The organism is Gillisia xinjiangensis (genome assembly GCF_046298265.1).
In the GTDB taxonomy this organism is placed as follows: domain Bacteria; phylum Bacteroidota; class Bacteroidia; order Flavobacteriales; family Flavobacteriaceae; genus Gillisia; species Gillisia xinjiangensis.
The window spans coordinates 173,015-288,357 of sequence record NZ_JBKAHK010000002.1; the positions used below are offsets into that span (position 1 = coordinate 173,015).

Below are 115,343 nucleotides of genomic sequence, written 5' to 3' on the forward strand. Positions count from 1 at the left end.
AGTTTCTTTAGAAGTTTCCTTTGGAGTTTCTTTTGAAGTTTCTTTTGGTGTTAGAAATGTAAAATCGGTGCATTGAATCTCAACCGAATAGCGTTCCACTCCCTTATCGTCCGTCCATTTTCTGTTTTTCAACCTGCCTTCAATATATACTTTGTCTCCCTTTTTAAGGTATTTCTCACATATTTCTGCAGCTTTATTTCGCACCACTATATTATGCCATTCGGTATTTTCCACCCGCTGGCCTGTAGCTTTATTGGTGTAAACCTCATTGGTTGCCAATGGAAACCTTCCAATGGAATTTCCACCTTCAAAATAATGCATTTTCACATCATCCCCGGTATGCCCTATCAACATTACTTTATTCAGTGTACCTGTCATAATTCAAAGAATTTTATGCCGTGAACTATCACGAACTTATGGATTAATTATTTTTAAAAATAAATAAAATTATCCAGTAAGTAATCAACAAAAGAGGAAATCTATCAATGCAGAAATTATAAATCCCCATCCTGTAAACCATATTCAGGGAAATTATAATCCTGAATAAAATTTGCTATCAAAACCGGAACAGGATACTTTTTGAGATTCGCTACCGAAACAGAACTTTCCGGCAATTTATTTTTCTTTATCAACCAGAAATTGGTGAAAATATGCTGGTGTGAAAGCTTATGTATAATAGGACTGCTATTAAATAAAGTAATTTGCTTTGGATCCCTTCCGGCAAAGTTTATAAATTCCTCTTCCAGAAGTATTTCCTCTTCCTTAAGCCGGGAAGTTGTTTCTACAAGCGGAAATTGATACAAACCTTCCCAAATACCTTTTCCCAAACGCTGTTCGATCAGGGTTGTATTTTCTTCAGAAATAAAAACCAGGTAATTAAAATATCGCTTCTTAACTTTTGCTTTTTTCAGTTTTACGGGGAGCTGACCAATTTTTCCGTTTTTTAAGGCAAGACAACTTCCTGAAAGTGGACAACTTTCACAAAGCGGCAACTGAGGTTTGCATTGCAAGGCTCCAAATTCCATTACCGCCTGATTGTAGGTGCCGGGATCTTCAATGTCCAGCAATTCTGTCGCCAATTGTTTGAATTCTTTTATTCCAGCACTGCTGTTCACAGGGGTTTCAATATCAAAATATCGCGCCAATACCCTGTAAACGTTGCCATCTACCACAGGAACAGCTTCATTGTAACAAATGGAAGCAATAGCGCTGGCCGTATAATCTCCAACTCCTTTCAGGGTAAGTAGCTCTTTATAATCTTCGGGGAAATTTCCATTTAATTGAGTTGCTACAACCTGAGCGGTGGCATGAAGATTCCGTGCGCGGGAATAATAACCAAGGCCCTGCCAAAGCTTCAATACTTTTTCCTGGGAAGCCCCAGCCAACTGAAAAACATCGGGAAATTCTTTTATAAACTTATAATAATAGGGTAGCCCCTGCTCTATTCTTGTTTGCTGAAGCATAATTTCGCTCAACCAAATGTGATAAGGATCGTCTGTTTTTCGCCAGGGCAAATCCCTTTTATTTTCTAAATACCAATTAACCAGTGTTTTATGAAATAGCATCCGTGCCGATGTTTAATTGCAAGTATAAATCTTTATTTGGTTACTATTTAATGAATTAGGATTGAAATATTGGAGATTTAATTCATATATTTGCCCCCTTGAAATTTAGGAACCCCAATTATAATATTAAATAGAAAGAAAATGACGAAAGCAGATATCGTAGCCAAAATCTCCGAGAAATTAGGAATGGAAAAAGGTGATGTTCAGGCAACTGTTGAAACATTTATGGAAGAAGTAAAAACTTCCCTTGAAAGTGGAGATAATGTTTATTTAAGAGGATTCGGTAGTTTTGTAGTCAAAACAAGAGCCGAAAAAACCGGAAGAAACATCTCTAAAAACACCACCATTAAAATACCGGCCCATAATATCCCGGCATTTAAACCAGCAAGAATTTTTGTTGATGGTGTGAAAACAAACGTAGAAGTTAAATAATACCCCCTTTTTAACAAACAGGGAAAAGAATAGAATTATTAATTTAAAAAAACACCAACACTATGCCAAGTGGTAAAAAAAGAAAAAGACATAAGGTAGCAACGCACAAGCGTAAAAAAAGAAGTAGAGCTAACCGCCACAAGAAAAAGTAGTGCTCTCACTACTTTTTTTAGTAAAAGACGTTCTTTGAAATTGAAACCTTCATTAAAAAATGAAATCAAGGTTTCTTCAGGATTAAAAACCCTGTGAAAATTTAATGTTTAATCCATTCCGAAACCCGAATTTTCGGGGCGGGATAAAAATCTAATCTAGTGGATAAAGAATTGATTATTAGAACCAGTTCCTCTGCTGTAGATTTTGCCTTAATAAAAGATGGAAAACTAGTTGAATTACACAAGGAAGAAGACGACAGTAATTTTGCCGTAGGGGATATTTTTATCGCCAAAATACGCAAATCTGTCCCAGGGTTAAATGCCGCATTTGTTAATGTAGGCTATACAAAAGATGGTTTTTTACACTATCATGACCTTGGTCCTCAAGTTTCTTCTTTGCTTAAATTCATAAAACGTGTAAGCACAGGTAAATTAAAAGATTATTCTTTACAGAATTTTACTTTTGAAAAAGATATTGATAAAGATGGCAGCATTGCTGAAATCTTAAAATCAAATCAATCACTTCTGGTACAGGTGATGAAAGAACCAATTTCTACCAAAGGTCCACGGTTAAGCTCTGAGCTTTCCCTGCCGGGCCGATATATAGTTTTGGTCCCTTTCTCCAACAGGATCTCAGTTTCTCAAAAAATTGAGAGTAAAGAGGAGAAGGACAGACTAAAGAGATTGGTAAAAAGCATCAAGCCAAAAGGTTTTGGCGTGATTGTTCGCACCGTAGCAGAAGGAAAAAAAGTAGCAGAACTGGACAAAGACCTTCAAAATTTGTTTGAACGTTGGAAGGTGATGTGTAAAAAAATTTATAAAGCTCCCCACCCTTCAAAGGTGTTAGGTGAATTAAATCGTGCATCTTCTATATTAAGAGATGTTTTCAACGATACATTTACTTCCATTTCTGTAGATGACGAGACGCTTTATATACAAATCAAGGATTATTTGGCAGAAATTGCCCCTAATAAAGAATCAATAGTAAAATTGCATCAAACCAACGTTCCCATATTTGAAAAATTTGGAGTCGAAAGACAGATAAAAACTTCCTTTGGCCGCACGGTATCTATGAGCAAAGGTGCTTACCTTATCATAGAACACACCGAAGCTATGCACGTTATAGACGTGAATAGCGGAAACAGGTCCAACAAAGCGAAGAACCAGGAAGATACTGCCCTGGAAGTTAATCTTATAAGCGCCTCAGAGATCGCCCGTCAATTGCGTTTACGCGATATGGGTGGAATCATCGTGGTAGACTTTATAGATATGAATAAAGCAGAAAACAGAAAAGCGCTGTATGATCATTTAAGGGAAGAAATGAGCGATGATAAAGCAAAGCACAAAATCTTACCCCCGAGTAAATTCGGATTGATTCAAATTACAAGACAACGCGTACGGCCGGAAACGAATATCAAGACCAGAGAGGTAAATCCCGATGGTAGAGGTGAGATTGAGGCACCTATTATAGTGATAGACAAAATTAAAACCGACCTTGAAAGGCTGATCAAGAAAAATCATAAAAAGATCACCTTAAGTGCGCACCCATTTATTGCAGCCTTCTTAACAAGAGGCTTTCCTTCACCCCGCTCACAATGGTTCTTTGACCATAAACGCTGGGTAAAAATATTACCAAGAGACGCTTACACGTACATGGAATATCACTTTCACGACAAAAACGGGGAAGTATTAGAGTAAAATTTATAACATTGAACTAAACGCCTTTCATTCATTTGGAAGGCGTTTTTTTTGTTTTAGAACCAGAAAAAAACCGAAGATCTATCTCCGGTTTTTTTTATTTAATTTCCTCCTTCAGCTTCCTGCTCCCAGCCTTGTGGTCGTTTCCATCTAACCGGTGGTGCGGGTTCTGGTTTTAACTCTATAGGGTTTTCTTTTAGAAGTCTTAATGCTTCCTGAACCGATCGCTCCAGCTGCGGGTCTCTTCCTGCAATAACATCTGCCGGAGTCATATGCACCTCTATATCCGGGGCTACCCCTTCGCCTTCTATAGCCCAGTTTCCTTCAACATCAAAAAATCCACCGCGTGGTGCTACCATTCTGCCTCCATCTACAAAAGCAGGAGTATCCCAGGTGCCTACAAGTCCGCCCCAGGTGCGGGTACCTACCAAGGGTCCTATTTCCATTTCCCGGAATAAGTAAGGCAACAGATCTCCTCCGGAACCGGCTCTCTCGTTAATGATCATCACCTTTGGGCCCCAAATTCCGGCCATAGGGGTTGTAAAAGGTTTATTTCCCTCAACCCTGCTGTTAAAATATCCATGAAGTTCCCTCGCGAGTACTTCCACAATATAATCGGCAGCAGAACCTCCTCCATTATTCCTTTCATCTATGATCGCCCCTTGCTTATTCTGCTGGGCAAAATAATATCGGTTAAAATACTGATAGCCTTGTTGCCCGGTGTTGGGAACATACACATAAGCGAGTTTACCATCAGACATTTCATCAACTTTTCTTCTGTTGTCTTCTATCCAGGCAAAACTCCTCAACTGATATTCATTCTCAACCGGAACAACTGTGATTAGCCTTGCTCCTGCCTTAGAAGGTTTATCATTTACTAAAATATAGGTTTGCCTTCCGGCGGTACCTTCAAAATAAGTATAAAGATTTTGGGAAGCTTCCACTTCTTCTCCATTTACCTCTAAAAGATAATCTCCTTCATTCACATTCAACCCGGAAAGACTCAAAGGAGCCTTCACCTCCGGATTCCAGCTTTCACCATTATATATCCTGCTGAAATAATATCTGTTTGACTTCACCCCGTAATCTGCTCCAAGCAATCCTCCCGGAACTCTTTTTATATCAGGAAAATCGCCACCTGAAGTATAAGAATGCCCAACGGCTACTTCACCTCCCAGTATATCTACCAGGTAATTAAGATCTGACCTGTGACGTACGTGCTCTATCCAGGGCGTATACCATTCCAGTATTTTATCCCAGGGAGCACCGTGAATATTGTCTACATATAAAAAATCTCTTTGATAGCGCCATCCTTCCCTAAATATCTGCTTCCATTCTTCAACAGGGTCGATTTTTAATTTCAGGCTGGAAACCATCAGTTTATTATCTTCAGCTTTTGGAGCTCCATTTCCGGTGGCAATAATTCCCCAGGTACCGCCATTGCGGTAGAGCATATTTTTACGATCATGGGATACAGATGCCTCATTTACTTTAGGAAGAAATGGGATAGCTTTTCGCTCTTCGAGGCTGTACCTGCTCATAGAGAACTCAGGTTCGTTTGGGATGCCTTCCATATAGAACACATAACCCTCCGCGGCGGATAATAAACCGGTATAATTTTTATCTGGATCGCCCAGTACTTCAATCCGGTTTTCTAATCCGTCAAAATCAATTTTTACCTTTGGTACATCCTTTTCAGGTTCTTTTTTACCTGAAGCTTTCTTTTTCTCTTCCTTAGCTTTGACTTCTTCCTCCTCTTTTTGCTCCTTCTCATCGAATAGACGGGGCATAAGAGGTGAAGGTGTATCTTTAGAAAGCACCATCATATAAAGACTTCGGGTGACAGGCCTTTCATAACTGGTCATATCCAGCCAGCCAGTATTTAACCCATAATTTGTTGTGGCAAGAAAATAAAGATACTTTCCGCTTGCATCCCACACAGGAGAAATTGCATCGGCCATGGAATTCGTCAATTGATGGTTTTCACCGGTTTCCACATTATGAACTTTCACCGCCTTGAACATATTATCCATGATGCGAACATAGGCAATCCACTGGCTATCAGGGGACCAAACCGGGTTAAGAGAACGGTTTGGATGAGCATAACCTTCAACATCGGCTTTGGTGATTTGTTCGCTCTTTACATCCATATACCAGAGGTTATAATCTGTATCGGTAAAAGCGATATACTTCCCGTTTGGCGACCATTCCGGTTTAAAGAAGAAAGTTGGACCTGGTATTTTTATACTGCGGATATCTCCTAATCCTTCCTGGCTCCCGATCATAAGCTGATATTCTCCTGAAGCATCCGAAAACCATGCTATTTTGGATCCATCTGGAGACCAAACAGGAAAACGATCTGCCGCCCCGGATGAGTTGGTTATATTTCTCCAGTTGCCTTCTTCTTTTGAAACCGTAAAGATCTCTCCCCGGTATTCAAATAATGCACGTTGTCCAGTAGGACTTAAGGATGCATTTGAAAGTCTTGTGGCTGAAATATCCTCCCATCTTGGCCGGGCCCAGTTAAAATCTCCACGGACATTTATTTCAAGTTGTTCGCTACTTCCATTCGAAGGGTTCAGCAAATGCAGATATCCACCCTGCTCATAAACGATCATTCCAGCACCTGAATCAAGGCTTTTGGTATCAAATTGTTTGTGAAAAGTCAGCTGTTCCAAATTTTCAGAAACAGGATCATAAGACCAGATATTATTTGCATAATCTCTTTCAGAAAGGTAGAAGATTTTTCCGTTAAGCCAAACAGGATCGGTATGTCTCTCATTATCGGTTCTCAAGGTTTGTTTGAGGGAATAATCTTTTATATTCAGGATCCATATTGGCTGCGCCTGTCCGCCGCGATAATTACGCCATTCGGGATCCCAGAAAGATATTGGAGTATAGGCAAGAAATTTACCGTCTTGAGACAATTCTCCTTTGGCAGCCCTAGGAACTTTTAAAGCCACCGGCATACCACCAACGGTTGAGATAGTATACAGTTTTGAAACTGCCGTGGGATATCCTTCCCTTCCGGAAGAAAATAAAACAGACTTCCCATCAGGAGTCCAACCGGTAACTTCATCGGCTCCCGGATGCCAGGTAAGCCTTTTTGGCTGCCCTCCTTCAGCAGGCATAATATAAACATCTACATTTCCATCATACTGCCCGGTAAAAGCAATCCATTTGCCATCGGGTGAAAAATGAGGATTGGTTTCAGCTCCTTCATTTGAAGTGAGACGGCGGGCATTTCCAAGCTTTGTCTCTCCCTTGCGTTGGTCAACTATCCAGAGATCATTTGCATAAACAAAAGCAATATGTTGATCGCTTATAGTTGGCTGTCTCAACAGCCTGCTGCCCTGGGCTGTTGCTGCTATAGTTGAAAAGCCCAAAAAACAACAAAAAAACAATAACCGGGTTTGTAATTTCGATATCATAAAATAAATAGGTTTGGCAATAATAATGAGCAGTAATATAGGAAAAAATTTCCTGTTGAGTAGTTTGAAAAATTTAGCCTTTCTCCTAAAATTATGCTTTCTACGCCAAAGTTTAGCCTACTAAATTCTTTAAATTATCTTTGAATAATATGAAATCAGACCCATCACAAAAATCCTACACCGTAAAAGAGGCCACAATAAAGCTGATGCAGTTTTGTGCTTACAGAGATCGCTCCCAAAAGGAAGTCGAAACAAAACTGCGGGAAATGCGAATGATCCCACAAGCCTGTGAGCAGATTACCATCAAGCTTATGCAGGAAAATTTTTTAAATGAAGAACGCTTTGCCCGTAGTTTTGTTCGGGGAAAATTCAGAATTAAAAAGTGGGGAAGGATCAAGATAAAGCAGGAATTAAAAAAGCGGAATATCTCTGCCCCTCTTATAAAAACAGCCTTTACCGAGATTGATGATTCTGAATATTTCACTACTCTGGAAGAAGTTGCCGCGAAAAAGCTGAATTTAATTAAAGAGGCTAATCCGTATAAAAAGAAGCAAAAACTAGTTTATTACCTGCAACAAAGAGGGTTTGAAATACCTTTGATCCTTCAGGTTACAGAGGACTTTAAATTTTAATATTATTCTTTTTATGAGTATTCACAATGGCCTGTTCATTCTTATAATCTATCCATTTCTGCCCTCTTAACTTACGCATGTAATTATCGAAATACCGCATAAAACCAAGGTTGTAAAGTGCTTTTGAGAAATTGGTGATATTTCTGGATGTTGCCCTTAAACTCATTGAAAATCCAGGAGTTAAATAAGTCATCTGGTGCCAGTATCCTTCCGGCATATAAAGAGTTTCCCCGTGATTTAAATTTGTGATATAGCCTCTTGCTTTTTTAAGTGTTGGAAAATTTTTAAAATCGGGATTAGTAAAATCGATATCCTCGCGCGTTATAAGCGCGTATGGAACTTTATAAAGGAATTTACTCTGGGAAGGAGGAAATAAAATACACTGTTTTTTTCCGTGAAAATGAAAATGCAAAATATTTGCATAGTCAATATCATAATGCATAAAAACCTTTGAATTCTCACCGCCAAAAAACAAGGTTGGAAGCTGTTTTAAAAATCGTAATCCAAGATCCGGAAACTTAAAGTCCTTTTGAAGAGATGGAACTTCCTTGAGTAAATGATATAAAAAAATACGATAATTTGTAGGCTTGGTTTGAAGCAAATCAATATAATCTGCCATTTTCATCTTTAAATGGGCTTCATTAAATTTTAACGCTGCACTTATAGGCCGGTCATCATAAAGAGGTACCGTTTTCTCACCGGCAATTTCTCTGATATAATCAAGGTCCCATTTTTTATATGCAGGCCAGTCTTCAGTTAAATGTTCAATTACAACAGGCTTTTGTTTCCGTACATAATTTTTGACAAAATTTTCCCTGGTTATCGTAGAAACTCTCGGTATTTCAGTTAATTCCATTCCTTCTTTCATCATTCAATTCCGGCATTTTTATGGGTATTTTTTATCGCATAATCATTCTTGTAATCTATCCATCGTTGGCCTTTCAGTCTTCGCATTATATTATCAAAATTCCGTACCAAAATCACATTGCTTAAAACCTCCAGAATTTTTTTCGGAGAAGTAGGTAATGATCTTAAAGTTAGCGATAAACACGGACTTTCATATTTAATAAAATGCCACCATTTACTGGGTATAAACAGTGCTTCCCCGTGTTTTAAACGGACTTCATAGCCTTTGGTTTTTGCCAGAGCAGGATACTTCTCAAAATCGGGATTATCCATGTCTATTATTTCCATGCTCACTATGGAATAAGGAACCTTATAAAGGAATTTTGTTTCCTCCGGCGGAAACAGGATTACCCGCTTTTCACCTGCGAAGTTAAAATGAAAGTTATTCGCGAGATCCATATCGTAATGCATGACCACCTTTCCTCCTTCACCGCCCACAAACAAGACAGGCAATTTTTTAAAAAATCTAACTCCCAAATCGGGATATTTAAAGTCCTTTATAAGCTCAGGGACATTTTGAAGAAGGTTAAAGAAAAACATACGGAGATCTGTTGGACCTGCTTTAAGTATCTCTATATATTCCCGCATTTTGATCTTCATTGCAGGCCCATGACTTTTTTGCTTTCCTGTGGCAGGTTTACTGTCATAAAGTGGAACCACAATATCGCCGGCCTTTTTCTCAAAATAGTCAAAATCCCATTTCTTGGTCGCAGGCCAGTCGGAACTGAGATCCTCAAATACCACTGGACGCTGCGGAATAAAATAGTCTTTCAAAAAAATTTCTTTTGAGATTCCTTTTACCCGCGGAATATCCTGCAGATTGAGTTTCATACTGAAATATATTAAAAATTAAGCCTTGGTTTTGGCTTTTTCCTGGGCCTGAAGATTTTTTTCAATCTTATGCCCTGGTCTTGACCATTTTGGTTTTTCTCCCAAATTCTGGTATTTAGATTCCTGGGCAGAAATGCTTTCCGGCTGAGATTTTTTCTCAAAAGCCTTCTGTGGGTTTAGTCCCAGGGCCTTAAACATTTCCATATCCTCACTAACATCAGGATTTGGGGTAGTCAATAATTTATCTCCTGCAAAGATGGAATTTGCACCGGCAAAAAAGCACATTGCCTGCCCTTCCCTACTCATTTGAGTTCTTCCGGCAGATAACCGCACCTGGGTTTCAGGCATTACAATCCTGGAAGTTGCAACCATTCTAACCATTTCCCAAATGGAAACCGGTTCCTGCTCTTCCATAGGAGTTCCTTCTACCGGAACCAATGCGTTGATTGGCACAGATTCCGGTTGCGGATTTAAAGTAGACAAGGCCACCAGCATTCCCGCTCGGTCACTTATACTCTCACCCATTCCTATTATTCCTCCGCTACAAACAGTAACATTGGTTTTTCTTACATTCCCAATGGTATCAAGCCTGTCCTGATATCCACGTGTAGATATCACTTCTTTGTAATATTCTTCAGAAGAATCCAGATTGTGATTGTAAGCATACAGTCCAGCTTCCGCAAGACGCTGGGCCTGATTTTCGGTAATCATTCCAAGGGTGCAACAAACTTCCATCTCCAGTTTGTTGATGGTTCTCACCATTTCCAAAACCGAATCAAATTCGGCTCCATCCTTTACATTTCTCCAGGCAGCCCCCATACAAACCCTGGAACTCCCAGATGCTTTAGCGCGCAAGGCCTGGGCTTTTACCTGGTTTACGCTCATGAGGTCATTTCCTTCAATATCGGTATGGTAACGTGCCGCTTGTGGGCAATAACCGCAATCTTCCGGACAACCGCCCGTTTTTATAGACAGCAACGTAGAAACCTGTACTGTATTTGGATCGTGATTTTCCCTGTGAACGGTAGCTGCTTCGTAAAGCAACTCCATAAATGGCTTGTTGTAAATCTCCAGAATTTCTTCCTTTGTCCAGTTGTGTTTTATAGTCATGAAATATGATTTGAATCCAAAAATAACGAAAACTCCGCTTTTCTGAATGCTATTAAAATATATTTTTATTATTGTGCTGCAATGCTTTAAAAACCAGACAGCTTTTTGAACAGTTTATTTATGATTTATTCACTAAAACCGAAACTGCATTTCCACCAAAACCAACGGCATTTACGAGTATATTTTTTAACTGCTTTGGTGCTTTTTGAAACACTGAAAAAGGAACTGGAATAAATTCCTGATGTTGTAACATCAGAATCGCAAGTTCCAGACTCAAAATTCCTGAAGCTCCAAAGGTATGGCCAATCTTCCATTTATTGGAAGTAAGTGCCGGATGTTGCTCCCCAAATACTTCCCGTATAGCATTGACCTCGGCCTTATCACCTTTTTGTGTTCCCGGAGCATGCATTACCACGGCATCAATTTCATCTAAGGGAATAGCTCCAATCGCCATTTTCATGGATTTCTGAAAACATTCAGCATTCGCTGAAATAGATACGGAATGTTTTAATTTTTCAGTAGCATATCCAATTCCGCCGATCTTAGCGATACTATTTTCAGGATTCTTCTCCAGGCAAAGCACTCCTGCAGCTTCCCCCAGGGTCATAGAATTTCGCGTTTTTTCCATATCCAAGGCACGACAGGGAAAATCCAGATACTGCGAAGCATAGATCTTCATGGCTTTCATTTGGGCGATGGTAAATGGGGTTAGGGCAGCCTCACTTCCACCCACCAGGAATTTATCAGCCATTCCGGCCTGCAACCAGGCAATTCCATTTAGCACCGCATGCAATCCGGTTGAACAGGTTACACTATGGGAAATTTCTGGTCCCGAACTTTGCAAATCCTGAGCAACCCAGGACGAAATATTTCCAAGAGTGGTAGACGGAGAGGCCAGAATTTCAGCTTTTCCTAAATTTAAAAACGAAGCATGGTATTTTTCAAACAGTTGAGTGGCGCCGCGGGAACTTCCAATATTAATTCCAATGTTTCCTCCGACACTCCATCCGCTTCTTTTTACCGCCTCTCTGGAAGCAAAAACCGCATATAAAACCGATTGATCCAAATTCCTGAAATGAGGTTTAGAGTCCCGGAATTGTGCTAATTCTTCCTTAAGTTCTTTTGGAAGAAAAGCCGCATATCCCGTCATTCCATTAAAATCATGACTGGAAATCAAATGTTTTGGATCTTTATACCGCTCCCAAATTTCTTCAGAAGTTTTCCCAAGGGGAGAAACCGAGGCGATTGAAGTTATATAAACAGGGCTATTCAAGACTTGTAATTTTTAAGCAAAAATAAGCGCTATATAATCTTTAGCTAAACTTTAAGCCAAAAAAATAAATAAGAAGTGATTTCAGGGTGTCGTCTGACTAAAATATAAATTCAAAATTGAATCCATAGGTGTTTTTCCCAGCAGAACAGATTCAATTTTATTCATTATTTCAGTGGGAATTAGTGCTTTTAGAGGTTGCTTTACACTATTAAGATTTTCAAATGCTTCCTCAAGTTTTGAATCCCAATCCTTATGGAAATTAAGCAGATCATCCGGAAATACCTTGGTGCGGGCAGTACCTTCATCTTTAGCATGAAAAGCCTCGGTGACATTAAGGTAACCATAATCATCTGTAAGTTCTTCCCCGGGATGAATGTCGCGCACTGCGATCTCAAAGTCATACGCGGTAGAAAGACAATTGGATTTAAAACTGTGGTTCACATATTTTGAGAGATCCCAGCACATCACATAATTCCCCTTGTTATTCCTAAAGGTATATTTATCGATCATTTGCTGTGATAACAGCTTCATTTTATCGACTTCCTCCTGGGTGAAAATTTGATCCAATTCATCCTGAACCCATGTAATAGTACCTTTTGGGATGAATTTCGTGGCAACAACCCCATAGCCTATTTCATCACTTATAAACTGAATTTCTGTATCCGGGTGTATCATAGCAGGAACCTATTTTATACATCTAATATAGAATAAAATCCAAACCGATTTCATTAATAAAATTATAAATTAACAAGTATCTCAAGAGTTTAATAACCTGTTTTATCAAAAATAAAATTATTGTTTATCGATAAATTAATATATATTTGTTATCGATAAACAATAAAAATATTATGAATAGAAATTCCCTTTTAAACATCGCAAACTTCTTTTGTCAATTCTTTAAATTATCTTTTGGAGTCTCGATAATCATAATAACTATAGTTTTCCTTCATTTCCAATTTGATAGAAACTTCTATGATGAATGGAATTTTGAGAAACCGGGTAATGATTCATTGATACTGATCGAAACAGAATCATTTGTAGGTGAAAAATCCCTTATTGATGAGAAACAGAAACTATCTGGCTGGAATACAGTTTCGTTATATTTTAATTACTTAAAATATACAGCTATTCTTATTTTCCTTTTTCTCTCAATAAATCAGTTCAGAAGGGTTCTGAAATCTGTGAGAAAGCTTGAAACTTTTCATCAAACCAATGTGCAAGCCTTTAAAAAGATTGGTAATTATTGTTTATTGATGGGCGGACTTTCTGTTTTCAGTTATTGGGACTTTGGTAATCACGCAATCAGTTCATTTACTATTTCCTTTAATATTTTATTCGTTGCGTTGATAGCTTTTATTCTCGCTGAGATTTTTAAAGAGGGAAACAATCTGATGGAAGAAAACGAACTAACTGTATAACTAAAAATAACAGATGAAAACAACCAATTCCATTAAGCCTCCAATTCTGCTTAAAACCATTCTGGACATTTTATACATACTGCTCATTATTAGCATAATAAGTTCTTTTATCTTGTTTATACTTAGTGTGATCTTCTCCGAAAAAATTCCGTTTTCCGTAAAGATCAACGAATACGAAATCGAAGAATTTTCAACTGCCATTATCCTCGGAATAAGTTTAGAATTTATCATTTCAGGGATATTTATATACATAATTTATTTGCTTCGGAAAGTAGTGCGCAGCTTTTTTAAGCGGAAATTATTCACCCCAATACAAATTTCCGGATTAAAACTCATTGGGCAATTACTAATTATTGGAAGTCTGGCCGAAATGCTTTTAGACTTTGTAATGAAACTTATTTTAGAAAATAAGGCAGCCGTAGGGATCAATATAGATGGCTCCTTTGACTCACTTTGGTTCCAACTGGCTCTGGGACTCTTCTTTATTTTACTTTCAAAATCCTTCAGCTATGCCGGAAAATTGCAGGAAGAAAACGATCTAACAGTATAATATTTAACAACGTCCGATAAAAACTAATAAAATAACCAGATGAAAACAACCGACACACCTCTTCAACCATTAAAATGGTTCCTAAACTTCATATTTATCGTTGTATTAATGTCCATTGGAATAAATATTATTGGAATTCTTTTTATTCCATTTTTACCTGAATCTAAATTTTGGGCTGATTTATTATTAGTACCTAATTTTAGGTGGGAATTACCGATAATTGGGCTAATTATGGTGTCTATACTTTTAAATATTGGTTTTATCTTTAGCTTATATGTTTTCAAAAAAATAGTAAGCTCGCTATTTAAATCTCCTCTATTTACTGAATTTCAAATTTCAAGCCTGAAGCTTTTGGGTCAATTAATAGTTCTTTTGGTAATTATTAAATCCGTATTCAATATATTCTCTAACATGATTTTTGGAAAAAGTGAAGTGGTTGGTATTCATGTTTTTTCTTTCGATTCCAAAATAATGGCTATTTGTATGGGATTGTTCTTCATTTATCTTAGCTATGTTTTTAGGAAAGCGAAAGGCCTAAAGGAAGAAAACGATCTAACAGTTTAAAATGTCAATAAAAGTAAATTTAGACCAGATGCTGGAAAAGCGAAATATGAAAAGCAATGAACTTGCTGATGCTATTGGTATTACCACCGCCAACTTATCTATATTAAAAACCGGAAAGGCTAAAGCGGTTAGATTTTCGACCCTGGAAGCTATTTGTCAAGTATTGGATTGCCAACCCGGGGATATTTTGGAGTATGTGAAGGAATAAAAAAAACCTGCCAGTGTTTGAAACACTGGCAGGTAATATTAGGAAATTATAAAAATCAGATCTTAATCTGCCAATATAATTGCTTTATTATCTTTCATTTCAAGAACTCCTCCTTTAATAATATAGAACACATTATTTCCTTCCTTTCTAAATTCCGAAGAAAGTTTTTTTAAACCAGCCTGATCTGCACCAAGATTGATCTTAACTTCCCCTTCTACCAAAAGAGAAACAATAGGAGCGTGATGATTCAGCATTTGAAATTCACCATCGATTCCGGGAACTTTAACCGCTTCTACTTCAGCACCAAATACAACGGCTTCCGGAGTAACTATTTCTAAATACATATTACTTTTAGTATTGAGTATTAAGTATTGAGCAACTAGTACCAGAGCTTTTACTCAATACTAACTACTCAATACTATTTTAAGATTCTGCCAACATTTTTTCTCCTGCCTCGATAGCATCTTCAATACTACCTTTAAGGTTAAAAGCGGCTTCCGGAAGGTGATCTAATTTTCCATCCATGATCATATTGAAACCTTTGATTGTTTCTTTAATATCAACCAAAACTCCTTTTAAACCTGTAAACTGTTCTGCCACGTGGAACGGCTGAGATAAGAAACGTTGAACACGTCTTGCACGGGATACGGCAAGTTTATCTTCTTCGGAAAGCTCTTCCATACCAAGAATCGCGATAATATCCTGAAGTTCCTTGTAACGTTGCAACAATTCCTTAACACGTTGCGCACAATCATAATGCTCTGATCCAAGGATCTCGGCGGTAAGAATTCTTGAGGTAGAATCCAGAGGATCTACCGCAGGATAAATACCAAGCTCGGCAATTTTACGTGAAAGTACTGTAGTTGCATCCAGGTGGGCAAAGGTTGTTGCCGGCGCCGGATCGGTTAAATCATCTGCAGGTACATAAACCGCCTGAACCGATGTAATAGATCCGTTTTTGGTAGAAGTAATACGTTCCTGCATAGCTCCCATCTCTGTAGCTAAGGTTGGTTGGTAACCAACCGCAGAAGGCATCCTTCCTAAAAGTGCAGAAACTTCTGACCCTGCCTGTGTGAAACGGAAAATGTTATCTACAAAGAAAAGCACATCTTTTCCCTGTCCTTCTCCTGCTCCATCCCTAAAATATTCTGCTATGGTAAGTCCCGAAAGTGCTACACGTGCACGTGCTCCCGGTGGCTCGTTCATTTGTCCGAAAACAAAGGTTGCTTTAGATTCTTTTAAAGCAGCTTTATCTACTTTAGTAAGATCCCATCCACCTTCTTCCATGGAATGCATAAAATCGTCTCCGTATTTTATAATCCCGGATTCCAACATTTCTCTTAAAAGGTCATTCCCTTCTCTTGTTCTTTCACCAACTCCGGCAAAAACCGAAAGTCCACCGTGTCCTTTTGCAATGTTGTTGATCAATTCCTGGATAAGTACTGTTTTTCCAACACCGGCTCCTCCAAACAATCCAATTTTACCACCTTTTGCATAAGGCTCAATTAGATCAATAACCTTAATTCCGGTAAATAAAACTTCAGTGGAAACAGATAAATCTTCAAATCTTGGTGCATCACGGTGAATTGGCAATCCACTATCACCTGCTTTTGGTAAATTCTCCATTCCATCAATTGCATCTCCAATCACATTGAACAATCGGCCATACACATCTTTTCCTATAGGCATTTGAATTGGTGAACCAGTCGCAACTACTTCCACACCTCGGGCTAACCCATCGGTAGAATCCATCGAAACGGTTCTTACCGTGTTCTCTCCAACATGGGATTGAACTTCAAGAACCAGGATAGATCCATCTTCTCTGGTGATTTCAAGAGAATCGTAAATTTTTGGTAATCCAGAATTTTCTGAATTAAAAGCTACATCCACTACAGGACCAATAATTTGTGCAACCTTACCTATGATTTTAGACATTATCTATTACTTTAATGTTTAATATAATAATTGTTATAATTCTGTTCGACAAATACTTATAAAATTAGAATTCGTCAAAATTTTATTTCAGGCTGCAAAGATAGTTTTTTCCTGATAAAATTCTACAGGCTCTTGCACAACTTTTTTGACTTATACTTTTTTGAAATGCAAGGAGGAAAACATCAGCATTAAATCTTTTAAAGGAAGCCTTCTTGCCAGCTTTTAAAAAATTATTCTACTGTAACCGATTTCGCCAAATTTCTTGGCTGATCTACATTTTTACCCAACATCACAGCGATATGATAAGATAAAAGTTGAAGCGGAATCGTAGTTAATAACGGAGTTAATGACTCGATAGTTTCAGGAATTTCGATGACATAATCTGCCAGCTCCTTTACTGCCTCATCTCCCTCTGTGACAATTCCAATAATTTGTCCCTGCCTTGCCTTTATTTCCTGAACATTACTCACCACTTTTTCATAATGCCCCTTACTGGTAGCAATTACAACTACTGGCATGGATTCATCGATTAAGGCAATAGGCCCATGTTTCATTTCTGCTGCGGGGTAACCTTCTGCGTGGATATAGGAAATTTCCTTAAGTTTTAAAGCTCCTTCCAATGCCACAGGAAAATTATATCCTCTTCCCAAATAAAGGCAATTAGGTGAATTCTTATATTTTTCGGCAATTATTTTTATATGTTCATTTTCTTCCAGCACTTTAGAAATTTTGGCTGGAATTCTCTCCAATTCCTGCAAATGAAATCTAAAAGTTGAATCGGATATTGTACCGCGATGTTTGGCCAATTTTAAAGCCATTAAAGTTAGTACAGTGATTTGAGTGGTAAAAGCTTTGGTAGAAGCTACCCCAATCTCCGGGCCTGCATGCGTATATGCACCGGCGTGAGCTTCTCTGGATATCGATGATCCAACTACATTACATACACCAAAAACAAAAGCTCCTTTCTCTTTGGCAAGTTTTATCGCCGCCATAGTATCTGCGGTTTCCCCACTTTGAGAAATCGCTATAACCACATCATTTTCAGAAATAACTGGATTTCTGTACCGGAATTCAGAAGCATATTCTACTTCCACCGGGATCCGGGCCAAATCTTCAAAAATATATTCTGCAACCAATCCGGCATGCCACGAAGTTCCGCAGGCAACAATAATAATTCTTTTTGCATTGGCGATACGTGCCATATTATCGTCTACCCCTGCCATTCTTATAATCCCTTCATCTACCAGCATTCTTCCGCGGTAGGTATCGGTTATCGCATCTGGTTGTTCGTAGATCTCTTTCAGCATAAAATGATCATACCCGGCTTTTTCTATTTGTTCCAGGTTCATTTGCAACTCCTGGATATAAGGATCTACAAGGGAATCATCATGGATCTTTCTCACCTTTATTTCTTTCCCAAGTCGTACTACGGCCATTTCCCCATCTTCCAGGTAAATTGCATTGCTTGTATATTCTATAAACGGAGAAGCATCTGAGGCTATAAAAAATTCATTTTCACCAATTCCAATTGCCAGGGGACTCCCCAAACGAGCAACAACAAGCTCATTAGGTTTTCTGGTATCAAAAACAGTGATTGCATAAGCTCCTACGGTTTGGTTAAGTGCTATTTGCACCGCCTTCCCAAGTTTCACTTTTTCGTTTTTCATGACATCTTCTATCAGATTTACCAGCACTTCCGTATCTGTATCCGACTGAAAAGTATAGCCTCTTTTTACAAGTTCTTTTTTAAGAGTTGCAAAATTTTCTATTATCCCGTTATGTATTATTACCAAATTCCCTGAATTTGAATAATGGGGATGAGAATTTACATCGTTAGGAACACCGTGAGTTGCCCATCTGGTATGCCCAATCCCTACTTGTCCTTTGGTAGAGGTAGTGCTCTCAAACTTCGCTTTAAGATCGGCAACTTTGCCTTTCGTTTTGCATAGGTTTAGCTGCTCCCCATCGAACAATGCAATTCCTGCGCTATCATAACCTCTGTATTCAAGTCGTTCCAATCCTTTTAACACTATTGGATAAGCATCTCTATATCCAATATATCCTACAATTCCACACATATCCTAATTGTTTGTTTCGGTATAAATAATATTAAATTTCAGTCTTTTTCCCGGATCGCTTCCCAAATTCCCATGAAGCACTGTTCCCCTAGATGTGATTACCGAGGCTGAAGGCACCCTGTCAATACCATTTACAGGGTTTTTTAAAGCTGAATTTGCCAATAAATTAATATTCTGAGTTATCACAAGGCCAAGTTTTACATTTTCGATATCCTCATTAAGGATTTGCTTGACATGTTCCGTGATCCTGATCTTATAACTTATTCCATTTTTATCTTCGTCCCTGATCAATCTTCCGGAATGACTCGTAAGTGAATTCAATGGAAAACTAACATCCGGTTGATTTATACTGTAATCAAGCAGTGGCCGATTAGTCTCTAAGTTGTATAGATATATTCTCTCTGGCTCTGAACTTCCACCCTCAACCTTGTCCTGATTCACATAAAAGGTTAAACTCGCCTCATTGATCAACCATTTATTCGCCTTTAACTCCTCCAGCTCAGCTTCATCCTCAAATAGGTCTATTACAGCCATGCTGCCGGCTCCACCTTTCAAATAAAGATTTTCTGCACCGGTTTCTTCATTTGTTTCTTCTATTTCCTTGGCTATTTGCGCCGGTAGTTCCTGGGAAAATGTGTTTACTGTATTCCCTCCCAGCTCAAGTTTATAAGATCTGGGAACTTCTATAATGGAATCTGCCACTTCCTGAAAATCTGTGTAATACAGAACAATTCCTGCTTCATTTCCACTTAAGTTCAACAACATCATCGAGCCGCTACCATCTACCGGTTCGGCTTCAAAATACAAGCCTCTTAAATAATTCCTGAAGTTATTATTATTGGACAATTCTGAAGAACCCTGCTTATCTATGATATTCTCTTTAAAGAATTGCGTTGATAAAGAAACCCTTAACCTGGGACTTACTCTTATGGTATCGATCTCATTTCCCTCGGTAGTTGGATCATTTTCAAAATAGACGGATTCTTTGTCTGAAGGTTTAAAAGATTCATTTACATAAAGAGGATCTCCAATCAAACTAGCCTTAAAAGCAGGACCTTGATTTGAATAATATTTTTGCCTGTTCTCAAAATTGGTTTCGGAGTCAAATTCATTTAAAAAGAAATTGGACCTGCTTACCGTTAATTTAAACGGGGAATCACCATAAACAGAATCCAGCCTAAAAACAGGATTTCCGTCTTCATCTGGCTCTAACCTTGTACTAAAGTAAGGCAGTGTTAAAATAACGCTGTCCAACCTTGGTTCATTTCCAAAAGTAGGATTACTGCTTGTAAGCGATACTTGAGAGAGTATACTGGCTGTTTGTTGCCCATAAACAGGCTCTTTATAAACGCCAAGCAAATTTACGGATAAACCGTTTGTTTGAACCGGGCCTAAATTCTTGCTATAAGCCATAATTCCCGCCCTGTAGGAAGGTAAGGAATCAATTTGACCCCCTATAAGCTCTCCACCAATTGTAGTAAAATCATCATCACAGGACACAAATGCCAGAAGAGTGATTAATACAGCCGGTATAAAGCCTAATCTTTTCAATAAAATCATTGGGTATAAGTTACTTATTGTGATAAAACCTGAGTAGTGTAAAATTCCTGATACGCTGAAGAAAATTCCTCCGGACTTTTATAATCCAAAACAGGCTTGTTCAGTTTGCTTAAATATTTCTTTAATTCTTCAGGAATGTTGTCGCCCGCTATTATTGCGGCATCAGAATTGTCGATAGCAGTTTTCATAATATTTACGTAATCCGGCTTTTTAAGATGCTTCACATCTTCTTCTTCCAAACCATCAAAAAGAATCTTTTTATTCATCTTCTTATCTAACGTGCCATCAAAGCTTTGATTGTATACAGAGGTCACAATTTTAGCCTCAGAGAACAAGGGCTCTTTCCCGTAATAATTCCTGATGTATAGTGGTAACAAGGCAGACAACCATCCATGAACGTGGATGATATCTGGAGACCAGTTAAGTTTCTTAACGGTTTCAATTACCCCTTTTGCAAAGAAAATAGCCCGTTCATCATTGTCCGAAAACATATTCCCATCTTCATCTGTAAGGGTTGCTTTTCTCTTAAAATAATCTTCATTATCAATAAAATAAACCTGCATTCTTTCCTTGGGAATAGAAGCAACCTTTATAATAAGGGGCATGTCCAGATCGTCAATCACCAAATTCATCCCGGATAAGCGAATCACTTCATGCAATTGGTGCCTCCTTTCATTGATATTGCCGTAACGGGGCATGAATATTCTAATTTGGCCTCCCAGCCCATTTACCATTCTGGCAGCATCAAAAGACATAGATGATATATCGGTTTCGGGCAGGTAAGGTATAACTTCAGATGATACGTATAATATCCTCTTATCTTTCATATGTAGATTCTTATTGTTCTTTAATTGTCATATGTAATTCACATATCTTCATCGGTGTTTGCATCGAATTTCCGTTATGCTCTTTTTCATATGTAGATATTTATTGTTTTTTAATGGTCATACCTAATCCGCATATTTTCATTGGATTTTGTGTCGCGTTTCCGTTATGCTTATTTCATAGGTGTATTGCTTTTGTGAATAAAAAACATGCAAAATTACAAAATTTTATGCAGTTTGACGGTAATATCTTAAGTTTGCACGCTGTTAATTTTATAATAAAATGCAGATATTTAGAGAAAAAGCCCTTTTACAACGTGAGATTTCACGCCTTAAGCTGAATAAAAACACGATTGGATTCGTGCCTACTATGGGTGCTTTGCATCAGGGACACCTCTCCCTTGTTAGGCAGGCCGCTGAAGTTTGTGATGCCGTAGTGGTGAGTATTTTTATAAATCCAACCCAGTTTGACAACCTCAAAGATCTGGAAAACTATCCCCGAACTTTAGATTCAGATATCGCCTTACTGGAAGATTTACACCTGGATTTACTTCTTTTTACTCCAAATGCTGCAGAATTATACGGAGAAGAGATCCAGGCAATGCATTTTGATTTTGGCGGAATTGAACATGAAATGGAAGGAAAATACAGGACAGGACACTTTAACGGAGTTGGTACAGTAGTAAAAAGGCTTTTTGAAATCGTTGTACCCAATAAAGCATTTTTTGGGGAAAAAGACTTTCAGCAATTACAGATCATTAGAAAATTAAACGAAAAAGAAAACCTGGGTGTCGATGTGATTGGGTGCCCTATAGATCGCGAAGATACCGGCTTGGCAAGGAGTTCAAGAAATGACCGACTAAGCGCTAATTTAAGGAAAGAAGCTGCTTTTATCTATCAGATATTGCTAAAAGTAAAGGAGAAATTTGGCATAGAAAATGCCGATGAAATAAAACTTTGGGTGGAAAATGAATTTGAAAACCACGCAGAATTAAACCTGGAATATTTTGAAATAGCCGATTCAAAAACACTGAGATCGGAAAATAATAACGATCAAAAATCAACATTCAGGGCTTTTATTGCCGCTTATGCCGGAGATGTTCGGCTAATTGACAATATTGCCTTAAATTATTAAAATTCAAAAATGCAAATTCACGTAGTAAAATCTAAAATACACCGCGTAAAATGTACCGGAGCCGATCTTAATTATATCGGGAGTATTACCATTGATCAGGATCTTATGGATGCCGCCAACATTATTGAAGGGGAAAAAGTACAAATAGTGAACAATAATAACGGGGAACGTCTTGAAACATACGCTATCCCGGGGCCCAGAAATTCTGGTGAGATCACTTTAAACGGAGCCGCAGCCAGAAGAGTGGCAAAAGGAGATGTACTTATCCTTATCACCTATGCAATCATGGACCTTGAAGAAGCCAAAGTCTTTAAACCATCCCTTGTGTTCCCTGATGAAGAAACCAATCTCCTCAATTAATTTTTGAAAAGATCTACAAAAAAAATACTGAAAATCATACTCCCACTCACTCTGGGAGTTTTTTTAATTTGGTACTCCATAAAGAATTCTACCCCTTCAGAAAGAGAACAATTATGGGAAAATATTACCCAGGCCCATCCCGGATGGATCCTTCTTTCTATGTTGTTAGGACTGCTATCCCATATTTCCCGTGCATACCGGTGGAAATTCCTGCTGGAACCTATGGGATACAAACCCAAATTTCTAAATAGTTTTATGGCGGTTATGGTAGCCTACCTTGCAAATTTTGGAATTCCAAGGTCCGGAGAAGTTCTTAGGGGAGTTACTATCTCTACCTATGAGAAAATACCTTTTGAAAAAGTTTTTGGAACAATAATTTCTGAAAGAATTGCCGATTTCATTATGCTTATGCTCATTATTGGTATTGCTATGATCCTGCAAACAGAATATTTACTGATTTATTTTGAGGAAAACAACATTAACCCTTTTCTAACAATCGCTATTCTTTTTGGGCTTTTGGCAGTTGGGATTTTTATCCTGAAACTAATTAGAAAATCCAAACATGGAGTAATCCTGAAAGTTAAAGCTTTTGCTAAAGGCCTGCTGGAAGGAATGCGAAGTATTTTAAAAATGAAGAATAAAGGAGCGTTCATTTTTCACACCGTCTTCATATGGGTGATGTATGTTTTAATGTTCTATGTACTTGTATTTACAGTTCCTGAAACCGCAGCAATGCCTTTTGGCGTGGTGATGATGGCCTTTGTGGTAGGCTCCTTTGCCATTTCGGCAACCAATGGAGGAATTGGTGTTTATCCCATTGCCATTGGCGCGAGTCTCATGCTATTTGGGATTAGCAAAGAAGCCGGTGAAGCATTTGGTTGGATTACCTGGGGAACCCAAACTTTTCTTGTGATTTTGGCAGGAGGGTTTTCTTTCCTTTTTCTTCCAATTTTTAACCGTCAAAAATAATAACTACATTGTGTGTAGTAATCAACAACTTAACCTATGCACAAAAAACTACTTTTGCTGTTACTTTTAACCCTGCCCAACCTTTTAATTTCCCAAATTATCCATAAAGAAATCGCTTCCTCAAAAATGGGAAAGGAACGGCAACTAAAGATTCAGCTTCCGCGAAATTATGAGCAAAACAAAGAAAAATCCTATCCTGTAATCATAGTGCTTGATGGCGATTATCTATTTGAACCAGTTGCCGGAAACATAGATTATTATTCTTACTGGGAAGATATCCCGGAAATGATCGTTGTAGGGATCAACCAATCTGCTACCCGGGAATCTGACGCTTATTATGATGAAAACACCTTTTTACCCTCCGATACCGGAGCTGCATTTTTTGAATTTATAGGGATGGAATTGATGCCGTTTCTGGATTCAAACTATAGAACAGGCTCCTTCCGCGTAATTGTGGGACATGATTTCACTTCAAATTTCATCAACTATTACCTATTAAAAGAGAAACCATTATTCCGTGGCTACATCAATCTTAGCCCCGATCTTGCACCGGAAATGGCAAATCGTATTACGGCATCCCTTGAAAAAACAACCGAACCAATCTGGTATTACCTGGCAACATCTTCTGAAGATATTTCAGCTTTAAAAGAGCCAATTCTAAAGTTTGATTCCCAGTTGAAAAATATCAATAACAAAAACCTGCAATATAACTTTGATAATTTTCAGGATGCAACACATTATACGCTGGTAGGGAATGCAATTCCAAAAGCTATAGAGCAAATATTTAAGGCATATAGACCTATTTCAATTCAGGATTATAACAGTATCCTGCTTCAAACTTCTGTTTCCTCCTATACTTATTTGGTAGAAAAGTATGAAACCATTCAAAACCTCTTCGGTATCGATAAACAAATAAGGCTGAATGATTTTATGGCGGTGTATAATGCGATGGAGAAAACAAGGAAATGGGACGAGTTAAAAGATCTTGCAAAATTAGCCAATGATCATTACCCAAACACGATGCTGGGCACCTATTTTGATGCCCGGTACGATGAGGAAATGGGCAATCCAAAAAGGGCCATGCGAAGCTATCAAAAGGCCTATGGACAGGACCCCATCTCTTTTTTAACGGTGGATTTTATGTTGAACAAAGCAGATCAGATCAAGAAAGATTTTAACTATTAAGATCCTAATCAATACCTTGCAGGAAACGGACATACATCACGGAATGGAACCCTCCGTGGGAATTAAAAATCAAAAAAAACATTCAGAAAAAATATGGCTAAACCAACAACTGTCTTCTATTGTCAGAATTGTGGTGGACAACATTCAAAATGGCAAGGCCAATGCTCTACCTGTAAAGAATGGAACACCCTTGTAGAAGAAGTTATTCAAAAACCCGATCAAAAAGATTGGAAAACACCCTTAGTGCGAGCGGTTAAAAGAACCCCAAAACCCACCAAAATAGCCGATATTCAGGTTTCTACTGAATCCAGGCTAAATACCAACAACCTGGAACTCGACAGGGTTTTGGGGGGTGGACTTGTTCCCGGCTCGCTCACCCTTCTTGGAGGCGAACCTGGAATTGGAAAAAGCACGTTGTTATTGCAAATCTCTTTAAATCTAAAACAAAAAACTTTGTATGTTTCCGGAGAGGAAAGCGAACAGCAAATAAAGATGCGGGCAGAGCGTATAAATCCAAATCCGGCCAATTGTTATATACTTACGGAAACCAAAACCCAGAATATCTTTAAACAAATAGAAACGCTTCAGCCGGAGATTGTCATCATAGATTCCATTCAAACCCTACACAGTGATTATATTGAAAGTTCTGCAGGAAGCATTTCGCAAATCAGGGAATGTACCACAGAGCTAATTAAATACGCCAAAGAAACGGGAGTTCCCGTTATCCTCATAGGTCACATTACGAAGGAAGGAAGTATAGCCGGGCCAAAAGTTTTGGAACATATGGTAGATACCGTGTTGCAGTTTGAAGGAGATCGCAATCACGTTTACAGGATCCTGAGAGCACATAAAAATAGATTTGGCTCCACTCATGAGCTAGGAATTTACGAAATGTTGGGCAGCGGATTGCGCGAAGTGTCCAACCCATCAGAAATATTGATCTCCAAGAATGATGAAGGCTTGAGCGGAACTGCCATCGCTTCTACTATGGAAGGCATGCGGCCTTTAATGATAGAGATCCAGGCTTTGGTGAGTTCGGCCGTTTATGGCACTCCCCAACGCTCTACAACGGGTTATAATGCAAAACGACTTAATATGCTGCTTGCCGTGCTTGAAAAACGCGCAGGATTTCGCCTGGGAGCAAAAGATGTATTTTTGAATGTTACCGGTGGTATTTCTGTAGATGATCCCGCAATAGATTTGGCTGTTATAGCTGCCATTCTATCATCCAATGAAGATGTTTACATTGAAAAGGATATTTGTTTTGCGGCAGAAGTAGGTTTGGCCGGAGAAATAAGACCTGTTCCCAGGGTGGAACAACGAATTCTCGAGGCTGAAAAACTGGGTTTTGCAACAATCATGATCTCCAAACAAACCAAACTACCCAAGAATAATTACCAGATAAAAATTCAAAGAGTCGCCAGGATTGAAGATGTGGTGCACTTTTTATTTGAATAAACTGCTGCTTTAATTCACGAAAACCTTGTTGCCCGATTATAGTTCCTTAAGGCGCCGGGTCTGGGATTGCTTCATGAATTTCATTTATTTCCTTTAAAATTTCTTCGGAAAGTTCCACTTCAAAAGCATCGATATTTTCTGAAAGCTGATCCAAAGTGGTTGCCCCAATTATAGTACTTGTAACAAACGGCTGCCTATCTATAAAACCCAGTGCCAGCTGGATCGGAGTTATTTCATATTTTTTTGCGAGTGCCACATACCTTGTAGTAGCTTCCACTGCCTGGGGATTTGAATATCTGTTGTACTGAGGAAATAATGTCAATCTCGAATTTACCGGGGCATCTTTTAAATATTTACCGGTTAAAGTTCCCATTCCTAATGGGGAATATGGGAGTAACCCAATATTTTCACGATGAAATATTTCGGTTAACCCAATTTCATCCTTTCTGTTCAAGAGGCTGTAAGGGTTTTGTACCGTACGTATCCTGGGAGCACCATTTCTGGCTTCTTCAACACAGCGCATAACTCCATAAGGGGTTTCATTGGATAATCCTATTTCCCGGATTTTCCCGGATTTGATAAAACCATCTAAATCCAATAAAATCTGTTTAAAATTGTCTTTCCATTTTTCTTCTTCATCAACCACGTATCCTCTTTTGCCAAAAAAGTTGGTATTCCTTTCCGGCCAGTGCAATTGGTACAGGTCTATATAATCTGTCTGGAGTCTATTCAAATTGGCGTCAATTGCCTCGGTAAGAGCAGCCTTGCTGAAGCCAAGATTTGGACGAATATGAGCAACCGCCTTTCCCGGTCCTGCAATCTTTGAGGCCAACACCACTTTTTCCCTGTTCCCGGTATTTTTAAGCCAGGAACCTATAATTTTTTCAGTGTTGCCCTGGGTTTCCTTTCGCGCGGGAGTTGAGTACATCTCTGCAGTATCTATAAAATTAACGCCTCTTTCAAGAGCATAATCCAGCTGCCTATGGCCATCTGCTTCGCTGTTTTGCTGACCCCAGGTCATGGATCCCAAACATACTTTACTTACTTTAATAGCTGTGCCCGGTAAATTGGTGTATTTCATTTAAAATATTATTAAACGGGTTTTCATCAACAGGAATTTGTTGAATCCATTTTTCTATAATTGTGATAGAAAAATTTACTCCTCCATTTCATTTAACATTTGGCTTATTTCATCCAGTTTTGGAGTTAGGATCACTTCTATTCTGCGGTTTTTGGCTTTACCTTCTGCGGTTGAATTTTCGGCTATAGGAGCAAATTCCCCACGTCCCGCAGCAGTTAAATTTTGTTGATCTATGCCCTTGTTTTCCTGAAGTATCTGAACGATGGAAGTTGCCCTTTTTGTAGAAAGATCCCAGTTGTCATTTAATTGTCCCGTACCGCCATAAGGGACATTGTCTGTATGTCCTTCAATTAAAACTGCGATATCGGGATTTTGGGCAAGTACAGTTCCTAATTGCTGAACCGCCTTTCTACCTTCAGAATTCACAGCCCAGCTCCCGGAACTGAACAAGAGTTTATTTTCCATGGAAACATAGACTTTCCCATCCCGCTGCTCTACCGTGAGACCTTTTCCTTCAAAATTTGTAAGTGCATTTGAAACTGCTGTTTTTAATGCATTCATTTTGGCATCTTTCGCTGCTATAAGGCCTTCAAGTTCATTAATTCTGTTTATTCGGCCGGTTAGATCCTTTTGAAGTTTTTCTAATCTTGCCTGCTCTGTCGCCAGGGTTTTCTCTTTTAGGTCCAGTTCTGCCAAAAGTTCCCTGTTTTGTCTGGAGTTTTCTGCAAGAACCGATGAACTGTTGGCCTCCAATGCATCATAGGAATCCTTCAGGCTTTCATACCTGCCGGAAGTGCGCTCCAAATCCAATTGCAATTGATCTCTTTCTGAAGTTAATTTATCTTTTTCAGCCTGAAGAGTTGCAAGTTCCTTCGCACCTGATGTTTTTGTTTGTTTAAGATCTTCAGAAAGCTTCTGGTTTTTAGACTGAAGATTATCATACCCGGATTGCAGGTCCTTATGTACTTTGGAAGACACACAGGAAGAGACCAGTAAGCTTGAAAAAATAACTGTGAAAAATAATATTTTAGACATTTTCATAATTCTCTAATGGATTTCAATTAAAACGGGACAATGATCACTATGCTTCGCCTCTGGTAAGATAACGGCACGTTTAAGTTTTTCTTTTAAAGGTTCCGAGATTAAATTGTAATCTATACGCCAACCTTTATTGTTTTCGCGCGCATTGGCACGATAACTCCACCAGGAATAATTATCTGATTCTTTATTTAAATGCCTGAAAGAATCTATAAATCCGCTATTCATAAAATCTTCTATCCACGCTCGTTCTTCCGGCAGAAATCCGGAAGTGTTTTTAAGCCGAACAGGATCGTGAATATCGATGGCCTGATGGCAAATATTATAATCCCCCGAAATGATCAAATTTGGGATTTGAAGTTTTAAATCGTCTATATATTTCTGAAAATCGGCCATGAACTGGAACTTATGTTCTAACCGCTTAATATTTGTTCCTGAAGGAAGGTACAGACTCATTACCGAAAATGCTTCAAAATCCATTCTCAGGTTCCTGCCTTCAAAATCCATGTATTCTATCCCTGTTCCATATGTTACATTCAGGGGTTCATGCTTGCTTAAGATTGCAACTCCACTATAGCCTTTTTTTTGTGCGGGATACCAGTAGTTGTATTTATAACCGGCGTCCTCGAAGGGTTTGGCATCAAATTGATCTGGATTTGCCTTTATTTCCTGCAGGCAAAGAATATCGGGATCTGCACTTATTAACCAATCGATAAAACCTTTTCTTAATGCAGCCCTTATTCCGTTGACATTGTAGGAGATAATTTTCATGAAATATTTTTTCCAAAAATAAGGAATCGTGTGTGATTTATATAATTTGAATTGTTTTTTAAGCGGTTATTTTCGCCTAAGGAAACCTGCTAGTTCGCGCTGCTGCTATTTTACGATAAAGCGTTTTACAATCCCAACTTCCCTGGTTCCAATTCTCAGCAAATAAACCCCGGTGGCGGCATAGGACATATCAAATTCATACAAATATCCCTGGCCGTTGCTTTCAACTTTATTTTCCAGCAATTTCTGTCCTAATAAATTATGAATTGTGACCCGCAGGGTTTCATCAAATTCTGTCTCCAGGAATACCCGAAAAATACCATTTCCCTGATCTGAAATCACAAGATTTGCTTCATTTAAAAGAAAGTCATCTAAGCTTATCGAACTGTCTGTTACCCGCACACTATAATCGTGTGTTGTTCCATAATCCATAACACTACAGGGATTATTAAGATCTCCGTCAAAAGAGACATCCCCTGCCCTTATCCTAAGCAAATGAAGTCCCAGAGCTGCATCAGCAGGAAGCGTGAATTCATACTCATGCCAGGTATTAGCCGAGGGGATAACCTGGCTGGAAATAAATCGTTCTTCATCGTCAAAAACTCCATTATCATTTAAATCTATCCACATAGAAAATTGTTCATTTCCTTCCGGAGAATCAAATAAAGTTTTTACCCTTACGGTAAAAGTTCTATTTGATCTGTCCAGATCTGTTGAAGAACCAATAAAATCTCCGTAGCCAGAAGTACACGCTATTCTTTCATTGAGAATACCTTCCAGTTCAAAAGAAAATATCCCATCTCCAAAACTTGTACAATCGGATCCTTCAGGAATACAGTTTAAATTTGCTACCGATTTCTTTACGCCATCATTTAGAGGTTGACTGTCACCGTTTAAATTAGTTTCAGCAGCTATGTTATAACGACCAAAAGCAGAAAGATTGGCTGTTTGAGAAAAGGTATAAGTCACATTTTCTCCTACCGGAAGAGTACCTGAAAAAGTTTCATTCACACTTCTATTATTCTCGATTCGGTAAGAAACGGGAATGTTTGTTTGTGCTTCTCCCCCAAAATTTTCTATGGTAACCGTTATTTCTTCGGAAGAAGTTAATTCCAAACCAGTGGAAGGTGCATCTATGGAGGTTACACCAACATCATTGGGAAAAAGGTTTCTAATTGTTCCTGAAAATTCATCATTATCCTCCCTTTCATCGCCGGCTAAATTTGTGGAAGCAGTAACCTCATAAGTCTGGCCTACGGTTCCCAAATTTGCTGTAGTAGAAAATGTATAATCTACAGAGCTTGTTCCAGGTAAACTTCCTTCAAATACTTCGTTCACGGCTTGACCTCCGTTAATGATGTAACTTACAGGAATATTGAATTGGGTATTTCTTCCAAAATTTCGAATTGTAACTGTTATTGCTTCAGAGTTGGAAAGCGTAGCATCTTTAGGACTTGGGATTGCGATAATTCCAACATCATTATTAAAATCGGGAGCGAGTTGAAAAACGCCCACTCTGTTTTTCCTGTCTAAACCATCAAAATATTCTCCGTTGTGCCAAAAGGTAATACCATCTGCAGGATCCAGCGTTAAATGGGCATAATCTCCATACCGGGTGTTGGGATTCGGGCTAAGACCTTCAACGATGCTGGCTTCCACAAGTGTCATTTCTCCCAGGGGGTCGTTGGCATATCTTCCTGTAAACCTTATTGAAGGAAATACAGGTTTTACAGGACTGTCATCTAGAACGGTATATCCCAGGCCAATATTACCTTCTCTATCCATTCCAATACTTCCGCTAAATCTATCGCTTTTGTCCGGGGCATAGGTTCCTTCCTGGAATACGCTCCATGTTCCTCCATTCCTGTCTTGTCTAAGTTCATACCATCGAATTCCGGCATGTTCTGCGGCAGTTGGATTTACATCCACAACAAAATTCATCACTACAGAATTATGGTTTGAAAACCTCCTGTACTGGGTCATATACATCATTGTAGCCTGCAAAACGTCTATATCCGGAGCCTGATTTGGTTGAGCAAGATTGGAAAAAGCACCTCCGTCAAAAGTGGCAATAAATGGGGAAACTCCACTTGCAGCGCCCAATTCCTGAGATTCCTGTATAGTTGAATTTGCCAATGAATTCCAGTTTACATTGATGTTCCAAATCTTTAGGTGATCTTCTGAAACCCCGGCCCAGGCATCATCCTGAAGGTAAATTATTGGAGAATTTCCCAAAGGAGGCATTTCCCCACCCATGGCATGAAAACCTGCAGGACTGTAAAAACCATTCGTATTTATACCTGGCAAGGGAAATGCCAGTAACCCGGCGGTTTCCCCTATTAGCATCCTGTCTCTTTCAAGTACGTAAACTACCTGACTAGTACTTGCGGAATTGGAATTTTTATTAGTGGTCACATAATACCCATCACTCCAAACTGAAATTTTGGGATAATCAGGTAGGACATTATTTGTAAGAAATCTATACGTGTACCAACCATCATTTACGGGGTCCGGCCCTTGAGATACGGCCACCAAAAAACCTCTTTCCGAAGGAGTATCGCTGAACTGCATGATCAAAAATCTGTCTGCAAATTCATCATATAAAACAATGGGATCTCCCAGGTTTTCATTAGTAAATTCACCGCCAATACTTGATAAAGATGCTGGTGGCACGATCCTGTTTCCGCTTTTATCGAAAATGGAAAAAGCGGAGTTCCATCCGTTTACATAATGATTGGGACCCGCAGCCCCTGTAGGATCGGTAGGTGTTGAACGGGAAGTAACTGCATCAAATGAAAAAATTGGTGCTTTTCCAGGGACTTCTCCCATTTTTTCCTGAAGTGCGGCATCCCTGGTTTTAGGCAATCCTTTTCCCGGAACCACTTTATTAATTCCCCTGTTTCTGGGGTTTACCACTTTAAATTCTGTTGAGGGAGCTATTAATTGTCGCTTTGAAATTGCAGATACAGGAATTGCCTGGGCTGAATCGATATAAACAGGCCCTGAAATTTCTCTTTTCTGAGCGGTAATCTGCAAAGAAAAAAGAAAAAGTAATATTGTGAAAAGAGAGTAAAATCGAATCATATTTTTAAAAAAGAACATTTTTAAACATAAAGGGTTAAAATTAAGGAATAAATAAAAAATAAAAGAGGCAATTAACTATTTAATTGCCTCTTTTATTACGTAAATATTATAAAAAATTCTAGCCTTTAATCCATTTCTTAAAATTCACCTCTTCCTCAATGATCTTTTTAAGCTCTGAAACAGGCACCCGTTTTTGCTCCATACTGTCCCTGTATCTTACTGTTACTTCATTATCCTCCAGCGAGTCATGATCTACCGTTATACAAAGAGGAGTTCCAGCAGCATCCTGTCTTCTGTACCTTCTTCCTATAGCATCCTTTTCGTCATATTGAACCCTGAAATCCCATTGTAATTCCTCAATGATCTTTCGGGCAAGTTCCGGTAAACCATCTTTTTTAACCAGCGGAAGTATAGCAGCCTTGGTTGGAGCAAGAACTGCAGGAAGCTTTAGCACTGTTCTGGAAGAACCATCTTTTAAGGTTTCCTCTTTTAAGGAAGAAGATAAAACCGCCAAAAACATCCTGTCCAAACCTATGGAAGTTTCAATTACGTAAGGCACATACGTTTCATTTAATTCGGGATCAAAAAACCGCAATTTTTTACCTGAATGTTCCTCGTGGGCTTTTAGGTCAAAATCTGTTCGGGAATGGATACCTTCCAGTTCTTTAAATCCAAAAGGGAAATCAAATTCTATATCGGTAGCAGCGTTGGCATAATGCGCCAATTTATCATGGTCGTGAAAACGGTAATTTTCCTCTCCTAGTTTTAAGGAGTAATGCCATTTAATTCGTTCCTCTTTCCAGTGTTCGTACCACTTCAATTCATCTCCGGGACGCACAAAAAATTGCATCTCCATTTGCTCAAATTCCCGCATTCTGAAAATAAACTGACGCGCTACGATCTCATTTCTAAAGGCTTTTCCTGTTTGAGCTATTCCGAAAGGAATTTTCATTCTTCCGGTTTTTTGCACATTTGAAAAGTTCACAAAAATACCCTGGGCTGTTTCCGGTCTTAAATATAAATCGGAAGAAGTCTCTGAAGATGCTCCCATTTTGGTACCAAACATTAGGTTAAACTGGCGTACATCGGTCCAGTTCTTCGAACCGGTTTCCGGATCGGCTATTTCGAGTTCTTCAATCAGCGCTTTTACATCCTTCAAATCCTCACGCGTAAGAGAATCCCCTAACCGCTTTAAAATATCCTTACGCTGAGTGAGATATTTTCCAACCCGCTCATTTGTAGCAACAAATTGCTCTTCATCAAAGGAATCCCCGAATCGCTTTTTTGCCTTATCGATCTCCTTTTGTGCTTTTTGCAATAGTTTTTCAGCGAAATCTTCCACCAAAACATCCGCCCGGTAGCGTTTTTTGGAATCTTTATTATCTATCAATGGATCGTTAAAAGCATCTACGTGTCCCGATGCTACCCAGGTCTTTGGGTGCATAAGGATAGAAGCATCTATGCCTACGATGTTTTGATTGAGTTGCACCATACTCTTCCACCAGTATTCCCGGATGTTTTTCTTCAACTCGGCACCATTCTGACCGTAGTCGTACACAGCACTTAGCCCATCATAAATTTCACTGGATGCGAAAATATACCCATACTCCTTGGCATGGGAAATCACATTTTTAAATAAATCTTCTTGTTTTGCCATAGCGCAAAAATAAAAAAACCGCCTTGATAAAGCTCAAGGCGGTTCCTGATTTTTTAATTTTAATTATTTATCTCAAATTGAATGAGGCAGTTCCTATTAAATCAGGCCCAGCGTAAACGTATACTTTATAGGTTCCCTCAATAAGTTTATCTTGTCTGGTTTTTGAAAGAACACACACGTCAAGTTCTTCATTTTCATAAAAAATCCTGGACTGGGCACTGTAAACCATCACTCCACCATCGTGCTCCACTGCAATTTCATCGCCTACCAGTTCATTTCTTGGATTATAAACCTGTATATACATATCTCTTTCTCCTGCCGGTGCAAGCACATTTTCCGTAATGGTAAAGCAAGTTCGAATCTGGTCAATTCTTCCCGTTTTATCGTTGGTAACCAGTTTCCCATTATTCCGAACAATCACTCCTTCCCCTTTAAGGGATGTTATTTTTAACTGGGCAGCTTTATCAACTTTGGTGGAAAGACTCTGATTGGTTTGAGAGAGAGAATCGGCCTGCCTTGTCCTTTGTGTCAGGACATTTTGTGTACTGTCTATGGTTGAAGACAGCATTCGGTTTTGGTTGCTCAAACTGTCAACGACTCTAAACAAACGCTCTTTTTCATTTTTCAGGGTACCAATTTCTCTTCTGTATCTTGAAATAAGCACCAGGTTGGCCTCAGCGTCCTTTACAGAATCTAAAAGTACCACGATACGTTCCCGGGCATTTACAAGATCCTGATCCATCACCTCATTTGTGGCGATCGCTTCATCATATTTTACGATCAGGTCGTTGAGTTCATCTTCAATTACGGCCTTTTCCTTTTGAAGGATTGCCTTATTTTCCTTTTCCTCATTATAAAATTTGATGGTGTAAATTCCGAGCGCCACAAGGGCTACGGCCAAAATACCGGTCAAAATCTTTAGGGCGGTATTGTTTTTCTGTTCGGTCATCATTTTAAATATTTAGTTTGTAAATTTATAAGTAAAAGCATCTAAATTACAATTCCTTAACAAATGTTTCACGATTTTATCAATTTATTTTACCCCAGGCTTTGTCAGATCTGCGATAGCTCCCTGATTAGAAGTGAAACAGTGCTTTGTTTAAAGTGCATTCATCAGCTGCCTGTTACCAATTTTCATCTTCAAAACGAAAATCCGGTTAAAAAAGTATTTTATGGACGTGTACTTGTTGAAAACGCAACTGCTTTGCTACATTTCAGGAAGAAAGGTGCGGTGCAAAAGCTTATCCATCAGCTAAAATATAAAGGACAAAAAGAAATTGGTACCTATCTTGGGAAATGGATGGGAAAGGAATTGGCCGAAAGTTCCGAATTTAAAGAGATCGATATGGTAATTCCCGTTCCGCTTCACCGAAAAAAATTAAGATCACGGGGATTTAATCAGGTAGAATATTTTGGAAAAGAGATTGCCGCAGCCCTACAAATTCCTTATGAGGACAAAGTCCTGTTGAAAAAATCCTATTCTTCAACCCAAACCATAAAAATCCGCCTGGCGCGATGGGGCAACATAGAAGAAACTTTTGTTTTGGCAAATTCAGAAAAAATAAGGAACAAACACATACTTCTGGTGGATGATTTAATTACCACCGGAGCGACCCTGGAAGCCTGCTCCAATATCCTGCTACACGCACCCGGCATCAAAATTAGCATTGCTTCTATGGCAATGGCCTGATAACAAAATGAAAATTAATCGTTTCTTTGTTTAAAATTATAATTTTCATGAAAAAATATTTTTCTCTAACATTTGTACTCTTAATCTCATTGTTTTTAGTACAGTGTGCTAAAAAGGGTACCCCAACAGGAGGAAAAGTAGATTCTATCCCTCCAAAGTTTGTGAGAGCGGCACCTGAAAATTTCTCGACAAATTTTGATTCCAAAGAGATAAGAATACTTTTTAATGAATTCATAAAACTTGAAAAGCCCCAGGAACAAATTATTATTTCCCCACCTATGTCCCCCAAACCGGATATTACCCCGTTGGGATTTGCCAGTAAGGATGTGCGAATAAAAATAAACGATACGTTACAGGAAAACACCACCTATGTAATAAATTTTGGAAGAAGTGTGACCGATAATAATGAGGGAAATCCATTGCCCTTTTTTAAATATGTTTTTTCAACCGGAAGTTATATCGATTCATTATCCGTTCAGGGAAGAATTGAAGATGCCTTATTAAAGGAAGCACCTTCCTTTATCTCTGTCATGCTGTATGAGGTGAATGAAACCTTTACAGACTCCCTTGTTTTTAATGACCCCCCCAGGTATATTACCAATACCCTTGATAGTCTAAGATCATTTGAAATCACAAACTTAAAGGAAGGAACTTACCAATTGGTTGCTGTTCAGGACCTAAACAACGATTATAAGTATAATCCGGGAAGAGAAAAAATCGCCTTTATTGAAAATCCCATTACTATTCCAACCGATTCCTCGTATACGTTGACATTGTTTAAAGAAATACTGAACTTTAAACCAGAACGACCAAAACAAGCAGGACTGCAAAAATTGTTGATCGGCTATAAGGGAAAAACTGAATTGGATAGTTTAAGCTTTAAACCTTTGAGTGCCGTTCCTGCTGATTTTAAATATAGAATTACAAAGATCGCCGATAAAGACAGTCTCAATTTTTGGTTTAAACCTAAAATTGAAATTGACAGCCTTCTTCTAGTTGTTTCCCGTCCAAAAGGTAGCGACACCCTTCTTACCAGAATAACCGATATGCCCAAGGATTCGCTTAATGTTAGCACAGAACCTTCCGGAAATGTGGATTTTGACAAAGATTTTTTATTCAGAACCAATACCCCTATTTCAGAAAAAAATGATGAATTTATAAGCATTTTAAACAAGGATTCCATTCCCCTCCCTTTTACTTCAGAAATAAATACATTAGAGAATACACTTCGGCTAAAATTTAAAAAAACCGAAAATGAAACCTATCAAATAACAGCATTGCCAGGTGCATTAACCGATTTTTTTAACAAAGTGAACGATACCATTAAAAAGAGCATAAGAACCAAAGCTTTTTCCGATTATGGAAATGTACGTCTTAACCTTCAAAATTTAAGAGCTTTCCCTTTGATAGTCCAGCTCACCGATGAAAAAGGAGTGGTTAAATATGAACGCTACACAACATCCGAAAGCCGTATAAGCTTCGATCTGATTATTCCCGGAAAATATTTGATTCGTGTTATTTATGACCGGAATGAAAACAACATCTGGGACACTGGAAATTACCTTAAAAAAATAAAAGCGGAAGAAATCATTTATTTCCCCGATCTAATTGAAGTACGTCCAAATTGGGATGTGAATCAAACCTTTATTTTAGATTAAAGGAATCCATATCCTGCAAAAATTTTAATTTGTCGCGGGTTTCAGTAAGATACGATCTATCCAGGTTTACAATTTTAGTGAATTCAGATTCAGTATCATTCTCAAAAAGCGCCTTTCCCAAACAGTCGTATACGGCTGTATGGCCGTTATAAAGGTGCTTATTGTCATCGGTTCCTGTTCTGTTTACTCCTATACAAAAAGACATGTTTTCTATTGCCCTTGCCTGTAACAAGATATCCCAGGCATTAATCCTGGTTTCCGGCCAATTGGCCACATATATCAAAAGATCATAATCTTCAGTGTTTCTTGCCCAAACCGGGAAACGCAAATCATAACAAATAAGTGGACAAATCTTCCATCCTTTATACTCCAGGACCAATCGTTGGTTTCCGGCAGTATAAGTTTCATTTTCCCTGGCAAGGGTAAAAGTATGTCGTTTGTCATAGGTTTTGAATGTGCCATCCGGATATACAAAATATAACCGGTTGTAATAATTCCCGTTGTCTTTAATAATAAGGCTTCCGGTAACCGCACTTTTCTTTTTGGTAGCAATATTTTGCATCCATTTAAAAGTTTCGCCTTGAGGAGTCTCTGCCAGATTTTCAGCATTCATGGAAAAACCGGTGCTAAACATTTCGGGTAAAACAATGAGATCTACCTCCTGGTTTATACGATCTATTTTTTCCGAAAATAACTCCCTGTTTTTCGAAGGATTCTCCCAGGAAAGTTCAACCTGAAGAACCGCAATTTTTAATTTCTCAACCATACTCAAATTTAAAAAAATTAATTCTTCCATCCTAAATACTTGTTAAATCGTTGGTTTAAAACGGGAATATAAATAGTTTTAGATCAAATTAAAACACTATGAACTTACCAGCATTTTTTCAGAAGGATACATTTGCATCAAGCACATCACGCGGGCTTATTGCAGGATTTTTAGGCGGACTTGCAGGTACAGCCGTAAAAAGTCTAGTGGAGAATTATCTTCCAGTACGCAAAATAGAACAACGTTCAGCACAAATTAAATTAGTGGATGATCTTTCAACCAGGATCACCGGCACACCAATAAGCCATCAAAATGAAGCTTTGGCAGAGCAATTGGTTAGTTTTCCTTTTGGGGCAAGTCTCGGTGCAGCTTATGGGTACGGTAAAAAGGATAAAGATGATTATAAAATTACTGATGGAGTTATTTTAGGAGCTTCTACCTGGTTTTCAACCCACGAAACTTCCCTGCCAATGATGGGATTGGAAGCAAAACCTACGGATGTTCCCTTAAAAATGCAGGCAAATGAGTTATTTGCGCATGTTCTATTTGGAATCACTACCGAAGTGGTGCGTAGTTTGGTAAATCAGAGGTTAAAAAGCCAGCGCTATTAAGCTACTTTATATTAATTAGGATTTCCGCCGCCTTCTCAAGGGTTTCATCGGTTTTGGCGAAACAGAACCTCAACTGACGGTTGTCCTTATTATCTATATTGAAAACCGAAATAGGAATAGCAGCCAGCTTGTATTCTTTTATTAGCCTTTCTGAAAATTCAACATCTCCTTCATTTGCTATTTCTGAATAATCCATCACCTGAAAATAAGTTCCCGCAGAAGGGTTCGCACTGAATTTGGATGATTTCATCAAGTGCAGGAATTTATCCCTTTTTTCCTGATAGAAGTTCCCCAGTTGTAAATAATTTTCAGGATCCTTCAGGTATTCAGCATAGGCAATTTGCATAGGATGGTTCACACAAAAAACAGCGAATTGATGTACTTTCCTAATCTCCCTCATCAATGCTGAAGGAGCCACGCAGTAGCCTGTTTTCCATCCGGTATTGTGAAATGTTTTTCCGAAGGAAGCACAAATAATCGCTCTTTCCGCAAGTCCTGAAAAAGCAGCGGCACTGTGATGCTTATTATTATCGAATACGAGATGTTCATATACTTCATCGCTAAGAAGAATGATATCGGTGTTTATAAGTAAATTTTCCAACTGAAGCATGGCTTCTTTACTTAAAACAGTTCCGCTGGGATTGTGCGGAGTGTTGATTATAATCATTCGTGTTCTGGAAGTGATCTTCTTTGCCAGCTCGTTCCAGTCTATTTCAAATTGCGCTCCTTTTAACTGAATTAAAACAGGAATGCCGCCATTTAATTTAATAGTGGGCTCATAACTGTCATAAGCCGGTTTAAAAACGATCACCTCATCATCTTTTTGAACAAAAGCTGTTATAGCAGAATAAATTGCCTGGGTAGCGCCATTGGTAACTGTGATTTCCGTTTCAGGATTATATTTTCTTCCATATAAACTTTCAACTTTTTCAGCAATGCGTTCCCTGAGTTTTAATACGCCTGCCATCGGTGCATATTGGTTATTTCCGGCTTTCATCGCCTTGGTAACAAGTTCCTTCAAATAATCATCAGTTTCAAAATTTGGAAAGCCCTGAGAAAGATCGGTCGCATTATATTTATGAGCAAGCTGACTCATGGTAGTAAAAATACTGTCTTTCTGATTTTGAATTTTAGAAGTTCTCAGCTGAAAGTTGGACATAGGTACGTTTTAGAATAATATGTATAAAAAATCCCGAGCTGCAAAGTTCGGGATTGAAATTTTATTAAGCAATGCTGATGTTATTTTACGCTTGCTTTCAAATATTCCCGGTTCATCCTTGCTATGTTTTCAAGGGAAATACCTTTAGGGCACTCAATTTCGCAGGCACCGGTATTGGTACAGTTTCCAAACCCTTCCTTATCCATTTGTTCCACCATTGCAAGAACACGTCTGTCTGCTTCTATCTCACCTTGCGGCAATAAAGCAAACTGACTTACTTTAGCAGATGTAAACAGCATCGCACTTGCATTTTTACAAGCAGCAACGCAGGCACCACACCCTATACAGGTAGCAGCATAAAATGAAGCATCAGCATCATCCTTATCTACAGGGATCGAGTTGGCATCCTGGGTATTTCCTGAAGTATTTACAGAAATATATCCTCCGGCCTGCTGTATTCTGTCAAAAGAACTGCGGTCTACAACCAAATCCTTTATCACTGGAAAAGCGGCAGCCCTAAAAGGCTCTATTGTAATAGTGTCTCCATCTTTGAACTTTCGCATATGCAGCTGGCAGGTAGTAATCCCGCGATCCGGACCGTGAGGTTCTCCATTGATTTGCAAACTGCAGGATCCACAAATTCCTTCACGACAATCGTGATCAAAAACCACCGGTTCCTCTTCCTTATTGATTAACTGTTCGTTAAGAACGTCCAGCATCTCAAGAAAAGACATATCCGGTTCTATCCCATCTATTTGATAGTTTTGAATTTTTCCTTTTGCAGTGGCGTTCTTTTGACGCCATATTTTTAGTGTAAGCTTCATAATTTCAATTTGAAGATTTGAAGATTTGAAGATTTGTCGATTTTCTAATCAACACATTTTCAAATTATCAAATTATTTATAGCTTCTTGTTTTTACTTCAATATTCTCGTAATTCAAGTCTTCCTTATGCAGGATGGCGTCGGCCGGATTTCCCGTATATTCCCAGGCTGCCACATACATAAAGTTTTCATCATCCCTTAGAGCTTCACCTTCATCGGTTTGATATTCTTCCCTAAAGTGACCTCCACATGATTCATTCCTATGAAGTGCATCCTTAGCAAAAAGTTCTCCTAATTCAAGGAAATCGGCAACTCGTCCAGCTTTTTCCAGTTCTGCATTCATCTCATTCATAGTTCCGGGAACTCTCACTTCTCTCCAGAATTCTTCCCTAAGGGCTTTAATTTCAGAAATTGCCTTCTCGAGATCTGGCGCATTACGGGACATTCCAACTTTGTCCCACATAATTTTACCAAGACGTTTATGGAAATGATCTACAGTTTTGGTTCCTTTATTATTTACCAGTTTCTCCATTTCTGAGCGAACTTTCTGTTCTGCTTCAATAAACTCAGGACTTTCAGTAGAAATTGGACCGGTACGAATATCATCGGCTAAATAATTTCCGATAGTGTAAGGAAGCACAAAATATCCATCGGCCAAACCTTGCATCAGGGCTGAAGCTCCCAACCGGTTTGCACCGTGGTCAGAGAAATTTGCCTCTCCTGTCGCAAAACATCCAGGAATGGTTGTTTCCAGGTTATAATCTACCCAAATCCCGCCCATAGTATAATGTACCGCCGGGTAAATCATCATAGGAGTTTTATAAGGGTTTTGATCCACGATCTTTTCATACATCTGGAACAGGTTTCCGTATTTGGCTTCCACTACGGCAACTCCTAATTCCCTTATTTTTTCATCGGTTGGATTTTCCAGATGCTGCGTATTAGCTGCTTCTTTCCCGTAGCGCATAAAAGCCGCACTAAAGTCAAGATAAACTGCTTCTCCTGTTTTATTAACTCCGTAGCCGGCATCACAACGTTCTTTTGCAGCTCTGGATGCAACATCCCTAGGGACAAGGTTTCCAAATGCCGGATATCTTCTTTCCAGGTAATAATCTCGGTCTTCTTCTTTAAGTTCGGTAGGTTTTAATTTCCCCGTTCTTATTGCTTCTGCATCTTCCTTCTTTTTTGGAACCCAAATCCTTCCGTCATTCCGAAGAGATTCAGACATCAAGGTCAGTTTAGACTGATGATCTCCAGAAACCGGAATACAGGTTGGGTGAATTTGAGTGAAACACGGATTTGCGAAAAATGCTCCTTTTTTATGGATTTTCCAGGAAGCGGTAACATTGCTTCCCATGGCATTTGTTGAAAGAAAAAATACGTTTCCGTAACCACCAGAAGCGATCACAACTGCGTGCGCACTGTGTTTTTCAATTTCTCCGGTAACCAAATTCCGGGCAATAATTCCACGGGCTTTCCCATCCACTAACACAAGATCCATCATCTCGTGACGGTTATATGGAGTTATCTTACCACGGTTGATCTGGCGGTTCATCGCAGAATACGCCCCAAGTAAAAGTTGTTGTCCCGTTTGACCTTTTGCATAAAAAGTCCTGGACACCAAAACACCTCCAAAGGAACGGTTATCAAGCAATCCTCCATATTCACGTGCAAAGGGAACTCCCTGTGCTACACATTGGTCGATGATATTTCCTGAAACCTCCGCAAGTCGGTATACATTACTTTCACGGGAACGGTAATCCCCTCCCTTTACAGTATCATAAAACAGCCGATAAACAGAATCCCCATCTCCCTGATAATTTTTTGCTGCGTTTATTCCTCCCTGCGCTGCGATTGAGTGCGCACGTCTTGGAGAATCCTGGTAACAAAATGTTTTCACATTATAACCAAGTTCTGCTAAAGTTGCAGCGGCACTACCCCCGGCAAGACCGGTTCCAACAACAATAATATCTATATTTCTTTTGTTGGCGGGATTAACAAGGTTGATCTCGTTTTTATGTTTGGTCCATTTATCTGCCAATGGGCCTTTTGGTTCTTTTGCTTCTAATATTCCCATAGCTTAAATATTTTCTAAAATAAAATGTATATAAAATGGTATCACCGCAAATGCCAATGGAATTAGTACAGCAAACCCCATCCCAAATTTTCTTATAAACCCATTGTATTTAGGATGATTTACACCTAAAGACTGGAACCCACTGGCAAAACCGTGAGAAAGATGGAATGCTACAGCCAGCATTGCAATTGCATACGCAATTACCCAAATCAGTCCATATTGAGGATCCTGAAATGCTTGAATAGTTATAGTATACAGATCTTTTACTTCGGCACCACTTTCAGTAGTGTAAACTGTATTATCAAGTCCGCCAAATTTCATCTTTGCCCAGAACATATTCATATGCACTATTATAAAGGCAAGAATTACCGTTCCCAAAATTCCCATATTTCGTGAAGCCCACATAGAATTGGTAGACGGTTTAAAACTTTCATACCCCTGAGGGCGTGCTTTCCGATTACGGATTGTCAATAAAACACCATCGACTGCATGAAAAAGAATACTTATATAGGTTACATAAGAAAGAATCATAACCAATGGATTTGTAGTCATGAATAATGCATATTCATTAAACTGGTCCTTTGCTTCTGGTCCTACCGCCTGAAGTAATTGTAAATTCCCCAGAAGATGACCAACAAGAAATGTACAAAGAAAAAGACCCGTAAGAGCCATCCAATATTTTTTTGCTAAAGAAGATTTTAACAGCGCAGATTTTGCCATAAATTAATGAGGTTTAATAAAGTGAGTCAAAAATACACCTGATATTAGTTTTTAACAAATTTTAAGCTTCTTTTAAATATAATTTAGACCTAATTTAAAGTAGTTTATCAATTGTTTAATCTGCAGCTTTATATTTTAACCAATCTTCCTGAGAACTGCTATTTTTTAGTACCCTTCAAATAGATCCCGACGGAAAATATTTTAAAACGATTTTATAACCTGATACGACAAGGAATTCTTAAATTAGGGGAAGCAAAATCTTGATCAGGACTACATGGAATTTATAGATTATTACAAAGTATTGGAATTGGATAAATCGGCAAGTACGGCAGATATCAAAAAAGCCTATCGCAAACTTGCGCGGAAATATCATCCGGATCTTAATCCGAATGATAAAAGTGCCCAGGCCAGATTTCAGCAAATAAATGAGGCCAATGAAGTGCTTAGCGATCCTGAAAAACGTAAAAAATACGATCAATACGGCAAGGACTGGCAACATGCCGACCAATTTGAGCAGGCCAAACAACAACAGGGTCAACAACGCGGTGGAGGAGGATTTGGCGGAGGTCAACAATATTCGGGAAATTTTGATGATGACACGTTCTCCGAATTTTTTGAGCAAATGTTTGGAGGTGGGGCCAGGACAAGAGGCGCAGGCAGAAGGCCACAATATAAAGGGCAGGATTTTAATGCAGAGCTTCAGCTAAATTTAAGGGATGTTTATACAAGCCAGAAACAAACCCTTACCATCAATGGAAAAAATATAAGGCTTACAATTCCCGCAGGAGTTGAAAATGGACAAACCATAAGAATAAAAGGACACGGAGCCCCGGGAATTCAGGGTGGCCCAAAAGGCGACCTTCTTATCACCTTTAAAATAATCAATAATACCGATTTCAAAAGAGAGAAGGAAAACCTGTATATAACAGTAGAAGTAGATTTTTATACTACTCTTCTTGGAGGAGAAATAACGGTAGACACCTTCACAGGAAAGGTAAAACTCCAGGTAAAGCCGGAAACTCAACCGGGAACGCAAATAAAATTGAAGGGGAAAGGCTTTCCGAAGTACAAAAAAGAGGGACAATTCGGAGATTTGTACATCACATATCAAATCAAAATGCCCACAAATCTTAGTAAAAAAGAGATAGAACTGTTTAGAGAACTGCAAAAATTACGCTCATGAATTTAGATGACTTAATAGCAACAGAGGAGCTTTGTATTCGATATAAGGTTGAGCACAGCTTCATAAAATCACTTTTTGAAAGTGGACTTATAGAGATTGTAACAATTGAACATCAGGAATATGTGCATTTTGATATGGTAGCTGAATTTGAAAAAATGCTCAGGCTCCATTATGAACTGGATATTAACCTGGAAGGACTGGAAGCCATCAAGCATCTACTGGAACAGGTGAAGAATCTACAAACAGAAAATCTGCAATTGAGAAACAGGTTGAATTTGTACGAATAACATAAATGTTAAGGAAATCAAAAAATCTTTTAAAGTTAGTTTAACAGGTTTTCCCCTTAGCTTCTTTAATTTTGAAAAAATAAATAAAATTTCTTCAGGTTTTAATTTCTGAAGAAAAAACAATTCAAATCAATATTCTATGAAATACGATCAAATTGACAACAAACTCTTTATAAAAAACCGCAAAAATTTTTCAGCTGAAATGAAGCCAAAAAGTTTAGCTGTTTTTAATTCCAATGATATTTACCCTATAAGTGCAGACAGTACCATGCCTTTTCAACAGGCACGTGATATTTTTTATTTAAGCGGAGTAGATCAGGATGCAAGCATTTTAGTGCTTTTCCCGGATGCTCCGTTGGAAAAACATCGCGAGATTCTCTTTTTAACCGAAACCAACGATCATATTGCAGTTTGGGAAGGTGAAAAACTCACCAAGGAAAAGGCTTTTGAAACCAGCGGGATTAAAACCGTATACTGGATAAAGGATTTTGAAAAGGTGTTTTTTGAAGTAATGACCCAGTGTGAAACCATTTATTTCAATACCAATGAACATTACCGGGCAAATATCCAAACCCAAACCCGTGAAGCCAGATTTGTGGAATGGTGTAAAAAACAATATCCTGCACATCAGGCTGCCAAAAGCAACCCAATTCTACAAAGATTGCGATCTGTAAAAGATCCAAGGGAATTGGCGTTGATGCAAAGAGCCTGTGATATCACAGAAAAAGGCTTCAAAAGAATCCTTGATTTTGTAAAACCAGGTGTATGGGAATACCAGATTGAAGCAGAGTTCATGCACGAATTCCTGTATAACCGCTCACGCGGATTTTCCTATACTCCCATAATTGCAAGTGGGAATAATGCCAATGTGCTTCACTATGTAGAGAACAATCAGGAATGTAAGGCAGGAGATCTCATTTTGCTGGATGCCGGAGCAGAATACGCCAATTACTCCAGCGATATGTCAAGGACGATCCCGGTTTCAGGAAAGTTTAGCAAAAGACAAAAAGAAGTCTATAATGCCGTAAATCGTGTGAAAAACGATGCAACAAAAATGCTGGTTCCCGGAACCATCTGGGCAGAATATCATAAGGAAGTTGGAAAATTGATGACTTCAGAATTGATTGGCTTGGGACTTCTGGATAAAGCAGATGTTAAAAATGAAGATCCGGAATGGCCTGCATATAAAAAATACTTTATGCACGGGACTTCCCACAATATAGGACTGGATACTCATGATTATGGAATTTTAACCGAACCAATGCTGGCAAACCAGGTGTATACCGTGGAGCCCGGAATTTATCTGCCTGCCGAAGGTTTTGGAATTAGACTCGAAGATGATGTGGTTATTCAGGAAAAAGGAGAACCTTTCAACTTAATGGAAAATATTCCTATTGAAGCAGATGAAATTGAAGATCTTATGAATTCATAATTTTTCTTCTGCTACTATTTTCTTAACCACCTCTTCGGAAATAAAAACCTGATGAGGTGGTTTTTTAGTTTGATGAGATTTCGCAAAGTGCTACCCTGAAATTTTCTGGTCGGTAGTATCTTGTCTGATCATTTTCTCATATATAACGGCCAGGATAAAAGTGATCAATCCTGGAAGAACCCATCCCAGCCCATATAGCCCGAATGGAATCGACTCTTGAATTCGCGAAAATAAACCGGTTGCTATCACATATTGTAAAGCATCGGGAAGGCTAAATAAGATTATCACTAAAACCACCGCTCTCATAATAAAGGTGGTTCTGTAATTTTTTGGAAGCACATTCAGCAGAATCAACACGATGGTAAGCGGATAAATAAGCATTAGAACCGGAAGTGCTATCTCTATAATTTTATTCACTGAAAGAGCTCCCAACGCAACACCCAAAATGCAGGCTATACTCACAGTTACCGGATATACAAAAGGCTTATTGATCCTTTCGGTCATAAAATCTGCGGTACCGGTGATTATTCCAACTGCGGTGGTAAAACAGGCAAGCCCAACCAATACAGAAAGTCCAACCTGTGCCATAGCACCCAGGTTTAAAAAACTAATTCCGGAAAGCAATTGTGTTCTGGTTACATCTAAAGGGAATTCAGAATTCACGATGGCACCATTATATATAAGCCCGCCGTAGACAATTAACAAACCTAAAGCTGCTACGATTGCAGCTGAAATGATAATTTTTCTTATTTCAGGTGGTGACAAATTAGCCTTTAGTTTCACAGAGATGATGATAACCCCGCCAACTACCAAAGCTGCAATAGCATCAAAGGTTTGATACCCTTCAAAAAAACCATACAATACAGGCAATTCTGTAATTGGAGCTCCCATAGGTTTAAAATCGGAAAAAATTCCACTTACAATTATCGCCAAAAGCAATAATAAGATCATTGGAGTTAAGAATTTCCCGATATTGTTGATTATCGAGGTTCTTTTAATTACAAAAAGAAAAACCAGCAAAAAATAAATGATACTTGTAGTTAGCGCACTGATCTCGAAAAATGGCTGTACGGCGATCTCGTGAGTTACCGCGGCTGTTCTGGGGGCTGGAAGTGCAACGCTTATCAAGTAGATAAGCACACAATAAATAAGGCTAAAAAGAGGGGATATTTTATCAGCAAAATTAAAAATACTTCCCTGCAACCGGGCGTGCGCAAAAATTCCCAATAAGGGCAATCCTACGGCAGAGATCACAAATCCCAAAGCCACGAGATACCATTGTGAGCCGGAAAAAAAACCAAGATAAGGCGGAAGTATAAGATTTCCTGCACCAAAGAATAAGGCAAATAATGCAAACCCAACAAGGAATGCTTCTTTTGTGAATTTCATTTGTTCAATTTATTGTTTTAGCTAACATGGTTAAGATCCATAAAAGCATTTCCTTAGCGAGAAATTATATTCTCTGGATGTTTCATTTTGCTATTTAAAATCATTGTTATCCGGTAAACATTTTTGTGAACCTGAAACCAGACACATTCATTCTGAATTCCAATGGGGTTTTTAATAAACAAACCTTACTTTTCTGAATTTTTCAATTATACCGATAATTAAAGTGTTCTAAAAAAATAGAAATCATAACTAAATGTTTATCAGATATTTAAAAACAGGTCTTGGTTCTTGATTCTTACATTTACGCCAAAGGCGGAACGATCTTGACTCTTTACGGGACATTACTGATTTAAAAAATAATAATTTATTATTCGTATGAAGTTGAATTACAAAAGCACCGAGTTGTTTTACACCACCAAAGGTACCGGAAATCCGTTGGTTTTATTACACGGATTTTTAGAAAGCACTAAAATCTGGGATCCTTTTATCGAAAAGCTTTCGGGAAAGCGACAAGTGATTTGTATCGATCTACCCGGGCACGGAAAATCGGGGAATATTAGTGATATCCATACAATGGAACTTATGGCCGATGTTGTTCATGAAGTTCTACAACATCTAAAAATTGTACAGGCCAGTCTGGTTGGACATTCTATGGGTGGTTACGTGAGTTTGGCTTTTTTGGAAAAATTTCCTGGCATGACCAAAAGTCTGGTATTGATGAATTCCACTCCCGAGGAAGATTCAGAAGAAAAAAAAATCAACAGGGACAGGTCTATATCCATTGTAATGAAAAATAAGAATGTTTATATAAATATGGCTATTACGAATTTATTGCCGCCCGGGAATTTCATCAAGTTCAGAACAGAACTTGATGAAATTAAAAACCAGGCTCTTCAAATGTCAAAAGAAGGAATAATTGCAGCTTTAAAAGGTATGAAAATTCGTACAAACAGGAATTTAGTGTTAAAAAATTTTAGAAATCCGAAATATATAATATTAGGTACGAAAGATCTTATTTTAAACGCTGAAACCACTCAGGTCATAGCAAAGCACTGCGAGTGCCAACTAATTTTAACTGAAGGCGGTCACTTATCCTATTTAGAAAATTATACGGAAATCGAAGAAATTTTATATTTCATCGATTAATTTTAACTTTTAGTCGATATATTAACTTTTTTTTATACTTTTATAGTTCCAAGATAATTAATATCAAGCTGTTATGAGCAAAATCAACCCTACCAACTTTTCCCTGTCAAAACTTTTATGTAAGTTCTTCGGACATGATTTAAGGATTTCAAAAAATGTCACCAACCATATTCAGGAATATAAATGTTCTAAATGCGGTACAGAAATGACCGATACCGCCAACGGATTTTTAGCAAGGTTAACCCCGAAATTTAAAGAGACCAATAATTATATAGCTCAAATACATAAAAGAAGAAGGCGAAAAAATTACGCCAATGCCTCTTAATCGTTTTCTTTATCCATCGCATTCCAACCTTTAGCAATTAGCGGGATTTTGGTATTTCCCCGCGTCACCAAATGCATTCCTTCCCTTGCTTCGGTCATATGACCTATTATTGAAAAATTTGGATTTGCCTTAATCTTTTCAAAATCTTCCTGTGCCACGGTAAACAGTAATTCATAATCCTCCCCACCGCTTAAGGCAATTGTAGTGCTGTCCAGTTCAAATTCTTCACAGGCAGAAATCACAGCAGGATCCAGCGGAATTTTATTTTCAAATAAATTAACCCCAACCCCGGAATTTTTACAGAGATGTATTATTTCCGAAGAAAGCCCGTCACTTATATCTATCATAGAAGTTGGCCTAAGTCCTAAATCCTTAAATAATGGAGCGATATCTTTTCTGGCTTCGGGCTTTAATTGGCGTTCGATAAGATAGGTATAAGCATCAAGATCCGGTTGTGAATTTGGATTCACCTTAAAAACAGCTTTTTCACGCTCCAGGATTTGCAAGCCCATATAGGCCGCGCCCAGATCTCCCGTTACAACCAAAAGATCGTTCGGTTTTGCTCCAGACCTGTAAACAACATCTTCCTTTTCCGCATACCCCACTGCTGTAATACTTATAAATAATCCTTTGGTAGAAGAGGTCGTATCGCCTCCCACCACATCGATGTCGTAGAGTTTTGCAGCAAGCTCAATCCCCGCATAAAGCTCTTCCAGGGCCTCTACCGGAAATCTGTTTGAACACGCAATTCCTATGGTGATTTGAGAAGCGGTACCATTCATGGCGTATACATCAGAAAGATTTACCATCACTGCTTTATATCCCAAATGCTTTAAAGGCATATATGCCAAATCAAAGTGAACACCTTCCACCATCAAATCTGTGGTCACAAGCGTTTGTTTGTCTTTAAAATCCAGTACTGCAGCATCATCTCCAATACCTTTTATGGTGGAGGATAATTTGGGCGCAAGATTCTTGGTAAGTAAATCTATAAGCCCAAATTCGCCTAATTCTGAAAGGTTTGTCCTGCTTTGGTGACTATCTTCTATCATGTCTGGTAATTTTTATTTGCAAAATAAATGAATATTATTCCAACAATCAGAAATTTGAAAGCTTTTATAAGGCTTTAATCAGGAATAAAGAAAAAACCTGTAGAAATTCATACTTTATAAGCTGGGATTGGAATGCTGAAATAGCTATAAAACCCCATTGGAAGTAGTTATAAGCCTATTCCTAAAACATATGCTCTGATTATGGTAAACCGCTTGTTTTGTAGTATATTTGTGCCCAATTTAGAATTAATCTTATTAACGATGATAAAGGTAAGCGAAAACGCCAAAAAAAGGATTTCATTGTTGATGAACGATGAAGGTTATGATGCAACCACAGACTATGTGCGCGTTGGCGTTAAAAGTGGCGGTTGCTCAGGTTTATCTTATGAGCTGAAATTTGACAAAGCTAAGGCCGATAACGATAAACTTTTTGAAGACAATGAAATAAAAATAGTTGTAGATAAAAAAAGCGTACTATATCTGGCCGGAACTATTCTTGAATATTCCGGAGGATTAAACGGCAAGGGATTTGTATTTAATAATCCAAATGCGCAGCGCACTTGTGGTTGTGGGGAGAGTTTTTCATTGTAAAAAAAAGTTGAAAAGTTTAAAGTTTGTAAAGTTAAAAAGTTACCATGGCAAAATTCAATTCCTTTTGAAGAGATTATTGCCTGGCAAAAGGCAAGAGAATTAAATTCAGAACTTTATTTGATTACTGGCCAGGGAAATTTTTCAAAAGATTATGGATTAAGAGACCAAATTAGGAGGGCAAGTATTTCAATTACATCAAATATTGCGGAAGGGTTTGAAAGGGAAACAACAAAAGAATTTATTCGCTTTTTATATATAGCAAAAGCCTCCTCAGGAGAATTTCGTTCCCAATTATATCTTGCTGCTGATTTAAAATATATATCGAACGACGAATTTGAAAGGTTAAATTTAAAAGTTAGTGAAATTTCAAAATTGATAAGTGGATTAATTAAGTACTTAAAATCCACATTTTAACTTTTTACTTTTAAACTTTTTAACCTTATAACTAGAAATAAAATTATGGCATATACAGAGGACGATTTAAAGAAAGAGCTCGAAACAAAAGAGTATGAATATGGATTTTATACCGATATTGAATCGGATACATTTCCCATAGGATTAAATGAAGATGTGGTACGGGCTATTTCCAAAAAGAAAGAGGAACCGGAATGGATGACAGATTGGAGAATCGAGTCCTACCGGGCCTGGGAACAAATGAAAGAACCGGAATGGGCGAATGTGCACTATCAGAAACCAGATTTTCAGGCAATTTCCTATTACTCTGCTCCCAATAAAAAACCCAAATACGATAGTTTAGACGAAGTTGATCCGGAATTGCTGGCTACTTTTGAAAAACTCGGAATTTCCGTAGATGAGCAAAAGATGCTTTCCGGTGTAGCGGTAGACATCGTGATGGATTCAGTTTCAGTTGCAACCACTTTCAAGAAAACCCTTGGGGAAAAAGGAATTATTTTCTGTTCCATTTCGGAAGCGATCCGGGAACACCCGGAATTGGTTAAAAAATATCTCGGTACCGTGGTGCCACAAAAGGATAATTTTTACGCGGCCTTAAATTCAGCGGTATTTAGTGATGGCTCGTTTTGTTACATCCCAAAAGGAGTACGTTGCCCGATGGAACTTTCTACGTATTTCAGGATAAATCAGGCTGGAACAGGTCAGTTTGAAAGAACTTTGCTGGTTGCAGATGAAGACAGTTATGTGAGTTATCTTGAAGGCTGTACTGCTCCTTCCAGGGATGAAAATCAGCTGCACGCAGCGGTGGTAGAACTTATCGCTTTAGATGGCGCTGAGATCAAGTATTCTACCGTTCAGAACTGGTTTCCCGGAAATAAAGAAGGAAAAGGTGGGGTTTACAATTTTGTTACCAAACGCGGAATTTGTGAAGCCAATGCCAAGATCTCCTGGACACAGGTAGAAACCGGATCGGCAGTAACCTGGAAATATCCTTCCTGTATTTTGAAAGGAGATAATTCCATTGGTGAATTTTACTCTATTGCGGTAACCAACAATTTTCAGCAGGCAGATACAGGAACTAAAATGATCCATTTGGGGAAAAACACCAGAAGCACGATCATTTCCAAAGGAATTTCAGCGGGACAATCCCAAAATTCTTACCGCGGATTGGTTCAAATAAACAGCCGTGCAGAGAATGCCCGGAATTTTTCGCAATGTGATTCGCTCTTGATGGGTAACAAGTGTGGTGCTCACACCTTCCCGTACATAGAAGTGAAAAACAAAACTGCGATGGTAGAACACGAGGCAACGACCAGTAAAATTGGGGAAGATCAAATATTTTATTGCAACCAGCGTGGAATCCCTACCGAAAAGGCAATTGCCTTGATCGTAAATGGATTTAGCAAAGAAGTGCTTAATAAATTACCGATGGAATTTGCTGTGGAAGCTCAAAAACTTCTGGAAATCTCCCTTGAAGGTTCTGTAGGATAGTTGAAATGAAAAAGATGAAACATCCATAATGAGGTTTCGATAAAGAGGTTAATGATTATATGGATGTACATATGACCTCTAAAACAATGAATTAAACATATGAGAAAACTGCTTTTTATAGTTGGAATTTTAATGGTGATGGCTTCCTGTGAAAATGAACAGCAGCCAGAGGAAAAACTAATTTCTGCACCAACGGCTGAAGACAGCATTCAGATCTATCAGGGAACTTTTATTACTGTAGGGAAATCTGCAGTGCTAAAAGGAAACCAGTTTGTGTATGAGGTTAAAATGGATTCTATGGCTAAATTACTGAAGGATTCCTTTAAAAATTATGAGTTAATTGACAGTAATTTAATACCGATAGAAGTAAAAGGAAAAGTGACAAACAATGTGCGATTCTCCGGTTATTCTCAAATAATTGAAATAAAAGAGATCGTAGCGGTTTTTGCAGAAAAGCAATCAGAAAACGAAAAAACAGAAAACTAAGAATATCCGGAGTCCGGATGTATTTAAAACATAATTATGCTTAGAATAAAGAATTTACACGCCAGTATAGACAACAAAGAAATCCTTAAAGGGATCAATCTGGAGATCAATCCGGGAGAAGTACATGCTATTATGGGACCAAATGGTTCCGGAAAAAGCACCTTATCTTCTGTAATTGCAGGAAAAGAAGAATTTGAAATGACCCGCGGGGAAATATTATTTGAAGGCCAGGATCTTACTGAACTTGATCCTGAAGAACGCGCTCATAAGGGAATCTTTTTATCATTTCAGTATCCGGTAGAGATTCCGGGTGTTTCTGTAACCAATTTCATTAAAGCTTCCATAAACGCCCACAGGAAATCCCAGGGATTAGAAGATATGAAGGCCAATGAAATGCTGAAACTGATCCGGGAAAAATCGGAAATGCTGGAAATAGACAGAAAATTTCTTTCCCGTTCTTTGAACCAGGGTTTTTCCGGAGGTGAGAAGAAGCGAAATGAAATTTTCCAAATGGCTATGCTGAACCCAAAATTGGCCATTCTGGATGAAACCGATTCCGGATTGGACATCGATGCGCTTAAAGTGGTTGCCAATGGGGTAAACAAATTAAGAAATAAAGACAATGCTGTTTTATTGATCACGCATTACCAAAGATTGTTGGATTATATAGTGCCAGATGTGGTTCATGTGATGGTAGATGGAAAGATCGTGAAATCAGGGCCAAAAGAACTGGCTTACGAATTGGAAGAAAAAGGGTATGACTGGTTAAAGCCAGAGCAGGTTTAAGGGGAAACGTAAACCCTGAGCGAAAAATCATAAACCCTGAATAAAATTTAATACAATGGAATTAAAAGATAAATTAATATCCTCATTTCTGGCTTTTGAAGAAGCTTTTGATTTAAATTCAGATATTCATGAATTGAGGACCCGGTCTTTAAAGGAATTTGAACAATTGGGCTTTCCTTCAAAAAAGGAAGAAGCATGGAAATATACCTCGCTTAATTCGGTGTTAAAACCGGACTATAGTGTATTCCCGAAAAAAGAAGATACTATAGAATACCGCGATATCAAGAAATATCTCATTCACGAAATAGATACGTACAACCTTGTTTTTATCGATGGAATTTATTCCTCTCATCTTTCGGAAACCACTCATGATAAGATCGATGTTTGTTTGATGTCTGCGGCATTAAATAAATCAAAATATAAGCCGGTAATAGACAATTATTTCAATAAGATCATCTCTAAAGAGAATGGTTTTACACCACTGAATACCGCTTTTTCAAAAGAAGGGGCTTTTATTCATATCCATAAAAATCAACTGGCAGACAAACCTATTCAGATTGTAAATTTTGCGACCGGAAATGAAGCTGCTTTAATGATCCAGCCACGAAATTTAATCGTGGTAGATGAAAATGCTCATGTTCAAATTATTGAGCGCCACCAGAGTCTAACAGATAATCCGGTACTCACCAATTCTGTTACAGAAATATATGTGGCAAAAAGAGCCGTCGTAGATTATTACAAAATCCAAAATGACAGGGATTCTGCTTCGCTAATAGACAACACGTTTGTCGAGCAAAAAGAACAGAGCAATTGCTCTATGCACACCTTTTCTTTCGGCGGAAAATTAACCCGAAATAACCTCAATTTTTATCAAAGAGGGGAACATTCAGATTCTACTTTGAAAGGGATCACCATTATTGAAGATAAACAACATGTAGATCACAATACCCTGGTGCATCATATTTCTCCAAATTGTGAAAGCCATCAGGATTATAAGGGAATCTTTGCCGAAAACTCTACCGGTGTTTTCAACGGAAAAGTTTTGGTAGACAAAGAGGCACAAAAAATCAATGCTTTTCAGTCCAATAACAATATTTTACTGGATGATAAGGCCACTATCAATGCCAAGCCTCAACTGGAAATTTTCGCAGATGATGTAAAATGCAGTCACGGATGTACTATTGGACAACTGGATCAGGATTCCTTGTTCTACCTCCGATCCCGAGGAATTCCGTTAAAAGAAGCCAAAGCACTGCTGATGTATGCTTTTGCCAATAATGTCCTTGAAAGTGTAAAAATCCCGGAGATCAAAAAAAGGATCACCCATGAAATCGCCCAGAAACTTGGAGTGAGTTTAGGATTTAACCTTTAAAGTGCACAAAAGAATAAATAAATATCTATGAAAGTTGCTGCTGAAAAAATCCCGTTTAATGTTGACCATATAAGACAGGATTTTCCGATACTAAAACGGAAAATCAACGGGTATCCCTTGGTTTATTTTGATAACGCGGCGACTTCCCAAACCCCTAAGCAGGTAATAGATACGATTGTAGATTATTATTCAAACTATAACGCCAATATCCACCGCGGGGTTCACACGCTTTCACAGGAAGCTACGGATAAATACGAAGGTGCCCGAAAAAAAATTCAGCAACATTTCAACGCTGCTAATCCATATGAGATAATTTTCACCTCCGGAACAACTCACGCAATCAATCTTGTAGCACATGGTTTTGCTTCCGAATTGAAAAATGGAGATGAAGTATTGATTTCGGCATTAGAGCATCATTCCAATATAGTTCCCTGGCAAATGCTGTGCGAAAAAACAGGAGCAATCCTAAAAGTGATCCCGATGAATGAAAACGGGGAACTTATTTTTGCTGAATATGAGAAACTTTTATCCGATAAAACGAAAATGGTTTTTGTAAACCACGTTTCAAATGCTTTGGGAACAGTAAATCCAATCAAAAAAATAATAGACAAAGCCCACGAAGCCGGAGCCATGGTGCTTGTAGACGGAGCTCAGGCTGCCCCGCATATCAAAGCCGATGTTCAGGCACTGGATGTAGATTTTTACGTGGTTTCTGCTCATAAAATGTGTGGACCTACAGGAGTTGGGATATTATACGGGAAAGAAAAATGGCTTAAAAAACTTCCTCCATATCAGGGAGGCGGCGAAATGATCGCTACTGTAACTTTTGAAAAATCCACCTACGCAGATCTTCCGCATAAATTTGAAGCCGGAACACCTAATATTTGTGGCGGGATTGCTTTTGGTGCTGCCCTGGATTATATGAATGAGATTGGTTTCCCGGAAATCGCTGAATATGAGCACCAGTTGCTTGAATATGCAACCAAACAATTACTGGAGATTGAAGGGGTAAAGATCTATGGGCTTTCCGAAGAAAAAACGGCTGTGATCTCCTTTAATATCGAGGGAATTCATCCATATGATATTGGAACAATTATAGATAAATTAGGAATCGCTGTTCGTACCGGCCATCACTGTACACAGCCTATTATGGATTTTTATAAAATCCCCGGAACAGTGCGAGCTTCTTTTTCATTTTATAATACAGTGGAAGAAATAGATCTTTTTATAGCAGCTTTAAAAAGAGCGAAAGCAATGTTGGAATAAAATAATAACCTATGAAATGAACATACCGGAAACTGGCTAAAAACAACAATAAGGATATGCGAATTACATATGACCCATGAGAAACAATAAATATCTACATATGAAACCGCTTTCTCTACTACTGGGTTTATTGTTATTTGTGTCTTGTGCCAATGCAAAAAAAGGATCAAATGAGCTTTCTGGTGATTCTCCAATTTCAGAGGAAATTGAAACGCTATCAGGAGAATACCAGATAATAACTCTTAAAGAAGAAAATATTTCTTCGGAAGATATCTATTTAAAAATCGATGATAAGGGAGAATCTTTAATGATAAATGCAGGTTGCAATGTTCTCCGGGTTGATTTCATTCAAGTAAAGGACCGTATAAGTTTTCAACCACCCGTAAGCACCAAAATGTATTGTGAAGGAAAAATGACCTATGAGAACACCTTAAATTTAATTCTGCCTGATATTTCCGAAATTCAGAGCAGCGAAGATAATCTGGTGTTTTTATCCAAAGAAAATGAAGTACAATTAACAGTACGAAAAAACAAAAAAAGTGAGTAAAATAAAGGAAATACAAGAAGAAATCGTAGAGGAATTTTCCATGTTTGACGACTGGATGCAACGCTACGAATATATGATCGAGCTGGGAAAATCGCTCCCGCTTATCGAAGAAAAATATAAAGTTGAAGGAAACCTCATCAAAGGTTGTCAAAGCAAGGTTTGGGTTCATGCAGAACTTGAAGATGAAAGACTGGTTTTTACAGCAGATAGTGATGCGATAATAACAAAAGGAATCGTTGCAATTTTGATACGTGCATTTTCAAATCAGCATCCATCAGAGATCCTTGAAGCCAATACTCAATTTATAGATGAGATAGGCTTAAAAGAACATCTTTCGCCAACCAGGGCAAATGGTTTGGTGAGCATGATCAAACAACTAAAAATGTATGCAATTGCATATCAAACACAATTAGATTAAAATGACAGAAGAAATAAATACAGAAGAAATGGGCGAAAAGATTGTAAAGGTTTTAAAGACCATTTATGATCCGGAAATTCCTGTAGACATCTATGAATTAGGCCTTATTTACGATGTAATGGTAAATACAGACTATGATGTAAAAATATTGATGACACTCACCACACCAAATTGTCCGGTGGCAGAATCATTGCCACGGGAGGTGGAAGAAAGAGTGAAATCACTGGATACTGTTAAGGACTGCGAGGTTGAAATCACTTTTGATCCACCCTGGACCCAGGATTTGATGAGTGAAGAAGCCAGACTGGAATTAGGTTTGCTATAAAAGCAGATAAAACTTTGAAAAAAGGAAAAATCATAAACCCTCGGGGGGATTAAATCTATAAGAATGTCCACAGAAATTATAAATCGGGTTGCCAATAGTAAATTGATCACTTTTAATCTGGAAGATTTTTATCCTTCCGGTGAAAGATTCCTTTTTGATATTAAGGATTGGCTATTGGAAGGACTTGTTCTAAGGGAAACAGTCTTCCGGGAACAAGCCCTGGCGCACGAATGGAGTCAATATAAAAATGCCTATGTAGCGCTTACCTGTTCCACAGATGCCATTATCCCCGCCTGGGCATACTTGCTCCTTTCTACATATTTGAATCCGTACGCCAAAAAGACCGTGATTGGAGATTTGAAAACCCTGGAAACAATTTTATATTCAGAAATTATATCTAAAATGGATCTTTCCAATCTAAAGGACAAACCTGTTATTATTAAAGGTTGTTCCCATAGGCCGGTCCCCGAAAACGCCTATTTATTTTTGATAGAAAGATTACAACCAGTGGTTAAAAGTCTGTTGTACGGTGAAGCATGTTCCTCTGTACCTCTTTTCAAAAATAAAAACATTTAGAGCCAATGCAAAAATCATTACTTGTCTTTTATTTTCTGTTCTTAAATTCAATTGTATTTGCACAGGACGAAAAAACAGAAATCCCTCCAAATGGATGGAGTAAGGAAGGTAGAATCCAATTGTTGTTTAACCAATCGGCATTTAATAAGGAATGGACTGGTGGTGGTACTTCAAGTATATCGGGAAATCTTACTTTGAACTATGATTTTAATTATAGAATGAATGACTTCACCTGGGATAATAAAATCCTGGGGAATTTTGGAATGACCAAGGTAAAAGATGACGATTTTTCGAGAAAAACCAGCGACCGGTTTGAGTTCAACTCGATTGCAGGCAAACAACTTGAAAATTCTAATTGGTACTATTCTTATTTTTTGAATTTCAGAACTCAGTTTGCAAAGGGATATGAATTTAGCGAAGATCCTCAAACCGGAGAAAATATTAGAACAGAAACCACCCATTTCCTATCCCCGGCTTACCTTCAAACAGGGCCAGGTATGATGTGGAAAAAGAATGAAAACCTCATCATCAATATCGCTCCAATCACCGCACGGTTTATATTTATAGATAATATGTTTACTTCCGGACCCAATTATGTGGATGGTCTGTATTTTGGGGTGGACCGCGGAAAATCAAGTCGGTTTGAATTAGGTGCTTCCATTAGTGGTTTTGCGCAATTCGATCTTTTGGAGAATGTCACTATGGAAAACAACATTAACCTATATTCCAATTATTTGGATAAACCGGGTAATATTGATATTGATTATTCGGCCAATATTCAAATGGGGATCAATGAATATCTTTCAGCAAACCTTATATTTCAGGCGATTTACGACGATAATGCCGTAGCAGCTTTTCAAATTAGGGAGGTTTTTGGATTAGGAATAAATTACAATTTCTAAGCTGCTAAGGTCTTCCGCAAAAATTCAAAAACCTCACAAGTTGTTTTTGTCATTCTGAACGAGCTTTTGGGCGAGCAAGAATCTTAACAGCTGGTGTATGGGATGGAGTTTTAACATGGTGTTTCTTCAAATATGATTTGTCCAATGTGGGCGCAAGATTCTTCACTTCGGTCAGAATGACATTTCAGGGTTGTTTTGGTTTCGGAATTTCTTATTCACTACAATTCAAGTTAAATTTATGTTGAATTTCATTCGGTAAAATCGCTATCTCAATCAATTGTTTAACTTTGTTATTATGATAGAAAAGACTGACTTAAATTACGAAAAGGTAGTTCTCATTGGGATCGTTACCCAACACCAAAATGAAGATAAATTAAACGAATATTTAGACGAACTCGAATTTCTTACCTATACTGCCGGTGGGGAAGTGCTTAAACGCTTCACTCAAAAAATGGATAAACCAGATCCTAAGACTTTTATGGGCTCCGGAAAAATCCTGGAAGTAAAATCTTATATAGATGAGCATGATGTGGGAACCGCCATTTTTGATGATGAACTCTCTCCTGCACAGCAAAAGAATATCGAAAAGGTATTGAATGTAAAAATTTTAGACCGGACAAATCTAATCCTCGATATATTCGCGCAAAGAGCTCAAACCAGTTATGCCCGGACGCAGGTAGAACTGGCACAATATCAATATCTATTGCCAAGACTGGCAGGAATGTGGACTCACCTTGAAAGACAGCGTGGAGGTATTGGAATGCGCGGTCCCGGAGAAACAGAAATTGAAACAGACAGACGAATTGTTCGGGATAAAATATCACTGCTTAAAAAGAAAATTGAAACCATCGATAAACAGATGGAAGTGCAAAGAGGAAACCGTGGACAACTGGTACGTGTTGCTTTGGTAGGTTATACCAATGTTGGGAAATCCACCGTGATGAATCTTATAAGTAAAAGTGAGGTGTTTGCTGAAAATAAACTTTTTGCGACGTTGGATACAACGGTACGTAAAGTAGTGATCAGGAATTTGCCTTTTTTATTAACAGATACCGTTGGTTTTATTAGAAAGTTGCCTACACAGCTAATAGAATCATTTAAATCTACCTTAGATGAAGTGCGGGAAGCAGATTTGTTACTGCACATTGTAGATATTTCCCATCCACAATTTGAAGAACACATCGAATCGGTTAACCAAACCCTTGCCGATATTAAAAGCGCAGATAAGCCAACCATCATGGTTTTCAATAAAATTGATGCCTATAAGGAAGAGAAGATCGATGAAGATGATCTTATCACTGAAAAAACAAAGGCTCACAATTCCCTTGAAGAATGGCAACAAACCTGGATGAACAAATTAGGCGATAATGTGATTTTTATTTCTGCACTCAATAAAGAAAATATCGAGGACTTTAAAAGGAAAGTTTACGAAGCCGTGCGACAAATTCATATTACCCGTTTTCCTTATAATAATTTCCTTTACCCAGAGTACGACACTTACGGAGAAGAGGAATAGGCTTATTGTTTATTTTCATAAATTAGCTGAACTCCAATTTGTTATATCATGAAACCTCCTTAACGGCAAGTCGATTCACAGGAGAATGAGTATTATGGAGGTTACATATGACCGATAAAAAACAATAATATAAAACACATATGAAAAATTCATCTCTTTTTTTGACTCTTTTCCTTTTCTGCGGAATTTTATCTGCACAAAATTTTGAAGGCTCCTGGAAACTTATACAAGAAGACGGACAGCCTGTCGCGAGCCGTGAAGTGATTCGAATCAATCAGGATGGTTATTTTGCATACGGAGCTAAGGGAATTGACAATAACTATTTTTTAAGTGCCCTTGGCGGGGAATTTCAGCTGAATGGATCAGATTATAGTGTAGTTCATGATTTTAATACCAAAGAACCCAATAATATTGGTAAGGAATTTAAGTATACCCTTAAATGGGAGGGCGATGATACAGTTGTAATTTCCAATGACGCGCATAGCGAGGTTTGGAAAAGACTTTCAGATAAAAAAGATGACTTAACCCAGAACTGGGTAATTACCGGAAGAGAAAGAAACAAAGAAATGGCTACAATGACCCCGGGAAATCGTCGCACCGTTAAAATTTTAAGTGGAGGACGGTTTCAATGGATCGCCTTTAATTCTGCTTCCAAAGAATTTAGTGGCACAGGCGGAGGAACTTACACCGCTGAAGATGGAAAGTACATTGAAAATATTGAATTTTTTTCCCGCGAAAATCGTCGGGTAGGTGCAAGCCTGGAATTTGAATACGAGGTTATAGACGGAAAATGGCATCACAAAGGAGTAAGTTCCAAAGGCGATCCAATCTACGAGATCTGGTCTCCATATAAAGAGGCTTATAAAAAGTAACTAGCGTTGTAAAATAGCTTCTACAGGAATAAGGGAAATCCCTGTCGGAATTTTAGTATGGATAAATATCAAACTGTTGTCTAAAGGAACATACTGCAGTTGAATATCTTCTACCAACCTGTTTCTACCTTCCCCGCTCAATAAATTTCCCTGAAATATATTTTCAGAGATTTTCACCAGGGTAACTGTATATTCATCCTCCATTTTAAAACATTCAGAGATTTTAATCTCAAAATCTTCAACGCAATGAACTCCCTGTACCCTGTCCTTTGTAATATGGACTAATTCAATAGTAAACGTTTTCAGTCCATCGCTCGAATTCCAGCTCCATTTTCCTGAAATATTCTGAGCTTCTGCAATAAAGCCGGAAAACATCATTAACACCGCGATCAATAATATTTTTTTTATCATCGTTCTGAATTTTTAAATGTATAAAATTAAAGCAAAAGGACTTAATAAGGGGAAAAAAATTAGTTTATATAACTTTTAATTTCCTGTAACCCGTACATTATCAATATCATAGGTGGTGGTTTTATCGGGAATTCCGCCCATATATCTGAAGGCAACATTGATAGTTCCTTCCATACACGAAATATCGATTAAGGATCTTTTAAAATTGGTCGCTGCCTGATTTGATGGGCCCAATGGTATTTGGGCATCCAGTAGGTTCCAATTAGTTGTTAATGGGTTTCCACTATATTCATTTGTGATATAAACCCTCAAAATAGTCGCATTATCGAAGGAGGAACGCAGATCAAAAGATAAAACTTCTTCCTGGGATTTATCCAAACTAATTCCTGGAGTAACCAGCCAGGCCTCCAAAGGTGCTTCCAGGGTATTATACGCTGAAATCCGAACGTGCCTGTTTCCCGCCAGGGTGCCAGGCTTAAAAACCACGCTGCCACCACTAACATTGAGATTGGTCCATCCTCTGGTTTCCAGCATTCTTAGCGTTGTAATGGTCTCAAAACTTTCCTGAAATAGGATTTCCACTCCGGGATTCGAATTTTCCCCGCATTTAAAAAATTCCGGATCACAGCGCGCCCCATCTTTAAAAGAAAGATCTTCCGGGGTATTAAGAACAATTATAAAAAAATCATCATAAAAATCCCTTGTTAAAACCCCGGATAAGCTCCCGGAAGACGGAGGCAATAACAAAGACCTGAAATCGGCATAGGTACTTGTACTTAGCATTGCGGTGGCTCCAGTCTCACAACTCTCGAGCTGGCGTACACCGTCAAATTCATCGGTTGTTTCAGCAGCAAATGTAAGTGGACTTGCTTCCCTGAAAAGGTTCAGGTTAAACTGAACATGCTCCAGTTTGATGTACAAATTCTTAAAACCCTCATTAAAATCCCGAATATCTAAGCTTAAGGGTTCTATAGCTGCTGTTTCAGAAGTTTTTAATAAATGATTATCTATAAGAGGTTTGGGAATAGCAACCACATTCCCCCTGTTTTGAATGCCTAATACCAATGATCCGTTATTATACCCTAAACTAAGTCCGTCAAGCTTCACATAAATTTTCCTTCCGAAATCATAGGTGTTAAATAAGGAACCATCATCAACCAGGACCTGTATTCCGGAAGTTGGATTGGAAGGACGATCCTGCAGCACAAGTTTTTTATAAAAATTACCTCCTTCGTCACTGGAAACAACATAGCCTTCCATGGCTACACCGGTGTTTTGAAAAGTATAAATATCTTCAGATTCAAAATCAAAATGGCCTTTTACCGCAGCGATGGTTGTAATGTTTCCACCAAATACAATTTCAGAAACTTCAATTTCCGGCAGCTCATAGTCATCGGTCTTCACGCAGGAATTCAGGCTTAAAACCGCCACCACAAAAAGTAGATTACTAAAATTAAATAGCGTTTTTTTCATAATTGATTGTTTTTGGCTTCTTATGGTTAATCCTCGCGGTTTAAAATCTCACATATATATTTGCATAATAGGTAGCTCCGTTCCCAAACCAATATCTGGATCCAAATATTGGCTGCTCTCTCTCCAGGTCTGCTTTTAGCGTTCTAAAATTGGCGTTTCTGGATTGTTCAAAACCGCCGGTTTTATATAATACATCAAAAACATTATTAAGGCTCACAAAAAAACCAAGGTAGTATCCGCCTTTTAAAAGCCAGGATTTTCCGCCAATAGCATTCACCAAAATATAATTATCAAATTGTTCTTGTTTTAGAAGGGATCTGGCAACATCCGGATCATAATCCAAAAGTGGCAAGCCATCCGAGTCAGTCAAAAAATTGCTGGTTCTGGTCAAAGGGCTTACGTCTGCAAAAGCATGGGAAAAGAAATTTACCGTTGTCCCAAACCACCAAAATCCGGGATCGCGATATTCAAAGCCTAATTGAGCTGCACGCTGAGGGCCTCCGGCAATTCTGTAATTTTTCAAATAAGAGGTCCCGTAATTGACAGCTTCTTCAAAATCATCGGAAGTTAAATATAGATTGGGATTATTGCTGAAAGTGAATTGACCCAGAGCGGCGGCGGCCTTCAGTTTTATGGTGGAGGTTATTTGGGATTCCACTCCAAGCTCTAATCCTATATGTTGCTTATCAATCCCGCTTAAAACTTCCTGAACAAAAGCAGTTGTGCTGTTTCTTCCCAAGCCTGAAAGCCCATCGGCATAATAAAAAGAGATTTCGGCAGCATCCATTATTTGTGTAAAATAACCGGTTAACCGAACCTTAAGCTGTGGAGCTCTGTACCTGTAACTCAAATCTGCAGCTTCTATTTTTTCACTTCTTAATCCTGCCACAACATCATTATTTTGACGGGAATTGGAGAACGAATTCCTCAAATTTGGTGCTTTTGAATAGTGGGCAGCATTAAAATCGATCAAATGCCTGCCGGTTATCTTATAAGTTGCACCTGTTTTGAGGCCATAATCGGTGAAATTGAGAAGCTCACTTTCCCCCAGAGAATTATTTGGAAAACTTCCATTTTGAAAGAGTCCAGTTCGTTGGTAGGAAGTATGGGAAAGATTTCCGGCCACATAAAGATCGATTGTGCTATATTTAAATTGCGACTGAACAAAACCTTCAACTACATTGGCATTTAAGTCGAAATTGTACTTGAACCGGTCGCCTTCGGTTGCTATTCTGTTTCGGTTTTGCAAATCACTTTGGGCGATATCCCCTACTGGATTTTCTGCATTCCCTTCGGCAAAAAGATCTACATCCAAATAACCGCTTCCTCCAAGAAGATTCTTTACACTGGCAAAATTTTCGCTTTTAAGGTTGGCATAACTAAGTTTTCCATTGATTATAACAGCTTCATTTAAGGTATAGGTGAGAATGGAATTCATCCAAATTTGAGTATCATCATTCCGGTCTTCAGCGATTACGTAAATAGAATTTCCTCCATTTTCAATGGAAGTTAGATTCGCGGAATAAAGCGCTTTCCAATCTAATTGACCATTCTTCTTAAATTCCTGTTGTGAAAGATAGGCGGTGGTATAATTAGGATTCGTAGAGTTCCGAAGGAAATAACTAGGCAATTTTTGATAATAGGCAGGATCCGGATTACTGCCACCACCAATAAAACTCTCCTGCCCATCTGGCTGTGTTACCAGCCTGGTTCCTCCAAAATCTATTCGACTGTTGCCAATTTTTCCAAACTGATAGGACAAATTATTATTGATGTGGAGCTTACTGGTGATCTCCCAGAAATGATTCAACATCAAAACAGGCTCCTTTATTTCCCGTGTCCTGGAATTCCTGATATCATCTCCCTGATAGCCCCAAAAAGAGTTATACCGCCTGCCTTTCAAATCAAATACTTCCTGGGTATTTGCGGAAGATTTTCCGCGGATATTCGGAGTATAAAAACCGGTGAAATTAAGGCTGTGATCCTCATTTATTTTCTTTCCCACAGATATAAACAGCGCATTTGCATCATACAGGCTTCCGTCATTATATCCTTCTTCCGCAAAGCGCCTGGAAGCAGAAAAAGAATACGCCCATCCATTATTCATTTCTCCTGAATTATATGTTCCCATTATCCGGCCCTTATAACTGCGGTTTGCCGCAGCATAGGAAACCCTTCCGCCTTTGCTGAAAGCCGAAGCCCGCATAATAATATTGGTAGTCCCGGCAAGTCCTCCAAAACTGACTTCCGAGGAAGTAAGCCCCATGGAAAACACCTGATTTCGCTGAACATCATTAAGACCACCCCAGTTCCCCCATTGCGGCCTTCCATTGAACAACTTGTTCATTTCGATACCATTGATGAGTAATTTCCCATGCTCGCTGTCTAAACCGCGGGGACGGAAAAAAGTAGCACTAAAATCAAATGCAGCTGCGTTAAGAAAAACATCCCGGGTAGCCTGCAATAATCCTGAAATACTCTCGATGCTCCCTTCATCTTCACTCAGCTCAGCATCCGAAAGACTGATAATTCCAATCATTGACTGTTCCCGCATCATATCCAATTGGAGCGGGATAATATCAAGGTCCTTATAATTATCACTTATTATAACAGGAAGGCGTAAGGAAACATAACCAGATTTTAAAAACAGCAGAACCTGATTTCCGGAAGGCAAATTTTCATTTGAAAAAATAAAATGGCCGTTGCTATCGGTGAGCGTTTTAAAGGTACTACTTTCAATGGAAACCTCTACATTTTCAATCTTTTCATAAGAAGCTGCGTCCACTACAACTCCCTCCAGGGTGCTTTGTGCAGAAATATTAAAGCACAAAAAATGCCCTAAAAACAATAAATAATTAGCCCCACTCATTTATAAATTGCTCATTTACATGATATTAAGTTATAAATTTTATTCCATATTATTTAAAATAATGGTAATTTAATAAGGATGTTTTACAAAAATTCAAGTATGTCCGGTTACAATTACATCTTATACCTGTTATGATACATTCCAAACGACTTTTTATATTCCTTCTGATTTTTAGTCATTTCAGCATGACAAGTCAGGAAAAGAAGCACTATCAAATCAGGGCCATCGCATTTTATAACATTGAGAACTTGTTCGACACAGAAAATGATCCGTTTACTTTTGATGATGATCGCACTCCGCAAGGAAAAGATGCCTGGACCCTTGAAAAATATAATGATAAAGTGAAAAATATTGCCAGGGTACTCTCTGAAATAGGTACAGAAGCCGCCCAAATTCCACCGGCGATCATAGGTCTTTGTGAGTTGGAAAACAGAAAAGTGCTCGAAGATTTAATCAATAATGAACATCTTTTAAGCGCTAATTATGGAATTGTACATTATGATTCTCCAGATCGCAGAGGGATTGATGTTGCACTGCTATATCAAAAAAACCTGTTCACTCCTGTTAATTCTCATTCCAGAAGATTGCTAATTTATGACCTGGACGATCCAACCAAGCGGGTTTTTACAAGGGATCAGCTGGTAGTTAGCGGAATTTTTGAAGGGGAAAAAATGCATTTTATCGTAAATCACTGGCCATCCAGAAGCGGCGGAGAGAAAAGAAGCAGCTATAAAAGAGAAAAAGCGGCCTGGCTGAATAAACAAATTATAGATTCCCTGCATCAAATAGACCCCTATTCCAAGATCATCACCATGGGAGATTTCAATGATGATCCAACAAATAAAAGCATAAAAAAAGGCTTGCAAACAAAAGCGCATCAAAGCAAAACAAACTTTAAGGAGTTGTTCAATCCTATGGAAAGCATGCATAAAAAGGGCTTGGGGACCCTTGCTTACAGGGATGGATGGAATTTATTCGATCAAATTATTTTAACCCAGTCGTTCCTTGAACAGGATTATACCAGCTACAATTTTTATAAAGCTGGGATCTATAATAAAAATTACCTTATTACCCCGTCCGGGCAGTTTCGTGGGTATCCCTTCAGAAGTTATGATTATGGAGGCTATACGGGAGGATATAGTGACCATTTCCCGGTATATGTGTATTTGATAAAAGCAGTTGGAGCCGGAGACAACACAACCACGGTCAACAAACAAAACTAAAACTAGTTCGTGAGCTTATCATCTAGGATTCCTAAAGAAGATAAATTACAATTATGACAAACCATTATCAGTGGGAATTATTTTCTTAAATATTTGTTAATAGCTTTGATGTTTAGCATATATTGCGCTAAAATCACAATCTCTCAATAATTATGACTAAAATTTATCTTTTACTTAGTTTGTCCTTGGTATTTATCTCCTTTTCAGGAAATGCACAGGAAGCAGCTTCCGGTATTGACGGAATGCGGAAAAACGCTATTTCCTTAAATATTTTAGGGACTACTCCAATAGTTGGAATTACATATGACCGTATTGTTTCTGAAAATGTGAGTTTTGAAATTGGTGCCGGTCTTCCCAGTATCGGTGTTGGAATGAAATATTTTCCTTCGGGCATAAAGGAGTCCAAATTTTTATTTCACCTTGGACTTACCAGTGTTTTTGTTTTCTCAGAAGCATTTGATATTTGGGGAACCAGCGATAAAAGTGGCAGCTTTATGGGTTATCTTCCAATTGGAATTAGCTACTTTGGGGAAGGGGGGTTTGGTTTAGGAATAGATCTAGGACCTGCAGTTGCATCAGAATTCTTTCCTTATGGTAATGTTAAAGTTGGGTACAGGTTTTAAATAAGGTCTCTTAAAACAGCTTCATTTGTCCTTGTTTGTATTGCTCGTGTAAAGCACAATTAAGCCCCGGAGAGTTTCTACCGGAAAGGTGCTTTTTCTTTGCGATCTTAAATTGTTGTGCTACCTGCTCCGCAATATTCCCGGAACCTTTCATCCTTCTTCCAAATACGCTGTCATTCAAATTTCCACCATGGCATTCGGCTATTTGATTTAATACCTTTTCAGCTCTGTCCGGCATTGCTTTTTGGATCCAGTTGGTAAATATTCCTCCAATAGCGCCATTTAAGCGCACCATGGTATACCCAACATCCCGTGCTCCTCTTTCGGAAGCTGCCTTCACCAACGGGAATATCTCGTGGCTGTTTATGCCGGGAATTATAGGTGCCATCATAACACTTACAGGGATATTTTCTGAAGATAACTTTTCAAGTGTTTCAAGCCGCTTTTTTACAGTAGCGGTTCTTGGTTCCAGCAGGCGCCTGGTAGTTTCGTCCAGGGAAGTGATTGAAAGATGCACTTTTATAAGATCATCTTTAGCCAGTTCTTTTAGGATATCCAGATCCCGCTGAATGAGTGCATTTTTGGTGATTATAGCTACCGGATGTTTGTATTTTAAAAATGTTTGAAGCAGTTTCCGGGTGATCTCAAGTCTCTTTTCAATTGGCTGGTAACAATCTGTATTTCCGGATAGCACAATTGGTGTCACCTGCCATCTTGGGCTTTGCAGCTTCTTTTCCAACAATTCCACCGAATTTCTCTTTACCAGGATTTTTTGCTCAAAATCCAATCCTGCACTATATCCCCAATATTCATGAGAATTCCTGGCATAGCAGTATACGCAGCCGTGCTCACATCCCTGATAAGGATTCAGCGAATAGCCCATCCCAACATCGGGACTGTTTACTTTATTGACGATGGTTTTAGGGAAGGTATCTATTAAAACCGTTTTGGTATTCTGAGGTTCCTCGTCCTCCATCGCGCAATAATTGAGAAAATCATCGCGGAATTCATGGGTAAATGCATCAAATTTATTTGAAACATTTTCCTGGGCTCCTCGCCCTTTGAGATATGAATTACCATCAGACATAAAACAAAAATATGGAACATATCCTAATTAAAGGAAATATTCCATATTTTTGTTTGTACAAAATTTTGATTATTCGCCTGGAAAATCAGCCTTTCGTTTGTTAAGAAATGCGGAAGTTCCTTCTTCAAAATCGGCTGTTCCAAAACATCTTCCAAATTCTTCAATTTCGGTTTCAAAGCCATTAACCCCATCTTCATAATTGGCATTTACTGCTTTTATTGCAGATTTGATAGCTACCATAGAGTTTTTCAGGATCTTTCCTGCAAGTTCATCAGCAAAATCAAGCAATTCCTCCTGGGAGGTAACATGATTCACCAAATTGTATTGCAATGCCTGGTTTGCATCTATCATTCCGGCAGTCATGATCATTTCCATAGCACGGCCTTTACCAACCAATTGCGGTAAACGTTGGGTTCCTCCATAACCTGGAATTACACCAAGGGAAACTTCAGGAAGTCCCATTTTTGCATTTTCGCTGGCAATCCTGAAATGTGCCGCAAGCGCAAGTTCCAGTCCACCGCCAAGAGCAAATCCATTGATTGCTGCAATTACAGGCTTTGGAAAATTAGCGATATAATCGAATAAATTCTTCTGACCTTCTGCCGCTAATACCTTTCCTTCTTCAGAAGAATACCCTGAAAATTCACTTATATCGGCTCCCGCAACAAAAGCTTTTTCACCGCTTCCGGTAAGGATGATAACTTTTACATGGTCATCTCCTCCTGCAGCCCAAAATGCTTCGTGAAGTTCCTGAATTGTTGCCTTGTTTAGGGCATTTAATTTTGATGGCCTGTTTACGGAGATTTGCAAAATCCCATCATTGTTTTCGGTTAAAATATTTTCAAATTCCATTTCTATACTTTTATTAAAAATAATTTTTATTCTGATAGTTAGTAACGTTTTCTGTGGTTTTAAAGTCCTATTTTGGAAAACGTACAGTAAAGATAGTGCCTTTATTTCTTTTTGAAGCAAAGGTAATGGTACCATTATAGGTTTCCACCAGGTTCTTGACCATGGCAAGTCCAAGTCCCATTCCACTGCTTTTTGTGGTGAATTTAGGTTCAAAAACCTTATCCGTATTCTCTGCAGAGATCCCAATCCCATTATCGGAAACAGAAATGCTTACCATATCCCCTTCATCTTCCACATTTACCAGAATTCTGGGATTTTCAATATCCTGAAGCGCCTGCGTAGCATTTTTAACAAGATTTGTAACCACCCGGATTAGCTGCGTTCTGTCAAATTTTGCTAAGATCTCATCTTTTTCTGAAGTAAAGCTGATATAATTTTCATTAAAAATATCCAAAGCCAGTTTGACAATTTTGGGGACATTCAGAATCTCATTTTGCTGGGCCGGCATTTTTGCGAAATTTGAAAAGGCCGAAGCTATCGCACTCATCGTGTCGATTTGTTGAATAAGCGTATTGGTGTATTCCACTACCTTTTTATGAATATTGGGATCCTGGGGATCAAAATTTCGCTGAAAACTTTGAACACTTAACCTCATTGGGGTCAACGGATTTTTAATCTCATGTGCCACCTGTTTTGCCATTTCCCGCCAGGCCTGTTCCCGCTCTCCGGTGGCCAATTTAACAGCACTTTCCTCCAGCTCATCGATCATACTGTTGTATGCCGCAACCAGGGTATAAATTTCTTCTGAAGCATTATCTATCTGAATTTTTTGATTCCGTTTGTCAAGCCGTGTTTCTATGATTTTTTCAGAAACAATTTTAAGGGATTTTGTGATGTATTTTGACAGAAAATAAGAAAGCAGAATTGCCAGAACTAACATAAATAAGTATACTTCCCCAAGTTTCATAAGAAAATCATTCAAATCCTTCCGAAGCATTTTATCATCCTGTAAATAAGGCAAATATAGAATTGCAAGCGGCTTAAACTGATTGTCGGTAATATAGGAATAAGAGGATTGAAACTTTTGGCCATTTACCTCCGATCTTCTCAAAAACCTTTTATCCCTGGATTTTTTAAGCTCCTGAAGTATGTAAGAATTTATCTGAACATTCGTGGTATCCCTGAAAAATGACTCATTTGATTTTATAAGAAGCTTTCCGTTGAGGTTATAAATATTGAGGTGCATATCATGTACCTGGGACATTTCATAGATTTTATCCCGTTCCTTTAGAATTACCGGCATATTTTCGGTAGTCACAATATGCGTGGTATTGCCTAACACAAATTTTATATTCTCCCGTATCGCCTGCTCCTTTCGCTCCAAACGCTCCCTGTGATATTCTTCAGATTCGTGTTTATACTGAAAAACCGTTACTCCTGCAATCAAAATGGAAGCCCCTAAAACCAATAAGATCATGGAAATGAAAATACGGTTTCGTAAAGAGAGTTTTAATTGTTTCATAGGATTTATACCGGTTGGCTAAAAATATCAATTATCACACCATACTAGGCTTTTGGATTCCGTGACCGTATTCTCTTATAAAGCTTAATGCCCATCATTAGGATCACGCTTAAAAGTATGATTCCAATAACGCCATAAATCCAATTCAATGCATCTCTTAATATCACTAAAAATATAACTGCAAAAAGGATAATGGTAGAACCTTCATTCCATATCCGCATTTGGTTAGAACTCCATTTTATAACATCATTCTGTAATTCCCGGAATATCAAATGGCATTTAATATGGTACGCATATAATAACACCACAAAGCCCAGTTTCACCAACATCCAGTCCTGTTCTACCCAAAACGGCATTATAAACAGTAACCAAAAAGCGAAAATACTGGCCAATATCGCAGATGGCCAGGTAATGATATACCATAGCCGGCTGGTCATTAATTTTAATTGACTTACTAAAATAGACTTTTCGGGTTCTGGTTTTTGAGCGGCTTCAATGTGATAGACAAAAAGTCTGGGAATATAAAAAAGCCCGGCAAACCAGGTGATCACGAAAATTAAATGAAGCGATTTTATATAATTGTAATATTCAAACAAAGCGTATGTTTTTTGAGGGATTCTGGCCGGTATCGAAAGAACTTATCAAGTTCGATCTCAATACGTTTTAAACAAAGATAGCCATTTGAAAATTTCTTATTCGGAATAATTTTAAGCTTCGGAAGGTTTTAGTTTTAGCCGAATTTCTCTATTCAGAAAGTATGCCGTAACTATGGTTGAAAGCACATCGGCGATTGGGAAGGAGATCCAAACCCCGATCTCTCCGAAGTATTTCGGCAAAATTAAAACCAACGGAATAAAAAAGAACCCCTGCCGGGATAACGTGAGCAGGAGCGCCGGAACGGCCTTTCCAATCGCCTGAAAATACGCAGATCCTATCAACTGCAGGGCGATAATTGGAGTCGCTGCAAACACCCATCGCATTGCGCTGGGGGTTTCTGCAATGATTTGTGGATTTGAGGTAAATATGGAGACAATACTTTCAGAAAAAAACATTATTCCCGCGAATACCAACACTCCCAGAATACTGGCATAAAGAATAGCGGTATTGATACTTTTTCTTACTCGTTCCCAATTTCCCGCTCCAAAGTTATAGCCCGCAATTGGTAAAAATCCCTGCGTTACACCCAAAACCGGAAAAAGGGCAAACATTAACATCCTTCCAATAATGGCATAAACGGTTACCGATGCTTCTCCTCCAAGGTCAAAAAGAATATTATTCATCAATAAATAGGTTATACTAACAACCGCCTGCCTTGCCAGCGTTACAAATCCCAGTGAGGATGTCTCCTTTAAAATTGACCAGTCAAATAAGAAATGAGACCATTTGATCTTTAACTCTGAATTTTTTGAAAGAAAATACCATACGATATATCCAAAACAAAGCAAATAGGAAGCGGTGGTAGCCCAGGCCGCACCCAGCATACCCATATCAAACACCTTGATAAATATATAATCCAGAAAGAGATTTCCAACAGATGGAATGATCATGGCGATCATCGCAAATTTAGGTTTGCCTTCTGCCCTTATCACATTATTTCCCATCATACAAAGCGCAAGAAAAGGCACTCCATATAACACAACGGTATAATAAATCTTGGCAGGTTGAAAAATATCCCCTTTTCCCCCAAATGCAGGAATAAGGGAATTGACAAAACTTAGCCCCAGGACAACAAGCAAAACGGTTAAAATAAGGGTAAGACTAATCTGATTTCCGAAGGTTTTTAGCGCTTTTTCATCTCTATTTGATCCCAGTGCTCTGGAAATTATTGAAGATCCTCCAATTCCTATTGCCATTCCTAATGCGGCTATAAAAAAGGAAACCGGTAAAACCACATTGATTGCGGCAATTGCGATAGAACCAATCCAGTTCCCAACAAAAATAGTGTCTACCAGGATATTTAAGGACATAACAAGAATCCCAACAGATGCCGGTAAGGCCTGCTTAATAAGCAACTTACCAATGGGTTCCTTGCCAAGAAGTGCAGAACTAAGGTTTGCCATTACGCCTCAACGGGATTGGAAAAGGCCCATTCGTCTATCCAACGGGATAAAACCTTAACCCAATCTTCCCGGTCATTTAAACAGGGAACAACCGTGAATTTTTCTCCTCCAACCTCATGAAAGATCTCTTCCCCTTCCATTGCAATCTCTTCCAGCGTTTCCAGGCAATCACTTACAAAAGCTGGGGTAACTATGGCAAGATTTTTCATTCCCTGTTTTCCAAAACGCTCTATAGTTCGGTCTGTATAGGGTTGCAACCATGGATCAAATCCAAGTCTTGACTGGAAGGAAACACTGTACCTATTTTCTTTTAATTCCAAATATTCCGCAACAAGGCGGGTGGTTTCAAAACATTGATGACGGTAACAAAACTGATGCGCAGGTGATGCTGTTTGACAGCAGGAACCATCTATCTGGCAATGGGATTTTGTGATATCGCTTTTCCTGATATGCCGCTCCGGAACTCCATGATAGGAGAATAATAAATGTTGAAATTCTACTGTTTTCAATTTTTCTGAAATGCTTTCGGCCAAAACCCTAATATAATCCGGATGATTATAAAATGCAGGAACAGAAGTAAACTGCATTTCAGGAAAATGTTCCTTTCTTAATTCTTCAGCCAAAACCAGGATAGTTTCGGTGGTAGCCATTGCAAACTGAGGATATAACGGAAAGATCAAGACTTCATCCACTCCCTGATCATGCAATTGCTGTAATCCGGATTTAATATTCGGAGTACCATAACGCATAGAAAGCACGATTGGAATCGAGGTATGTTGGTCAATTTTGTCGCGTAATCTTTTGGAAAGCACAATTAACGGTGAACCTTCATCCCACCATATTTTTTGATAGGCAGCCGCCGATTTTTTTGGCCGGGTATTGAGAACAATTCCTTTTACAAGCAACGTCCTGGCCCAAAGCGGAACATCGATCACCCGTTCATCCATTAAAAATTCCCCTAAATATTTTTTAACATCCTTGGGGGAAGTACTATCGGGAGAGCCCAGATTTACGAGCAGTACACCTTTTTTCATAAGTAGCTATTTATTTATTTTTATTGGTCTTATGTAATTCGCATACCTCATTTGGTGTGTGCATCGAGTTTCCATTATGCTCATTTCATAATTTTTTTTCGGCTTAAAATTAAAATTCTTTTTGGGGAAACGCATTAGAAAGGTATTAGACTTTCTTATCTACATATAGAAAAACCCGTTGGCCGGATTATTCTCCCAAAGCAAATAAAATGCTCCGGAGAATATGTTCCCTGAATTCGGGTTCTTCATAGGCTTCCTCGGTATGACCTCCGCCGGTATAAATTGATCTTCCCCCACCATCCAGTTCCTGATACCAGGCAATAGGATGGTTGTCTCCATTTTCACCACCTTCATACGTGCGCTCCTCTAAATTCAACAAAACAGTTATTTGGGGATTGATATTTTTAAAATTGTACCACTCATCCACCCGAATCCAGGTTTCTGGTAAGTGAGCAACGGTTGGATGATCCGGAGCTTTTACGGTTATTTCGGCTTTTGCTATTTTTGGATGGCTTCTAAAATAGGCTCCGGCCAACTTACCGTACCAGGGCCAGTCGTATTCGGTATCGGTGGCGGCGTGAATTCCAAAATAACTTCCACCGTTATTTATGAAATCTTCAAAGGCATTTTGCTGCTGAAGATCGAGCACATCGCCCGTGGTATTTAGAAAAATTACAAGCGAATACTTTTTAAGTTGATCATTGGTAAAATTTTCTGAAACTTTTGTTTCCTCCACCTTGAAATTATGTTCTTTTCCAAGTTTCTGAATGGTTTTTATCCCCTTCGGAATTGATTTATGATAATAACCTTCCGTTTTATGGAAAACAAGGACATTTTTCTCCTGTGCAAATCCGAAGGAAAAATTGAAAAACAAAATGGCAATTAAAATTTTAAGGCTGTTCATAAAACGCAGTTTTTAATTAGTAGCTGGAATAGACATGATATATTTCTTTGGGGTAGTCCCGAATTTTTTCCTGAAGGCTGCAATAAAGTGGCTTGCCGTGCTGTAACCCACTTTTAACCCAACTTCGTTCACATTGTATTCTCCTGAGTCCAGAAGCTTTCTCGCAAATTCCATTTTATAATCAAATAAAAAACTATACACGGAATCTCCATAAATTTGCTTAAAACCATCCTTTAATTTCTTCAGGCTCAGTCCAATTTCTAATGATAATTCATTTAAAGAAGGAGGCTCTGCCATCCTGTTAATAATAATATCTTTTGCCTTGCGTATTTTTAAAACATTTTCTTCATCGCTTAAAAATGGACATTGCTCCATATTTGCATCTTCTGTCCTGTTAAAAAACAGGCTTAACAATTCATAGGCTTTAGCTTTAAAATACAAGGATTTTATGGACGGCATCAGGTTAAAGTTCATCAATTGATTTAGAACAATAGCCATCGAAGGAGAAATATCGGCATCCTTATAATATTTCTTATCGCTGTTTTCTTTGCTTAAAAAGGGGATGTAACCAGCTTCTTGTGAAAATAAAGAATGGAATTTCTTTATGGAAATTACCAGAGAGATCAACCAGGATTTTGGTTGTAATTCTAAATTGATGGGTAAATCTCTTTGCGGATTATATAAAAGAAGGGATTTTTCTACCTCCAAAGACAATTCGTAGTTACTGTTATTAAATAAAAACTTGCCTTTTCCCTTTACACAAAAGTGAAATTGCATATAACTGCTGTCTATTTCGCGGGAGATGTTCGCCGGAAATTTGTCTTCATTTTGAAACTTTAAGATAAAGAATCCCTCTTCAACTTTGGTTTCCTCAACAAACCCTGCAGCGATATTTTTTTCTTCTAAATCCATAATTTAATGAATTTTATTATTTAGAATTAATCTAAACTAAGTTGTATTTAAGCACTATGATAACAACAAAAATAAGGTTTTCCCCGAAGACGATCCTCGAAAATATGATTATTATCAGGAATCGACACATTTAGTACTTTGCGCGTTACTTTTTAAGAATCTTATACCTTACTTTTGACCCTGCAATCCTAATCTGTTACATGGAGCACTATCATATTTCAAAAGGCAAACATTTTTACACCATTGGCTTAAGCTACAAAAAAGCTGATGCCGATGTTCGTGGGCATTTCAGTTTAACTGCCGAAAGCAAATTAAAATTGCTGGAAGACGCTAAAAATGAAGGGATTGACGGGATTATCGTCACCTCTACATGCAATAGAACTGAAATTTACGGATTCGCACAGCACCCCTATCAACTTATAAAATTGCTTTGTGAGCATACCAATGGTACGGTTGAAGAATTTGAAAAAGTAGCGTACATCTATAAGAATAAGGAAGCTATCTCTCACATGTTTAGGGTTGGAACCGGTCTCGATAGCCAAATCTTAGGCGATTTCGAGATTATTAGCCAGTTAAAGATCGCATTCGTAAGTTCAAAGAATGCCGGAGTTGCAAATCCTTTTTTAGAGCGACTTGTCAATGCTGTTATTCAGGCAAGCAAGCGAATTAAAAATGAAACCGATATGTCCTCAGGGGCAACTTCAGTAAGTTTCGCTTCGGTTCAATACATTCTGCGTGAAGTTAAAAATATTTCAGAAAAGAATATTTTACTCTTCGGAACAGGAAAAATCGGAAGAAACACCTGTGAGAATCTTGTAAAACATACCAAAAATAATCACATTACCCTTATAAACCGAACGAAAGACAAGGCTGAAAAAATTGCCGGGAAATTCAATTTAAAGGTAGAAGATTACGCTAATTTGCAGTCGGAAATCCGCCAGTCAGATATTTTAATCGTTGCAACAGGAGCTCAAAACCCAACTATTTCCAAAGAACTTATCTATCCTAAAAAGGAGTTATTGATTCTGGATCTTTCCATACCTAAAAATGTTTCAGATGATGTTGCACAAATGGAAAATGTAACTGTACTTCATTTAGATCATCTCGCTCAAATGACAGATGATACCCTGGAACGAAGAAAACTATGTATTCCTGCAGCCAAACTTATAATTGCTGAAGTTGAAGTTGAGTTCAACAAATGGCTGGAAATGAGAAAATTTGCTCCAACCATAAAAGCGCTCAAGAAAAAACTGAAAGGCATGAAAGATGCCGAATTGGATTTCCAAAGCCGAAAAATTGCGAATTTCAACAATGAACAGGCGGAAATCGTTAGCAACAGGATCATTCAAAAAATTATGAATCATTTTGCAAATCACCTAAAAGATGATTCCAACACTTCAGATGAAAGCCTGGAACTTATCCAGAAAGTCTTTCAACTGGAAGATGCCACAAAATGAATAAATCGATAAGAATAGGAACCCGTGATAGCGAATTAGCGCTATGGCAGGCAAAAACCGTTCAATCTGCTCTCGAAAAATTAGGTCATAATACCGAATTGGTTCCCGTGAAATCCACAGGAGACCTCAATTTAGACCAACCCTTATACGAAATGGGAATTACAGGGATTTTCACAAAAACCCTGGATATTGCAATGCTAACTAACAAAATTGATATTGCAGTACATTCCATGAAAGATGTTCCAACTGCTTTGCCAAAAGGAATTGTGGAAGCGGCCATTCTAAAAAGAGCAAATTCAAAGGACATTATAGTACATAAAGGTCTCGATTTTCTGGAATCCAAAGGCACTATTGCCACCGGAAGCCTACGCAGGAAAGCACAATGGCTTAGCAAATATCCCAAACATTCGGTTGTAGATCTTCGAGGAAACGTAAACACCCGAATGAAAAAACTGAAAGAAAACGGTTGGGATGGAGCCATTTTTGCCGCTGCAGGATTAGAACGCATCAATCTTACCCCTGAAAATTATTTAGCGTTAGACTGGATGTTACCCGCTCCTGCGCAAGGCGCGATGCTTGTTGTTGCAAAAGAAAAAGACGAATTTTGCAGAAAGATGCTTTTGGCCCTGAACCATAAAGAATCTGAAATTTGTGTGCATACAGAACGTGAATTTCTGAAAACCCTCGAAGGAGGTTGTACAGCTCCCATTGGTGCTCTTGCCGAAATAAGGGATGGAATCCTTTATTTTAAAGGTGGTTTATACAGCCTGGATGGAACACAAAAATTTGAGATTGAAAGAGCAGTTTCAGTAGATCAAGCCCAGGATTTCGGCAGAAAATGTGGAGAAGAAATACTGAAAAACGGAGGCGCAGAACTCATGAAAAAGATAAGGAAAGTGCTAAATTAAAGCAATTATGCCAACTGTCCTTGCCACCAAAATATTGGAACCCCACCAAAAACAATTATTGCTGAATGCTGGAATATCTCTGGTAGAATATAATGCAATTAAAATTGAATTCATAGATTTTGATCCCGGGAAGAAACGTATCAAAAACGCAATCGTTACAAGTAAGAATGCTGCCAGGGCCATAATCAGAAAAAATCTTATAATTGAAAACTGTTTTAGCGTTGGAGAAAAAACAGCTTCCTTTTTAAAGAAATACAAGTATAATATTTCCGAAATTGCAGATTATGGAACTGCTTTAGCTGCTATAATTACTAAAAAATATCCGAATGAGAACTTCAGCTTTTTCTGCGGAGATAAACGTCGGGAGGAATTACCATCCATTTTAAAAGAAAATGGTATAGATTTAGAAGAAATTCAGGTCTATAAAACACGCTTAAATCCGAAGGAATTTCAACAGGAATTTGATGGAGTTTTGTTTTTCAGTCCCAGCGGCGTAAAAAGCTTTTTCAGCCAAAATAAAATAAAGAACAGCACTGCTTTTTGTATTGGTACCACAACTGCTTCAGAAGCAAAAAAAATTACAGATACTATAATAATTGCCACGAAACCAAGCATGGAAAATGTCATTGTGCAAGTGGTAAAAAAATACCGACATCATGATTAAAAACGATCTATTTTTAAAAGCATTAAAGGGTGAAACCGTAGAGCGACCACCGGTTTGGATGATGCGCCAGGCAGGAAGATATCTGCCGGATTTTATGAAACTGAAAGCGAAATATGATTTCTTTACAAGATGCCGCACCCCGGAACTGGCAACCGAGATTACCGTAATGCCAATCAACCAGATAGGCACAGATGCCGCGATCCTTTTTAGCGATATCCTGGTTGTCCCACAGGCGATGAATATCGAGGTGGAAATGAAGCCGGGTTTAGGGCCGTGGTTGCCAAATCCTGTTCGAACCATGGAGGATGTGAACAAGGTCATTGTACCCGATGTTCATGAAACTTTAGGCTACGTAATGGATGCCATAAAAATGACCAAAAAGGAGCTCAATGATGAAGTTCCCCTAATTGGTTTTGCAGGTTCTCCCTGGACTATTTTATGTTATGCGGTACAAGGGCAGGGCTCCAAGAATTTTGATATCGCCAAAAAATTCTGTTTTACCAATCCCGTTGCAGCACATACCCTATTGCAGAAAATAACCGATACCACCATCGCCTATTTGAAGGCAAAAGTTGCCGCGGGTGTGGATGCAGTGCAAATATTTGATTCCTGGGGAGGAATGCTTTCCCCTACCGATTATCAAATATTTTCGTGGAACTATATGCAGCAAATTATAGATGCGTTAAAAGATGAAACCCCTGTGATCGCTTTTGGAAAAGGCTGCTGGTTTGCGCTGGATACCATGGCAAAATCAGGTGCTTCGGCTTTAGGAGTAGACTGGACCTGTTCTCCGCTTCACGCACGTTATTTAAGCGGTGGGAAGATCACGCTTCAGGGTAATTTTGATCCTTCCAGATTATATTCCCCTCCGGCAGAGATTAAGAAAATGGTGCATCAAATGATCGATGAATTTGGAAAAGACCGTTACATCGTTAATTTAGGCCACGGGATCTTACCCGATATTCCGGTAGAAAATGCCCGGGCTTTTGTAGATGCAGTTAAAGAATATAAGCCAAGATAAAAAATGGCAATAGTGGCAGGGATTAAAAGTTTAAATTTTTGGCAACTTTTTAAATTGGCAAAAGTTCTGATTTTAAAACCTTTATTTATAGTTCCAACTTATAAGGCTACCAAAAAAACTGTTAATGTTTGTAATGCGTACTTCGGAAAAAAGCATCATAAAAACAATAGCACCAATGCCTTCAGGCATGCATTATGGAATTTCCTGATTTGTAAAAAATGTTATAAGGTTTCAAATTCTATTGAAAAAACCTCTCTATGGGCTGAAAAAATTACAAGTCTTCATGAGCTGCTGTCCCCAAATAGCGAATTGGCTAAAATCATGGATCTGCATAACAACAGAATAGGAAGGGAACTTTTTGAAAATAATACTTCAAATAGTATAGATATTATAACACTTCTTGAAGAAATGATGGAAAACGCGGTGCACGTAAACAGTATTGAAGAAATTAAAGCCGTACAAAGCAGGTTGGTTTTTATTGAAAAATTAGAAACTCAATTATGAAGAAAAAGTTTTATAGCTACATAGAGAAATTACAGGACACCATCACGACCAAACTTGAAGAAGTAGATGGGTCGGCAAAGTTCCGCGAAGATCTTTGGGACCGGAAAGAAGGTGGAGGGGGAAGGACCCGCGTTATTGAAAACGGGACTGTTTTTGAAAAAGGCGGAGTCAATATTTCAGCGGTGCATGGGCCACTTCCCGCGGCGATGCAAAACTATTTCAATGTTGGGGAAGTCGATTTTTATGCCTGTGGCTTAAGCCTTGTCCTTCATCCAAAAAACCCAATGGTTCCCACCGTTCATGCAAACTGGCGTTATTTCGAGATGTATGATAAACAAGGAAATATATTAAAAGATCAATGGTTTGGCGGCGGACAGGATCTCACTCCTTATTATTTAATTGAAGAGGATGTCGTACATTTTCACCAAATTTCGAAAAATGCCTGTGACAGGCATCATCCTGAATTTTACTCCAGATATAAAAAGCAGTGTGATGAATATTTCTGGAATTCCCATCGCGAGGAAGCACGGGGAATAGGCGGTTTGTTTTTCGATTATTGTAAGGCCACGGAAGAAATGAGCATTGATGACTGGTTTAATTTTGTAACCGAAGTTGGGGACAGCTTTCTGAAGGCCTATGTTCCCATTGTTGAAAAACGCAAGAATTTACCGTATTCAGAAGAGAACAGAACCTGGCAGGAAATAAGACGGGGTCGCTATGTAGAATTCAACCTGGTCCACGACAAAGGCACCCTTTTCGGATTAAAAACCAATGGGAGAATTGAGAGTATTTTGATGAGCCTTCCTCCACATGTGCAATGGGTTTATGATCATCATCCAGAAAAAGGCAGCGAAGAGGAAAAATTACTGGAGGTATTGATGCAACCTAAAGCCTGGATCTAAATACAGCAAAAAAGTGCTTTGTCCTGCCTGGAAATAAAAAAATATAATTAAAGGTTCAAACCTGAAACCTGAATTTTAAACTATTAAGAGATGTTAAGAAGAAACAGAAGATTGCGAACAGACGAAGTAATACGTTCCCTGGTAAGGGAAACTATTATTAGCCCAAATGACTTTCTGGTGCCTTTATTTATCGTTGAAGGAAAAAATGTAAAGGAAGAGATTGCTTCAATGCCAAATTATTTCAGGTTTAGTCTGGATCTTCTGGAAAAAGAAGTGAAAGAATTGTGGGATCTGGGGTTGAGATCTGTTTTGTTGTTTGTGAAGGTTCCCGATAATTTAAAAGACAATGCAGGAACCGAAGCTTTAAATCCCGATGGCTTGATGCAGCGTGCAATTAAATCCGTGAAAAATGCAGTTCCCGAAATGCTGGTAATGACAGATGTTGCTTTAGATCCCTATTCCTCTTTTGGACATGACGGGGTGGTTGCCGATGGAAAAATCCTAAATGATGATACCACTGCAATTTTAGCCGAAATGTCCCTTTCACACGCTATAGCCGGAGCCAATTTTGTTGCTCCAAGCGATATGATGGATGGCCGTATTTTCGAAATAAGAAGTCTTCTGGAAGATGAAGGTTTCCACGATACCGGAATTATGAGTTACAGCGCTAAATACGCTTCTGCTTTTTACGGTCCGTTTAGGGATGCATTGGATTCTGCGCCGGGATTTGGAGATAAAAAATCCTACCAGATGGATCCTGCAAACCGGGATGAGGCAGTTAAGGAAACACTCATGGATATTGAGGAAGGAGCCGATATTGTGATGGTTAAACCGGGACTTTGTTATCTCGATATAGTTCGTGATATTAAAAATGCGGTAAATGTTCCTGTTGCCGTATACCAGGTAAGCGGGGAATATGCAATGATAAAAGCTGCTTCAGAAAAAGGCTGGCTGGATCACGATGCGGTAATGATGGAACAATTAACGGCCATAAAACGCGCAGGAGCCAATATGATCGCCAGCTATTTCGCCAAGGATGCGGTGAAACTTATTTCCTGATATATATCATAAGGTCTTATTGCTAAGGCATCTCCATTCCAGAAAGCCCAAATTTATAAGCTGTTACCGGATTATTTTTCTGAAACAGGTTTTAGATCAAAGATCTCGGGAAATTAAACCATCACTGAGGGATTAAACGGCTTTACCATTACTTTAGATAAATTGTAGGAAAGAATCATTAATTTAGCCTCCTCAAATGAAATCTAACCATGGGATTACTTATTCTTTATGCTACGCTGGCAATTTTCTTTTCATTTTTATGCTCTATTCTGGAAGCGGTTTTACTCAGCATTACTCCCACCTTTATCCGTGTTAAAAAAAGGGAAGGAAAAGCCTATGCAAATACTTTAAATCATTTCAAAAAGGATATTGACAAACCGCTCATCGCTATTTTAACTGTAAACACTGTTGCGCATACCGTGGGAGCAATTTTGGTAGGGGTTCAGGCGGAGAAAGTTTTTGGAGGCGGTGGAAATTCAGTAGGAATCGTATCTGCTGTTATGACCGTAGCAATACTAATTCTTTCTGAAATAATCCCTAAAACAATTGGTGCAACCTACTGGCAATCACTTGGAAAATTCACAGCCATAACTTTGCAAACCTTATTATTCCCCCTAAAATACACCGGGATCCTGTGGTTGATGATGCTCACCACCAAACTAATAGGGAAATCGGCGCATGTAAGTACCATGAGTAGGGAGGAGTTTCTGGCAATTACCGATGCAGCCGAGGAAGAAGGTTTTTTTGAAGAAAAAGAAACTACCGTAATTAAAAATCTGCTTGTATTTAAATCGGTAAAGGCAAAAGATGTAATGACACCATTTTCTGTAGCGACTATTGAAAATGAATCTACCAGTATTGAAGAATTTCACCGTGCTCATAAAAATCTAAAATTTTCCAGAATTCCGGTTTATAAAGATAAACCCAATAACATCACCGGATTCGTGCTTAAAGATGATGTTCTTGAGGAAATGATAGACGATAAAGGCCCGGAACCTCTTAGCATTCTAAAAAGAGATGTTTTCATCACCGATCCCAATACCCCAATTCCAGAGCTTTTTGAGATTTTTATTACACGAAAGGCGCATATTTCAATAGTAGCCGATCAATTTGGAAATACCATAGGATTGGTAACTATGGAGGACATTATTGAAACCCTCCTGGGACTTGAGATCATGGATGAGAGCGACCATATTGAAGACATGCAACTTATGGCGCGTCAAAACTGGGAAAAGCGCGCCAAAAAACTAGGCCTTATTCAGCAAAATGATTCTGAAAAAAAATCTGCCGAAGATGAAAATCTGTCTTAAAACTCCCTTGGGGATCTGTGAAATAACAGGTGAGGAGAATGGAATTTCAGGAATTAAGATCCTGGATGAAGAACAGGAACCAAGCGATCAAATTCCGGAGTTTTTAATTCCTGCAGCTAATCAAATCAATGCTTATTTCAGAGGGGAACTACAGGATTTCAGTTTAAAGCTAGATCCCAAGGGAACTCCATTTCAAAAAACAGTCTGGCAATCTTTGCTGGAAATTCCTTTTGGGGAAACCAACTCCTATATGGATGTATCTAAAAAATTGGGAGATGTAAAAGCAATTCGCGCAGTGGCAGCGGCAAACGGGAAAAATCCTTTATGGATTGTAATTCCCTGTCACCGGGTAATAGGCAGCGATGGCTCCCTTACCGGGTATGCAGGAGGATTGTGGCGGAAAAAATGGCTGCTGGAACACGAAAATCCTTCTTCCCAACAAAGTCTTTTTAACTTTTGATATTTCAAAAGCTTTAACTTTCAGAAGTATCAATGCTTTCTTCTCAAAATTGCTTAATTTTAGGAAGAAGTAATTGAACCTCACCTACAAAAAGTCTATAGATTCGATATGAAAATAACCTTAAGAATTCTTGGTGCCTTCCTGGTTTTTATCCTCTTCGGAATTTTGCTCCTTTACATTTTCAATTATGATTATATTCTTCGGGGATTTCAGGTGGTTTATATGCAGGGGCATACCACGGCTTACATAGATGATTATCCTGAATTTGATAACCGAAAAATCCCATCAGGGGATGCTTACCAGGCCTGGCCTCAACACAAAGAGTTTAACAGTGTTTCTCCTACAAAAAAGCTTCAGGAAACCAATGATGATCTGGGAACGGTAGCTTTTCTAATCATAAAAAACGACAGTATCTGGTATGAAAATTATGCCGAAGGATATTCGGACACCAGCCTAACCAATTCTTTTTCAATGGCAAAATCCATCACCACTGCTTTGCTGGGAAAAGCGATAAAAGAAGGATATATTGAAAGTTTGGAGCAACCTGTTTCAGATTTTTTCCCGGAATTTCAAAATTCGGAATTTTCCGCTTTAAGCGTTGGAGATCTAGCTTCTATGTCTTCAGGATTAAACTGGGATGAAGATTATTACAATCCATTCTCTGTGACGGCAAGGGTTTATTTTGATGAAGATATAAGAAACGTAGTAAAGGAACTTGAAATTGTTGAGCCACCGGGAACCGAATTTGAATACCTTAGCGGAAACACCATTTTACTGGGAATGGTTATAAATAAAGCAACGGGGAAGAATCTATCCACGTATTTAAGCGAAAGTTTCTGGATTCCGATGGGGATGAAAACAGATGCCAAATGGCAACTGGACAGTAAAGAAAGTGGAATGGAAAAGGCTTATTGCTGTATCGCTTCCAACGCAAAGGATTTTGCCAGATTTGGGAAACTATTCAAAGACCACGGAAAATGGAATAATGAGCAATTAATTGAATCGGCATTTATTGCAACTGCAACTACTCCACGCTTTGAAGATTCTCCGGAATATGGCTACGGATTCTGGCTTAGCCACTATAAAAACAAAGATATCTTTTATATGCGCGGCGTTTTAGGGCAATACGTTATTGTAATTCCTGAAGATGACCTTATTATTGTTCGGCTTGGACATAAACTCATAAAACGTAAAGAAGAAGAGGACCATTCTCCTGACTTTTTTATCTACATAGATGAAACTTATAAAATGTTAAACCATGATTCATAAACTCAACCTGGAACATATTTTATTTCTTGACATTGAAACCGTGCCCGAGGAAAAGACTTTTAGTTCTTTAACTGAAGAAAGGAAAAAACTATGGGAAGACAAATCCAAATACCAGCGCAAAGAAGAGTTTACAGCTGAAGAATTCTATGACCGGGCAGGGATTTGGGCCGAATTTGGAAAAATTATCTGTATCTCGGTAGGCTTTTTTAAGTTTAAGAATGACCTACGAAGCTTCCGTATCACGACCTTCCAGGGAGAAGAAGAAAAACTTTTAAGGGATTTTTCGCTTTTACTTGAATCTCATTTTCAAAAACCCCATCACCTGCTTTGCGCTCATAACGGTAAGGAATTTGATTTTCCCTATATCGCCCGGAGGTTGATTATTCACAATCTGCCGCTTCCGGGAAAACTGGATCTTTTCGGAAAAAAACCCTGGGAAGTCCCTCATCTGGATACTTTGGAATTATGGAAATTCGGGGATTATAAACATTATACTTCGCTAAAACTCCTCACCAATGTGTTGGGAATTCCATCCCCAAAACAGGATATAGACGGATCGGAAGTTAGGGATGTTTACTATATAGACCGGCAACTTGGTAGAATAGTGAGTTATTGTGAACGGGATGTCCTGGCAATTGCCCAGGTGGTATTAAAAATGCGGCAGGAAGAATTACTTTTGGAGACAGAAATAGTTTCGGTGTAAAAAATCGATTAACAAGTAGCAAACCCGAGAGGTTTGAAAAAGAATCAAGATCGTTCCGCCTTTGGCGAAACTGCAAGAATCAAGAACAAAGACTTGTTTTCAATTAACTGATAAACATTTAGTTATAATCCATTTTTTGAATTACCCCGGAGTGGAGAAAAAAAATTTATTTTTTAAATGGACCAATTTTTTTGAAAAGTCCGCAACATTCGTACTTGATCCCTTACAAGAGTTGAAAAGAAAATAATAATCAAAAACCTCGGGGCAAGACCACGAGTTATGAATTAGAAAATACTTTTAAAAATTCGAGGCAAATCTCGGGGAATTAAACCCTCAGTGAGGGATTAAAAACCAAAAAACCCGCTTCAAAAGAAGCGGGTTTGGTATTGTATCTCCTCCCTTTGGGGAGGCAGGGAGGGGCTTAAAAAGCAAACTTGATACCTTGTGCCAATGGCAACTCGGTAGTATAATTTATGGTATTGGTTTGCCTTCTCATATAGACTTTCCAGGCATCCGATCCGGATTCACGGCCACCACCGGTTTCCTTTTCACCTCCAAAGGCACCACCTATTTCAGCACCACTGGTTCCTATATTCACATTTGCAATTCCACAATCGGATCCTTCAACCGAAAGGAAATGTTCTGCTTCCCTTAAATTATTGGTCATAATGGCAGAAGATAAACCTTGTCTCACACCGTTCTGTAAATCCAAAGCATCTTCTACGTTTCCGGAATATTTCAGCAAATATAAAACCGGGGCAAAAGTTTCGTGTTGTACGATATTAAAACTGTTTTCTGCTTCTGCAATCGCAGGCTTCACATAACAACCGCTTTCATATCCTTTTCCTTCCAGTACACCACCTTCAACGATAATTTTTCCGCCTTCCTTCACTACTTCATCCAAGGCATGCTGATAATTCTTTACAGCATCTTTATCGATAAGGGGCCCTACATGGTTGTTCTCATCCAGTGGATTCCCAATTCTCAATTGGTTATAAGCAGCAACTACCGCATCTTTCACCTTATCATACATAGATTCATGAACGATCAACCTTCTGGTAGAAGTACAGCGTTGTCCTGCAGTTCCAACGGCTCCAAACACAGCGCCTATCACGGTCATTTTTATATCGGCATCGGGAGTAACAATAATGGCGTTATTTCCACCGAGTTCCAGCAAGGTTTTTCCAAGACGTTCGGCAACTTTAGAAGCCACTATTTTTCCCATTCTAGTAGATCCGGTAGCCGAGATCAAAGGGATTCGGGCATCGGTTGTCATCATTTCCCCCACTTTATGATCTCCGGTTACCAAACAGGAAATCCCTTCCGGCACTCCGTTTTCGGCAAAAACACGCGCTGCAATTTTTTGACAGGCTACAGAGGTGATAGGAGTTTTTTCAGATCCTTTCCAAACACAGGCATCTCCGCAAACCCACGCCAAAGCGGTATTCCAGGACCAGACTGCAACCGGGAAATTAAAGGCAGAGATAATTCCCACTACTCCAAGTGGATGGTATTGTTCATACATTCTATGCCCTGGACGTTCTGAATGCATGGTCAATCCATGCAACTGCCGGGATAATCCCACGGCAAAATCACAGATATCTATCATTTCCTGTACTTCTCCCAAACCCTCCTGGTAGGATTTTCCCATTTCATAGGAAACCAGTTTTCCAAGGGGTTCTTTCAACCTTCTCAACTCATCGTTGAATTTTCTCACCACTTCACCTCTAAGGGGTGCAGGCATTTTTCTCCAGGTTTTAAAGCCTTCGGTTGCCGAAGTCATCACTTTTTCAAAATCTTCCTTGGTAGTTGATTTTACCTTCCCTATCAATGCTCCATCCACCGGAGAATAGGATTCAATAATATCCCCGTTTCCAAAGAAATCCTTACCTGTAGAAGTACCTTCATTTATATCTTTAATCCCCAAATCTTTCAGGGCTTGCTTAATTCCGAATTCTTCTGCTACTCCACTCATTTATTGCTTGTTTTAATCTTGTTTATTGTTTGTTTGTTGCGAAAATAATAAAATTTAATCGTTTTCACCTTCAGCTAAAAATCTTTGATCTACCGGCATCACCGTTCCGCAGGAATCACAGGTTCTCAACTCCTTACTTTCATAGAAATGCCTAAAATGCTTCAAAAAATCCTTTTCAATATCATGCAGCGGGAAGTAAACTTCGTACAATTTATTGTTGCAATTATCACAAAACCAAAGTAAACCATCCTTGCCCTGCTCTCCCAATCTCTTGCGCTCAATCACCAGGCCGATGGAGCCCTCTTTCCTCACAGGGGAATGCGGTACTTTTCCGGGATGCAAATACATATCTCCGGGGCCTAATTCCATTGTTTTTTTCTCCCCATTCTCCTGAATATGGATTTCAATATTTCCTTCCAACTGGTAAAAAAGTTCTTCGGTTTCGTTGTAATGATAATCCTTACGTGCATTAGGCCCACCCACTACCATCACGATATAATCATTAGAATCCTTGTAAATATTCTTATTGCCAATTGGCGGTTTCAATAAATCCCGATTTTGTTCGATCCATTTATTGAGATTAAAAGGTTTATTTATAGTCATTTTCGGATATTTTTTTATATCCCTTAAAATTAAACAATATCAGGAACAATGACCTAAAGCTTAGCAAAATGTTTTGGGCGTGTGCCAAAAAATGGCATTGCGCTATCCGTTCCAAGTCCTCATCCCGAAAATAAAATTCGGGACTGCGGGCTTTTCACTGCTATCGCTCACGCAGGAAAAGAAAGGATAAAATCCGGTGAATTTGCTCTTTCCATTTTTAATGTAAATTTTACTACTTTTATAAACCTAAATTGAAGCAACATCAAATAACATTCCCATACCTGGGGGAGAGATCCTAACACCAAAATATCCACAAATGAGAAAACTATTAGTTCTGTTATCATTTACAACACTATTCGCCTGCAACCAGTCTTCCGTAGATAAAAAACCAGTAGGAGAGCCTACCCAAAAACCTGTTTCGGATAAGGTAGAATCCGATAATTTTGGAATTGTGATCCATGGCGGAGCAGGTACAATCTTAAAAGAAAACATGACCGATTCTCTTGAAATGGCTTATAAAGCTGTTCTGGAAGAAGCGATACGAGTGGGACATGGAATTCTGGCAAATGGCGGGACTTCCCTGGAAGCAGTGCAGCGTACCATCAATGTCATGGAGGATCATCCTCTTTTTAATGCAGGAAAAGGGGCTGTTTTTACCAATGAAGGTAAAAATGAGCTCGACGCCGCAATTATGGACGGAGAGACATTGAACGCCGGAGCAGTTGCAGGAGTTACCACAGTGAAAAACCCTATAAATCTGGCTTATGAAGTAATGGAAAATTCCCCGCATGTTTTATTGTCAGGAAAAGGGGCAGAACAATTTGCGAAGGAAAAAGGGCTTGAAGTTGTAGAGCCATTCTACTTTCATACAGATGCAAGATTTGAATCCTTACAGCGCATTAAAGATTCTGAAAAGACCGAATTGGATCACGATGCTCAAAAAACAGCATTTCTGGATCCCTTTATAAAAGATTCCAAATTTGGGACTGTTGGGGCTGTAGCCCTGGATAAAAACGGAAATATTGCGGCAGGGACTTCTACAGGTGGTATGACCAATAAAAAATGGAATAGAATTGGAGATGTACCAATAATTGGCGCAGGAACTTATGCCAATAATGCGACCTGTGCCGTTTCGGCTACCGGATGGGGAGAATATTTTATTCGCGGTGTTGTAGCCTATGATATTTCTGCGATGATGGAATATAAAAAAATGAGTTTACAGAAAGCCGCTTCCGTTGTGATCCAGGATAAATTAACCGAACTTGGCGGAGAAGGCGGAATTATAGCCATTGACAGTAAAGGAAATATTGCGATGGAATTCAATTCGGCAGGAATGTACCGTGCCGCGATGAATAAGGATGGAGAACTAACCCTTGGAATCTATGGTGAAAATGAAGATATGGAAGAATAAATTAGGTTTTAGTACTATTAAAAAACCCACGCAACATTTAAAATGTTGCGTGGGTTTTTATGGTTTCTAACACCATTGCCTTACCTCTTAAAACATCGCTCTTTGAAATAAGGCCAGATAATTTCTCCTTGACATCCTGAATTGGCATTAAATCAATACATCTGAAAAAGTGTCATCGCTTTGTAAAACATGGTTTGCATAGGAACATTCCGGAATTATTTTTAGATTTTCCTGCCTTGCAAATTCTACTGCTTCACACACTAATTTTTTACCTATGCCTTCGCCCTCAAATTCGGTATATACTTCTGTATGTTCTATCGTAATTCTACTTTCACCTGTCCAGGTATAAGTCATTGTTCCGGCTTTTCCATTTTTGCTTACCGCATCAAAATGTCCTTTTTTTTCTGTTTTTGTATGTTCTATTTTCATTCCTGTATTTATTTAAATTATGATTATAACCGCTAGTTCAACTTTCCGCCTTTTGCGACCCACCAGGGATGGACTTCCACTTTTAACCTTCCTGCCATCACCATAGGATCGAGTCTTGCCAAACTATCGGCTTCTTTTTGGGTTGGGGTATTATAAACTACAATTCCGCGCAACTCTCCATCATCACCCATAGGGCCAGTTAAACTAGTATAACCTTCAGTATACATTCTGCCTAAGTGTGCCATATGCTGTTCCTGAAGTTCTGCCTGGGTTATGGAATCCTGTGAACGATGCTCTCCGGATTTTAAAAAAACAATATAATATTGCTGCATCAGGTAGGTGGAATCCCCTTTTTTATAGGTGAAGGTTTGATAACCCTTTTCTTCCAATTCCTTAGCGATGGATTCTACATTCTCAGTTTCTACTGTAACTCTTGATTCTGAATGAATTCCCCTGATTTTTTCAACAGGTTGATCACAGGAGCTTATCATTAAAAGTAGACTAAACAGTATAATTATATTTTTCATCTGCAGCTATTTAATTCATTTTTATTGTTGTCCGATAAACATTTTTGTTAAAGCTGAAACCATACCTCCGTTATCCGATCCAATGCGATTTTTAAAAACAGACCTTACTTTTATAAATTTTTTAAATTATACTGATGATTAAAGTTCTAAAAAATAGGGGTTATAACTAAATGTTTACCGGTTAATTAAAATTAATACCTCCGTGATTAGTGTTGACCAGCTTTAAACATTAATTTTCAATGGTACCTGTTTTTATCTCCGACTGATCTCGCTGATTTTCGCAGAAATCAATCTTCATTGCGCCATGAATACAGGAATAATTTTGTCTATTTTCTTTTTTCTATTTGTCTTGGTTCTTGATTTTTACAGTTCCGCAAAAGGCGGAACGATCTTGATTCTCTACCGGACAGTACTGATTCATTTTATGATACTTACCAATTAAGATAGGGTTTTTTGCTTAACTGAGAGTTGTAATACCGAATATCTCCGGTTACTTCCACTCCCAGCCAATGCGGTTTTAGAAATTTATCATCCTCAGACTTTAATTCGATTTCTGCTATTATCAGGCCTTGATTCTGCCCGTGAAATTCGTCTACTTCAAAGATGTGATTTTCATTACTTACCAGGTATCGATCTTTTTCTATGATTCCCGGCTCACATAATTTCAACAAATTTTCAGCTTCCGTTACTGCTATTTCCTTTTCCCACTCAAATCTGCTCAATCCATTTTCGCTGGATTTCCCTTTTACGGTAAGAAATGCCTTTTGACCATTGATCCTAATCCTGACGGTTCTCTCCGGATGTGTATTTAAAAATCCCTGGATGATCCTGGTTTTTTGGTATGCATCAGATTTAAAAGCCTCCGATTTCACCAAAAATTTTCGTTCAATTTCTGTCATAGTTGATTTTAAATGGAGAAAGAAATTTTCTTAATTTCATCAGATTCTATCCTATTCTTTTTATAACCATGTTTTGTCACGATAAGCATTGCTTTTGCAATTGTTTCGGGATGAATAGCGCGATATTTCTTTAAAGGTCCCAGCATTAAAAAATTGAATATCTTCATGGCATTTTTGGCCAGGTTCTCAAAAAACCTTTTTTCCTCCCTGTCTCCTGAAATAAGGGATGGCTGAAAGATATAAGTGTTTTCTATATTTTGAGACAGCACAGCTTCCTCCATTTTACCTTTGATTTTATTGTAAAATACAGAACTATTTGCAGCTGCGCCAAGGGCCGAAATCACCAAAAAAGTATTAATTCCATTTTCTTTACAAAGCCGGGCCGCAGTTACCGGAATTCCGGAATCAATTTTCCGGTAGGTTTCCTTATCCGGGGTTTTGCTTTTTGTGGTTCCAATACAGCAAAAAACCTCATCCGCCTTAAAAAGCTCCATATATTCATCCAGCCGAAACATATCGATGAGATGTTCTTCGATCTTCTCATCCCTAACAGCAACAGGAGATCTTGAAAAGAGTATAATTTTTTCATAAGCTGGATCTTTTAATAATTTCTGAAGCAAAATTCCCCCGGTTAATCCGGTGGCTCCTAATAAAATAGCTGTTTTCATAATTCCTTCAATCTTAAATTTAATAAAAATCCGAAGTCTTTTAGCTTCTGTTTCATTGTTGTCCGGTAAATATTTTTGTGAAAGCTGAACCCTCATATTCATTGGACATTCCAATGAAGTTTTTAATAAACAAACCTTACTTTTCTGAATTTAAATTAGAAATAATACCTAAATGTTTATCGGTTAACTCAAATCAAGTCTTTTCTCTTGTTTCTTGCAGTTACGCCGAAGGCGGAACGATCTTGCCTCTTTACCAGACATTACTGTTTCTTTTTATAAAGATAGGATTTTGAGTTTGATTTTTTAAAAAAGTTAGTTCATCCAATGTTTTTGTCTTTGTCTAAGGCTTGACAAAACGAAGTTTCATTAAATTTACAAAGTGGAAAAGCATATACTTTTAAGGAAAATTATCCATGTGGATATGGATGCATTTTATGCCTCCGTAGAACAACTGGACAATCCCGAACTACGGGGGAAAGCAATAGCTGTAGGAGGCAGCGAAGAGCGTGGGGTTGTGGCTGCAGCAAGTTATGAGGCCCGGAAATTTGGTGTGAAAAGCGCAATGAGCAGCATCATTGCCAAACGAAATTGCCCGGATTTGATCTTCGTAAAACCAAGATTCGATCGCTACAAAGAAATTTCAAATCTGATAAGAGCCATCTTTCTTGAGTATACAGATCTGGTAGAACCCCTCTCTCTGGACGAAGCCTACCTGGATGTTAGCAGTAACAAAAAAGGGAATCCCAGTGCAACCCTTATTGCTCGTGAAATTCGGGAAAAAATAAAGCACAAAACAGGATTAAATGCTTCCGCAGGAATTTCCATCAATAAATTCATTGCAAAAATTGCCAGCGATATCAATAAACCCAACGGACAAAAAACTGTAAATCCCGAGGATGTTCTTAAATTTCTTGAAAAACTTCAAATACGGAAATTTCACGGGGTTGGAAAAGTTACCGCTGAAAAGATGTACCGGTTAGGAATTTTTAACGGATTGGATCTAAAGCAAAAGGACCAGAAATTTCTTATAGATCACTTCGGAAAAAGCGGGGAATTCTACTATAATGTTGTTCGCGGAATTCACCATAGCGAGGTAAAGCCAAACAGAATACGAAAATCGCTGGGGGCAGAAAGAACTTTTGACACCAATATTTCTTCTGAAATTTTCATGCTGGAACGCCTGAAAAATATTGCTGAAGAAATTGAACGCCGACTCCAAAAAAGCAAGGTCGCCGGAAAAACCGTTACTTTAAAAATTAAATACAGTGATTTTACGCAACATACCCGCAGTAAGACCCTACCCTATTTTATTTCCTCAAAAGAGCTCGTACTGGAAAGCGCGAAGGAGTTGCTTTACCAGGAGAAAATGAAGGAATCGGTACGGCTTTTAGGGATATCACTTTCCAATTTAAATACTGAAAAAAGAGAGAAAAAAGAAGAAATTGCTGTTCAGCTTAAGTTTGACTTTTAATCCCTCATTAAGGGTTTAACCCGCCTAACGGTTTTTGATTAATAAAAAATATGCCACGAAGTACAAACATTGCGTTAGTTTCGTGGCATTATATATTTTATAATCGTAAAGGTCTTTTTTGAAGTTGAAACTTTAAAAAAGTTAGCAGGTTTGACTAAGATTTATTCAATTTCAGAAACCCTCAATGTATTCACCATACCTTTATCAGCTATAGGCATTGCTGCAAGATTTATAACATAATCTCCATGGTCTGCATAGCCTTTATCTTTTGCTATATTATTGATGTCCTCAATGGTTTCATCTGTACTTACAAATTTATCGTAAAAGAAAGCTTTCACTCCCCACAGCAAACTTAATTGTGAAAGTATTCTTCTGTTGGAAGTAAAAACCAATATATTGGATTCAGGTCTCCAGGCTGAGATCTGAAAAGCTGTGTACCCGCTGTTTGTTAAGGTACAAATAGCTTTAGCCTTGATCTCATTGGCCATAATGGCTGCGTGGTAACAGATAGATTTTGTAATATATCGTTTAGTTCTAATATGTGGTGGGTCGTGCGGAACTTTAATTAACGGTGAATTCTCTACAGCATTAATTATTTGTGCCATTTTTTGAATTACCTGAACCGGATAATTCCCTACAGAAGTTTCCCCACTTAACATCACTGCATCTGCACCATCCATTACAGAATTTGCCACGTCATTTACCTCTGCCCTTGTAGGAGTAAGGCTTGTGATCATGGTTTCCATCATTTGAGTTGCTATAATAACAGGTATTCTGGCCTTTTTGGCAAGTAAAACCAATTGCTTCTGAATTAAAGGCACCTCCTGTGCAGGAATTTCCACACCCAAATCTCCCCGGGCTACCATTAAACCATCACAATAGGCTACAATTTTTTCAATATTTTTAACCCCTTCCGGCTTTTCAATTTTTGCAATAATGGGAATTTTATGTTCGCTATGCTCTTTTATAAGATTTTGAAGTTCTATCAAGTCGTTTTCCTGACGCACAAAAGAAAGCGCCATCCAATCTACCTCAAGACTACATGCGAAAATGGCGTCTTTAATATCCTTTTCCGTCAATGCCGGAAGAGAAATATTTGTATTGGGAAGGTTTACTCCCTTTTTAGATTTTAGCGGCCCTCCCTGGATAACTTTGGTAACAACTTCATCTGTCAGGTTGGTGCTCACAATTTCGAACATCAATTTACCATCATCCAGTAAAATTAATTCTCCTTTTTTTACATCCTGCGGAAAAGTTGCGTAGTTCATATAAACCCTGGAAGCATCACCCTTAAAAGGCTTTCCGGTTACAAAAGTAATTTGATCTCCCGGGTTCACGATCACCTCTTCCTTCATGGTACCAACTCTCAATTTTGGACCCTGCAAATCGGCAAGAATAGCGGCACTATATCCAAATTCTTCATTCAATTCGCGAATCATTTGAACGCGTTCCTTCACATCTTCATAATCTGCATGAGAGAAATTTACCCTGAATACATTTACTCCGGCTTCAAGCATATCTTTTAAAACAGCTTTTGTACTGGTCGCAGGACCTAAGGTGGCTACTATTTTTGTTCTTTTATTTGCTGGCATTATTCTAAAATTAAATTATTTTTTGATTTAAGTTGATTCGCATCAACTGCATATATGGTGATCACATTTGGTATAAAAGCGATCTTATTTATAAGTTTTTGAAGTTGTTCCGGCTCAAAATCCTCTTCAACTTTTAAGAAAAAATCTACCTCTTTAAATTCCGGGATTAAAAAGGTGAGTTGAGGAATACCTTCATCTTCATTAAATAGTGATCCTGAACTAATGACCTTTTTCAGCGGCCCCTTGTATTTATTTTTTATAAGAAAATAATTTCTGTATTTCACAGGTTCTTTAAAAATATAAAGCGGATAATTGGCCAGTACAGAACCATGGTTAAAATCCAGGTCTAGGCGGGATCGCCGCATATTGATCTCCAAATGCTTATTTAATAAATAAGCCATTTTAAATTCATCTAAAGAACTATGAATTGCAAGAAGTTGATAATCCTCCTCTTCATCATCCAGAATCAACTTATGGGATAGCATACCTTTACACTTAATTGATAAAGATATAATAAGAATGCCAATTTAGCAGATTTTCAGCCTGTTTTTTGGGTTATTTTTACGAAAACGTTATAGTAAAATAGCTTGTAGTTCTAATTCTCTATCCTATTCTGAAGCGCATAATATGCCCGTTTTGAAGCCTTTTCTTCTGCCTTTTTCTTTGAAGTAGCCCTTGCTTTTGCGACCACGGTTTTATCGATTCTTAGCTTTACCGCAAAATGTTTTATCTCGTCATTACCGGTATCTTCATAAACCTCATAATTAAAAGTCTTTTTGGTTTTCTGGCACCATTCGATCAGTAAACTTTTATAACTAATTACCTTTCCTTCCAGTTGTTCAATGTCAACATACGGATTGATCACCCGGTCATAGATAAAACGCTTGCAGTATTTGTAACCTCTGTCCCAATAAATAGCACCTATGAGGGCTTCAAATAAATTACCGTGAATATTGGCGCCAAATTGGTCCTTTGAGATGTTGGTTTGCACAAGACCTATAAGATTCAGATCTTTTCCAAGCTCGTTTAAGTGCTTCCTGCTAACAACTTTAGAGCGCATTTTTGTCAGATAACCCTCATTACCGCCAGGAACGGTTTTAAAAAGATAGCCTGCGATTACCGCACCCAACATGGCATCGCCCAGAAATTCCAGCCTTTCAAAATTGATGGCATTCCCTTCCTTATCCCTTTGGTTAAGAGATCTATGGGTAAAAGCTTTTTGATAAATGACAATATCCTTAGGCTTAAAACCCAGAATTTTTTGTATTGATATAAAAAAATTCCCGCCTTTAGAAGAACGGGAATTTAATATGTTACGAATAACGCTCATGATGGATTATACATCAATTTTTTTAAAAATCACACAGGCATTGTGTCCTCCAAACCCAAATGTATTGCTCATTACCACATTAAGATCACGCTTTTGCGCTTTGTTTAAGGTTAAATTTAAAGAGGAGTCAATATTCTCATCTGGATTTTCATGATTGATCGTAGGGGGCACAATTCCATGTTTCATGGAAAGAATAGAAGAAATTGCTTCGATTGCTCCAGCTGCGCCCAACAAATGTCCGGTCATGGATTTGGTAGAATTGATATTAATATTCTTAGCATGCGCTCCAAACACATGGGATATGGCCTTAAGTTCTGCCACATCACCCAATGGGGTTGAAGTTCCGTGTGTATTAATAGCGTCTATATCCTCCGGAACCAAATTTGCATTGCGCAAACTGTTTTGCATCACAGCAATTACACCAATTCCATCCGGATGTGGAGCAGTCATGTGATACGCATCTGATGACAATCCACCTCCAACAAATTCAGCATAAATTTTTGCTCCCCTGGCCTTGGCATGCTCATATTCTTCCAGGATCAAAGCTCCTGCCCCTTCCCCTAAAACGAAACCATCCCTGGTTGAATCAAAAGGTCTTGAAGCCGTTTCAGGACTTTCATTTCTGGTAGATAAAGCGTGCATGGCATTGAATCCGCCCATTCCTGCTTTGGTTACTGCCGCTTCAGATCCGCCGGAAACAATGATATCACTGTATCCCAACCGGATATTATTTAAAGCATCGAACATTGCATTGGCGGCCGAGGCACATGCTGAAACCGTAGTGTAATTAGGCCCCATAAAACCGTGACGTATGGAAATATTGCCCGGGGCAATATCTGCTATCATTTTAGGAATAAAAAACGGATTAAAACGAGGCGTTCCATCGCCGGTGGCAAAATTAATAACCTCGTCCTGAAAAGTTTCCAATCCCCCAATTCCTGCACCCCAAATAACCCCAACCCGGTGTTTGTCAATGCCATTCAGTTCTATTCCAGAATCTTTAATAGCTTCATCTGAAGCTACTATGGCATATTGTGCAAACCTGTCGAGTTTTCTGGCTTCTTTGCGGTCAAAAAAATCAAGGGCGTCAAAATTTTTAAGTTCACAAGCGAATTTAGTTTTGAATTTTTCGGCATCAAAATACGTAATGGGTGCAGAACCGCTTTTTCCGGCGATTAAGGCATTCCAATATGATTCTACATTGTTACCTATAGGTGTTAAGGCCCCTAAACCTGTAACTACAACTCGCTTTAACTCCATAAAGAACTATCCTTTTGCGTTTTCGATATAAGAAATTGCCTGGCCTACGGTAGCAATGTTTTCTGCCTGGTCGTCTGGAATCTGGATATCAAATTCTTTTTCAAACTCCATGATCAATTCCACAGTGTCTAACGAATCGGCGCCCAAGTCGTTGGTGAAGCTGGCTTCATTTACCACTTCATTCTCGTCAACTCCCAATTTGTCAACGATAATCGCTTTTACTCTTGATGCAATGTCTGACATAATATTCTATTTTAATTTTGATTAGATGGCAAAAATAAAAAACTTTATTTTAAAACCGGTTTTTAGTTTAAAAATGTGGTGGTAATTTACGGAAATTTCATTTAAAGCCTTTATTTTTACCATCTTTAATTATTAACAGACCCTTTTTTGAACACTCTAAAAACCATATCACCCAAAAAAATAGTCGTTTTTGCTTCCGGATCCGGAACTAATGCAGAAAATATTATCCGGAATTTTCAAAATTCGGAGGTGGCAAGAGTGGTTGCCGTATTTTCAAATAAACCTTCGGCCAAAGTTTTGGCTCGCGCCCATAATTTAAAAATCAAGTCCCTTTGCTTTGACAGGGAATCCTTTTACAAAAGCAATGAAGTTTTGAATATCCTGAAGGATATCAATCCCGATCTTATTGTTCTTGCCGGATTTTTATGGCTCTTTCCATCTAAAATCCTGAAGGCCTTTCCCGGAAAAGTAATAAATCTTCATCCTGCTTTGCTTCCCAATTTTGGCGGCGCAGGAATGTATGGAGAACGCGTACATAACGCGGTGATCGATGAAAAACACCAGGAAACGGGAATTACCATACATTATGTAAATGAAAATTATGATGAAGGCCAAACCATTTTTCAAACCTCTATTCCGGTTTCTCCAAATGATACTCCTAAAAGTTTAGCCGAAAAGATTCACGAGTTGGAATACCTGCATTTTCCCGAAGTGATTAAAAACCTTCTAGAAAATAAAGCCATTGATTAAGCCGGACGTTCACATTTATACCGATGGAGCTGCCAGGGGAAATCCCGGGCCCGGTGGCTATGGCATAGTCATGGAATGGGTTGGTAAACCTTATAAAAAAGAATTTGCCCAGGGCTTTAAGCACACCACCAACAACCGGATGGAATTATTGGCAGTAACTGAAGCATTAAAAAAGTTGAAAAACCCCGGTACTTCGGTGTTGGTTTTTACAGATTCAAAATACGTGGTGGATTCAGTGAAAAAAGGCTGGGTTTTTAACTGGGAAAAAAAAGGTTTTAAGGATCGGAAAAATTCAGATTTATGGAAGGAATTTTTAATTGAATTCAGAAAACATAAAGTAGATTTTAAATGGATTAAAGGTCATAACAATCATACTCAAAATGAACGCTGCGACATCCTCGCCGTAGAAGCATCTAAAAAATCCCGTTTACTCATTGACCAAGGATTTAAAGACGAATAAAACAGACCTTTTTGATTTAGTTAAATTTTGAAAATCAACCAAAGGTCTTGAAAAACAAACCGTACCTTTGCGCCACAAATTTGAAACCGTATTATGAGTAAATTATTGATAGTAGGCACAGTAGCCTTCGATGCAATTGAAACCCCATTTGGCAAAACCGATAAAATTCTTGGAGGTGCCGCAACCTACATCGGCCTCTCTTCTGCCCAATTTGAAATAGACAACGCTATAGTATCCATTGTTGGAGATGATTTTCCGCAAGATCATTTAAACCTTTTAACATCTAAGAATATAGCTATTGAAGGTATAGAAATAGTACAAGGAGGAAAAACGTTTTTTTGGAGTGGGAAATACCATAATGATTTAAATAGCCGTGACACCCTGGAAACTCAATTAAATGTACTGGCAGATTTTAACCCTGTTGTTCCTGCCGCCTATAAAGATGCGGAAATGGTCATGCTTGGGAATTTGCATCCATTGGTTCAGCTAAGTGTGCTGGAACAGGTTGATAATCCAAAACTTGTGGTTTTGGATACGATGAATTTCTGGATGGATAATGCCTGGGACGATCTTTTAAAAGTTATCAAAAAAGTAGATGTAATCACCATCAATGATGAAGAGGCAAGACAGCTTACCGGAGAACATTCGCTGGTAAAAGCAGCCCGGAAAATAGAGGGAATGGGACCTGATTATGTAGTTATAAAAAAAGGGGAACACGGAGCCCTTCTTTTTCATGAAGAACAAATTTTCTTTGCTCCTGCACTTCCGCTGGAAGAAGTTTTTGATCCTACCGGTGCAGGGGATACTTTTGCCGGAGGATTTATTGGCCACTTGGTAAAAACAGGAGATATTTCATTTGAGAATATGAAAAATGCAGTTATTTACGGCTCTACACTTGCCTCCTTCTGTGTGGAAAAATTCGGGACAGAAAGAATGGAAACCCTTACCAGGAAAGATATTCAATTACGTTTAAGAGAATTTGAGAATTTAACCCAATTCGATATAGAATTAACACCAAAAAAAGTCCTGTAATTATTGGACTTTTTTTGTGACAAAGTATACCATTAACCCACTTGAATCCGAAAGGAATTTACTATGAGCGATGCTATTAAACATGAGTGTGGAATTGCACTTATCCGACTATTAAAACCCTTAGAATTCTACAAAGAAAAATACGGTACGGCATTTTACGGCGTAAATAAAATGTATTTAATGATGGAAAAACAGCACAACCGCGGACAGGATGGTGCAGGTTTTGCCAGTATTAAATTAAATACTATTCCCGGAGATCGCTATATAAGCAGGGTACGTTCCAATGCAGCACAGCCTATTCAGGATATTTTCAAACAAATAAATGAGCGTATAAATGAAGAGATTGGAGAACATCCCGAGTATGCAAACGACGTTGGCCTTCAAAAAAAACATATACCTTACATAGGAGAATTGTACTTAGGCCACGTACGCTATGGAACCTTTGGTAAAAACAGCATTGAGAGTGTTCATCCTTTTTTACGCCAAAATAACTGGATGCACCGAAACCTTATCGTGGCCGGGAATTTCAATATGACCAACGTTTCTCAACTTTTCAATAATCTGGTAGAATTAGGCCAACATCCCAAAGAACGTGCAGATACGGTTACGGTGATGGAAAAAATTGGTCATTTTTTAGATGATGCAGTTCGAAAATTATACAAAAAGCTCAAGCACGAAGGATATACCAAAGTGCAGGCTTCACCTTTGATCGCGGAAAGATTAAATGTCGGTAAAATTTTAAGAAAATCGGCTAAAAACTGGGACGGCGGTTATGCTATGGCGGGCTTGTTAGGTCATGGAGATTCCTTTGTGTTACGTGATCCTTCAGGCATCCGGCCGGCTTATTATTACCAGGATGATGAAGTTGTAGTAGTAGCTTCAGAAAGACCTGTTATCCAAACCGTTTTCAACGTGAAGTTTGATGACGTAAAAGAACTCGATCCGGGACATGCCATTATCACCAAAAAGAGTGGAGAAGTTAATATTACCCAGATACTGGAGCCCCTGGAAAGAAAAGCTTGTTCTTTTGAACGGATATATTTCTCACGCGGAAGTGATGCAGAAATATATAATGAGCGAAAAATGCTTGGTAGATTACTAATGCCTGAAGTATTAAAAAGCATTGATCACGATACGGTAAATACTGTATTTTCATTTATTCCCAATACGGCTGAAACTTCTTTCTACGGAATGGTGGAAGCAGCACAGGATGAACTGAATAAACAAAAAAACCAGGCGATCCTGGAGGAAAAAGAAACCCTTACAGATGAACGCCTGCAGGAAATTCTTGCACATAGACTAAGAACAGAAAAGATCGCCATTAAAGATGTAAAACTTCGCACCTTTATTACTGAGGACAGCAGCAGGGATGATCTAGTAGCCCACGTATACGATGTTACCTACGGGGTGGTAAAACCAACAGACAATCTTGTGATTATAGATGACAGTATTGTTAGAGGAACAACCCTTAAAAAGAGCATTATAAAAATGATGGACAGACTAAACCCCAAAAAATTAATCGTGGTTTCCTCTGCTCCTCAAATTCGATATCCCGATTGCTACGGAATTGATATGGCACGCCTGGAGGACTTTATTGCATTTAAAGCTGCTCTTGCCTTGCTGGAAGACACAAATCAATACCATATCGTGGATTCTGTTTATGAAAAATGTAAAAAACAAGTGGAACTGGAAGATGAAGAAGTTCAAAATTTCGTTACAGAGATTTACGCACCGTTTAAAGATCAGGAGATTTCAGATAAAATTGCAGAATTATTAAGTGAGCCGGAGGTTGAAACCGAAGTTCACGTTATCTACCAAACGGTGGAAAACCTCCATAAAGCCTGTCCTAAGAATTTAGGCGACTGGTATTTTACCGGAGATTATCCTACTTTTGGTGGAAACAGGGTTGTTAACAGGGCTTTTATAAATTTTTATGAAGGGAGTAAGGACAGAGCCTACTAATTTTCTTCTTACGATTTATTAGAAATAATTATAAAAAGTGCCTTTCAACTAATAAACGGGTAGTTCATCTAAAAGTGTTTGCCGGTATGATGGTTTCATATATATTAGCAGAACCATAGCATAAGTAGGTTAAGTTCATGGTAGATTTGGGGCAAAAAAAGGTGGACTCTCGTCTGCCTTTTTTTATGTCCAATAAATTCTAAGAATTCCCTGTCATTTATTCCAAAAATCTTCTTAAAAAATAAGCTTTAAGTAGCGTATGACTTATATATATGCCGTTTAGCTAAAACCTTTTTTTTCCTGAATATTATTTAATATATTGCGTTCACCATTGCATAAGTAGGTTAAGTATATGGTAGATTTGGGGCAAAAAAGGTGGACGCTCGTCCGCCTTTTTTCATTTTTAATAAAAAAAAAAGCCCGCCACAAATGTAGCAGGCCTTCTTCAATAACTTTTCTTATCTATTTTTCTTTCGCATATCGGGATGCAACTTCTTTCCAGTCTATAACATTAAAAAATGCTTCGATATATTCCGGACGTTTATTTTGATAATGCAAATAATATGCGTGTTCCCAAACATCAATTCCTAGAACAGGAACTCCGCCACATCCAACACCCGGCATTAACGGATTATCCTGATTTGGAGTGGAACAAATTTCAACCTTTCCTCCCTCGTGAACGCATAACCAAGCCCAACCTGAACCAAATTGTCCTGCAGCCGCTTTGGAGAATTCATCCTTAAAGGCATCAAAAGATCCAAAGGCTGCATCTATAGCTTTCGCCAAATCCCCTTCAGGTTTTCCTCCACCATCTGGAGACATGATCTCCCAAAATAAAGTATGATTATAATAACCTCCTCCATTATTTCTAACGGCAGCATTGCCTTTATCAAGGTTTTTAAGAATATTCTCTATAGTTTTACCTTCGTGATCTGTCCCTTCAATGGCAGCATTCAATTTGGAAGTGTAACCAGCGTGATGTTTCCCGTGGTGAATTTCCATTGTTTTTGCATCTATATTAGGTTCTAGTGCATCGAAAGCATATTTTAATTTTGGTAATTCAAAAGCCATAATTATGTTTATTTTTGTTATTATTTAATCATTTTTCCCAAATTTAAGTATTAAGCCTATTATTAAAAATATTTTTGTGTTATAAATTACTTAAAGATTGTATTTATAGAGGCCTGGTTTAAAATTTATAGCTACACTCCCAAACCTTCTAAAAAATCAAATATTGAATACCCCGAACACTTTTACCGTTTATAATGCATCTGCTGGTTCCGGAAAAACCTATACCCTGGTAAAGCAATATCTTTTATTGCTTTTTAATGACGTAAAAAACGATTCCTATAAAAATATTCTTGCCATCACCTTTACCAACAAGGCGGTTGCTGAAATGAAATCCAGGGTAATCCTTAATTTGAATGCTTTGGCACAGGAGGAATGCCCTGAAAATTCCAAAAATTTACTAACCGATTTGGTAAAGGAAACAGGCATGACTGCCCCTGAAATCAACTTGAAATCAAGAAAAATTCTAAAAAGCATCCTGCATAATTATGCCGCATTTGATATTTCCACTATAGACAGGTTTACTCATAAAATTATCCGGTCTTTCGCAAAAGATCTTGGGATCCCTGTTAATTTTGAAGTGGAATTGAATATAAAACAGGTTCTAAAAGAAGCTGTGGACAGGGTCATAAGCCGTACCGGAGAGGATAAAAAACTCACCAAAGCGCTGCTTAATTATACACTTTCAAAGGCCGATGATGATAAAAGCTGGGATATTTCGAAGGATCTTTTTGAATTTTCGGCATTGCTCACACAGGAAAATCATCAAAAATATGTCGCGCTTTTAAAAGGTAAGACTTTACAGGATTTTGAAGAATTTTCAAAAAAGTTAAAAGCAGAAGTATTAGCAACCGAGAAAATTATCACCGATACGGCAGAAGGTTTTTTTGAACTGATTGATCTGGAAGATCTGGAAAAATCAAATTTTAATGGAGGGTACCTCTTTAAATATTTCGAAAAAATCCGGTCGAAGGATTATTCAGGTCCGTTTGGCGCTAAATGGCAGGAGGAAATTCAGGATAAACCACTTTATTCCAAAGCAGTTCCGGTAGATAAAAAAGCAATTCTGGATCTATATCAGTCGCAAATAATACTGCTTTTTCAAACTTCCAGAGCAGGGATTTTCAGAAGGGAATATTTAAAAGAAATTATCAAAAATTTAAACCCGCTCTCCTTACTAAGCGAAATTTCAGCAGAAATTGAAAATATCAAAAAAGAGCGCTCCCTGGTATTAATTTCAGATTTTAATCCAACAATCGCTGCAGAGATCAAGCAGCAACCCGCTCCTTTTATATATGAAAGACTGGGGGAACGCTACAAAAATTATTTTATAGATGAGTTTCAGGATACCTCGGAGATGCAATGGCAAAATATTATCCCCTTAATAGATCACGCGCTCTCCAGTGAACATTTAAATAATGAACATGCAACTTGTACCATTGTTGGAGATGCCAAACAATCCATCTATAGGTTCCGGGGTGGCAAGGCAGAACAATTCATAGATCTTTATGCCGAACAAAACCCTTTTGCCACAAAAAAAAATATTATTAACCTGCCAAATAATTACAGAAGTGCCGAAAAAATAGTGGAATTCAACAATTCATTTTTTGAATTTGTATCAGGAAAATTTGAAAACCCTGTTTACAGTGAATTATTTAAGTCCAGTTCGCAAAAGGTTATAAAGGAATTACCGGGCTATGTGAACATCTCTTTTATGGAAGCCGAAAATAAAGAGGAAGAACTGAAACTTCAACCAGAACGGGTTTTTGAAATAGTTAAAGATCTGGAAAGCCAGGGAATGACAAAAAGTGATATTTGTGTGTTGACCCGAACCCGAAGTCAGAGTTTTGCTATAGCACACTATTTAAGCGAACAGGGAATTTCAATAGTTTCTTCAGAATCCTTGCTGGTTTCAAACTCTCCCGAAGTTAATTTCATCAACACCATTTTTGAGTTTTCATTGACCAATGAGGATAAAAATTTAAAATGGAAAATATTAAACTATCTCAATAATAAACTGAATATTGAAAATCCGCATAGGCATCTCGAACAAAATCTGGGATATGATGGCAACCAGTTTTTTGATTGGTTAAAAGAATATGATATCTATTTTAATCTTTCAAAACTGAAGGTTTTAACGCTTTATGAAGCGGCAGAATATATCATCAGGAGTTTTTCACTTATTGAAAAATCGGATGCATACCTTCAGTTTTACATGGATTTTATCTTTGAGAAAACCTCAAAAAACTTCACAGGAATTCCGGCGTATCTGGAACTTTGGGAACAGGAAGCAGGAAAATTGAGCATTGTTGCTCCAAAAACCGAACATGCGGTTCAAATCATGACCATTCATAAATCCAAAGGACTGGAATTTCCGGTGGTGATCTATCCGTTCGCCAATACAAAATTAAGGGATGTAAGCCGCGATTATCTTTGGGTTCCGCTGCCGGAAAATCTTGATGATATTCCCGTGGGATACTTAAAAGCTTCAGAAAAGATGAAGAATTGGGGTGAATTTGAGGCGGCAGCTTTCCAGGAGCGGGTAGATCAAACCGAATTTGACAACATCAATATCCTGTATGTGGCATTTACTAGGGCTTCTCAACAATTATACGTCATCTCAAATTATGAGCTGAACAGCAAAGGAGAAGAAGATGAAAAAAAGGTGTCAGGATTATTGATTGGTTTTTTAAAATCATTGCAACTGTGGAATGAAAGCAAGGTTTATGAGTTTGGAACTAAAGAACTTACCAGTTATAAGAAGGAAATAGCTGCTGAAACAATTCGCCAGGAAAAGTACTATTCCTCCCCCACAACGTCAAATGCCGTGAAATTGATGACCAATTCGGGCGCTATATGGGGATCGGCCAGGGAAGAAGCTATTAAAAGAGGAAATTTGATCCATGATATTCTTTCTGAAATAGATAGCTCGGAAGATATTCAATCTGCTTTAGAAAAATTTTCAGAAAAAGAAAACCTGGATCAGAAGGATTTAGCAAAAATAAAAGAAATTCTATTGCAGGTAGTCTACCATCCTAAATTAAGTCCTTATTTTTTGAAGGAATCAAAAATTTACCGGGAACGGGATATTATAAGTCCGGATGGAGAACTTTTAAGGCCGGATAGATTGATCTTTGATGGAAACCTGGTTACTATCATGGATTATAAAACCGGAAATGTAAGCGATAGTCATATAGCCCAGATGAACCAGTATGCCGAGGTGCTTTCTTTGATGAATTTTGAAGTGATTGATAAAGTATTGATTTATATAAATGAAGAGGTGAACCTCACTTTTGTGTAAAAGATGATTAATTTTGTAAAAAAAACAGAAAATATGTACGGAGCAATAAAAGAACATTTACAAAAAGAAATAGATCAAATTAAGGAGGATGGCCTTTACAAAAAAGAACGCATAATTACTTCCCCCCAGGGAGCTGTCATCAAAATTTCCACAGGACAGGAGGTGATCAATTTTTGTGCGAATAATTACCTGGGGCTATCCTCACACCCTGAAGTTATTAAAGCGGCAAAAGACACGCTGGATACCCACGGTTTTGGAATGTCCAGTGTTCGCTTTATATGTGGTACCCAGGATATCCATAAAGACCTTGAAAAGACCATTGCAGATTTCTACGGAACAGATGATACTATCCTGTATGCCGCTTGTTTTGATGCTAACGGAGGAATTTTTGAACCCTTGTTATCCGCAGAAGATGCAATAATTTCCGATTCCCTCAACCACGCGTCCATAATAGATGGAGTGCGATTATGTAAAGCGGCAAGATTTCGCTATGAGAACGGGAATATGGACGATTTGGAAAAACAATTGATCGCCGCAAATGAAAAAGGCGCACGTTTTAAATTGATCGTTACAGATGGGGTATTCTCCATGGACGGACTTTTGGCACCACTGGACGAAATTTGTGATCTGGCCGATAAATATGATGCCCTGGTGATGGTAGATGAGTGTCATGCCACCGGTTTTATAGGAAAAACCGGAATTGGCACTATGGAAGAAAAGAATGCTTTGGGAAGAATAGATATCATAACCGGAACCTTGGGAAAAGCACTTGGGGGTGCAATGGGCGGTTATACCACCGGAAAAAAGGAGATAATAGATTTGCTTCGTCAAAGATCCAGACCTTATTTGTTCTCAAATTCCCTTGCCCCTGCAATTGTAGGCGCATCCTTAAAAGTGTTTGAAATGCTGAAAGGAGATACCAGCCTAAGGGACAAGCTGGAGGAAAACACCAAATATTTCAAGAAGGGGATCAAAGCTGCCGGTTTTGATATAATAGATGGAGACTCCGCTATTGTTCCGGTAATGCTTCACGATGCCAAACTATCTCAGGATATGGCAGATAAATTACTGGAAGAAGGTATTTATGTGATCGGGTTTTTCTTTCCGGTTGTTCCCAAAGGCAAAGCACGCATTAGAGTGCAACTTTCAGCAGCTCATGATAAATCTCATTTGGACAAGGCAATTCAGGCATTTACAAAAATTGGGAAAGAATTGGGAGTGATATAGTTTTCACAAAATTGCTGGTAATTGTTAAATTATTTCGGTCTTTATAAAAATTTTGGCGGAAAAATGTAAAAAAACAGTGTGTTACTTCCTGACATTTAAGGGCTAAACGCATCCTAAAACCAAACAAACCCTTGAAAATAGGGCATTATCGCGCTTAATTAAGAAAACTTTATTATATTTGTCTTTGTAAATATCGATTTTGCGTATACTTTTGCTTCAATTAACACAAAAAATTAAATAACAGATATGAAACATCTTAGCAGATTTTTATTAGCTTCATTGTTAGTCTTTGGCCTTACTTCAGTACAGGCTCAGGACGCAAACAACCCTTGGGCCATTGGTATTGGCGTAAACGCGGTTGACACCTTCCCTACCGGAGAAGATGCTCCTAATGGAGATTTTGGTGAGGATTTTTTCAACGTGGGTGACCACTGGAATATTCTTCCTTCCGTTTCAAGACTATCTGTAGGCAGATATATTGGTGGTGGATTCGTATTTGAAGCAGCTGGTTCTGTAAACCAAATCGATAAATTTGGTGATTCTAGCGTAGATGATTTATCATACTATGCATTAGACGGAGCTTTGAATTACAGCCTTAGAGCAGCATTGAATGACGGATGGTTTGATCCATTCTTAGGAGCCGGTGGTGGATATACCTGGTTAGACGAAGAAGGTTTTGGTACTTTAAACGGAACTCTTGGTTTTAACTTCTGGTTTTCAGATAACATCGCTCTAAATCTTCAATCTACTTACAAATATGCTTTTGAAGACGAAAACCCAAAGCACTTTCAACATGCTGCAGGTATTAAATTTATATTTGGTGGAAAAGATACAGATGGCGACGGAATCTACGATAAAGATGACGAATGTCCTGAAACTCCAGGTTTAGCTGAATTTAACGGTTGTCCTGATTCTGACGGTGATGGAATTGAAGATCGTAAAGATGCTTGTCCTATGGTAGCTGGTTTAGCCCAATTTGATGGATGTCCTGATACAGATGGCGATGGAATTCCAGATCCTAAAGACGAATGTCCTACAGTTGCAGGTCTTGCCGCAATGAATGGATGTCCTGATGCTGATGGCGATGGAGTAAAAGATAGTGAAGATGAATGTCCTAATGTAGCTGGTCCTAAAGCTAACAAAGGATGTCCTTGGCCTGATAGAGATGGTGACGGTGTATTAGATAAAGATGACGAATGTCCAGATGTTGCAGGTACTGTAGCTAATAATGGATGTCCTGAAGTATCTGCTGAAGTGATCAAAGAATTGAACGAATATTCTAAAACAGTTTTGTTTGACCTTAACAAAGCTACAATTAGAGCTGAGTCTCGAGATGCTCTTGATGCAATCCACGAAATTATGCACGAGTATTCCAGCACTATTTTCCACATTGGTGGACATACCGATAGTCAGGGTAGCGACGAGTACAACCTGAAACTATCTAAAGAACGTGCTGCTTCAGTAAGAGAATACCTTATTTCTAAGGGAATTCCAGCCAGCAGATTAACTTCTGAAGGTTATGGAGAAGCCAGACCAATTGCAACAAACAATACTGCTGCAGGAAGACAGGATAACAGAAGAGTTGAAATCTCTTTGGATAAAGATAAAGAAGTTAAAAAAGCTCAATAAAGAAAAAATAAAACCAACACTACTTCTGCATTTAATGCAAGTAAAAGGTTCAAACTTTTTTTAAAAAACGCCCCGTAATTACGGGGCGTTTTCTATTTTTAGCCAATGATATCTTTTATTTCTGAAATTCTTCAAAAGCTCCAAAATCAAGGCGAAACCCTTTCTGAGATCACTTTTATTTTACCCAGCAAAAGAGCCGGTTCTTTTTTAAGGAAAGAACTTTCTGCTATTATAAAACAACCTGTTTTTTCTCCTACAATTTTAAGTATCGAGGAATTTTCAGAAAATATCTCAGGACTCAAAACAATAGATGGTACTACATCCTTATTTGAGTTTTATTCAGTTTATTTAGAGTTAACACCTAAGGAACACACCGAGGATTTTGATAGCTTCAGCAATTGGGCGCAAACCCTGCTTCACGATTTTAATGAAATAGACCGGTACCTAATTCCCCCGGACTCCATTTTCAATTACCTCTCTGAAATTCAGGATATCAAACATTGGTATTTACAACCTGAAAAATCCGATCTGGTAAAAAACTACCTTCAATTCTGGAAAAAATTACCTGAATACTATAAAAGCCTCCAAAATAATCTGTTGGAAAAAAACCAGGGATATCAGGGGTTAATCTACCGGCAGGCTTCAGAGAAAATTGAAGAATATGCTCAACATCAAGACCAAAAACACGTTTTCATTGGTTTCAACGCATTAAATGCGGCCGAGCAACGCATCATTCAGAAAATGCTGGAATATGATTCCCAGATATTCTGGGATATAGACGAAGTTCATTTTCAGGATAGGGATCATGATGTTTCTTTGTTTATGAGGGAATATAAAAAAACCTGGAACTATTATAAAGAGCATAAATTTGAGAAAACCTCTAGAAATTACAACACCAAAAAGGACATAGAAATAATTGGAATCCCAAAGAATATAGGCCAGGCCAAATATGTGGGTGAGATCCTTGATAGCCTAAGTAAAGAGCAAATCAATGCTACCGCATTGGTTCTTGGTGACGAGGGGTTGTTGTTACCCATGTTAAATTCCCTGCCGAATTCTATTGAAGCGCTGAATATCACTATGGGCTACCCCCTGAAATTTAGCCCCTTCGCTTCGCTTTTTGAAAAATTATTTGAGATTCTGAAACTTGAAAAAAACCAATTCTATTACAAGGATGTAATTTCAGTTCTTAGCAATCCCATCATTCAAAAAGCCACAAAAAACAAGTCGGATGAAGTGATAGGCTTTATCAAAAAAAATAATCTTCTTTATCTTTCAAAAGATCAGATTATGGATCTCTTTTCGGCTACAGGAAAATCCATGGTCTCCCATTGTTTTATCGAAGGGAAAATCGCTCCCCTGGGAATCCTTCAAAATTTTAATGATCTTATCATAAAAATCCGGGAACTGCTTCAGGAGGAAAAGGATGAACTAAATCTTGAATATCTGTATCAATACCACAAAGTTATAGAACAGCTAACAGAGCTGGTTAAAAAGTATCCTCATCTTAAAACAACAGCTTCCCTTCAAAATTTTTACAAAGAATTAAGCAGCCTTAAAATGCTGGATTTTCAGGGCAAACCTTTTCAGGGATTGCAACTTATGGGAATGCTGGAATCAAGGGTCTTGGATTTCGAAACCGTCATCCTTACATCTGTAGATGAAGGAACGCTCCCCGCCGGGAAAAGCAATAATTCGTTTATTCCGTACGAACTTAAAAAAGCATACAACCTGCCTACTTACAAAGAAAAGGATGCGGTTTACACCTATCATTTTTACCACCTTCTGCAAAGAGCCAAAAAAATATACCTTTTACACAATTCAGATACCGATAGCCAGATGGGAGGCGAAAAAAGCCGGTTTTTGATTCAGCTGGATCTCGAAAAACAAGCATATCACAACATCAAAAACTTTGTAATAGTTCCGGATGTTCCTAAAATAGACAATCAACTGCAAAGCGTACAAAAAACCCCGGAGCTCCTTGAAAAGATTAAAGCTCTTGCCGAAAAAGGCTTCTCCCCTTCAGCACTCACCACTTACATTAGGAATCCTCTTGACTTTTATATTCAATATGTGCTGGGCATCCGGGATAAGGAAGAGGTGGAGGAAACAGTTGCACATAACACCTTAGGAACTGTGGTACATGAAACTTTAGAGGCATTTTACAAGCCGCTTGAAGGTAAGCAACTAAGTATTGAGCTAGTGGAGGAATTTATCCGGAAAACGCCGGAAGCAGTGATTAAAAAATTTAAAGAAAATTACAGCGAAGTACCTCTTTCAATTGGGAAAAATCTCCTGATATTTGAAGTGGTAAAACGCTATGTTACCAATTTCTTAAAAACGGAATTAGAGGAATTAAGATCTGGAAAGATAATTGAGATACGGGAGATAGAAACCAATTTAAAAACCCCGTTGGTGATAGAAGAACTGGATTTTCCTGTAAATATTCGGGGAAATGTCGACAGAGTAGATGTTACCGATGGTATTTTAAGAATCATAGATTATAAAACCGGGAAAGTACTTCAGAATCAGTTAGAAATAACCGACTGGGATTTATTGACAACAGATTATGATAAATACGCCAAACCCTTCCAGGTATTGATGTATGGCGCAATGCTGCTAAAAGGTAAAAATCCCGGATTGGATGTGGAAGCCGGGGTAATATCGTTTAAAAATCTTAAAGCGGGATTCCTTAAGTTTGCTGAAAAAGATAAACCCGGACGGGGAGCGATTAAAAAAACGACTTTAGATGAAGCCATCCTGGAAAAATTTAGGGAACAACTGAAAAAACTAATTTTGGAAATATGCGATCCGGAAATCGCATTTAATGAAAAAGAGATAAAAACAGCGTATGGAACTTATTAAGCAAACAAATATCCAAATTGAAGGAAGGCACAAAAAAACAATTATAACCGATCTGTTTTTTATTGATGATGAAAAGGAAAAACCCGTCGTTATATTTTGCCACGGATACAAAGGTTTTAAAGATTGGGGACCCTGGGATAAAATGGCAGAATTCTTTGCGGAGAACGGATATTTTTTCGTCAAATTCAATTTTTCACACAATGCCACTACTCCTGAAAATCCTACAGAATTTATCGATATTGAAGCTTTTGGAGAAAACAATTACATCAAGGAGCTCGATGATCTTCAATCGGTAATCGACTGGCTTCTCCTGCCCGATTTTGAGCACGGAACCCAACTGGATAGCTCCAAAATAAATTTGATAGGTCATTCCCGGGGAGGCGGGATTTCAATTATTAAAGCAGCAGAGGAAAACCGAATCGATAAACTGGTAACGTTCTCCGCTGTGAGTGATTTCGGTTCCCGTTTTCCCGCAGAAAAAGCCTTGAAAAAATGGAAAGAAAAAGGCGTGAGTTATATAGTGAATACCCGCACAAAACAACAATTGCCGCATCATTTTCAATTCTATACCAATTTTAAAGAAAACGAAGAACGTTTAACAATCTCCAGGGCCACCAAAAAACTTGATATTCCGCACTTAATAGTTCACGGAAGCAAAGATACTTCCGTCTCTATAAGTGATTCAGGGAATTTATTCGACTGGACCCCTTTTCCCGATCTTCTTCTGGTTGAAGATGCAGATCATGTGTACAATACCTCTCATCCCTGGGACAATAGCGAATTGCCAAAAGCATTTAAGCATGTACTCGATAAAACTCTGGAATTTATGGATACCGAAAAGGAGGACCTCATCAAAAATACCGTAAATAATACTGCCACCTGAATTTCAGCAGAAATTAATAATGAAGTTAAATAAGATTTTACCACTTTAAATTTTTGTTTATCTTTGGATCCGAAATTAGGGGGATTAGCTCAGTTGGCTAGAGCGTTTGGCTGGCAGCCAAAAGGTCATCGGTTCGACTCCGATATTCTCCACGAAAACCACTCTTTTTAGGGTGGTTTTTGCTTTTTAAACAATCTTCGGACTTAGTAAAATATGTCTTAATTTAGTTTGAATTTATCCTGTCCAAATACCTAATGTTTATCCTATGAATAAAATAAGTCTTGCCGAAGCAAAAGACCTTCAAGAGATAAAATCTCTTACTGAAGCCTGTGCCGTTGCCATGCAGGAAAAAGGGATTTTTCAGTGGAATGAGCATTACCCGTCTTTAGAAAAATTGCAGGCAGATATTGAAAAAAGAGAACTATTTGTACTTAAAGACGAAGAGAAAATCCTGGGAATAATTGTTCTTACCGGATTTATGGACAAAGAGTATTTTCCAATTCATTGGTTGACCAAAAATGGCAACAACCTTTATGTACACAGATTAGCGGTTCATCCTTCGGTTTGGGGTAAAGGTTACGGAAAAAAACTGATGGATTTTGCCGAAGATTATGCCAGGCTCAATGATTTTGTATCTGTTAGACTTGATACCTTCAGCAAGAACATAAGAAATCAACGGTTTTATGAAATCAGGGGTTATCAAAAATTAGGAGACATCTATTTTCCGAAGCAAAGTGAAAATCCTT

Annotated in this window: 108 protein-coding genes and 1 tRNA gene (2 of these 109 running past the window's edge); 60 read left to right on the forward strand and 49 right to left on the reverse strand. The window is 38.3% G+C overall.

Going from position 1 to position 115,343, the window contains the following annotated elements; genetic code table 11:
- Positions 1-378: the 5' portion of a single-stranded DNA-binding protein gene (locus ACKGJN_RS01860; RefSeq protein WP_409537719.1), read on the reverse strand. The gene continues 123 nt to the left of window position 1, outside the view; 378 of the gene's 501 nt are visible here — the first part of the coding sequence; it begins with the start codon at positions 376-378; the stop codon falls past the left edge of the window.
- A 116-nt stretch (positions 379-494) separates the two neighbouring features.
- Positions 495-1,565 carry an A/G-specific adenine glycosylase gene (gene mutY / locus ACKGJN_RS01865; protein ID WP_409537720.1) on the reverse strand — a complete coding sequence of 357 codons (1,071 nt, stop codon included), beginning with the start codon at positions 1,563-1,565 and terminating at the stop codon, positions 495-497.
- Between the two features lie 123 nt (positions 1,566-1,688).
- Between mutY and ACKGJN_RS01870 the strand changes: the two genes are divergently transcribed.
- Positions 1,689-1,997, forward strand: a complete 309-nt coding sequence (locus ACKGJN_RS01870; RefSeq protein ID WP_409538372.1) for an HU family DNA-binding protein — start codon at positions 1,689-1,691, stop codon at positions 1,995-1,997.
- Positions 1,998-2,308: 311 nt separating this feature from the next.
- Positions 2,309-3,847, forward strand: coding sequence for an Rne/Rng family ribonuclease (locus tag ACKGJN_RS01875; protein WP_409537721.1), 1,539 nt, complete (start codon positions 2,309-2,311; stop codon positions 3,845-3,847).
- Positions 3,848-3,948: 101 nt separating this feature from the next.
- Here the strand turns inward: ACKGJN_RS01875 and ACKGJN_RS01880 are convergent, their stop codons facing one another.
- Entirely contained in the window at positions 3,949-7,278 is a 3,330-nt protein-coding gene (locus ACKGJN_RS01880; protein ID WP_409537722.1) for a S41 family peptidase, read from the reverse strand.
- A gap of 149 nt (positions 7,279-7,427) precedes the next feature.
- Here ACKGJN_RS01880 and ACKGJN_RS01885 point away from each other — a divergent pair, with 149 nt between their 5' ends.
- Positions 7,428-7,910, forward strand: coding sequence for a regulatory protein RecX (locus ACKGJN_RS01885; RefSeq protein ID WP_409537723.1), 483 nt, complete (start codon positions 7,428-7,430; stop codon positions 7,908-7,910).
- On the opposite strand, the gene ACKGJN_RS01890 is transcribed toward ACKGJN_RS01885, so the two are convergent.
- The 5 genes from ACKGJN_RS01890 to ACKGJN_RS01910 all read right to left on the reverse strand — a co-directional run bounded on the left by ACKGJN_RS01890 (position 7,900) and on the right by ACKGJN_RS01910 (position 12,705).
- Positions 7,900-8,781, reverse strand: a complete 882-nt coding sequence (locus tag ACKGJN_RS01890; RefSeq protein WP_409537724.1) for a cupin-like domain-containing protein — start codon at positions 8,779-8,781, stop codon at positions 7,900-7,902. The genes ACKGJN_RS01885 and ACKGJN_RS01890 overlap by 11 nt on opposite strands.
- Positions 8,778-9,647 carry a cupin-like domain-containing protein gene (locus tag ACKGJN_RS01895; RefSeq protein ID WP_409537725.1) on the reverse strand — a complete coding sequence of 290 codons (870 nt, stop codon included), beginning with the start codon at positions 9,645-9,647 and terminating at the stop codon, positions 8,778-8,780. Before ACKGJN_RS01895 ends, ACKGJN_RS01890 begins: the two co-directional genes overlap by 4 nt.
- Positions 9,648-9,665: 18 nt before the next feature.
- Positions 9,666-10,757 carry a biotin synthase BioB gene (gene bioB / locus ACKGJN_RS01900; protein ID WP_409537727.1) on the reverse strand — a complete coding sequence of 364 codons (1,092 nt, stop codon included), beginning with the start codon at positions 10,755-10,757 and terminating at the stop codon, positions 9,666-9,668.
- Between the two features lie 118 nt (positions 10,758-10,875).
- On the reverse strand, positions 10,876-12,030 hold the full coding sequence (locus tag ACKGJN_RS01905; RefSeq protein WP_409537728.1) for a beta-ketoacyl synthase N-terminal-like domain-containing protein: 1,155 nt from the start codon (positions 12,028-12,030) through the stop codon (positions 10,876-10,878).
- A gap of 81 nt (positions 12,031-12,111) precedes the next feature.
- Positions 12,112-12,705, reverse strand: a complete 594-nt coding sequence (locus ACKGJN_RS01910; RefSeq protein WP_409537729.1) for an SET domain-containing protein — start codon at positions 12,703-12,705, stop codon at positions 12,112-12,114.
- A 173-nt stretch (positions 12,706-12,878) separates the two neighbouring features.
- Between ACKGJN_RS01910 and ACKGJN_RS01915 the strand changes: the two genes are divergently transcribed.
- The 4 genes from ACKGJN_RS01915 to ACKGJN_RS01930 are packed head-to-tail and all read left to right on the forward strand — an operon-like array spanning position 12,879 to position 14,770.
- The gene (locus ACKGJN_RS01915; RefSeq protein ID WP_409537730.1) at positions 12,879-13,448 is read left to right on the forward strand and encodes a DUF2975 domain-containing protein; all 570 of its coding nucleotides are present in this window, start codon (positions 12,879-12,881) and stop codon (positions 13,446-13,448) included.
- 13 nt (positions 13,449-13,461) lie between these two features.
- The gene (locus tag ACKGJN_RS01920) at positions 13,462-13,998 is read left to right on the forward strand and encodes a DUF2975 domain-containing protein (protein ID WP_409537731.1); all 537 of its coding nucleotides are present in this window, start codon (positions 13,462-13,464) and stop codon (positions 13,996-13,998) included.
- A gap of 39 nt (positions 13,999-14,037) precedes the next feature.
- Positions 14,038-14,562 (forward strand): DUF2975 domain-containing protein, encoded by a 525-nt coding sequence (locus ACKGJN_RS01925; protein ID WP_409537732.1) that lies wholly within the window; start codon positions 14,038-14,040, stop codon positions 14,560-14,562.
- 1 nt (position 14,563) lies between these two features.
- Entirely contained in the window at positions 14,564-14,770 is a 207-nt protein-coding gene (locus ACKGJN_RS01930; protein WP_409537733.1) for a helix-turn-helix domain-containing protein, read from the forward strand.
- Positions 14,771-14,832: 62 nt separating this feature from the next.
- On the opposite strand, the gene ACKGJN_RS01935 is transcribed toward ACKGJN_RS01930, so the two are convergent.
- The 5 genes from ACKGJN_RS01935 to ACKGJN_RS01955 form a co-directional block, all read right to left on the reverse strand.
- Complete coding sequence (locus ACKGJN_RS01935; RefSeq protein ID WP_409537734.1) at positions 14,833-15,114, reverse strand: FoF1 ATP synthase subunit delta/epsilon; 282 nt, start codon at positions 15,112-15,114, stop codon at positions 14,833-14,835.
- A gap of 79 nt (positions 15,115-15,193) precedes the next feature.
- Positions 15,194-16,705, reverse strand: coding sequence for a F0F1 ATP synthase subunit beta (gene atpD / locus ACKGJN_RS01940; protein ID WP_409537735.1), 1,512 nt, complete (start codon positions 16,703-16,705; stop codon positions 15,194-15,196).
- Positions 16,706-16,935: 230 nt separating this feature from the next.
- On the reverse strand, positions 16,936-18,783 hold the full coding sequence (gene glmS / locus ACKGJN_RS01945; protein WP_409537736.1) for a glutamine--fructose-6-phosphate transaminase (isomerizing): 1,848 nt from the start codon (positions 18,781-18,783) through the stop codon (positions 16,936-16,938).
- Positions 18,784-18,786: 3 nt separating this feature from the next.
- Complete coding sequence (locus tag ACKGJN_RS01950; protein ID WP_409537737.1) at positions 18,787-20,343, reverse strand: DUF4270 domain-containing protein; 1,557 nt, start codon at positions 20,341-20,343, stop codon at positions 18,787-18,789.
- 14 nt (positions 20,344-20,357) lie between these two features.
- The gene (locus tag ACKGJN_RS01955; RefSeq protein ID WP_409537738.1) at positions 20,358-21,170 is read right to left on the reverse strand and encodes a glycogen/starch synthase; all 813 of its coding nucleotides are present in this window, start codon (positions 21,168-21,170) and stop codon (positions 20,358-20,360) included.
- Between the two features lie 280 nt (positions 21,171-21,450).
- Between ACKGJN_RS01955 and panC the strand changes: the two genes are divergently transcribed.
- The 5 genes from panC to radA all read left to right on the forward strand — a co-directional run bounded on the left by panC (position 21,451) and on the right by radA (position 26,274).
- A complete protein-coding gene (gene panC / locus ACKGJN_RS01960; protein ID WP_409537739.1) occupies positions 21,451-22,302 on the forward strand; it encodes a pantoate--beta-alanine ligase in 852 nt (283 codons plus the stop codon).
- Positions 22,303-22,311: 9 nt separating this feature from the next.
- A complete protein-coding gene (gene panD / locus ACKGJN_RS01965; RefSeq protein ID WP_409537740.1) occupies positions 22,312-22,662 on the forward strand; it encodes an aspartate 1-decarboxylase in 351 nt (116 codons plus the stop codon).
- Between the two features lie 3 nt (positions 22,663-22,665).
- Positions 22,666-23,631, forward strand: a complete 966-nt coding sequence (locus ACKGJN_RS01970; protein WP_409537741.1) for a lysylphosphatidylglycerol synthase transmembrane domain-containing protein — start codon at positions 22,666-22,668, stop codon at positions 23,629-23,631.
- A 36-nt stretch (positions 23,632-23,667) separates the two neighbouring features.
- On the forward strand, positions 23,668-24,816 hold the full coding sequence (locus ACKGJN_RS01975) for an alpha/beta hydrolase (protein WP_409537742.1): 1,149 nt from the start codon (positions 23,668-23,670) through the stop codon (positions 24,814-24,816).
- 93 nt (positions 24,817-24,909) lie between these two features.
- Entirely contained in the window at positions 24,910-26,274 is a 1,365-nt protein-coding gene (gene radA / locus ACKGJN_RS01980) for a DNA repair protein RadA (RefSeq protein WP_409537743.1), read from the forward strand.
- Positions 26,275-26,320: 46 nt separating this feature from the next.
- On the opposite strand, the gene ACKGJN_RS01985 is transcribed toward radA, so the two are convergent.
- The 6 genes from ACKGJN_RS01985 to ACKGJN_RS02010 form a co-directional block, all read right to left on the reverse strand.
- The gene (locus tag ACKGJN_RS01985; RefSeq protein WP_409537744.1) at positions 26,321-27,355 is read right to left on the reverse strand and encodes an aldo/keto reductase; all 1,035 of its coding nucleotides are present in this window, start codon (positions 27,353-27,355) and stop codon (positions 26,321-26,323) included.
- A gap of 75 nt (positions 27,356-27,430) precedes the next feature.
- On the reverse strand, positions 27,431-28,390 hold the full coding sequence (locus tag ACKGJN_RS01990) for an OmpA/MotB family protein (RefSeq protein ID WP_409537745.1): 960 nt from the start codon (positions 28,388-28,390) through the stop codon (positions 27,431-27,433).
- Between the two features lie 12 nt (positions 28,391-28,402).
- Entirely contained in the window at positions 28,403-29,164 is a 762-nt protein-coding gene (locus ACKGJN_RS01995) for an exodeoxyribonuclease III (protein ID WP_409537747.1), read from the reverse strand.
- A gap of 105 nt (positions 29,165-29,269) precedes the next feature.
- On the reverse strand, positions 29,270-32,248 hold the full coding sequence (locus ACKGJN_RS02000) for a GEVED domain-containing protein (protein ID WP_409537748.1): 2,979 nt from the start codon (positions 32,246-32,248) through the stop codon (positions 29,270-29,272).
- Between the two features lie 118 nt (positions 32,249-32,366).
- Positions 32,367-33,905 carry a glycine--tRNA ligase gene (locus ACKGJN_RS02005; protein WP_409537749.1) on the reverse strand — a complete coding sequence of 513 codons (1,539 nt, stop codon included), beginning with the start codon at positions 33,903-33,905 and terminating at the stop codon, positions 32,367-32,369.
- Between the two features lie 67 nt (positions 33,906-33,972).
- Positions 33,973-34,857 (reverse strand): hypothetical protein, encoded by an 885-nt coding sequence (locus ACKGJN_RS02010; protein ID WP_409537750.1) that lies wholly within the window; start codon positions 34,855-34,857, stop codon positions 33,973-33,975.
- 60 nt (positions 34,858-34,917) lie between these two features.
- Between ACKGJN_RS02010 and ACKGJN_RS02015 the strand changes: the two genes are divergently transcribed.
- Together ACKGJN_RS02015 and ACKGJN_RS02020 are read left to right on the forward strand one after the other, a co-directional pair.
- Positions 34,918-35,595 carry a ComF family protein gene (locus tag ACKGJN_RS02015; protein WP_409537751.1) on the forward strand — a complete coding sequence of 226 codons (678 nt, stop codon included), beginning with the start codon at positions 34,918-34,920 and terminating at the stop codon, positions 35,593-35,595.
- Between the two features lie 47 nt (positions 35,596-35,642).
- On the forward strand, positions 35,643-37,253 hold the full coding sequence (locus ACKGJN_RS02020) for an Ig-like domain-containing domain (protein ID WP_409537752.1): 1,611 nt from the start codon (positions 35,643-35,645) through the stop codon (positions 37,251-37,253).
- On the opposite strand, the gene ACKGJN_RS02025 is transcribed toward ACKGJN_RS02020, so the two are convergent.
- Positions 37,240-38,049: an amidohydrolase gene (locus tag ACKGJN_RS02025; protein ID WP_409537753.1), complete on the reverse strand. Its 810-nt coding sequence runs from the start codon at positions 38,047-38,049 to the stop codon at positions 37,240-37,242. The two genes, ACKGJN_RS02020 and ACKGJN_RS02025, sit on opposite strands and share 14 nt — an antisense overlap.
- A 68-nt stretch (positions 38,050-38,117) precedes the next feature.
- On the opposite strand from ACKGJN_RS02025, the gene ACKGJN_RS02030 reads away from it, so the two are divergent.
- Complete coding sequence (locus ACKGJN_RS02030) at positions 38,118-38,630, forward strand: DUF1440 domain-containing protein (protein ID WP_409537754.1); 513 nt, start codon at positions 38,118-38,120, stop codon at positions 38,628-38,630.
- Between the two features lies 1 nt (position 38,631).
- On the opposite strand, the gene ACKGJN_RS02035 is transcribed toward ACKGJN_RS02030, so the two are convergent.
- The 4 genes from ACKGJN_RS02035 to ACKGJN_RS02050 all read right to left on the reverse strand — a co-directional run bounded on the left by ACKGJN_RS02035 (position 38,632) and on the right by ACKGJN_RS02050 (position 43,409).
- A complete protein-coding gene (locus tag ACKGJN_RS02035; RefSeq protein WP_409537755.1) occupies positions 38,632-39,789 on the reverse strand; it encodes a methionine aminotransferase in 1,158 nt (385 codons plus the stop codon).
- An 80-nt stretch (positions 39,790-39,869) separates the two neighbouring features.
- Positions 39,870-40,613: a succinate dehydrogenase/fumarate reductase iron-sulfur subunit gene (locus ACKGJN_RS02040; protein WP_409537756.1), complete on the reverse strand. Its 744-nt coding sequence runs from the start codon at positions 40,611-40,613 to the stop codon at positions 39,870-39,872.
- Positions 40,614-40,685: 72 nt separating this feature from the next.
- Complete coding sequence (locus tag ACKGJN_RS02045) at positions 40,686-42,689, reverse strand: fumarate reductase/succinate dehydrogenase flavoprotein subunit (RefSeq protein WP_409537757.1); 2,004 nt, start codon at positions 42,687-42,689, stop codon at positions 40,686-40,688.
- Between the two features lie 3 nt (positions 42,690-42,692).
- A complete protein-coding gene (locus ACKGJN_RS02050) occupies positions 42,693-43,409 on the reverse strand; it encodes a succinate dehydrogenase cytochrome b subunit (RefSeq protein ID WP_409537758.1) in 717 nt (238 codons plus the stop codon).
- Positions 43,410-43,683: 274 nt separating this feature from the next.
- Here ACKGJN_RS02050 and ACKGJN_RS02055 point away from each other — a divergent pair, with 274 nt between their 5' ends.
- The 3 genes from ACKGJN_RS02055 (at position 43,684) to ACKGJN_RS02065 (ending at position 46,311) form a co-directional block, all read left to right on the forward strand.
- Complete coding sequence (locus ACKGJN_RS02055; protein WP_409537759.1) at positions 43,684-44,592, forward strand: DnaJ C-terminal domain-containing protein; 909 nt, start codon at positions 43,684-43,686, stop codon at positions 44,590-44,592.
- A complete protein-coding gene (locus tag ACKGJN_RS02060; protein ID WP_409537760.1) occupies positions 44,589-44,879 on the forward strand; it encodes a chaperone modulator CbpM in 291 nt (96 codons plus the stop codon). The genes ACKGJN_RS02055 and ACKGJN_RS02060 overlap by 4 nt, the downstream gene beginning before the upstream one ends.
- 139 nt (positions 44,880-45,018) lie before the next feature.
- Positions 45,019-46,311 (forward strand): aminopeptidase P family protein, encoded by a 1,293-nt coding sequence (locus ACKGJN_RS02065; RefSeq protein ID WP_409537761.1) that lies wholly within the window; start codon positions 45,019-45,021, stop codon positions 46,309-46,311.
- Between the two features lie 90 nt (positions 46,312-46,401).
- Here ACKGJN_RS02065 and brnQ read toward each other — a convergent pair whose 3' ends face one another.
- The gene (gene brnQ / locus ACKGJN_RS02070) at positions 46,402-47,700 is read right to left on the reverse strand and encodes a branched-chain amino acid transport system II carrier protein (protein ID WP_409537762.1); all 1,299 of its coding nucleotides are present in this window, start codon (positions 47,698-47,700) and stop codon (positions 46,402-46,404) included.
- Positions 47,701-48,075: 375 nt separating this feature from the next.
- Between brnQ and ACKGJN_RS02075 the strand changes: the two genes are divergently transcribed.
- The gene (locus ACKGJN_RS02075) at positions 48,076-48,846 is read left to right on the forward strand and encodes an alpha/beta fold hydrolase (RefSeq protein ID WP_409537763.1); all 771 of its coding nucleotides are present in this window, start codon (positions 48,076-48,078) and stop codon (positions 48,844-48,846) included.
- A gap of 73 nt (positions 48,847-48,919) precedes the next feature.
- On the forward strand, positions 48,920-49,171 hold the full coding sequence (locus ACKGJN_RS02080) for a DUF1660 family phage protein (RefSeq protein ID WP_409537764.1): 252 nt from the start codon (positions 48,920-48,922) through the stop codon (positions 49,169-49,171).
- Here the strand turns inward: ACKGJN_RS02080 and thiL are convergent.
- Positions 49,168-50,223, reverse strand: coding sequence for a thiamine-phosphate kinase (gene thiL / locus ACKGJN_RS02085; RefSeq protein WP_409537765.1), 1,056 nt, complete (start codon positions 50,221-50,223; stop codon positions 49,168-49,170). The genes ACKGJN_RS02080 and thiL overlap by 4 nt on opposite strands.
- Before the next feature lie 261 nt (positions 50,224-50,484).
- Between thiL and ACKGJN_RS02090 the strand changes: the two genes are divergently transcribed.
- From ACKGJN_RS02090 to ACKGJN_RS02155, 14 genes are all read left to right on the forward strand, one after another.
- A complete protein-coding gene (locus tag ACKGJN_RS02090) occupies positions 50,485-50,814 on the forward strand; it encodes a HesB/IscA family protein (protein WP_409537766.1) in 330 nt (109 codons plus the stop codon).
- A 117-nt stretch (positions 50,815-50,931) separates the two neighbouring features.
- A complete protein-coding gene (locus tag ACKGJN_RS02095; protein ID WP_409537767.1) occupies positions 50,932-51,228 on the forward strand; it encodes a four helix bundle protein in 297 nt (98 codons plus the stop codon).
- A gap of 45 nt (positions 51,229-51,273) precedes the next feature.
- Positions 51,274-52,719: a Fe-S cluster assembly protein SufB gene (gene sufB, locus ACKGJN_RS02100; protein WP_409537768.1), complete on the forward strand. Its 1,446-nt coding sequence runs from the start codon at positions 51,274-51,276 to the stop codon at positions 52,717-52,719.
- A gap of 99 nt (positions 52,720-52,818) precedes the next feature.
- Positions 52,819-53,205, forward strand: coding sequence for a hypothetical protein (locus tag ACKGJN_RS02105; protein ID WP_409537769.1), 387 nt, complete (start codon positions 52,819-52,821; stop codon positions 53,203-53,205).
- Between the two features lie 36 nt (positions 53,206-53,241).
- Positions 53,242-53,991, forward strand: coding sequence for a Fe-S cluster assembly ATPase SufC (gene sufC, locus ACKGJN_RS02110; protein ID WP_409537770.1), 750 nt, complete (start codon positions 53,242-53,244; stop codon positions 53,989-53,991).
- 55 nt (positions 53,992-54,046) lie between these two features.
- Positions 54,047-55,363: a Fe-S cluster assembly protein SufD gene (gene sufD / locus ACKGJN_RS02115; protein ID WP_409537771.1), complete on the forward strand. Its 1,317-nt coding sequence runs from the start codon at positions 54,047-54,049 to the stop codon at positions 55,361-55,363.
- Positions 55,364-55,390: 27 nt separating this feature from the next.
- Positions 55,391-56,629, forward strand: coding sequence for an aminotransferase class V-fold PLP-dependent enzyme (locus ACKGJN_RS02120; protein WP_409537772.1), 1,239 nt, complete (start codon positions 55,391-55,393; stop codon positions 56,627-56,629).
- A gap of 100 nt (positions 56,630-56,729) precedes the next feature.
- On the forward strand, positions 56,730-57,176 hold the full coding sequence (locus ACKGJN_RS02125; protein ID WP_409537773.1) for an META domain-containing protein: 447 nt from the start codon (positions 56,730-56,732) through the stop codon (positions 57,174-57,176).
- Entirely contained in the window at positions 57,169-57,594 is a 426-nt protein-coding gene (locus ACKGJN_RS02130) for a SufE family protein (protein ID WP_409537774.1), read from the forward strand. The genes ACKGJN_RS02125 and ACKGJN_RS02130 overlap by 8 nt, the downstream gene beginning before the upstream one ends.
- A gap of 1 nt (position 57,595) precedes the next feature.
- Complete coding sequence (locus ACKGJN_RS02135; RefSeq protein WP_409537775.1) at positions 57,596-57,919, forward strand: SUF system Fe-S cluster assembly protein; 324 nt, start codon at positions 57,596-57,598, stop codon at positions 57,917-57,919.
- Between the two features lie 63 nt (positions 57,920-57,982).
- Positions 57,983-58,495 (forward strand): DUF2480 family protein, encoded by a 513-nt coding sequence (locus ACKGJN_RS02140; protein ID WP_409537776.1) that lies wholly within the window; start codon positions 57,983-57,985, stop codon positions 58,493-58,495.
- Between the two features lie 5 nt (positions 58,496-58,500).
- On the forward strand, positions 58,501-59,397 hold the full coding sequence (locus tag ACKGJN_RS02145; protein ID WP_409537777.1) for a DUF3078 domain-containing protein: 897 nt from the start codon (positions 58,501-58,503) through the stop codon (positions 59,395-59,397).
- 295 nt (positions 59,398-59,692) lie between these two features.
- Complete coding sequence (gene hflX / locus ACKGJN_RS02150) at positions 59,693-60,913, forward strand: GTPase HflX (protein ID WP_409537778.1); 1,221 nt, start codon at positions 59,693-59,695, stop codon at positions 60,911-60,913.
- A 140-nt stretch (positions 60,914-61,053) separates the two neighbouring features.
- Positions 61,054-61,785, forward strand: a complete 732-nt coding sequence (locus ACKGJN_RS02155; protein WP_409537779.1) for a hypothetical protein — start codon at positions 61,054-61,056, stop codon at positions 61,783-61,785.
- On the opposite strand, the gene ACKGJN_RS02160 is transcribed toward ACKGJN_RS02155, so the two are convergent.
- The 3 genes from ACKGJN_RS02160 to ACKGJN_RS02170 form a co-directional block, all read right to left on the reverse strand.
- A complete protein-coding gene (locus ACKGJN_RS02160) occupies positions 61,786-62,196 on the reverse strand; it encodes a hypothetical protein (RefSeq protein WP_409537780.1) in 411 nt (136 codons plus the stop codon).
- 75 nt (positions 62,197-62,271) lie between these two features.
- Entirely contained in the window at positions 62,272-63,669 is a 1,398-nt protein-coding gene (locus ACKGJN_RS02165) for a DUF5689 domain-containing protein (protein ID WP_409537781.1), read from the reverse strand.
- A 40-nt stretch (positions 63,670-63,709) separates the two neighbouring features.
- Complete coding sequence (locus ACKGJN_RS02170; RefSeq protein ID WP_409537782.1) at positions 63,710-66,538, reverse strand: carboxypeptidase-like regulatory domain-containing protein; 2,829 nt, start codon at positions 66,536-66,538, stop codon at positions 63,710-63,712.
- A gap of 185 nt (positions 66,539-66,723) precedes the next feature.
- Here ACKGJN_RS02170 and ACKGJN_RS02175 point away from each other — a divergent pair, with 185 nt between their 5' ends.
- Together ACKGJN_RS02175 and ACKGJN_RS02180 are read left to right on the forward strand one after the other, a co-directional pair.
- Positions 66,724-67,761 (forward strand): endonuclease/exonuclease/phosphatase family protein, encoded by a 1,038-nt coding sequence (locus ACKGJN_RS02175; protein WP_409537783.1) that lies wholly within the window; start codon positions 66,724-66,726, stop codon positions 67,759-67,761.
- 152 nt (positions 67,762-67,913) lie between these two features.
- Positions 67,914-68,384, forward strand: a complete 471-nt coding sequence (locus tag ACKGJN_RS02180; protein WP_409537784.1) for a hypothetical protein — start codon at positions 67,914-67,916, stop codon at positions 68,382-68,384.
- Between the two features lie 10 nt (positions 68,385-68,394).
- On the opposite strand, the gene ACKGJN_RS02185 is transcribed toward ACKGJN_RS02180, so the two are convergent.
- From ACKGJN_RS02185 to ACKGJN_RS02220, 8 genes are all read right to left on the reverse strand, one after another.
- Positions 68,395-69,471, reverse strand: coding sequence for a PA0069 family radical SAM protein (locus ACKGJN_RS02185; RefSeq protein WP_409537785.1), 1,077 nt, complete (start codon positions 69,469-69,471; stop codon positions 68,395-68,397).
- A gap of 69 nt (positions 69,472-69,540) precedes the next feature.
- Positions 69,541-70,323 (reverse strand): enoyl-CoA hydratase/isomerase family protein, encoded by a 783-nt coding sequence (locus ACKGJN_RS02190; protein WP_409537786.1) that lies wholly within the window; start codon positions 70,321-70,323, stop codon positions 69,541-69,543.
- A gap of 67 nt (positions 70,324-70,390) precedes the next feature.
- The gene (locus tag ACKGJN_RS02195) at positions 70,391-71,845 is read right to left on the reverse strand and encodes a sensor histidine kinase (RefSeq protein ID WP_409537787.1); all 1,455 of its coding nucleotides are present in this window, start codon (positions 71,843-71,845) and stop codon (positions 70,391-70,393) included.
- A gap of 44 nt (positions 71,846-71,889) precedes the next feature.
- Positions 71,890-72,441, reverse strand: a complete 552-nt coding sequence (locus ACKGJN_RS02200; protein WP_409537788.1) for a CopD family protein — start codon at positions 72,439-72,441, stop codon at positions 71,890-71,892.
- Between the two features lie 111 nt (positions 72,442-72,552).
- Entirely contained in the window at positions 72,553-73,905 is a 1,353-nt protein-coding gene (locus ACKGJN_RS02205) for an MATE family efflux transporter (protein ID WP_409537789.1), read from the reverse strand.
- The gene (hemH, locus tag ACKGJN_RS02210; protein ID WP_409537790.1) at positions 73,905-74,939 is read right to left on the reverse strand and encodes a ferrochelatase; all 1,035 of its coding nucleotides are present in this window, start codon (positions 74,937-74,939) and stop codon (positions 73,905-73,907) included. Before hemH ends, ACKGJN_RS02205 begins: the two co-directional genes overlap by 1 nt.
- A 187-nt stretch (positions 74,940-75,126) precedes the next feature.
- Complete coding sequence (locus ACKGJN_RS02215) at positions 75,127-75,843, reverse strand: ThuA domain-containing protein (RefSeq protein WP_409537791.1); 717 nt, start codon at positions 75,841-75,843, stop codon at positions 75,127-75,129.
- A 12-nt stretch (positions 75,844-75,855) separates the two neighbouring features.
- Complete coding sequence (locus ACKGJN_RS02220; RefSeq protein WP_409537792.1) at positions 75,856-76,755, reverse strand: helix-turn-helix transcriptional regulator; 900 nt, start codon at positions 76,753-76,755, stop codon at positions 75,856-75,858.
- A gap of 200 nt (positions 76,756-76,955) precedes the next feature.
- Between ACKGJN_RS02220 and hemA the strand changes: the two genes are divergently transcribed.
- The 11 genes from hemA (at position 76,956) to ACKGJN_RS02275 (ending at position 87,012) form a co-directional block, all read left to right on the forward strand.
- Positions 76,956-78,212 (forward strand): glutamyl-tRNA reductase, encoded by a 1,257-nt coding sequence (hemA, locus tag ACKGJN_RS02225; RefSeq protein WP_409537793.1) that lies wholly within the window; start codon positions 76,956-76,958, stop codon positions 78,210-78,212.
- Positions 78,209-79,120 carry a hydroxymethylbilane synthase gene (gene hemC / locus ACKGJN_RS02230; protein WP_409537794.1) on the forward strand — a complete coding sequence of 304 codons (912 nt, stop codon included), beginning with the start codon at positions 78,209-78,211 and terminating at the stop codon, positions 79,118-79,120. The genes hemA and hemC overlap by 4 nt, the downstream gene beginning before the upstream one ends.
- Positions 79,121-79,127: 7 nt before the next feature.
- The gene (locus ACKGJN_RS02235; protein WP_409537795.1) at positions 79,128-79,784 is read left to right on the forward strand and encodes a uroporphyrinogen-III synthase; all 657 of its coding nucleotides are present in this window, start codon (positions 79,128-79,130) and stop codon (positions 79,782-79,784) included.
- Positions 79,777-80,805, forward strand: coding sequence for a uroporphyrinogen decarboxylase (gene hemE / locus ACKGJN_RS02240; RefSeq protein ID WP_409537796.1), 1,029 nt, complete (start codon positions 79,777-79,779; stop codon positions 80,803-80,805). The genes ACKGJN_RS02235 and hemE overlap by 8 nt, the downstream gene beginning before the upstream one ends.
- Before the next feature lie 3 nt (positions 80,806-80,808).
- A complete protein-coding gene (locus ACKGJN_RS02245; protein ID WP_409537797.1) occupies positions 80,809-81,309 on the forward strand; it encodes a DUF6973 domain-containing protein in 501 nt (166 codons plus the stop codon).
- Positions 81,306-82,211, forward strand: coding sequence for an oxygen-dependent coproporphyrinogen oxidase (gene hemF, locus ACKGJN_RS02250; protein WP_409537798.1), 906 nt, complete (start codon positions 81,306-81,308; stop codon positions 82,209-82,211). The genes ACKGJN_RS02245 and hemF overlap by 4 nt, the downstream gene beginning before the upstream one ends.
- Before the next feature lie 90 nt (positions 82,212-82,301).
- The gene (gene hemB / locus ACKGJN_RS02255) at positions 82,302-83,270 is read left to right on the forward strand and encodes a porphobilinogen synthase (RefSeq protein WP_409537799.1); all 969 of its coding nucleotides are present in this window, start codon (positions 82,302-82,304) and stop codon (positions 83,268-83,270) included.
- A gap of 209 nt (positions 83,271-83,479) precedes the next feature.
- The gene (locus ACKGJN_RS02260) at positions 83,480-84,580 is read left to right on the forward strand and encodes a CNNM domain-containing protein (RefSeq protein ID WP_409537800.1); all 1,101 of its coding nucleotides are present in this window, start codon (positions 83,480-83,482) and stop codon (positions 84,578-84,580) included.
- Positions 84,564-85,040: a methylated-DNA--[protein]-cysteine S-methyltransferase gene (locus ACKGJN_RS02265; RefSeq protein WP_409537801.1), complete on the forward strand. Its 477-nt coding sequence runs from the start codon at positions 84,564-84,566 to the stop codon at positions 85,038-85,040. Before ACKGJN_RS02260 ends, ACKGJN_RS02265 begins: the two co-directional genes overlap by 17 nt.
- Positions 85,041-85,148: 108 nt before the next feature.
- Positions 85,149-86,309 (forward strand): serine hydrolase domain-containing protein, encoded by a 1,161-nt coding sequence (locus ACKGJN_RS02270; protein ID WP_409537802.1) that lies wholly within the window; start codon positions 85,149-85,151, stop codon positions 86,307-86,309.
- Positions 86,299-87,012, forward strand: a complete 714-nt coding sequence (locus ACKGJN_RS02275) for a 3'-5' exonuclease (protein WP_409537803.1) — start codon at positions 86,299-86,301, stop codon at positions 87,010-87,012. Before ACKGJN_RS02270 ends, ACKGJN_RS02275 begins: the two co-directional genes overlap by 11 nt.
- A gap of 421 nt (positions 87,013-87,433) precedes the next feature.
- Here the strand turns inward: ACKGJN_RS02275 and amaB are convergent, their stop codons facing one another.
- Both amaB and ACKGJN_RS02285 read right to left on the reverse strand, forming a co-directional pair.
- Positions 87,434-88,987 carry an L-piperidine-6-carboxylate dehydrogenase gene (gene amaB / locus ACKGJN_RS02280; RefSeq protein ID WP_409537804.1) on the reverse strand — a complete coding sequence of 518 codons (1,554 nt, stop codon included), beginning with the start codon at positions 88,985-88,987 and terminating at the stop codon, positions 87,434-87,436.
- Positions 88,988-89,041: 54 nt separating this feature from the next.
- A complete protein-coding gene (locus tag ACKGJN_RS02285; protein WP_409537805.1) occupies positions 89,042-89,590 on the reverse strand; it encodes a 3-hydroxyanthranilate 3,4-dioxygenase in 549 nt (182 codons plus the stop codon).
- Between the two features lie 316 nt (positions 89,591-89,906).
- On the opposite strand from ACKGJN_RS02285, the gene ACKGJN_RS02290 reads away from it, so the two are divergent.
- The gene (locus ACKGJN_RS02290) at positions 89,907-91,001 is read left to right on the forward strand and encodes an isoaspartyl peptidase/L-asparaginase family protein (RefSeq protein WP_409537806.1); all 1,095 of its coding nucleotides are present in this window, start codon (positions 89,907-89,909) and stop codon (positions 90,999-91,001) included.
- A 147-nt stretch (positions 91,002-91,148) separates the two neighbouring features.
- Here ACKGJN_RS02290 and ACKGJN_RS02295 read toward each other — a convergent pair whose 3' ends face one another.
- The 4 genes from ACKGJN_RS02295 to ACKGJN_RS02310 all read right to left on the reverse strand — a co-directional run bounded on the left by ACKGJN_RS02295 (position 91,149) and on the right by ACKGJN_RS02310 (position 93,524).
- Positions 91,149-91,430 (reverse strand): GNAT family N-acetyltransferase, encoded by a 282-nt coding sequence (locus ACKGJN_RS02295; RefSeq protein WP_409537807.1) that lies wholly within the window; start codon positions 91,428-91,430, stop codon positions 91,149-91,151.
- A 32-nt stretch (positions 91,431-91,462) separates the two neighbouring features.
- Positions 91,463-91,957, reverse strand: coding sequence for a YciI family protein (locus ACKGJN_RS02300; protein WP_409537808.1), 495 nt, complete (start codon positions 91,955-91,957; stop codon positions 91,463-91,465).
- A gap of 431 nt (positions 91,958-92,388) precedes the next feature.
- A complete protein-coding gene (locus tag ACKGJN_RS02305) occupies positions 92,389-92,856 on the reverse strand; it encodes a CYTH domain-containing protein (protein ID WP_409537809.1) in 468 nt (155 codons plus the stop codon).
- A gap of 8 nt (positions 92,857-92,864) precedes the next feature.
- On the reverse strand, positions 92,865-93,524 hold the full coding sequence (locus ACKGJN_RS02310; protein WP_409537810.1) for an NAD-dependent epimerase/dehydratase family protein: 660 nt from the start codon (positions 93,522-93,524) through the stop codon (positions 92,865-92,867).
- A 379-nt stretch (positions 93,525-93,903) separates the two neighbouring features.
- On the opposite strand from ACKGJN_RS02310, the gene dinB reads away from it, so the two are divergent.
- A complete protein-coding gene (gene dinB / locus ACKGJN_RS02315) occupies positions 93,904-94,995 on the forward strand; it encodes a DNA polymerase IV (RefSeq protein WP_409537811.1) in 1,092 nt (363 codons plus the stop codon).
- Between the two features lie 161 nt (positions 94,996-95,156).
- Here the strand turns inward: dinB and pyk are convergent, their stop codons facing one another.
- The 5 genes from pyk to ACKGJN_RS02340 form a co-directional block, all read right to left on the reverse strand.
- Positions 95,157-96,587 carry a pyruvate kinase gene (pyk, locus tag ACKGJN_RS02320; protein ID WP_409537812.1) on the reverse strand — a complete coding sequence of 477 codons (1,431 nt, stop codon included), beginning with the start codon at positions 96,585-96,587 and terminating at the stop codon, positions 95,157-95,159.
- Positions 96,587-97,072, reverse strand: a complete 486-nt coding sequence (locus ACKGJN_RS02325) for an IPExxxVDY family protein (protein ID WP_409537813.1) — start codon at positions 97,070-97,072, stop codon at positions 96,587-96,589. The genes pyk and ACKGJN_RS02325 overlap by 1 nt, the downstream gene beginning before the upstream one ends.
- A gap of 110 nt (positions 97,073-97,182) precedes the next feature.
- Positions 97,183-97,917 (reverse strand): ribonuclease III, encoded by a 735-nt coding sequence (gene rnc / locus ACKGJN_RS02330; protein ID WP_409537814.1) that lies wholly within the window; start codon positions 97,915-97,917, stop codon positions 97,183-97,185.
- Positions 97,918-97,923: 6 nt separating this feature from the next.
- Complete coding sequence (gene fabF, locus ACKGJN_RS02335) at positions 97,924-99,177, reverse strand: beta-ketoacyl-ACP synthase II (RefSeq protein WP_409537815.1); 1,254 nt, start codon at positions 99,175-99,177, stop codon at positions 97,924-97,926.
- A gap of 6 nt (positions 99,178-99,183) precedes the next feature.
- Entirely contained in the window at positions 99,184-99,420 is a 237-nt protein-coding gene (locus ACKGJN_RS02340; protein ID WP_006988954.1) for an acyl carrier protein, read from the reverse strand.
- 147 nt (positions 99,421-99,567) lie between these two features.
- Between ACKGJN_RS02340 and purN the strand changes: the two genes are divergently transcribed.
- The 4 genes from purN (at position 99,568) to ACKGJN_RS02360 (ending at position 103,624) form a co-directional block, all read left to right on the forward strand.
- Positions 99,568-100,170: a phosphoribosylglycinamide formyltransferase gene (gene purN / locus ACKGJN_RS02345; protein WP_409537816.1), complete on the forward strand. Its 603-nt coding sequence runs from the start codon at positions 99,568-99,570 to the stop codon at positions 100,168-100,170.
- Positions 100,163-100,630: a ribonuclease HI gene (rnhA, locus tag ACKGJN_RS02350; RefSeq protein ID WP_409537817.1), complete on the forward strand. Its 468-nt coding sequence runs from the start codon at positions 100,163-100,165 to the stop codon at positions 100,628-100,630. Before purN ends, rnhA begins: the two co-directional genes overlap by 8 nt.
- Positions 100,631-100,723: 93 nt before the next feature.
- On the forward strand, positions 100,724-101,662 hold the full coding sequence (locus ACKGJN_RS02355) for a PfkB family carbohydrate kinase (protein WP_409537818.1): 939 nt from the start codon (positions 100,724-100,726) through the stop codon (positions 101,660-101,662).
- 63 nt (positions 101,663-101,725) lie between these two features.
- A complete protein-coding gene (locus ACKGJN_RS02360) occupies positions 101,726-103,624 on the forward strand; it encodes an amidophosphoribosyltransferase (RefSeq protein WP_409537819.1) in 1,899 nt (632 codons plus the stop codon).
- Between the two features lie 462 nt (positions 103,625-104,086).
- Here the strand turns inward: ACKGJN_RS02360 and ACKGJN_RS02365 are convergent, their stop codons facing one another.
- Complete coding sequence (locus ACKGJN_RS02365) at positions 104,087-104,695, reverse strand: superoxide dismutase (RefSeq protein ID WP_409537820.1); 609 nt, start codon at positions 104,693-104,695, stop codon at positions 104,087-104,089.
- 163 nt (positions 104,696-104,858) lie between these two features.
- Between ACKGJN_RS02365 and ACKGJN_RS02370 the strand changes: the two genes are divergently transcribed.
- The 7 genes from ACKGJN_RS02370 to ACKGJN_RS02400 form a co-directional block, all read left to right on the forward strand.
- Positions 104,859-107,993: a UvrD-helicase domain-containing protein gene (locus ACKGJN_RS02370; RefSeq protein ID WP_409537821.1), complete on the forward strand. Its 3,135-nt coding sequence runs from the start codon at positions 104,859-104,861 to the stop codon at positions 107,991-107,993.
- A 33-nt stretch (positions 107,994-108,026) separates the two neighbouring features.
- A complete protein-coding gene (kbl, locus tag ACKGJN_RS02375) occupies positions 108,027-109,220 on the forward strand; it encodes a glycine C-acetyltransferase (protein ID WP_409537822.1) in 1,194 nt (397 codons plus the stop codon).
- A gap of 246 nt (positions 109,221-109,466) precedes the next feature.
- Positions 109,467-110,849, forward strand: a complete 1,383-nt coding sequence (locus tag ACKGJN_RS02380; RefSeq protein ID WP_409537823.1) for an OmpA family protein — start codon at positions 109,467-109,469, stop codon at positions 110,847-110,849.
- Positions 110,850-110,954: 105 nt separating this feature from the next.
- Positions 110,955-113,714 (forward strand): PD-(D/E)XK nuclease family protein, encoded by a 2,760-nt coding sequence (locus ACKGJN_RS02385; protein ID WP_409537824.1) that lies wholly within the window; start codon positions 110,955-110,957, stop codon positions 113,712-113,714.
- On the forward strand, positions 113,701-114,597 hold the full coding sequence (locus ACKGJN_RS02390; protein WP_409537825.1) for an alpha/beta hydrolase family protein: 897 nt from the start codon (positions 113,701-113,703) through the stop codon (positions 114,595-114,597). Before ACKGJN_RS02385 ends, ACKGJN_RS02390 begins: the two co-directional genes overlap by 14 nt.
- A 78-nt stretch (positions 114,598-114,675) precedes the next feature.
- Positions 114,676-114,749 (forward strand) — tRNA-Ala (locus tag ACKGJN_RS02395).
- A 113-nt stretch (positions 114,750-114,862) separates the two neighbouring features.
- Positions 114,863-115,343, forward strand: the 5' portion of a protein-coding gene (locus tag ACKGJN_RS02400) for a GNAT family N-acetyltransferase (protein WP_409537826.1). Its footprint extends 26 nt past the window's final position; 481 of the gene's 507 nt are visible here — the first part of the coding sequence; the start codon lies at positions 114,863-114,865; its stop codon lies beyond the right edge, outside the window.

Coding starts and splice junctions, on each gene's coding strand:
- mutY (WP_409537720.1), bottom strand. CDS start 1,565: ATGCTATTTCATAAAACACTGGTTAATTGGTATTTAGAAAATAAAAGG.
- ACKGJN_RS01880 (WP_409537722.1), bottom strand. CDS start 7,278: ATGATATCGAAATTACAAACCCGGTTATTGTTTTTTTGTTGTTTTTTG.
- ACKGJN_RS01885 (WP_409537723.1), top strand. CDS start 7,428: ATGAAATCAGACCCATCACAAAAATCCTACACCGTAAAAGAGGCCACA.
- ACKGJN_RS01890 (WP_409537724.1), bottom strand. CDS start 8,781: ATGATGAAAGAAGGAATGGAATTAACTGAAATACCGAGAGTTTCTACG.
- ACKGJN_RS01895 (WP_409537725.1), bottom strand. CDS start 9,647: ATGAAACTCAATCTGCAGGATATTCCGCGGGTAAAAGGAATCTCAAAA.
- bioB (WP_409537727.1), bottom strand. CDS start 10,757: ATGACTATAAAACACAACTGGACAAAGGAAGAAATTCTGGAGATTTAC.
- ACKGJN_RS01910 (WP_409537729.1), bottom strand. CDS start 12,705: ATGATACACCCGGATACAGAAATTCAGTTTATAAGTGATGAAATAGGC.
- ACKGJN_RS01915 (WP_409537730.1), top strand. CDS start 12,879: ATGAATAGAAATTCCCTTTTAAACATCGCAAACTTCTTTTGTCAATTC.
- ACKGJN_RS01920 (WP_409537731.1), top strand. CDS start 13,462: ATGAAAACAACCAATTCCATTAAGCCTCCAATTCTGCTTAAAACCATT.
- ACKGJN_RS01925 (WP_409537732.1), top strand. CDS start 14,038: ATGAAAACAACCGACACACCTCTTCAACCATTAAAATGGTTCCTAAAC.
- ACKGJN_RS01930 (WP_409537733.1), top strand. CDS start 14,564: ATGTCAATAAAAGTAAATTTAGACCAGATGCTGGAAAAGCGAAATATG.
- ACKGJN_RS01935 (WP_409537734.1), bottom strand. CDS start 15,114: ATGTATTTAGAAATAGTTACTCCGGAAGCCGTTGTATTTGGTGCTGAA.
- atpD (WP_409537735.1), bottom strand. CDS start 16,705: ATGTCTAAAATCATAGGTAAGGTTGCACAAATTATTGGTCCTGTAGTG.
- glmS (WP_409537736.1), bottom strand. CDS start 18,783: ATGTGTGGAATTGTAGGATATATTGGATATAGAGATGCTTATCCAATA.
- ACKGJN_RS01950 (WP_409537737.1), bottom strand. CDS start 20,343: ATGATTTTATTGAAAAGATTAGGCTTTATACCGGCTGTATTAATCACT.
- ACKGJN_RS01955 (WP_409537738.1), bottom strand. CDS start 21,170: ATGAAAGATAAGAGGATATTATACGTATCATCTGAAGTTATACCTTAC.
- panC (WP_409537739.1), top strand. CDS start 21,451: ATGCAGATATTTAGAGAAAAAGCCCTTTTACAACGTGAGATTTCACGC.
- panD (WP_409537740.1), top strand. CDS start 22,312: ATGCAAATTCACGTAGTAAAATCTAAAATACACCGCGTAAAATGTACC.
- ACKGJN_RS01975 (WP_409537742.1), top strand. CDS start 23,668: ATGCACAAAAAACTACTTTTGCTGTTACTTTTAACCCTGCCCAACCTT.
- radA (WP_409537743.1), top strand. CDS start 24,910: ATGGCTAAACCAACAACTGTCTTCTATTGTCAGAATTGTGGTGGACAA.
- ACKGJN_RS01985 (WP_409537744.1), bottom strand. CDS start 27,355: ATGAAATACACCAATTTACCGGGCACAGCTATTAAAGTAAGTAAAGTA.
- ACKGJN_RS01990 (WP_409537745.1), bottom strand. CDS start 28,390: ATGTCTAAAATATTATTTTTCACAGTTATTTTTTCAAGCTTACTGGTC.
- ACKGJN_RS01995 (WP_409537747.1), bottom strand. CDS start 29,164: ATGAAAATTATCTCCTACAATGTCAACGGAATAAGGGCTGCATTAAGA.
- ACKGJN_RS02000 (WP_409537748.1), bottom strand. CDS start 32,248: ATGATTCGATTTTACTCTCTTTTCACAATATTACTTTTTCTTTTTTCT.
- ACKGJN_RS02005 (WP_409537749.1), bottom strand. CDS start 33,905: ATGGCAAAACAAGAAGATTTATTTAAAAATGTGATTTCCCATGCCAAG.
- ACKGJN_RS02010 (WP_409537750.1), bottom strand. CDS start 34,857: ATGATGACCGAACAGAAAAACAATACCGCCCTAAAGATTTTGACCGGT.
- ACKGJN_RS02015 (WP_409537751.1), top strand. CDS start 34,918: ATGTTTCACGATTTTATCAATTTATTTTACCCCAGGCTTTGTCAGATC.
- ACKGJN_RS02020 (WP_409537752.1), top strand. CDS start 35,643: ATGAAAAAATATTTTTCTCTAACATTTGTACTCTTAATCTCATTGTTT.
- ACKGJN_RS02025 (WP_409537753.1), bottom strand. CDS start 38,049: ATGGAAGAATTAATTTTTTTAAATTTGAGTATGGTTGAGAAATTAAAA.
- ACKGJN_RS02030 (WP_409537754.1), top strand. CDS start 38,118: ATGAACTTACCAGCATTTTTTCAGAAGGATACATTTGCATCAAGCACA.
- ACKGJN_RS02035 (WP_409537755.1), bottom strand. CDS start 39,789: ATGTCCAACTTTCAGCTGAGAACTTCTAAAATTCAAAATCAGAAAGAC.
- ACKGJN_RS02040 (WP_409537756.1), bottom strand. CDS start 40,613: ATGAAGCTTACACTAAAAATATGGCGTCAAAAGAACGCCACTGCAAAA.
- ACKGJN_RS02045 (WP_409537757.1), bottom strand. CDS start 42,689: ATGGGAATATTAGAAGCAAAAGAACCAAAAGGCCCATTGGCAGATAAA.
- ACKGJN_RS02050 (WP_409537758.1), bottom strand. CDS start 43,409: ATGGCAAAATCTGCGCTGTTAAAATCTTCTTTAGCAAAAAAATATTGG.
- ACKGJN_RS02055 (WP_409537759.1), top strand. CDS start 43,684: ATGGAATTTATAGATTATTACAAAGTATTGGAATTGGATAAATCGGCA.
- ACKGJN_RS02060 (WP_409537760.1), top strand. CDS start 44,589: ATGAATTTAGATGACTTAATAGCAACAGAGGAGCTTTGTATTCGATAT.
- ACKGJN_RS02065 (WP_409537761.1), top strand. CDS start 45,019: ATGAAATACGATCAAATTGACAACAAACTCTTTATAAAAAACCGCAAA.
- brnQ (WP_409537762.1), bottom strand. CDS start 47,700: ATGAAATTCACAAAAGAAGCATTCCTTGTTGGGTTTGCATTATTTGCC.
- ACKGJN_RS02075 (WP_409537763.1), top strand. CDS start 48,076: ATGAAGTTGAATTACAAAAGCACCGAGTTGTTTTACACCACCAAAGGT.
- ACKGJN_RS02080 (WP_409537764.1), top strand. CDS start 48,920: ATGAGCAAAATCAACCCTACCAACTTTTCCCTGTCAAAACTTTTATGT.
- thiL (WP_409537765.1), bottom strand. CDS start 50,223: ATGATAGAAGATAGTCACCAAAGCAGGACAAACCTTTCAGAATTAGGC.
- ACKGJN_RS02090 (WP_409537766.1), top strand. CDS start 50,485: ATGATAAAGGTAAGCGAAAACGCCAAAAAAAGGATTTCATTGTTGATG.
- sufB (WP_409537768.1), top strand. CDS start 51,274: ATGGCATATACAGAGGACGATTTAAAGAAAGAGCTCGAAACAAAAGAG.
- ACKGJN_RS02105 (WP_409537769.1), top strand. CDS start 52,819: ATGAGAAAACTGCTTTTTATAGTTGGAATTTTAATGGTGATGGCTTCC.
- sufC (WP_409537770.1), top strand. CDS start 53,242: ATGCTTAGAATAAAGAATTTACACGCCAGTATAGACAACAAAGAAATC.
- sufD (WP_409537771.1), top strand. CDS start 54,047: ATGGAATTAAAAGATAAATTAATATCCTCATTTCTGGCTTTTGAAGAA.
- ACKGJN_RS02120 (WP_409537772.1), top strand. CDS start 55,391: ATGAAAGTTGCTGCTGAAAAAATCCCGTTTAATGTTGACCATATAAGA.
- ACKGJN_RS02125 (WP_409537773.1), top strand. CDS start 56,730: ATGAAACCGCTTTCTCTACTACTGGGTTTATTGTTATTTGTGTCTTGT.
- ACKGJN_RS02135 (WP_409537775.1), top strand. CDS start 57,596: ATGACAGAAGAAATAAATACAGAAGAAATGGGCGAAAAGATTGTAAAG.
- ACKGJN_RS02140 (WP_409537776.1), top strand. CDS start 57,983: ATGTCCACAGAAATTATAAATCGGGTTGCCAATAGTAAATTGATCACT.
- ACKGJN_RS02145 (WP_409537777.1), top strand. CDS start 58,501: ATGCAAAAATCATTACTTGTCTTTTATTTTCTGTTCTTAAATTCAATT.
- hflX (WP_409537778.1), top strand. CDS start 59,693: ATGATAGAAAAGACTGACTTAAATTACGAAAAGGTAGTTCTCATTGGG.
- ACKGJN_RS02155 (WP_409537779.1), top strand. CDS start 61,054: ATGAAAAATTCATCTCTTTTTTTGACTCTTTTCCTTTTCTGCGGAATT.
- ACKGJN_RS02160 (WP_409537780.1), bottom strand. CDS start 62,196: ATGATAAAAAAAATATTATTGATCGCGGTGTTAATGATGTTTTCCGGC.
- ACKGJN_RS02165 (WP_409537781.1), bottom strand. CDS start 63,669: ATGAAAAAAACGCTATTTAATTTTAGTAATCTACTTTTTGTGGTGGCG.
- ACKGJN_RS02170 (WP_409537782.1), bottom strand. CDS start 66,538: ATGAGTGGGGCTAATTATTTATTGTTTTTAGGGCATTTTTTGTGCTTT.
- ACKGJN_RS02175 (WP_409537783.1), top strand. CDS start 66,724: ATGACAAGTCAGGAAAAGAAGCACTATCAAATCAGGGCCATCGCATTT.
- ACKGJN_RS02180 (WP_409537784.1), top strand. CDS start 67,914: ATGACTAAAATTTATCTTTTACTTAGTTTGTCCTTGGTATTTATCTCC.
- ACKGJN_RS02185 (WP_409537785.1), bottom strand. CDS start 69,471: ATGTCTGATGGTAATTCATATCTCAAAGGGCGAGGAGCCCAGGAAAAT.
- ACKGJN_RS02190 (WP_409537786.1), bottom strand. CDS start 70,323: ATGGAATTTGAAAATATTTTAACCGAAAACAATGATGGGATTTTGCAA.
- ACKGJN_RS02195 (WP_409537787.1), bottom strand. CDS start 71,845: ATGAAACAATTAAAACTCTCTTTACGAAACCGTATTTTCATTTCCATG.
- ACKGJN_RS02205 (WP_409537789.1), bottom strand. CDS start 73,905: ATGGCAAACCTTAGTTCTGCACTTCTTGGCAAGGAACCCATTGGTAAG.
- hemH (WP_409537790.1), bottom strand. CDS start 74,939: ATGAAAAAAGGTGTACTGCTCGTAAATCTGGGCTCTCCCGATAGTACT.
- ACKGJN_RS02215 (WP_409537791.1), bottom strand. CDS start 75,843: ATGAACAGCCTTAAAATTTTAATTGCCATTTTGTTTTTCAATTTTTCC.
- ACKGJN_RS02220 (WP_409537792.1), bottom strand. CDS start 76,755: ATGGATTTAGAAGAAAAAAATATCGCTGCAGGGTTTGTTGAGGAAACC.
- hemA (WP_409537793.1), top strand. CDS start 76,956: ATGGAGCACTATCATATTTCAAAAGGCAAACATTTTTACACCATTGGC.
- hemC (WP_409537794.1), top strand. CDS start 78,209: ATGAATAAATCGATAAGAATAGGAACCCGTGATAGCGAATTAGCGCTA.
- ACKGJN_RS02235 (WP_409537795.1), top strand. CDS start 79,128: ATGCCAACTGTCCTTGCCACCAAAATATTGGAACCCCACCAAAAACAA.
- hemE (WP_409537796.1), top strand. CDS start 79,777: ATGATTAAAAACGATCTATTTTTAAAAGCATTAAAGGGTGAAACCGTA.
- ACKGJN_RS02245 (WP_409537797.1), top strand. CDS start 80,809: ATGGCAATAGTGGCAGGGATTAAAAGTTTAAATTTTTGGCAACTTTTT.
- hemF (WP_409537798.1), top strand. CDS start 81,306: ATGAAGAAAAAGTTTTATAGCTACATAGAGAAATTACAGGACACCATC.
- hemB (WP_409537799.1), top strand. CDS start 82,302: ATGTTAAGAAGAAACAGAAGATTGCGAACAGACGAAGTAATACGTTCC.
- ACKGJN_RS02260 (WP_409537800.1), top strand. CDS start 83,480: ATGGGATTACTTATTCTTTATGCTACGCTGGCAATTTTCTTTTCATTT.
- ACKGJN_RS02265 (WP_409537801.1), top strand. CDS start 84,564: ATGAAAATCTGTCTTAAAACTCCCTTGGGGATCTGTGAAATAACAGGT.
- ACKGJN_RS02270 (WP_409537802.1), top strand. CDS start 85,149: ATGAAAATAACCTTAAGAATTCTTGGTGCCTTCCTGGTTTTTATCCTC.
- ACKGJN_RS02275 (WP_409537803.1), top strand. CDS start 86,299: ATGATTCATAAACTCAACCTGGAACATATTTTATTTCTTGACATTGAA.
- amaB (WP_409537804.1), bottom strand. CDS start 88,987: ATGAGTGGAGTAGCAGAAGAATTCGGAATTAAGCAAGCCCTGAAAGAT.
- ACKGJN_RS02285 (WP_409537805.1), bottom strand. CDS start 89,590: ATGACTATAAATAAACCTTTTAATCTCAATAAATGGATCGAACAAAAT.
- ACKGJN_RS02290 (WP_409537806.1), top strand. CDS start 89,907: ATGAGAAAACTATTAGTTCTGTTATCATTTACAACACTATTCGCCTGC.
- ACKGJN_RS02295 (WP_409537807.1), bottom strand. CDS start 91,430: ATGAAAATAGAACATACAAAAACAGAAAAAAAAGGACATTTTGATGCG.
- ACKGJN_RS02300 (WP_409537808.1), bottom strand. CDS start 91,957: ATGAAAAATATAATTATACTGTTTAGTCTACTTTTAATGATAAGCTCC.
- ACKGJN_RS02305 (WP_409537809.1), bottom strand. CDS start 92,856: ATGACAGAAATTGAACGAAAATTTTTGGTGAAATCGGAGGCTTTTAAA.
- ACKGJN_RS02310 (WP_409537810.1), bottom strand. CDS start 93,524: ATGAAAACAGCTATTTTATTAGGAGCCACCGGATTAACCGGGGGAATT.
- pyk (WP_409537812.1), bottom strand. CDS start 96,587: ATGCCAGCAAATAAAAGAACAAAAATAGTAGCCACCTTAGGTCCTGCG.
- ACKGJN_RS02325 (WP_409537813.1), bottom strand. CDS start 97,072: ATGCTATCCCATAAGTTGATTCTGGATGATGAAGAGGAGGATTATCAA.
- rnc (WP_409537814.1), bottom strand. CDS start 97,917: ATGAGCGTTATTCGTAACATATTAAATTCCCGTTCTTCTAAAGGCGGG.
- fabF (WP_409537815.1), bottom strand. CDS start 99,177: ATGGAGTTAAAGCGAGTTGTAGTTACAGGTTTAGGGGCCTTAACACCT.
- ACKGJN_RS02340 (WP_006988954.1), bottom strand. CDS start 99,420: ATGTCAGACATTGCATCAAGAGTAAAAGCGATTATCGTTGACAAATTG.
- ACKGJN_RS02355 (WP_409537818.1), top strand. CDS start 100,724: ATGAGTAAATTATTGATAGTAGGCACAGTAGCCTTCGATGCAATTGAA.
- ACKGJN_RS02360 (WP_409537819.1), top strand. CDS start 101,726: ATGAGCGATGCTATTAAACATGAGTGTGGAATTGCACTTATCCGACTA.
- ACKGJN_RS02365 (WP_409537820.1), bottom strand. CDS start 104,695: ATGGCTTTTGAATTACCAAAATTAAAATATGCTTTCGATGCACTAGAA.
- kbl (WP_409537822.1), top strand. CDS start 108,027: ATGTACGGAGCAATAAAAGAACATTTACAAAAAGAAATAGATCAAATT.
- ACKGJN_RS02380 (WP_409537823.1), top strand. CDS start 109,467: ATGAAACATCTTAGCAGATTTTTATTAGCTTCATTGTTAGTCTTTGGC.
- ACKGJN_RS02385 (WP_409537824.1), top strand. CDS start 110,955: ATGATATCTTTTATTTCTGAAATTCTTCAAAAGCTCCAAAATCAAGGC.
- ACKGJN_RS02390 (WP_409537825.1), top strand. CDS start 113,701: ATGGAACTTATTAAGCAAACAAATATCCAAATTGAAGGAAGGCACAAA.